93 protein-coding genes and 2 pseudogenes (2 of these 95 cut by a window edge) are annotated in these 115,343 nt (G+C 56.3%); 59 read left to right on the plus strand and 36 right to left on the minus strand.

Annotated features, from left to right (window positions below; genetic code table 11):
• From gloA2 to acnA, 6 genes and pseudogenes are all read right to left on the minus strand, one after another.
• On the minus strand, nt 1-164 hold the beginning of the coding sequence (gene gloA2, locus AACY26_RS20645) for an SMU1112c/YaeR family gloxylase I-like metalloprotein (RefSeq protein ID WP_339516815.1). 223 nt of this gene lie to the left of the window's left edge; 164 of the gene's 387 nt are visible here — the first part of the coding sequence; the start codon lies at nt 162-164; its stop codon lies off the left edge, out of view.
• Between the two features lie 96 nt (nt 165-260).
• A complete protein-coding gene (locus AACY26_RS20650; protein WP_339516817.1) occupies nt 261-842 on the minus strand; it encodes a hypothetical protein in 582 nt (193 codons plus the stop codon).
• A 135-nt stretch (nt 843-977) separates the two neighbouring features.
• Nucleotides 978-1,307 carry a DHCW motif cupin fold protein gene (locus AACY26_RS20655; RefSeq protein WP_339516819.1) on the minus strand — a complete coding sequence of 110 codons (330 nt, stop codon included), beginning with the start codon at nt 1,305-1,307 and terminating at the stop codon, nt 978-980.
• Between the two features lie 125 nt (nt 1,308-1,432).
• Complete coding sequence (locus AACY26_RS20660) at nt 1,433-2,695, minus strand: methyl-accepting chemotaxis protein (RefSeq protein ID WP_445261340.1); 1,263 nt, start codon at nt 2,693-2,695, stop codon at nt 1,433-1,435.
• Nucleotides 2,672-2,998, minus strand: a pseudogene (locus AACY26_RS21425) (PAS domain-containing protein); the annotation flags it as partial. The pseudogene AACY26_RS21425 and the gene AACY26_RS20660, both read right to left, overlap by 24 nt.
• A 173-nt stretch (nt 2,999-3,171) precedes the next feature.
• A complete protein-coding gene (gene acnA, locus AACY26_RS20665) occupies nt 3,172-5,916 on the minus strand; it encodes an aconitate hydratase AcnA (RefSeq protein ID WP_339516823.1) in 2,745 nt (914 codons plus the stop codon).
• Nucleotides 5,917-6,268: 352 nt separating this feature from the next.
• Here acnA and rlmM point away from each other — a divergent pair, with 352 nt between their 5' ends.
• Both rlmM and tusA read left to right on the plus strand, forming a co-directional pair.
• On the plus strand, nt 6,269-7,324 hold the full coding sequence (gene rlmM / locus AACY26_RS20670; protein ID WP_339516825.1) for a 23S rRNA (cytidine(2498)-2'-O)-methyltransferase RlmM: 1,056 nt from the start codon (nt 6,269-6,271) through the stop codon (nt 7,322-7,324).
• A gap of 65 nt (nt 7,325-7,389) precedes the next feature.
• Nucleotides 7,390-7,641: a sulfurtransferase TusA gene (tusA, locus tag AACY26_RS20675; RefSeq protein WP_010490104.1), complete on the plus strand. Its 252-nt coding sequence runs from the start codon at nt 7,390-7,392 to the stop codon at nt 7,639-7,641.
• Between the two features lie 25 nt (nt 7,642-7,666).
• Here tusA and AACY26_RS20680 read toward each other — a convergent pair whose 3' ends face one another.
• Nucleotides 7,667-9,061, minus strand: coding sequence for an MATE family efflux transporter (locus AACY26_RS20680; RefSeq protein WP_339516827.1), 1,395 nt, complete (start codon nt 9,059-9,061; stop codon nt 7,667-7,669).
• A gap of 191 nt (nt 9,062-9,252) precedes the next feature.
• On the opposite strand from AACY26_RS20680, the gene pdxB reads away from it, so the two are divergent.
• On the plus strand, nt 9,253-10,398 hold the full coding sequence (pdxB, locus tag AACY26_RS20685; RefSeq protein WP_339516828.1) for a 4-phosphoerythronate dehydrogenase PdxB: 1,146 nt from the start codon (nt 9,253-9,255) through the stop codon (nt 10,396-10,398).
• Between the two features lie 274 nt (nt 10,399-10,672).
• Here pdxB and AACY26_RS20690 read toward each other — a convergent pair whose 3' ends face one another.
• Nucleotides 10,673-10,849 (minus strand): PA1571 family protein, encoded by a 177-nt coding sequence (locus AACY26_RS20690; RefSeq protein ID WP_339516829.1) that lies wholly within the window; start codon nt 10,847-10,849, stop codon nt 10,673-10,675.
• 175 nt (nt 10,850-11,024) lie between these two features.
• On the opposite strand from AACY26_RS20690, the gene AACY26_RS20695 reads away from it, so the two are divergent.
• Genes AACY26_RS20695 through AACY26_RS20715 form a run of 5 tightly spaced genes read left to right on the plus strand, consistent with a single transcriptional unit; the run spans nt 11,025 to nt 15,358 of the window.
• Nucleotides 11,025-12,137 (plus strand): ATP-NAD kinase family protein, encoded by a 1,113-nt coding sequence (locus AACY26_RS20695; RefSeq protein WP_339516831.1) that lies wholly within the window; start codon nt 11,025-11,027, stop codon nt 12,135-12,137.
• Nucleotides 12,138-12,146: 9 nt separating this feature from the next.
• Complete coding sequence (locus AACY26_RS20700) at nt 12,147-12,719, plus strand: DUF1287 domain-containing protein (protein ID WP_339516832.1); 573 nt, start codon at nt 12,147-12,149, stop codon at nt 12,717-12,719.
• A gap of 22 nt (nt 12,720-12,741) precedes the next feature.
• Nucleotides 12,742-13,164 carry a thiol-disulfide oxidoreductase DCC family protein gene (locus tag AACY26_RS20705; protein WP_339516834.1) on the plus strand — a complete coding sequence of 141 codons (423 nt, stop codon included), beginning with the start codon at nt 12,742-12,744 and terminating at the stop codon, nt 13,162-13,164.
• A complete protein-coding gene (locus AACY26_RS20710) occupies nt 13,157-13,531 on the plus strand; it encodes a DoxX-like family protein (RefSeq protein WP_339516836.1) in 375 nt (124 codons plus the stop codon). Before AACY26_RS20705 ends, AACY26_RS20710 begins: the two co-directional genes overlap by 8 nt.
• A 42-nt stretch (nt 13,532-13,573) precedes the next feature.
• Entirely contained in the window at nt 13,574-15,358 is a 1,785-nt protein-coding gene (locus AACY26_RS20715) for an ABC transporter transmembrane domain-containing protein (RefSeq protein WP_339516838.1), read from the plus strand.
• On the opposite strand, the gene rhtA is transcribed toward AACY26_RS20715, so the two are convergent.
• From rhtA to AACY26_RS20730, 3 genes are all read right to left on the minus strand, one after another.
• Nucleotides 15,355-16,239: a threonine/homoserine exporter RhtA gene (gene rhtA / locus AACY26_RS20720; protein WP_339516840.1), complete on the minus strand. Its 885-nt coding sequence runs from the start codon at nt 16,237-16,239 to the stop codon at nt 15,355-15,357. The genes AACY26_RS20715 and rhtA overlap by 4 nt on opposite strands.
• Nucleotides 16,240-16,310: 71 nt before the next feature.
• A complete protein-coding gene (gene ppnP, locus AACY26_RS20725; RefSeq protein WP_339516842.1) occupies nt 16,311-16,592 on the minus strand; it encodes a pyrimidine/purine nucleoside phosphorylase in 282 nt (93 codons plus the stop codon).
• 64 nt (nt 16,593-16,656) lie between these two features.
• Nucleotides 16,657-17,205 carry an exonuclease domain-containing protein gene (locus AACY26_RS20730; protein ID WP_339516844.1) on the minus strand — a complete coding sequence of 183 codons (549 nt, stop codon included), beginning with the start codon at nt 17,203-17,205 and terminating at the stop codon, nt 16,657-16,659.
• Between the two features lie 137 nt (nt 17,206-17,342).
• Between AACY26_RS20730 and AACY26_RS20735 the strand changes: the two are divergent.
• The 3 genes and pseudogenes from AACY26_RS20735 to AACY26_RS20745 form a co-directional block, all read left to right on the plus strand.
• Nucleotides 17,343-18,230: pseudogene (locus AACY26_RS20735) on the plus strand (NAD(P)-dependent oxidoreductase); the annotation flags it as partial.
• A gap of 152 nt (nt 18,231-18,382) precedes the next feature.
• Entirely contained in the window at nt 18,383-18,643 is a 261-nt protein-coding gene (locus AACY26_RS20740) for a YkgJ family cysteine cluster protein (RefSeq protein WP_339516846.1), read from the plus strand.
• A 31-nt stretch (nt 18,644-18,674) separates the two neighbouring features.
• Nucleotides 18,675-19,283, plus strand: a complete 609-nt coding sequence (locus AACY26_RS20745) for an START domain-containing protein (RefSeq protein WP_445261337.1) — start codon at nt 18,675-18,677, stop codon at nt 19,281-19,283.
• Between the two features lie 85 nt (nt 19,284-19,368).
• Here AACY26_RS20745 and gltA read toward each other — a convergent pair whose 3' ends face one another.
• Nucleotides 19,369-20,643, minus strand: a complete 1,275-nt coding sequence (gltA, locus tag AACY26_RS20750; RefSeq protein ID WP_339516850.1) for a citrate synthase — start codon at nt 20,641-20,643, stop codon at nt 19,369-19,371.
• A 351-nt stretch (nt 20,644-20,994) separates the two neighbouring features.
• On the opposite strand from gltA, the gene sdhC reads away from it, so the two are divergent.
• The 9 genes from sdhC (at nt 20,995) to sucD (ending at nt 32,382) form a co-directional block, all read left to right on the plus strand.
• The gene (sdhC, locus tag AACY26_RS20755) at nt 20,995-21,381 is read left to right on the plus strand and encodes a succinate dehydrogenase, cytochrome b556 subunit (RefSeq protein WP_339516959.1); all 387 of its coding nucleotides are present in this window, start codon (nt 20,995-20,997) and stop codon (nt 21,379-21,381) included.
• A complete protein-coding gene (gene sdhD, locus AACY26_RS20760; RefSeq protein ID WP_339516961.1) occupies nt 21,375-21,743 on the plus strand; it encodes a succinate dehydrogenase, hydrophobic membrane anchor protein in 369 nt (122 codons plus the stop codon). The genes sdhC and sdhD overlap by 7 nt, the downstream gene beginning before the upstream one ends.
• Before the next feature lie 3 nt (nt 21,744-21,746).
• Nucleotides 21,747-23,519, plus strand: coding sequence for a succinate dehydrogenase flavoprotein subunit (gene sdhA / locus AACY26_RS20765; RefSeq protein WP_339516852.1), 1,773 nt, complete (start codon nt 21,747-21,749; stop codon nt 23,517-23,519).
• Nucleotides 23,520-23,530: 11 nt separating this feature from the next.
• Nucleotides 23,531-24,235, plus strand: a complete 705-nt coding sequence (locus AACY26_RS20770; RefSeq protein WP_010490063.1) for a succinate dehydrogenase iron-sulfur subunit — start codon at nt 23,531-23,533, stop codon at nt 24,233-24,235.
• 256 nt (nt 24,236-24,491) lie between these two features.
• The gene (locus tag AACY26_RS20775) at nt 24,492-27,323 is read left to right on the plus strand and encodes a 2-oxoglutarate dehydrogenase E1 component (RefSeq protein WP_339516854.1); all 2,832 of its coding nucleotides are present in this window, start codon (nt 24,492-24,494) and stop codon (nt 27,321-27,323) included.
• 66 nt (nt 27,324-27,389) lie between these two features.
• Nucleotides 27,390-28,625 (plus strand): 2-oxoglutarate dehydrogenase complex dihydrolipoyllysine-residue succinyltransferase, encoded by a 1,236-nt coding sequence (gene odhB / locus AACY26_RS20780; protein ID WP_339516856.1) that lies wholly within the window; start codon nt 27,390-27,392, stop codon nt 28,623-28,625.
• A gap of 64 nt (nt 28,626-28,689) precedes the next feature.
• A complete protein-coding gene (gene lpdA, locus AACY26_RS20785) occupies nt 28,690-30,126 on the plus strand; it encodes a dihydrolipoyl dehydrogenase (protein ID WP_010490056.1) in 1,437 nt (478 codons plus the stop codon).
• 202 nt (nt 30,127-30,328) lie between these two features.
• Nucleotides 30,329-31,495, plus strand: coding sequence for an ADP-forming succinate--CoA ligase subunit beta (gene sucC / locus AACY26_RS20790; protein WP_087517018.1), 1,167 nt, complete (start codon nt 30,329-30,331; stop codon nt 31,493-31,495).
• Nucleotides 31,495-32,382, plus strand: a complete 888-nt coding sequence (gene sucD / locus AACY26_RS20795) for a succinate--CoA ligase subunit alpha (RefSeq protein ID WP_087517017.1) — start codon at nt 31,495-31,497, stop codon at nt 32,380-32,382. The genes sucC and sucD overlap by 1 nt, the downstream gene beginning before the upstream one ends.
• 277 nt (nt 32,383-32,659) lie before the next feature.
• On the opposite strand, the gene AACY26_RS20800 is transcribed toward sucD, so the two are convergent.
• Nucleotides 32,660-34,249 carry an ABC-F family ATPase gene (locus AACY26_RS20800; RefSeq protein WP_339516858.1) on the minus strand — a complete coding sequence of 530 codons (1,590 nt, stop codon included), beginning with the start codon at nt 34,247-34,249 and terminating at the stop codon, nt 32,660-32,662.
• 442 nt (nt 34,250-34,691) lie between these two features.
• Between AACY26_RS20800 and AACY26_RS20805 the strand changes: the two genes are divergently transcribed.
• Nucleotides 34,692-35,090 (plus strand): DUF1090 domain-containing protein, encoded by a 399-nt coding sequence (locus AACY26_RS20805; RefSeq protein WP_339516859.1) that lies wholly within the window; start codon nt 34,692-34,694, stop codon nt 35,088-35,090.
• 66 nt (nt 35,091-35,156) lie between these two features.
• Here AACY26_RS20805 and AACY26_RS20810 read toward each other — a convergent pair whose 3' ends face one another.
• On the minus strand, nt 35,157-35,435 hold the full coding sequence (locus tag AACY26_RS20810) for a peptidylprolyl isomerase (RefSeq protein ID WP_087517008.1): 279 nt from the start codon (nt 35,433-35,435) through the stop codon (nt 35,157-35,159).
• A 175-nt stretch (nt 35,436-35,610) separates the two neighbouring features.
• On the opposite strand from AACY26_RS20810, the gene AACY26_RS20815 reads away from it, so the two are divergent.
• Nucleotides 35,611-36,825, plus strand: coding sequence for a PilT/PilU family type 4a pilus ATPase (locus AACY26_RS20815; protein WP_339516861.1), 1,215 nt, complete (start codon nt 35,611-35,613; stop codon nt 36,823-36,825).
• A gap of 93 nt (nt 36,826-36,918) precedes the next feature.
• Here AACY26_RS20815 and AACY26_RS20820 read toward each other — a convergent pair whose 3' ends face one another.
• From AACY26_RS20820 to AACY26_RS20830, 3 genes are all read right to left on the minus strand, one after another.
• Nucleotides 36,919-37,551 (minus strand): CoA transferase subunit B, encoded by a 633-nt coding sequence (locus tag AACY26_RS20820; RefSeq protein WP_339516862.1) that lies wholly within the window; start codon nt 37,549-37,551, stop codon nt 36,919-36,921.
• A 2-nt stretch (nt 37,552-37,553) separates the two neighbouring features.
• Entirely contained in the window at nt 37,554-38,252 is a 699-nt protein-coding gene (locus AACY26_RS20825; protein ID WP_339516863.1) for a CoA transferase subunit A, read from the minus strand.
• Nucleotides 38,253-38,391: 139 nt separating this feature from the next.
• Nucleotides 38,392-39,732 carry a short-chain fatty acid transporter gene (locus AACY26_RS20830; RefSeq protein WP_339516865.1) on the minus strand — a complete coding sequence of 447 codons (1,341 nt, stop codon included), beginning with the start codon at nt 39,730-39,732 and terminating at the stop codon, nt 38,392-38,394.
• A gap of 268 nt (nt 39,733-40,000) precedes the next feature.
• On the opposite strand from AACY26_RS20830, the gene AACY26_RS20835 reads away from it, so the two are divergent.
• Nucleotides 40,001-40,792: an IclR family transcriptional regulator gene (locus AACY26_RS20835; protein ID WP_339516867.1), complete on the plus strand. Its 792-nt coding sequence runs from the start codon at nt 40,001-40,003 to the stop codon at nt 40,790-40,792.
• Nucleotides 40,793-40,801: 9 nt separating this feature from the next.
• Here the strand turns inward: AACY26_RS20835 and AACY26_RS20840 are convergent, their stop codons facing one another.
• The 6 genes from AACY26_RS20840 to AACY26_RS20865 are packed head-to-tail and all read right to left on the minus strand — an operon-like array spanning nt 40,802 to nt 47,870.
• On the minus strand, nt 40,802-41,707 hold the full coding sequence (locus AACY26_RS20840) for a hydroxymethylglutaryl-CoA lyase (RefSeq protein ID WP_339516869.1): 906 nt from the start codon (nt 41,705-41,707) through the stop codon (nt 40,802-40,804).
• Nucleotides 41,708-41,764: 57 nt separating this feature from the next.
• Nucleotides 41,765-43,765, minus strand: a complete 2,001-nt coding sequence (locus AACY26_RS20845) for an acetyl/propionyl/methylcrotonyl-CoA carboxylase subunit alpha (RefSeq protein ID WP_339516870.1) — start codon at nt 43,763-43,765, stop codon at nt 41,765-41,767.
• Nucleotides 43,762-44,562: a gamma-carboxygeranoyl-CoA hydratase gene (locus AACY26_RS20850; RefSeq protein ID WP_339516871.1), complete on the minus strand. Its 801-nt coding sequence runs from the start codon at nt 44,560-44,562 to the stop codon at nt 43,762-43,764. Before AACY26_RS20850 ends, AACY26_RS20845 begins: the two co-directional genes overlap by 4 nt.
• A gap of 54 nt (nt 44,563-44,616) precedes the next feature.
• Nucleotides 44,617-46,224, minus strand: a complete 1,608-nt coding sequence (locus tag AACY26_RS20855) for a carboxyl transferase domain-containing protein (protein WP_339516873.1) — start codon at nt 46,222-46,224, stop codon at nt 44,617-44,619.
• Between the two features lie 57 nt (nt 46,225-46,281).
• Entirely contained in the window at nt 46,282-47,445 is a 1,164-nt protein-coding gene (locus tag AACY26_RS20860) for an isovaleryl-CoA dehydrogenase (protein ID WP_339516874.1), read from the minus strand.
• Nucleotides 47,446-47,495: 50 nt separating this feature from the next.
• Nucleotides 47,496-47,870: a MerR family transcriptional regulator gene (locus tag AACY26_RS20865; RefSeq protein ID WP_339516876.1), complete on the minus strand. Its 375-nt coding sequence runs from the start codon at nt 47,868-47,870 to the stop codon at nt 47,496-47,498.
• A 182-nt stretch (nt 47,871-48,052) separates the two neighbouring features.
• Between AACY26_RS20865 and AACY26_RS20870 the strand changes: the two genes are divergently transcribed.
• From AACY26_RS20870 to AACY26_RS20915, 10 genes are all read left to right on the plus strand, one after another.
• Nucleotides 48,053-49,108, plus strand: coding sequence for an AraC family transcriptional regulator (locus AACY26_RS20870; RefSeq protein WP_339516878.1), 1,056 nt, complete (start codon nt 48,053-48,055; stop codon nt 49,106-49,108).
• Between the two features lie 83 nt (nt 49,109-49,191).
• Nucleotides 49,192-50,847: an acyl-CoA synthetase gene (locus AACY26_RS20875; RefSeq protein ID WP_339516880.1), complete on the plus strand. Its 1,656-nt coding sequence runs from the start codon at nt 49,192-49,194 to the stop codon at nt 50,845-50,847.
• 30 nt (nt 50,848-50,877) lie between these two features.
• On the plus strand, nt 50,878-51,645 hold the full coding sequence (locus AACY26_RS20880; RefSeq protein WP_339516882.1) for a 3-hydroxyacyl-CoA dehydrogenase: 768 nt from the start codon (nt 50,878-50,880) through the stop codon (nt 51,643-51,645).
• A gap of 25 nt (nt 51,646-51,670) precedes the next feature.
• The gene (locus AACY26_RS20885; RefSeq protein WP_339516884.1) at nt 51,671-52,876 is read left to right on the plus strand and encodes an acetyl-CoA C-acyltransferase; all 1,206 of its coding nucleotides are present in this window, start codon (nt 51,671-51,673) and stop codon (nt 52,874-52,876) included.
• Entirely contained in the window at nt 52,876-54,003 is a 1,128-nt protein-coding gene (locus tag AACY26_RS20890) for an acyl-CoA dehydrogenase family protein (RefSeq protein ID WP_339516886.1), read from the plus strand. The genes AACY26_RS20885 and AACY26_RS20890 overlap by 1 nt, the downstream gene beginning before the upstream one ends.
• Before the next feature lie 86 nt (nt 54,004-54,089).
• On the plus strand, nt 54,090-55,760 hold the full coding sequence (locus AACY26_RS20895; protein ID WP_339516888.1) for an AMP-binding protein: 1,671 nt from the start codon (nt 54,090-54,092) through the stop codon (nt 55,758-55,760).
• 323 nt (nt 55,761-56,083) lie between these two features.
• Nucleotides 56,084-57,250: a gluconokinase, GntK/IdnK-type gene (locus tag AACY26_RS20900; RefSeq protein WP_339516890.1), complete on the plus strand. Its 1,167-nt coding sequence runs from the start codon at nt 56,084-56,086 to the stop codon at nt 57,248-57,250.
• A 52-nt stretch (nt 57,251-57,302) separates the two neighbouring features.
• Nucleotides 57,303-58,580, plus strand: a complete 1,278-nt coding sequence (locus AACY26_RS20905) for a TRAP transporter large permease (protein WP_339516892.1) — start codon at nt 57,303-57,305, stop codon at nt 58,578-58,580.
• Between the two features lie 101 nt (nt 58,581-58,681).
• A complete protein-coding gene (locus AACY26_RS20910; RefSeq protein ID WP_339516893.1) occupies nt 58,682-59,695 on the plus strand; it encodes a TRAP transporter substrate-binding protein in 1,014 nt (337 codons plus the stop codon).
• Between the two features lie 110 nt (nt 59,696-59,805).
• Nucleotides 59,806-60,825, plus strand: a complete 1,020-nt coding sequence (locus tag AACY26_RS20915) for a LacI family DNA-binding transcriptional regulator (RefSeq protein ID WP_339516895.1) — start codon at nt 59,806-59,808, stop codon at nt 60,823-60,825.
• 92 nt (nt 60,826-60,917) lie between these two features.
• Here the strand turns inward: AACY26_RS20915 and AACY26_RS20920 are convergent, their stop codons facing one another.
• The gene (locus tag AACY26_RS20920) at nt 60,918-61,847 is read right to left on the minus strand and encodes a LysR family transcriptional regulator (RefSeq protein ID WP_339516897.1); all 930 of its coding nucleotides are present in this window, start codon (nt 61,845-61,847) and stop codon (nt 60,918-60,920) included.
• Nucleotides 61,848-61,990: 143 nt separating this feature from the next.
• On the opposite strand from AACY26_RS20920, the gene AACY26_RS20925 reads away from it, so the two are divergent.
• A complete protein-coding gene (locus AACY26_RS20925) occupies nt 61,991-63,220 on the plus strand; it encodes an acyl-CoA dehydrogenase (protein WP_339516898.1) in 1,230 nt (409 codons plus the stop codon).
• Between the two features lie 70 nt (nt 63,221-63,290).
• Here the strand turns inward: AACY26_RS20925 and AACY26_RS20930 are convergent, their stop codons facing one another.
• The 3 genes from AACY26_RS20930 to xthA form a co-directional block, all read right to left on the minus strand.
• A complete protein-coding gene (locus AACY26_RS20930) occupies nt 63,291-65,063 on the minus strand; it encodes a S8/S53 family peptidase (protein ID WP_339516899.1) in 1,773 nt (590 codons plus the stop codon).
• 174 nt (nt 65,064-65,237) lie between these two features.
• Entirely contained in the window at nt 65,238-66,629 is a 1,392-nt protein-coding gene (locus AACY26_RS20935) for a phosphate ABC transporter substrate-binding/OmpA family protein (protein ID WP_339516900.1), read from the minus strand.
• 159 nt (nt 66,630-66,788) lie between these two features.
• Nucleotides 66,789-67,601, minus strand: coding sequence for an exodeoxyribonuclease III (gene xthA / locus AACY26_RS20940; RefSeq protein WP_339516901.1), 813 nt, complete (start codon nt 67,599-67,601; stop codon nt 66,789-66,791).
• A gap of 144 nt (nt 67,602-67,745) precedes the next feature.
• Between xthA and AACY26_RS20945 the strand changes: the two genes are divergently transcribed.
• The 5 genes from AACY26_RS20945 (at nt 67,746) to tpx (ending at nt 76,341) form a co-directional block, all read left to right on the plus strand.
• On the plus strand, nt 67,746-68,387 hold the full coding sequence (locus AACY26_RS20945) for a GNAT family N-acetyltransferase (protein WP_339516902.1): 642 nt from the start codon (nt 67,746-67,748) through the stop codon (nt 68,385-68,387).
• A 335-nt stretch (nt 68,388-68,722) separates the two neighbouring features.
• On the plus strand, nt 68,723-70,462 hold the full coding sequence (locus tag AACY26_RS20950) for an autotransporter assembly complex protein TamA (protein ID WP_339516903.1): 1,740 nt from the start codon (nt 68,723-68,725) through the stop codon (nt 70,460-70,462).
• Nucleotides 70,459-74,133, plus strand: a complete 3,675-nt coding sequence (locus AACY26_RS20955) for a translocation/assembly module TamB domain-containing protein (protein WP_339516905.1) — start codon at nt 70,459-70,461, stop codon at nt 74,131-74,133. Before AACY26_RS20950 ends, AACY26_RS20955 begins: the two co-directional genes overlap by 4 nt.
• 245 nt (nt 74,134-74,378) lie before the next feature.
• The gene (locus tag AACY26_RS20960; RefSeq protein WP_339516907.1) at nt 74,379-75,719 is read left to right on the plus strand and encodes an alanine/glycine:cation symporter family protein; all 1,341 of its coding nucleotides are present in this window, start codon (nt 74,379-74,381) and stop codon (nt 75,717-75,719) included.
• 121 nt (nt 75,720-75,840) lie between these two features.
• Nucleotides 75,841-76,341 (plus strand): thiol peroxidase, encoded by a 501-nt coding sequence (gene tpx / locus AACY26_RS20965; protein WP_339516909.1) that lies wholly within the window; start codon nt 75,841-75,843, stop codon nt 76,339-76,341.
• A 102-nt stretch (nt 76,342-76,443) separates the two neighbouring features.
• Here the strand turns inward: tpx and AACY26_RS20970 are convergent, their stop codons facing one another.
• On the minus strand, nt 76,444-77,439 hold the full coding sequence (locus tag AACY26_RS20970; RefSeq protein WP_339516911.1) for an aldo/keto reductase: 996 nt from the start codon (nt 77,437-77,439) through the stop codon (nt 76,444-76,446).
• Nucleotides 77,440-77,560: 121 nt separating this feature from the next.
• Between AACY26_RS20970 and AACY26_RS20975 the strand changes: the two genes are divergently transcribed.
• The 12 genes from AACY26_RS20975 (at nt 77,561) to AACY26_RS21030 (ending at nt 95,273) form a co-directional block, all read left to right on the plus strand.
• Nucleotides 77,561-78,478, plus strand: a complete 918-nt coding sequence (locus AACY26_RS20975) for a LysR family transcriptional regulator (RefSeq protein WP_339516913.1) — start codon at nt 77,561-77,563, stop codon at nt 78,476-78,478.
• Nucleotides 78,479-78,580: 102 nt separating this feature from the next.
• Nucleotides 78,581-79,273, plus strand: coding sequence for a response regulator transcription factor (locus AACY26_RS20980; protein WP_339516916.1), 693 nt, complete (start codon nt 78,581-78,583; stop codon nt 79,271-79,273).
• Nucleotides 79,274-79,275: 2 nt separating this feature from the next.
• Nucleotides 79,276-80,628 carry a HAMP domain-containing sensor histidine kinase gene (locus tag AACY26_RS20985; protein WP_339516918.1) on the plus strand — a complete coding sequence of 451 codons (1,353 nt, stop codon included), beginning with the start codon at nt 79,276-79,278 and terminating at the stop codon, nt 80,626-80,628.
• 128 nt (nt 80,629-80,756) lie between these two features.
• A complete protein-coding gene (locus AACY26_RS20990; RefSeq protein WP_339516920.1) occupies nt 80,757-82,985 on the plus strand; it encodes a TonB-dependent siderophore receptor in 2,229 nt (742 codons plus the stop codon).
• 92 nt (nt 82,986-83,077) lie between these two features.
• Complete coding sequence (locus AACY26_RS20995) at nt 83,078-83,974, plus strand: alpha/beta hydrolase (RefSeq protein ID WP_339516921.1); 897 nt, start codon at nt 83,078-83,080, stop codon at nt 83,972-83,974.
• Nucleotides 83,971-84,261 carry an iron transporter gene (locus AACY26_RS21000; RefSeq protein ID WP_339516923.1) on the plus strand — a complete coding sequence of 97 codons (291 nt, stop codon included), beginning with the start codon at nt 83,971-83,973 and terminating at the stop codon, nt 84,259-84,261. The genes AACY26_RS20995 and AACY26_RS21000 overlap by 4 nt, the downstream gene beginning before the upstream one ends.
• Entirely contained in the window at nt 84,258-85,796 is a 1,539-nt protein-coding gene (locus tag AACY26_RS21005) for a PepSY-associated TM helix domain-containing protein (RefSeq protein WP_339516924.1), read from the plus strand. Before AACY26_RS21000 ends, AACY26_RS21005 begins: the two co-directional genes overlap by 4 nt.
• Before the next feature lies 1 nt (nt 85,797).
• Nucleotides 85,798-86,136, plus strand: coding sequence for a DUF3325 domain-containing protein (locus AACY26_RS21010; RefSeq protein WP_339516926.1), 339 nt, complete (start codon nt 85,798-85,800; stop codon nt 86,134-86,136).
• Between the two features lie 206 nt (nt 86,137-86,342).
• Nucleotides 86,343-87,578, plus strand: coding sequence for an MdtA/MuxA family multidrug efflux RND transporter periplasmic adaptor subunit (locus tag AACY26_RS21015; RefSeq protein WP_339516927.1), 1,236 nt, complete (start codon nt 86,343-86,345; stop codon nt 87,576-87,578).
• On the plus strand, nt 87,575-90,676 hold the full coding sequence (locus AACY26_RS21020) for an MdtB/MuxB family multidrug efflux RND transporter permease subunit (RefSeq protein ID WP_339516929.1): 3,102 nt from the start codon (nt 87,575-87,577) through the stop codon (nt 90,674-90,676). Before AACY26_RS21015 ends, AACY26_RS21020 begins: the two co-directional genes overlap by 4 nt.
• Entirely contained in the window at nt 90,673-93,780 is a 3,108-nt protein-coding gene (locus AACY26_RS21025) for an efflux RND transporter permease subunit (RefSeq protein ID WP_339516931.1), read from the plus strand. The genes AACY26_RS21020 and AACY26_RS21025 overlap by 4 nt, the downstream gene beginning before the upstream one ends.
• Nucleotides 93,777-95,273, plus strand: a complete 1,497-nt coding sequence (locus AACY26_RS21030) for an efflux transporter outer membrane subunit (protein WP_339516933.1) — start codon at nt 93,777-93,779, stop codon at nt 95,271-95,273. Before AACY26_RS21025 ends, AACY26_RS21030 begins: the two co-directional genes overlap by 4 nt.
• Nucleotides 95,274-95,328: 55 nt before the next feature.
• Here the strand turns inward: AACY26_RS21030 and AACY26_RS21035 are convergent, their stop codons facing one another.
• Nucleotides 95,329-96,336 (minus strand): TRAP transporter substrate-binding protein, encoded by a 1,008-nt coding sequence (locus tag AACY26_RS21035; protein WP_339516934.1) that lies wholly within the window; start codon nt 96,334-96,336, stop codon nt 95,329-95,331.
• Nucleotides 96,337-96,690: 354 nt separating this feature from the next.
• Here AACY26_RS21035 and AACY26_RS21040 point away from each other — a divergent pair, with 354 nt between their 5' ends.
• Nucleotides 96,691-97,425: an SDR family oxidoreductase gene (locus AACY26_RS21040; RefSeq protein WP_339516935.1), complete on the plus strand. Its 735-nt coding sequence runs from the start codon at nt 96,691-96,693 to the stop codon at nt 97,423-97,425.
• An 18-nt stretch (nt 97,426-97,443) separates the two neighbouring features.
• On the opposite strand, the gene AACY26_RS21045 is transcribed toward AACY26_RS21040, so the two are convergent.
• The 5 genes from AACY26_RS21045 to AACY26_RS21065 form a co-directional block, all read right to left on the minus strand.
• Nucleotides 97,444-98,358, minus strand: a complete 915-nt coding sequence (locus tag AACY26_RS21045) for a YeeE/YedE thiosulfate transporter family protein (protein ID WP_339516936.1) — start codon at nt 98,356-98,358, stop codon at nt 97,444-97,446.
• A 183-nt stretch (nt 98,359-98,541) separates the two neighbouring features.
• A complete protein-coding gene (locus tag AACY26_RS21050) occupies nt 98,542-99,936 on the minus strand; it encodes a TolC family protein (protein ID WP_339516937.1) in 1,395 nt (464 codons plus the stop codon).
• Nucleotides 99,933-103,106: an efflux RND transporter permease subunit gene (locus AACY26_RS21055; protein WP_339516938.1), complete on the minus strand. Its 3,174-nt coding sequence runs from the start codon at nt 103,104-103,106 to the stop codon at nt 99,933-99,935. The genes AACY26_RS21050 and AACY26_RS21055 overlap by 4 nt, the downstream gene beginning before the upstream one ends.
• A 12-nt stretch (nt 103,107-103,118) precedes the next feature.
• Entirely contained in the window at nt 103,119-104,366 is a 1,248-nt protein-coding gene (mexE, locus tag AACY26_RS21060) for a multidrug efflux RND transporter periplasmic adaptor subunit MexE (RefSeq protein WP_339516939.1), read from the minus strand.
• Between the two features lie 182 nt (nt 104,367-104,548).
• Complete coding sequence (locus AACY26_RS21065) at nt 104,549-105,463, minus strand: LysR family transcriptional regulator (protein WP_339516941.1); 915 nt, start codon at nt 105,461-105,463, stop codon at nt 104,549-104,551.
• Between the two features lie 235 nt (nt 105,464-105,698).
• On the opposite strand from AACY26_RS21065, the gene AACY26_RS21070 reads away from it, so the two are divergent.
• Nucleotides 105,699-106,718 (plus strand): zinc-dependent alcohol dehydrogenase family protein, encoded by a 1,020-nt coding sequence (locus AACY26_RS21070; RefSeq protein WP_339516943.1) that lies wholly within the window; start codon nt 105,699-105,701, stop codon nt 106,716-106,718.
• Nucleotides 106,719-106,755: 37 nt separating this feature from the next.
• Here the strand turns inward: AACY26_RS21070 and AACY26_RS21075 are convergent, their stop codons facing one another.
• Nucleotides 106,756-107,670: a LysR family transcriptional regulator gene (locus AACY26_RS21075; protein ID WP_339516945.1), complete on the minus strand. Its 915-nt coding sequence runs from the start codon at nt 107,668-107,670 to the stop codon at nt 106,756-106,758.
• A 141-nt stretch (nt 107,671-107,811) separates the two neighbouring features.
• Between AACY26_RS21075 and AACY26_RS21080 the strand changes: the two genes are divergently transcribed.
• From AACY26_RS21080 to AACY26_RS21105, 6 genes are all read left to right on the plus strand, one after another.
• Entirely contained in the window at nt 107,812-108,639 is an 828-nt protein-coding gene (locus tag AACY26_RS21080) for an FAS1-like dehydratase domain-containing protein (protein ID WP_339516946.1), read from the plus strand.
• 36 nt (nt 108,640-108,675) lie between these two features.
• On the plus strand, nt 108,676-109,839 hold the full coding sequence (locus AACY26_RS21085) for an acyl-CoA dehydrogenase family protein (RefSeq protein WP_339516947.1): 1,164 nt from the start codon (nt 108,676-108,678) through the stop codon (nt 109,837-109,839).
• Between the two features lie 12 nt (nt 109,840-109,851).
• The gene (locus AACY26_RS21090; RefSeq protein ID WP_339516948.1) at nt 109,852-111,201 is read left to right on the plus strand and encodes an MmgE/PrpD family protein; all 1,350 of its coding nucleotides are present in this window, start codon (nt 109,852-109,854) and stop codon (nt 111,199-111,201) included.
• A 27-nt stretch (nt 111,202-111,228) separates the two neighbouring features.
• Nucleotides 111,229-112,434 (plus strand): CaiB/BaiF CoA transferase family protein, encoded by a 1,206-nt coding sequence (locus AACY26_RS21095; protein WP_339516949.1) that lies wholly within the window; start codon nt 111,229-111,231, stop codon nt 112,432-112,434.
• Nucleotides 112,435-112,470: 36 nt separating this feature from the next.
• Nucleotides 112,471-113,289, plus strand: a complete 819-nt coding sequence (locus AACY26_RS21100; protein WP_339516963.1) for an HpcH/HpaI aldolase/citrate lyase family protein — start codon at nt 112,471-112,473, stop codon at nt 113,287-113,289.
• 74 nt (nt 113,290-113,363) lie between these two features.
• Entirely contained in the window at nt 113,364-114,368 is a 1,005-nt protein-coding gene (locus AACY26_RS21105; protein WP_339516951.1) for a TRAP transporter substrate-binding protein, read from the plus strand.
• A gap of 68 nt (nt 114,369-114,436) precedes the next feature.
• Here the strand turns inward: AACY26_RS21105 and AACY26_RS21110 are convergent, their stop codons facing one another.
• Nucleotides 114,437-115,343: the 3' portion of a hydroxymethylglutaryl-CoA lyase gene (locus AACY26_RS21110; RefSeq protein ID WP_339516953.1), read on the minus strand. It continues 26 nt past the right edge of the window; only the last 907 of its 933 coding nucleotides appear in the window; its start codon lies off the right edge, out of view — the gene reads right to left on this strand; its stop codon occupies nt 114,437-114,439.

The following is a 115,343-nucleotide window of genomic DNA, read 5'->3' on the forward strand; positions in this document are numbered from 1 at the left end:
TCTATCTGAGAGCCATCACTCAAGCCCAGGTCGAGCTTGTAGGATTGGCGCTCTTGGCGGTAATGCTCGGCAATGATCTGCAAGCCGAGGATTTCAGTATAGAAATGTTTAGACCGCGGATAGTCGGAACAGATAATGGCTGCGTGGTGGATGCGTTTTAGCATAGAAGGCGGTGCTCAACAGGCATAAGGTGCAAAAAGGGTTATGCCTGTTTGGCAAGCTGGCGTCGATCGGGTTCCACTGCGTCGCAAGACGGTGCGTTATTCGGATGATGTCATCAGCGCGGACATTTGCGGGGTGTCGGCGAACTGCGAGAACCGATCCTTGAATGCATTAACCGCCTGCTGCTGATTGTCAATAATGCACATCGAGGTCAGTGGGTGGGCCGTGGTGCACTGTTCGGGTAATGAGCCAATGCCGCAATAGCGCTGGCCGTACCAGGCGAGGTTGGGACTCTGTTGCACGCAACCGTAGGACAGATCACCGATATAGTTGATTGCACCATTGCTTACGCTGAAAGTCAGCGGTCGGCTGTAGGTGCCAAGCCAGGCTTTACTCGGGCCGATGGCGGACACCGAATAAGTGCCTGCCGGTAGCCACATCGAGAACTCCGAGGCGTTGGCATCGGTGATGGTGTAGGTGCTGCCGCTCAAGGTATCGCGAAATTGGATATCGGCACCGGCATAGGCGGCATCATCAATCGAACCAACGATTATGCCGGCATTTTGCAGGTTGAATTTTTCATCGTTGGTGACTGTGTATTCGGGCGAGGGGAGCGTTGTGCAACCGGCAATTACCGAGCCCATGCATGCAAAGAGTAGAGAAGTTGAACTGAGCTTCATGCCGACACCTGATCCTGATGTAGGTTGCAGCGTAATTGTCTACGCCATTGATTTCCTTGGCATACAGTTGCGCTGCAATCGTATGTTGTGCAAATGCACGTCCTAGATGGATTAAATGTAGGGTAGGTTTTGCGTTCAATCAACTACAAAGAGCTTGGCGCCTGACTGCGTCGATGAGCGATGTGGCTCAGCATTGTCCGCGACTTGATAGCTCATGCCTGGCTCGAGGGTGAAGGTGCGCCCATCCGCCAGTTCGGTATGTAATTGGCCTTCCAGGCAGAACAGTACATGCCCCTTGCTACACCAGTGATCAGCCAGGTAACCGGCCGAGTATTCGACGATGCGTACGCGAATGTCACCAAACTGAGTGGTACGCCAGGTGGCGCTGCCGGTTTCGCCCGCATGCCGTGTTGGCTCGATGCTGGCCCAGTCGGTGGTCACGAAGGGGAGGTTGCTGATCTTCATCGCTGCGTCCTAGGTTTTTTGGAGGCTGCGATAATGCCGCTGTCGATTGGCTTTCTCTAGCTTATTTTGCCTTTAGACCCGGCTATGGCGCGCTTGCTGCCGCACGCCATAGCCAAGTGCAACGTCTATCGATTGAAACGCTCGACCAAGGAGTACTGGCCCTGCGCTGTTTGAGTCAGCTCTTGGCTAAGTGCTGCGGTGCTTTGCGCATCGCCCGCGGTTTGGTCGGAGAGTTGGGCGATGGTGGTGATATTGCGATTGATCTCATCGGCGACTGCGCTTTGTTCTTCGGCGGCGGCAGCTATTTGATCAGCCATGTCAGCGATATTGGCAACGGAGTCGCTGATGCCGGAGAGCGCCTCGTCAGCCTTCAATACACGTTCGACACCATCGTCGGCCTGCTTGCGACCAATTTCCATAGTCATCACCGCTTCTTCAGCGGTGCGCTGCAGTTTGGCGATCAAGCCGTGGATTTGTTCGGTTGACTCGGCAGTGCGCTGGGCAAGAGAGCGCACTTCGTCAGCTACCACGGCAAAGCCACGACCCATGTCGCCAGCGCGAGCGGCCTCGATAGCGGCGTTAAGTGCCAATAGATTGGTCTGGTCGGCAATGCCTTTGATCACATCAACCACGCCGCCAATTTCGTTGCTGTCCTGGGCCAAGCGGGTAACCGTTTCGCCCGTTTCACCGACAGATACTGACAAGCGTTGAATGGCTTCGCGGGTTTCTGCGGCGATAGCCCGACCTTCACTGGACAGTCGGTTGGCTTCTTGTGTAGCAATGGCGGTGCGCGCGACATTGCTTGCGACTTCGAGTGTTGTGGCTGCCATTTCATTTACGGCAGTGGCAACCATCTCGGTTTCCTGGCGTTGGCGCTCAAGGCCGGCCGAGCTGTTCTGCGCCAGCTTGTCTGCCTGGCGAGCCTGTTTGGTGAGGTTCTCGGCGCTGTCTTGCAGGCGGGTTAAGCAGGTCTTGAGGCGTGCTTCCTGGCTCAGTGCAGACATTTCAAGTTGGCCAAGCGGCCCTTGAGTATCGGTGTACATTTGCGCGATCAGTGGATCAGAAGTGGTCTTTTCAGCCAGGCTCAGTAGGCGTCTGAATCCGCGTTGCTGCCAGCGAAGACCCAAGGCTCCGACAGGTATGGCAACCAGCGCTGAAGCCAATAGGCCAATGGATGTATTGAGCCAAGCGCCAATCAGCCAGCTAATCATCGCGACCAGCAGAAAAGGCAACCAGTCGACAAGGATCGGCTGCAACCTGGCGGTGGTAGAGATCGCAGGCTTGCCCGCATTGATGCGCAGGTAAAGATTTTCAGCGCGCTTGATCTGCTCGCTTGTGGGTTTGATCCGCACCGACTCGTAGCCAACCACTTGGTTGTTATCAAGCATCGGCGTGACATAAGCATTAACCCAATAATGGTCGCCATTCTTGCAGCGATTTTTAACGATTCCCATCCATGGACGACCCTTTTTCAAGGTGGTCCACATATGCTCGAATACTGCTGGAGGTACATCCGGATGGCGCACCAAGTTGTGCGGCGCACGAAGTAATTCGGCGTCGGAAAAACCGCTGATTGCAGTAAATGCTTCGTTGCAATAGGTGATCTGGCCTTTGAGGTCAGTCGTTGATATCAGCCGCTGTTCGGCAGGAAAGGTGCGTTCACGTTGGGTGATAGGCTGATTGTTACGCATGACGTGGCAGATCCATGAAGTTGATACTGCATGTCATCGGCCTGAAGCGGCGCAAGTTGAGGGTGATTTAGGAAAAAAGTCACCAAACTTTAGATTGTTTGATTTAAATCAAATATAGCTGGCAGTACGAACGCCCGGACAATCATTGATAATGTCCGAGCGCTCTAGTCAGGCTATTTGCCAGCGATCAGTTGGCGCAGTACATAATGCAGAATGCCGCCCGCTTTGAAGTACTCGACCTCGTTTAGAGTGTCGATTCGGCAAAGCACTTCAATGCGTTCGTTACTGCCGTCCTCGCGGCTGATTTCGACAATAAGATTCATCATCGGGCGAATTTCAACGCCATCCAAGCCGCTGATTTTCAGGGTTTCCTTGCCGGTTAGTTTAAGGTTTTTACGGTCTTGACCGTCCTTGAACTGCAGCGGCAGTACGCCCATGCCAACCAGGTTGGAGCGGTGAATACGCTCGAAGCTTTCAGCCAGCACTGCTTTTACCCCGAGCAGGTTGGTGCCTTTTGCTGCCCAGTCGCGGGATGAGCCTGTGCCATATTCCTTGCCAGCGATGACCACCAGGGGCGTGCCTTCCTTTTGGTAACGCATGGCGGCGTCATAGATGGACAGCTGTTCGCCGCTTGGAATATGCACGGTGTTGCCGCCTTCACTGCCGTCTAGCATTTCATTGCGAATGCGGATGTTGGCAAAGGTGCCGCGCATCATGACTTCATGGTTACCGCGACGCGAGCCGTAGGAGTTGAAGTCAACAGGCTCAACCCCTTTTTCGCGCAGGTAACGGCCGGCTGGGCTGTCGCTTTTGATATTGCCAGCCGGTGAAATATGGTCAGTGGTCACCGAATCGCCGAGCAATGCCAGTACGCGTGCGTTGCTGATATCACCGATATGTGGCGGTGCATCGGCAATGCCTTCGAAGAACGGCGGGTGCTGTATATAGGTTGAGTCAGCTTGCCAGCTGTAAGTATCGTCTTCGGATACCTTGATTGCCTGCCACTGCTTGTCGCCGCTGAATACCTCGGCGTATTCCTTGCGGAACATGGCTGTGTCGACCTTCATAATGGCGTCGCTGATTTCTTTCTGGGTTGGCCAGATATCCTTGAGGTACACCGGATTGCCGTCTTTATCATCGCCCAAGGGTTCTTCGGCAATGTTGATTCGCACATTACCGGCCAATGCATAGGCGACAACCAGGGGTGGGGAGGCCAGCCAGTTGGTTTTCACCAGGGGATGGACGCGGCCTTCAAAGTTACGGTTGCCGGAGAGCACCGAGGCAACGGTCAGATCTGCAGTTTGAATCGCCTTTTCGATGGGGGCGGGCAGTGGCCCGGAGTTGCCGATACAGGTGGTGCAGCCATAACCCACAAGGTCAAAGCCGAGTTTGTCCAGGTACTGGGTGAGGCCAGCGGCATTGAAGTATTCGGTCACCACCTTCGAGCCAGGGGCCAATGAACTCTTGACCCAGGGTTTACGCTGCAAGCCTTTTTCAACCGCTTTTTTCGCGACTAGACCAGCAGCCATCATCACGCTTGGGTTGGAGGTGTTGGTGCAAGAGGTGATTGCGGCGATGACCACGGCACCGTTTTTCAGGCGATGTGACTGGCCCTCGAATTCATAATCGATTTCACCTGTGGAGTGATCGCTGCCAACAGCTGCGCCACCACCGCCTTCACTGAGTAAGCGGCCTTCTTCTTTGCCGTTGGGCTTGAGCTGCAAGCCAACAAAGTCGTCAAATGCCTTGTGCACCTGGGTCAAGGCCACGCGGTCTTGAGGGCGTTTAGGGCCAGCCAGGCTGGCTTCAACACTGCCCATGTCGAGTGACAGGCTGTCGGTAAAGGTGGGCTCCTGGCCCTGTTCGCGCCACAGGCCTTGAGCCTTGGAGTAGGCCTCGACCAGCGCCACGGTATCGTCCGGGCGACCAGACAGGCGCAGGTAACCCAAAGTGATTTCATCCACCGGGAAGAAGCCACAGGTTGCGCCGTATTCGGGTGCCATGTTGGCAATGGTTGCGCGATCGGCCAGTGGCAGCTCAGCCAGGCCGTCACCATAGAATTCAACGAACTTGCCGACCACGCCCTTGCTGCGCAGCATTTGCGTGACAGTGAGTACCAGGTCGGTCGCGGTAATGCCTTCTTTTAGCTTGCCGGTGAGCTTGAAGCCGATGACTTCGGGGATCAGCATCGAAACCGGCTGGCCAAGCATGGCCGCTTCGGCTTCGATACCGCCTACGCCCCAGCCCAATACGCCAAGACCGTTGATCATGGTCGTGTGTGAGTCGGTGCCGACAAGGGTGTCAGGAAAGGCAAAGGTGTGGCCATCTTCTTCCTTGGTCCAAACCGTACGGCCCAGGTATTCAAGGTTTACTTGGTGGCAGATACCAGTGCCTGGCGGCACCACACTGAAATTGTCGAAGGCATGCTGGCCCCAGCGCAGAAACTCATAACGCTCGCCGTTGCGCTGCATCTCAATGTCAACGTTCTGGGTGAACGCACTGTCTGTGCCGAACTTGTCGACCATCACCGAATGGTCGATAACCAGATCCACGGGTGAAAGTGGATTGATTTTTTGGGGATCGCCGCCAGCCTTGCTCATTGCGTCACGCATTGCTGCAAGGTCGACCACGGCTGGAACGCCGGTGAAATCCTGCATCAGTACGCGGGCGGGGCGGTATTGGATTTCGCGGTCGGAGCTGCGCTTTTCCAGCCAGGCGGCGATTGCCTTGAGGTCGTCGCCGGTGACGGTTTTATCGTCTTCCCAGCGTAGAAGGTTCTCCAGCAGTACTTTCAGGGACATGGGGAGCTTGTCGATGTTGCCGAGCGATTTAGCCGCTTCGGGCAAGCTGAAGTATTGGTAGGTCTTGTCGCCAACTTTGAGGCTTTGGCGGCTGTTCAGGCTATTTAGGGATGGCATTTAAAGCTCCTTCTATGGCCACACGGCTGGCCGGGCTGAACTTAATGTTTTTTCAAGGCAGGCTTAAACGCTAGCTGTAGCTGGTGTGTCCTGCCATTTGTAGAGTCGTATTTTTACCCTGCCACTGGTGGTCGATAACATCAAGTTGCTATCGGCGATATTTGAAGATGCAGCAGCTCAGACCTTTAGCAGGCTCGGGCGCGCGGTTTACTAGCTGGAATAGCTGCGTGTTGATCAGCATAAAGCTGTCGCGATCTTGGCGCTGTAATCCTCGCAGGACACTAAGCTGGACATGATTTACAGCCCTAGGTTCCCAAGTTCGCTATCATGCGCGCCTTGAGGAGAACCCCCGATGAATACTTTGTTACTGCATTGCCGCCCCGGATTTGAAAACGAAGTCTGTTCTGAAATCAGCGAGCATGCTGCCAACCTGCAAGTCGCAGGCTACGCCAAGGCTAAAGCCAGCAGTGCCTGTGCGGAGTTCGTCTGCACGGAAGAGGGCGGCGCCGAGCGGCTGATGCAGGCTGTGCGTTTTAAACAGCTGATTTTTCCCCGGCAGTGGGCGCGCGGTGTATTTATTGACCTGCCTGAAACGGATCGCATCAGCGTTTTGCTTGAGCATCTGCAAGACTTTCCGGTCTGCGGCAGTGTCTGGCTCGAAGTGCTCGACACCAATGACGGCAAGGAACTGTCGAATTTCTGCAAGAAGTTTGAAGTGCCGCTGCGTAAAGCCTTGAGCAAGGCGGGCAAATTGATTGATCAGCCGGGCAAGCCGCGCTTGTTGCTGACGTTTAAAAGCGGTCGCGAGGTGTTTGTGGGCTTGGCCGAGGCGAACAACAGCGCTATCTGGCCGATGGGTATTCCGCGACTCAAGTTCCCGCGTGAGGCGCCAAGCCGCTCGACCTTGAAACTTGAAGAAGCCTGGCACACCTTTATTCCGCGTGACGAGTGGGATGAGCGCCTCAATGGCGATATGACCGGTGTTGATCTTGGGGCCGCGCCGGGTGGCTGGACCTATCAATTGGTCAGGCGGGGCATGCTGGTGACTGCAATTGATAACGGGCCCATGGCGCAAAGCTTGATGGATACTGGCTTGGTTCAGCATTTGATGGCCGATGGCTTTACCTACAAGCCGCGCCAGCCGGTGGATTGGATGGTTTGCGATATTGTTGAAAAGCCCGCACGCAACGCAGCATTGCTGGAAACCTGGATTGGCGAAGGTTTGTGCCGCGAAGCGGTGGTCAACCTCAAACTGCCCATGAAACAGCGCTATGCCGAGGTGCGTAAGCTGCTCGATAGAATGGAGGCCGGTTTTGCCGAGCGGCGAATCAAGGTGTCAATTGCCTGCAAGCAGCTCTATCACGACCGTGAAGAAGTTACTTGCCACCTACGTCGCCTGGGCAAGTAGTCAGCAACAGGTGACCTCGGGCTCAGCTTTGCGCGACAATAGCGGCCTCTATCTGGAGTGTTTCGATGTCTGACCCGAAAACCCTTACCCCTGACGCGGTACTTGATGCCAGTGGATTGAACTGCCCTGAGCCGGTAATGATGCTGCACAACAAAGTGCGCGACTTGCAGGCGGGTAGCTTGCTCAAAGTGATTGCGACAGACCCGTCAACGCGTCGCGACGTGCCCAAGTTCTGTGTGTTTCTTGGCCATGACTTGCTTGATCAAGCCGAAGAAGCCGGCGCTTACCTGTATTGGATTCGCACCAAGCTTGATTGAGCGCAGGTCGGCAATCAAGCTGGCACTATCCAGCCTGTTTAGATAGGCGAATATATTTGCGTGCACTGCGGCTCAGGCGTATTGCCAGCATCACGGCTGCGCAGGTTAAACCCACCACCAAGCCTTGCCACAGCCCCTGTGGCCCAGAAGGCTCACCCAGCCAGTTGGACAAACCCAGGGCGTAGCCCACCGGCAGGCCAATACCCCAATAGGCAAACAGAGTCAGCAGCATGGTCACGCGTGTGTCCTGGTAGCCGCGCAGGGCGCCTGCGGCGGTGACCTGAATCGCATCCGACAGTTGGAACAGCGCGGCGTAGACAATCAGCATGGACGCCAGTGCAATCACAGTCGGATCTGGGGTGTAGATGCTGACGATCTGCTCGCGTAGCAGCAAAATTAGGGTTGCCGAACAGCAGGCATAAGCCAGTGCTGTCGCCATGCTGACACCAGCGGCAAAGCGCGCGCCTCGCGGGTCGTGGCGGCCCAGCGCTTGACCGACGCGAACAGTAGCGGCCATGCCCAACGAGTAGGGAATCATAAATACCAGTGAGCTGAAGTTCAGGGCAATCTGGTGACCTGCAACCACTGTTGCACCAAGACCGCCGATCAACAGGGCGATCACCGCAAAAATACTCGATTCGGCGAATACCGCGATGCCTATCGGCAAGCCAATTGAAAGCAGGCGTTTGATGACCGACCACTGCGGCCACTCAAAGCGCTTAAACAGCTCGCTTGATTTGTAAAAGGACGCCCACTTGACCCATACCAGCATGCACACAAACATAAAGGTCATGACCAGGCCGGTCGCCCAACCACAGCCGACGCCACCCATGGCCGGTAAGCCGAACTTGCCGTAGATGAAAATGTAGTTGAGCGGAATGTTGAGCATCAGCCCGAAGATGCCAATCACCATGCTGGGTCGGGTATGCCCAAGACCGTCACTGAAACAGCGCAGCACGTGATAAAGCGCTACCGCAGGAAAGCCACAAGCCACTGCGCGCAGATAGCCCATCGATGGTTCGATCAAGTCGGGCTCAACGTTCATGCTGTGCAGCACGATTTCGGCATTCCAGAGCAGCGCCGCTGCACCGCCGCCGACCACCACCGCCAGCCACAGAGCCTGGCGTACCAATGGGCCGATGCTGGATTCGTCACCGGCGCCATAACGCTGGGCAACTTTGGGTGTGGTTGCCAATAAAATACCAGTCATCAGCAGAAAAACCGGCACCCAGATCGAGTTGCCCAATGCCACAGCAGCCAAGTCATGCGGGCCTACGCGTCCAGCCATCAGGGTATCGACGAAGCCCATGGCGGTATGCGCTAGTTGGGCGACGATGATTGGCGTGGCGAGCATCAGCAAACTACGAAGTTCGCGGCTTACGCGTTGAGCTCGTGTTGCAGCGACTGTGGTGGCAGACATAGCTGATGCTCTCGTAAAACCGCGCAGTATACGCTCTGACCTTTCAGTCAGGAAAGACTGTAATCGTCTGTTTTTCTGGGAACAGTCAGGTTAATTGCGCAGGGCGTTGTAACAATTGATTTGCCGAGCATCAGCGAATGAATACCAGCACCTTGCTGTTAGAATGCAGGCTTGTCCCGTGGAGCCACGCCATGCGAATTGTTGCAGATGAAAACATCCCGCTGCTTGATGAGTTTTTTGCAGATTTTGGGTCCATCACACGCCTGCCAGGGCGTTCGATTGACGCCGCTGCGGTTGCCAGCGCCGATGTGCTGCTGGTGCGCTCGGTCACCAAGGTCAACCAGCAATTACTGCAAGGCAGCCCGGTATCCTTCGTCGGTACCTGCACCATTGGCACCGACCACCTCGATCTCGATTATTTCCAGCAAGCCAATATTGCCTGGTCCAGCGCTCCGGGTTGCAACGCCCGTGGTGTTGTCGATTATGTTTTGTCGAGTCTATTGGTGCTTGCCGAAGATCAGGCGGTTGATCTCTCCAAACGTACCTACGGTATTGTCGGTGCAGGGCAAGTTGGTAGCCGTCTGCAGACGGTGCTGCAAGGGCTGGGCTGGACGGTTCTGGTCTGTGATCCGCCGCGACAGTCCATTGAGGACGGGGATTTTGTAAGCCTGCAGCACATCATCAGTGACTGTGATGTGATCAGCCTGCACACACCTCTGGATCAAGCTGGCGAGTATCCGACCCACCACTTGTTCAATGCCGAAAATCTTGCCCAGTTAAAGCCCGATACCTGGCTTATCAATGCCAGTCGTGGCCCGGTGATTGATAATGCGGCGCTGCGCCAGCTGCTGGTGCAACGTGAAGACTTGCGTGCGGTGCTGGATGTCTGGGAGGCGGAGCCAAGTGTCGACGCTGAACTGGCGGCATTGTGCCGGATTGCGACGCCGCATATTGCAGGCTACAGCCTTGATGGCAAGTTGCGTGGTACCGCGCAGATTTACAGCGCATTGTGCGAGTTTCTGGGACAACCTGAACAGCATCGACTGGACGATTTAACGCCGCCGGCGTGGCTGGCGCAGATGCATTTCGATGCCTCGGTGCAGCGCGACTGGTTGATCACCAGCGTTTGCCGTGCGGTCTACGACCCTCGCCGTGATGATGCAGATTTTCGCAGGAGCCTGTTCGCCAATAACGCGCAACAGCGCTTGGCGTTTGATGCGCTGCGCAAGCACTATCCGATGCGCCGCGAAATTACCGGCCTTGAGGTCAGTTTCGCAGGCCCGCCTTCGCCAGAGCTTGTGCAGACGTTAAAGGCGCTGGGTGTGGTAACGCGCTAGGTATTACTGCGTTGAAAAGCTGCTCACAGCCTTTAGGCTGAACGCACTTCAGTGCGGCCCCGAAGGGGTGAGCAACGCGAATCAAATGCTCATTTAGGTCAACTAAAGTCGAGCGCGACCCCGGTCGCTTTTTCGCATCTTTGACTCGCTGGCGCTCGCCCTCCGGGCCAGCCTTTGGCTGTTACTCCCGTTGGTCGTTGCGCCTTGCACTCCCTTCGCTCGCTACCTTTTTCAGATGATTCCTAGGCGAGCCAGCGCGGTTACTGCGCTGGACTCAGTCTTTGCCTTGGTTGGCCGCGCGGCTTTTTTCAAGTTCTTCGCAAGCATCCTGGATCATGTGTTCGGTGATCTCGACTTCACGACCTTGCTCGTCGATGATGGCACCGCCGACGGGTTTGTCAGGATTAACCGAGGTGTTGCCACTTTGCTTGGGCGGATTTGAGTTGCTCATGGTCGGTCTCCTCAGCGCAACGTCTGGTTGAAACTGCAACTCCTGCATGGCCATTTTGACGGCACTGCATGCAGTCGGGCTTTCACGTAGGATTACTCTGCCAAAAAAGCCCGGCACTTGGAAAGTCGGGAAGCAATAATTTGGCTAAATTATCGGATTATTTTGGAGTTCTTGTATGTCACGCTTTCACATCGGGTTAATTATTAACCCGCTCGCCGGCCTTGGCGGCCCTGCAGGTCTCAAGGGCAGTGATGGCGTTGCAGAACAGGCACTGGCGCTTGGCATTGAGCCAAAAGCTGCGCTGCGTACACGTACTGCTCTGGATTGTTTGGTCGAGCTTAAGGACCGGGTTGAGTTTGTAACCTTTCCGGGCAGCATGGGCGCCGATTTGCTGGCTGACATGGGGTTCACTCATCGTGTGATCGGCGCTATAGCGCAGCAAACGACGGCCGCGGATACGCGTAAGGCCGTGGAGCTGTTGCAGGAAGCTGGTGTGGCCTTGATTCTATTTGCTGGTGGTGACGGGACTGCGCGGGATATCTGCGCTGCTGTGTGCGAAGGCCAGCCAGTGCTGGGGATTCCAGCTGGGGTGAAGATCCAGTCTGGGGTCTATGCCATCAGTCCACGAGCGGCGGGCGAGTTAACCGCTCGATTGGTAACAGGTGGTTTGGTGCGCTTGGCCAGTGGCGAGGTGCGCGACATTGATGAGTCTGCGCTGCGTGAGGGACGGGTGACTGCACGCTGGTACGGTGAGTTGAGCGTGCCGGAAGAGGGTGGTTATGTGCAGCAGGTCAAGCAGGGCGGTGTGGAGTCCGAAGAGTTGGTGCTGGGTGATCTGGCCGATTGGCTGCAGGACAGTTGGGAAAGCGATGTGCGTTATGTCTTCGGGCCCGGCTCAACCCTGCATGGTCTGGCGCAGAACCTGGGCCTGGACACCACGTTGCTGGGCGTGGATGTAATCGAAAATGGCCAGTTGCTGGCCAGCGACGTCACCGAGGCGCAGTTGTACGCGTTGGTGGCTGATCACCCGGCGCGCCTATTGGTGACTGCCATTGGCGGCCAGGGTCATATTATCGGCCGTGGCAACCAGCAGATCAGTCCAAGAGTGCTTCGTGCCATCGGTCTTGAACACCTGCGAGTGGTCGCTACCAAGCGCAAGCTCGGCACACTGCAAGGTCGTCCGTTGCTGGTGGACAGCGGCGACATCGCGCTGGATGATGCCTTTCCCGATGCCGTGCGGGTGTGGGCCGGTTACAAGGAAGAGTTGCTCTATCCCCTAAGTCGATAGGAGGTCGTGATGCGGGTTGTGAGTCTGTTGCTGATCTGGCTACTCGCATTTGCTGCGCAAGCCGTCGAGGCGGAGAAACTGGTGCTGGCTGCGCGCCAGCAGGTGGGCGTGACGCTTAGTTATGACCCTGCCTATCGCCGTCTGGCCTATCCCAATGGCGATGTGCCACTTAATACAGGTGTGTGCACCGATGTACTGATTCGTGCGCTGCGCACCCAAGGGCTAGACCTTCAGCGGGCAGTGCATCAGGACATGCGTGCCAACTTTGGTCAGTATCCGAAGCATTGGGGGTTGAGCCGCCCCGATAGCAATATCGACCACCGGCGCGTACCCAATTTGATGACCTGGTTCAAGCGCCAGGGGTGGGCGTTGCCGCTTGATCAGCATGCCGGAAACTATCGCCCCGGCGATATCGTCACTTGGGATTTGGGCGCTGGCCTGGCCCATATTGGCATTATCAGCGATCGCCAGGCGAGCAGTGGCGTGCCCCTGGTATTGCACAATATTGGCCGCGGCACCCAGGAAGAAGACATCCTGTTCAATTTCAAAATTACTGGCCACTACCGTATTCCCAAGGCCTGAGGGCTGCGCAGAGGAGTTGCACATGCCACCCCCTTTTATCCAGCCGGGCGAGCGCGTGGTGTTGTTTGATGGTGTGTGCAAGCTGTGTAACGGCTGGGCGAATTTTTTGATTCGCCACGATATTGAGCAACACTTTCGCCTGGCTTCGGTTCAGTCGAAGGAAGGCCAGGCATTACTGGAATGGGGCGGTTTGCCCCTGGATCATTTTGACAGCATGGCGTTGATCGAGAATGACCAGATGCTGCTGCGTTCGGATGCAGTGCTATGTATCGTCGCCCAGCTGCCAAGGCCTTGGCGGTATTTGAAATGCTTGCGACTGATTCCACGGCCCATACGTGACTGGTGCTATGACCGCGTTGCCCTGAATCGCTATCGGCTGTTTGGCCGTTATGATCAGTGTCTGCTGCCAAGCGCCGACCACGCCCGGCGTTTCTTGGGTGAATGACCCTCGTTTACTGCAGATCGCCTGGCTAGCGCGTATCGCCCTGGCGCTGGTGTTTATCTGGCACGGCTTGGTGCCGAAGATCCTCTGGCTAAGCCCGGATGAACTGGCGATGATCCAGGCCCATGGTTTGCCAGCCCCCGAATGGGTGGCCCGTATCGCCGGCTTGGCGGAAATAACCCTGGGTCTGTTGCTGCTGTGGCGACGCCAGCGCTGGCCATTGCTGCTGGCGGCTGCGCTGCTGATTGGTTTGCTGCTTGATGTGGCCCTCTTTAGCCCCCATCTACTTATGCAGGCATTTAATACGCTGTCGACCAATCTCGCCGCCCTGGCCTTGTGCTGGGTGGCCTGGCGGGCGCAAACGCCTTAATCGCGTCCTCATTAACCGGCGTTAACGCCCCAGCGAGCCTTTATGCTTTCGATCCTGTCTTCACATCAACGCAATGCACTGCGCATGGCCTGGCGCTTTATTTCGCCTTATCGCGCTCGGGTATTCGGGGCCTTGCTGGCGCTGATGTTTACCGCGGCTATTACGCTTTCCATGGGCCAGGGTATCAAGCTGCTGGTGGATCAGGGGCTGGCCACCCAATCGCGGGAGGCGTTGGAGCATTCGATTGGCTTGTTCTTCGTCTTGGTGCTGGCGCTGGCTGTTGGCACCTACACGCGCTTCTACCTGGTGTCCTGGTTGGGTGAACGGGTGGTTGCCGATATTCGCAAGCGTGTGTTCGACCATCTGATTACCCTGCATCCCGGGTTTTATGAAAGTAACCGCAGTTCCGAGATTCAATCGCGCCTGACAGCTGACACAACCTTGCTGCAGTCGGTCATTGGCTCGTCTTTGTCCATGGCGCTGCGTAACCTGATCATCATGATCGGCGGCGTGATTTTGCTGATTATCACGAATCCAAAGCTCAGCGGTATCGTCTTGGTCGCGCTGCCGCTGGTGGTTGCGCCCATTCTTGTCTTTGGTCGTCGCGTGCGCGCACTGTCGCGCCAGAGCCAGGACCGGGTGGCCGATGTTGGCAGCTACGTGGCCGAGGTACTTGGCCAGATCAAAACAGTTCAGGCCTATAACCACCAGCACGAAGACATACGCCGTTTCGCCATTTCTGCCGAGGCTGCATTCGACACGGCTCGCCAGCGAATTGCCCAGCGCGCATGGTTGATTACCGTGGTGATTGTCTTGGTGCTTGGCGCTGTCGGGGTGATGCTCTGGGTTGGCGGAATGGATGTAATCGCCGGGCGTATAACCGGTGGTGAGCTGGCCGCCTTTGTCTTCTACAGCCTGATCGTCGGCTCGTCGTTTGGCACGCTCAGCGAGGTGATCGGAGAGCTTCAACGGGCTGCGGGCGCAGCCGAGCGGATTGCCGAGTTGTTGCAGGCGCGTAATGAAATCAAGGCACCGACTGCCAATAAGCTGAGTCTGGCGCAGCCGGTTCAAGGGCGCATAGAACTGCAAAAGCTAAGTTTTGCCTATCCGTCGCGGCTCGACACTTTTGCCATAGACGGCATTGATTTGTTGGTCGAACCGGGGCAAACCGTCGCCTTGGTCGGGCCTTCTGGCGCTGGCAAATCAACGATTTTTGATTTGCTGCTGCGCTTTTTTGATCCGCAACAAGGACGCATCTTGATTGATGGCCAGCCGATTGATCAGCTTGATCCGAGTGAGTTGAGGCAGTGCTTTGCGCTGGTTTCGCAAAACCCTGCGCTGTTTTTCGGCACCGTTGAAGACAATATTCGCTACGGCAAAACAACGGCCAGCCATGCCGATGTCGAGGCGGCTGCACGCGCCGCGCACGCCCATGAATTCATCATGAAGCTGCCGGATGGCTATCAAACTCATCTTGGGGATGGAGGCATGGGCTTGTCCGGTGGTCAGCGTCAACGTTTGGCGATTGCCCGGGCGTTGTTGCTTGATGCACCGATATTGCTGCTGGATGAAGCCACCAGCGCGCTGGACGCAGAAAGCGAACATCTGATTCAACAAGCCCTGCCACGGTTAATGCATGGCCGCACCACGCTGGTGATTGCACATCGTCTGGCAACTGTGAAAAGCGCTGAGCGAATCGCGGTGATTGAAGCTGGCAAGCTGGTGGCCATCGGAGCGCACCCGCAGTTGATCAACAGCAGCCCGCTGTATGCACGGCTGGCTGAGCTGCAGTTTTCAAATCCGCAGTCAGGCCAGACCAAGGCTTAGCCCTGCAAATCAATAGGCTTAACCTGAGGCCTGATGGTGGCCGCTGCACCTGCGGAGGCGAGGATGATGAAGCTAATGGCCAGCCATTGGCTGAAGTGCAATTGCTCGCTGAGAAACAACAGGCCGGTTAGGGCTGCAACTGCGGGTTCAAGGCTCATCAGGATACTGAAGGTGCGCGAAGGCAGGCGTGTCAGGGCAATCATTTCGAGGCTGTAGGGCAGGGCTGATGAAAGCACCGCTACCGCCAAGGCGATGGGCAGTAAATCGAGGTTGTAAAGGGCAGTGCCGGCCTGCCACATGCCAATCGGGATAACCAATGCGGCGGCGACCAAGGTACCCAGGCAGGCAGTATGCTTGCCGTGTTGGGCGCCTGCTTTTTGGCCGAAAATGATATACATCGCCCAGCAAAGCCCGGCGCCGAGCGCATACGCCATGCCCACTGGATCAAGTGCTTGATCGGACTGATTGCTTGGCAGTAATAACCACAAGCCTGCGACCGCCATCGCCACCCAGACAAAGTCGAGCAATCGCCGAGATGAAAGCAATGCCAGCGCCAAGGGGCCAGTGAACTCAAGGGAAACGGCAATGCCCAGCGGGATGGTTTTAAGCGACATGTAAAACAGCAGGTTCATGCCGCCCAGCGCCAACCCGTAAGCCAGCAATGCTTTGCAAGAACCGAGGCTTAAGCGTGCCTGCCAGGGGCGCATGATGATTGCCAGAATGATTGCGCCAAACCCCAGGCGCAAGGCGGTTGTGCCTTCCGGACCAATTAACGGGAACAGGCTTTTAGCCAGCGAGGCTCCGCTCTGAATAGACACCATGGCGACCAGGAGCAGGGCGATTGGCAGCACAATGGCGGTAGCAGGTATGGCGCGGGGCATTGTCGATTCCAGATCAAATACAGGTGCAATAAAAAACCGGCCCGCAGGCCGGTTATTCAGCCATCAAGCAATTAGCGATATTCGCAGAGATAAGCCGTATCAACCGCGACCTTGAGCTTGAACTTGCTGTTGGCCGGAACTGTGAAGTTGCTGCCCGATTCGAATGTTTCCCAGCTGTCTGAGCCTGGCAATTGAACCGTCAGTGCGCCTGCCACAACATGCATGACTTCGAGTTGGCTGGTGCCAAACTCGTAGTCGCCAGCAGCCATTACGCCGATAGTGGCGGGGCCTGCGACCATATCGAAAGCAATAGATTTGACGGTGCCGTCGAAGTACTCATTCACTTTGAACATATGCACATCCTCGCAAGGGCTGAAAAAAGGGTCGCCAGTATGCCGAAGCCTGATCGGGTCGTCATCAGCTTTGAACAGGTAAAACCAGTGGCAGTAATCGAGCGGTGTTACGCGCGTCGCTAAGAGCGCGATGCTGTTGTCCGCTGAAATTGATTCCAGAGAGTTGCAGTGCGGTGTGCAGGCCCACTGGCTGCTGTAGTTTGCGCGCTTGGGCGAAGGTTTTTTTAAGATTCAGGTGACTGAGCGTGCTCAAGTGACTGCTGAGCTTTTGCAGGCGCCAGTCTTGCTCAAGTTGGCGGCGGTCATATTCGCCCCAACTTGCCCAGCCGATCAGGCGCGGGTGATGCTGGCTGAGCCAGCGCTCAAAGTGCGGCCAGATTTCAGACAATGGCCCTGCGCTGTCGACATCGGTTTGGCTGATATGGGTCAGGTCACGGCAAAACTTGGTCAGGTGAGGGCGCCTGACAGGCCTTACAAAACGTTGAAAGTGATCGATCTCATGGCCCTGGGCATTCACCATGCTGGCGCCTATTTCGATGATTTCCATCTCTTCGATCGGCCAGCCGCCTTCCTCGGTTGTGGCTTCCAAGTCAATTACTAACCAGTGTCCCATAGGCTCTCCATGAGCATGCGAGCCTGTACTCGCGCTGTCGGCAAACTTACTATTAGGTTTTAGGACAATGGCGGCAGTATGCAAGTGCCCGACAAGTGCGGCAAAACCCATGTTAGGCTGCTGATAAATCAACCTGGAGGTTTCAAATGGCCAACGTAGCCTTTATTGGATTAGGTGTAATGGGGTATCCCATGGCGGGGCATTTGGCGCGCGATGGTCATCAAGTCTGTGTTTACAATCGCTCCTCGGCCAAGGCTGAGCAGTGGGTTGAAGAATATGCCGGTGAGTGCGCCGCGACACCACGCGAAGCGGCGCAAGGCGCAGACTTGGTGATGGTGTGCGTCGGTAATGACGATGATTTGCGCAGTGTAGTGCTCGGTGACGATGGTGCGTTGGCGGGCATGCAGGCTGGCGCAGTGCTGGTTGATCACACCACGGCCTCTGCCACTGTCGCCCGCGAGCTTGCTGAGCTCGCCCAAGAGCGCTCGATAGGCTTTCTTGATGCGCCGGTTTCAGGCGGTCAGGCGGGTGCACAAAATGGTGTGCTGACGGTCATGGTCGGCGGCGAGCAGGCCGATTTTGATAAAGCGCAGCCGGTGATTGATGCTTACGCCAAGATGGTACGGTTGATGGGGCCGGCGGGTAGTGGCCAACTGACTAAGATGGTCAACCAGATTTGTATCGCAGGCGTGGTTCAGGGCTTGTCCGAAGCCCTTCACTTTGCACAGTGTGCCGGTCTCGACGGTATTGGCGCCATGGAGGTCATCAGCAAGGGCGCAGCGCAATCCTGGCAGCTTGAGAATCGCCATAAAGCCATGCTTGATGGTGAGTTCGAATTCGGTTTTGCGGTCGATTGGATGCGCAAGGACTTGTCTATCCTGCTGACTGAGGCGCGGAGCAATGGTGCTCAATTGCCAGTCACTGCGTTGGTTGATCAGTTCTATGCCGACGTTCAGGCTGCTGGCGGTGGTCGTTGGGATACTTCGAGCCTGATCTCGCGACTTAAGCCGACAAAGAACTCCTGAGGCTGTTTGTTGCCTTATCTATCAGGCGCTGCACATTGCGCCTGATACAGATTGCCCGGCATTTATCTGTTTCAGACACTGCTAATTTCAGCATTGGGCGGTTAAAATCGGCAAAATGTCGTGATTGTGCTTTCGTTAGAGGTTTTAAGGTCATGAAATGCCGTGCTGGCTGTGGCGCTTGCTGCATCTCACCTTCAATTAGTTCGCCCATTCCAGGCATGCCCAACGGCAAGCCTGCAGGCGTGCGCTGTATTCAGCTGGATGAAGCTAATTTCTGCATGATCTTCGGCCAACCTGAGCGCCCGGCGGTCTGTTCTGCATTTAGTGCGGATCTAGAGGTGTGCGGTGACACTCGGGAAGACGCAATACGTTTGCTCGCCTGGCTTGAAGGCTCTACTGCTGTGGCGTGTTAATTAATTACCAGCAGGCAAAAGCCTGGGAGAAATGATGGCTCTGTTTACACGGTTGTTAGTGGCTGGCGTTACAGTCTTGGCTGTAAGTACTGCTCATGGCCAGGACTGGAATCTGGTGAAAGATGAAGCCGGGATCAAGATTTACCTGAGCGATGTGAAGGGCTCGGAATACAAGGCCTATCGCGGTGTGACGACAGTCAAGGCCGATTTACCGACGTTGCTCAAGTTACAGAATGACGTAGCCGGTTCGTGCGCATGGATTCATGAGTGCAAAATGCAAAAAATGCTCAAGCACGAAGGCGATAAAACCTGGACCTACGCGCAATTCAACACGCCATGGCCGGTCACTCCGCGTGACTCCGTTATGGAAGTCACCACCGCGCAGGATGCGAAGGGTGGCGCGACCCGTGTGATGCACGGTGTGCCTGATTACTTGCCGCCAGAGAAGGACTTTGTCAGGGTCAGCCAGCTAGAAGGTCGTTGGGTGTTTACCCCGAAGGCCGCAGGTGATATTGAGGTTGTGTATGAGGTGCATACCGAGCCGGGCGGCAGCGTGCCATCGTGGCTGGCCAACAAGTTCGTGGTCGATGCGCCGTTCAATACCTTGAAAAACTACCGAGAATTAGCCGAGAAACAATAATCCAGCGGCGCCACCTGTCCAGGTGCTCACAAAAAAGGCTGCCAATTGGCAGCCTTTTTTACGCGATTAAACAGGCCCGGTCGGCTTATCTATTGATATCGCGCTGCTCTTTGCCGGTGTACAGCTGGCGTGGGCGGCCAATCTTGTACGGGCTTTCGAGCATTTCTTTCCAGTGCGAGATCCAGCCAACGGTACGTGCCAGTGCGAAAATCACAGTGAACATGCTGGTTGGGATGCCTATGGCCTTGAGGATGATGCCCGAGTAGAAGTCTACGTTCGGGTACAGCGAGCGCTCGATAAAGTATGGATCGGTCAGCGCGATCTCTTCGAGGCGCATTGCCAGCTCAAGTTGTGGGTCATTGGTGATGCCCAGCTCTTTCAGGACTTCGTCGCAGGTCTGTTTCATCACGGTGGCGCGTGGGTCACGGTTCTTGTAGACGCGGTGACCGAAGCCCATCAGCTTGAACGGATCGTTCTTGTCTTTGGCCTTGGCGATGAAGGTGTCGATGTTTGAAACATCACCAATTTCATCAAGCATGCTCAGTACGGCCTCGTTGGCGCCGCCGTGAGCAGGGCCCCAAAGTGCAGCGATACCAGCCGCGATACAGGCAAATGGGTTGGCGCCAGAGGAGCCAGCCAGGCGAACGGTTGAAGTCGATGCGTTCTGCTCGTGGTCGGCGTGCAGGATAAAGATTTTATCCATTGCTTTGGCCAGAACCGGGCTGATCGGCTTAATTTCGCAAGGCGTGTTGAACATCATGTGCAGGAAGTTTTCAGCGTAATTAAGGTCATTACGCGGGTACATCATGGGTTGGCCCATGGAGTACTTGTAGGTCATCGCTGCAAGGGTCGGCATCTTGGAGATCAGGCGCATGGCCGAAACTTCGCGGTGATGCGGGTTCTTGATGTCCAGGGAGTCGTGATAGAAGGCGGAGAGTGCGCCGACCACGCCACACATGATGGCCATTGGGTGTGCGTCGCGGCGGAAGCCGTTGAAGAAGGTCTTCAACTGCTCGTGAACCATGGTGTGGTTCTTGATAGTGGATACAAATTGAGCTTTTTGCGCTTCATTAGGCAGTTCGCCATTGAGCAGCAGGTAGCAGGTTTCCAGATAGTCAGCTTTCTCGGCGAGCTGCTCAATTGGATAACCGCGGTGAAGCAGAATGCCTTGTTCACCATCGATGTAGGTGATTTGCGACTCGCAAGACGCGGTGGACATGAAGCCCGGATCAAAAGTGAAGCGGCCCGTGGCTGTTAAGCCTCTTACATCTATTACATCGGGACCAACGGTGCCGGTTAAAATAGGCAGCTCGACGGGGGCAGCGCCCTCGATGATCAACTGCGCTTTTTTGTCAGCCATGTGTGGCCTCCTAGTTATGCTTGATATCATCAGACAGCCCCCCACGCAGGGCCCGCACCACTATAGTGGGATAAATTCTAAAGTCAATTTGCTAAAACACTATGGGGTAGAGCGTGTTGGCAGCTGATTATTAAGGATAAGTTGCGCTTTTACGTGATTTAATTAATCCGCGCAATCTGCACGAAGGATAGGCTGGTCCGTTGTCATTAGTAACCTAACTGTCTATACTCTGCGGCCAACCACTAAGGGCTTTTGACCCTGTATCTGGTGGTTTTCACTCCTTGGGTGATGGGTACCTGACCAGTGCACCTCCCGACAACTTTGCCCTGCAACTTCGGGGCTCTCAGTGTGATAAAAAAAGCCGTGAATAGCCAACGACCTGTAAACCTAGACCTTAGGACTATCAAGCTCCCAATCACCGCTTACACGTCCATTCTTCACCGTATCTCCGGTGTCATCCTCTTTGTCGGTATTGCCGTGTTGCTCTATGCGCTCGACAAGTCGCTTGCTTCAGAGGAAGGCTTTGCCGAGGTGAAAGAATGTTTGACCAGCCCTTTGGCTAAGTTCGTGATTTGGGGATTGTTGTCCGCCTTGCTGTACCACTTGGTGGCTGGCGTACGCCACATCATCATGGACATGGGCATCGGTGAATCGCTTGAGGGCGGTGCATTGGGCTCGAAAATCGTACTCGCTGTCGCAGCGGTCATGATTCTGCTGCTGGGGGTATGGATATGGTAACTAACGTCACTAACTTGTCGCGTTCGGGTCTGTATGACTGGATGGCACAACGCGTTTCAGCAGTCGTGCTCGCGGCTTATGTACTGTTTTTGCTCGGTTATGTGATCGCCCATCCTGGTATGGGTTATGCCGATTGGCATGGTCTGTTCTCCAATCAAGCAATGCGCATCTTCAGCTTGCTGACCTTGGTTTCACTTAGCGTTCATGCCTGGGTTGGTATGTGGACAATCTCCACTGACTACCTGACCAACATGGCTATCGGCAAGTGGGCTACGGCCGTGCGTTTTCTGTTCCAGGCTGCGTGTGGCATCGCCATGTTCGCGTTTTTCGTCTGGGGCGTGCAGATTCTTTGGGGTATCTGATCCATGACTAGCATTCGTACACTTTCCTATGACGCCATCATCATTGGTGGCGGCGGTGCAGGCATGCGTGCCGCGCTGCAACTGGCTCAAGGCGGTCACAAAACCGCAGTAGTCACCAAAGTTTTCCCAACCCGTTCGCATACTGTATCGGCTCAGGGCGGTATCACCTGTGCGATCGCTTCGGCTGATCCGAACGATGATTGGCGCTGGCACATGTACGATACCGTCAAGGGCTCCGACTATATCGGTGACCAGGACGCTATCGAATACATGTGTTCCGTAGGTCCGGAAGCGGTGTTCGAGCTTGAGCACATGGGCTTGCCGTTTTCGCGCACTGAAACTGGCCGCATCTATCAGCGTCCATTCGGTGGCCAGTCGAAAGATTTCGGTAAGGGCGGCCAGGCTGCTCGTACTTGCGCAGCCGCTGACCGTACCGGTCACGCACTGTTGCACACCCTTTATCAGGGCAACCTGAAAGCTGGCACCTCGTTCCTGAACGAGTGGTACGCGGTTGATCTGGTGAAGAACCAGGACGGCGTAATCGTCGGTGTGATCGCTATCTGCCTGGAAGACGGTGAGACCGTTTATATCCGTGCCAAGGCTGTGGTTCTGGCGACTGGCGGTGCTGGCCGTATCTACTCGTCGACCACCAATGCCCTGATCAACACCGGTGACGGTATTGGCATGGCGCTGCGTGCAGGTGTTCCGGTTCAGGACATCGAAATGTGGCAGTTCCACCCGACCGGTATTGCCGGCGCCGGTGTACTGGTAACTGAAGGTTGCCGTGGTGAAGGTGGTTACCTGATCAACAAGCACGGCGAGCGTTTCATGGAGCGCTATGCACCAAACGCCAAAGACCTTGCAGGTCGTGACGTAGTTGCACGTTCGATGGTTAAAGAGATCATTGCCGGTAACGGCTGTGGCCCTGATGGCGATCACGTAATGCTGAAGATGGATCACCTGGGCGAAGAAGTCCTGCTGAGCCGTCTGCCAGGCATCGTTGAGCTGTCGAAAACCTTCGCTCACGTTGATCCAGCTGTAACGCCGATCCCGGTTGTTCCAACTTGCCACTATATGATGGGCGGCGTTGCCACCAACATTCATGGCCAGGCGATCACTCAGGATGCCAACGGCAACGACAAGATCATCGAAGGTCTGTTCGCCGTGGGTGAAGTGGCATGCGTATCGGTTCACGGTGCTAACCGCCTGGGCGGCAACTCGCTGCTCGACTTGGTGGTATTTGGTCGTGCGGCTGGCCTGCACCTGGAGAAATCGCTTAAAGAAGGCGTTGAACATCGTAATGCCAGCGCCACTGATATTGATCAGTCGCTCAGCCGTCTGGCGGGTGTTAACGAGCGCACCACTGGCGAAGATGTAGCGCCGCTGCGTAAAGAGCTGCAAAGCTGCATGCAGAACTACTTCGGTGTATTCCGTACTGGCGAATACATGCAGAAGGGTATTGCCCAATTGGCTGACCTGCGTGAGCGGATCGCCAATGTTAAGATCGCGGACAAGAGTCAGGCTTTCAATACTGCGCGTATCGAAGCCCTGGAACTGCAAAACCTTCTTGAAGTTGCTGAAGCGACTGCGATTGCTGCCGAGACGCGTAAAGAATCTCGCGGTGCTCACGCTCGTGAAGACTTCGAAGATCGTGACGACGAAAACTGGCTGTGCCATTCCCTGTACTTCCCAGGCGAAAAGCGCGTGACCAAGCGTGCCGTCAACTTCTCGCCGAAGACAGTTCCGACCTTTGAACCTAAGATCCGGACTTACTAAGGGTGGCTGATATGTTGCAAGTAAGTGTTTATCGCTATAACCCTGAGAGCGACTCTGCGCCGTTCATGCAGGATTTCCAGATCGATACAGGCGGCAAGGACATCATGGTTCTTGACGTACTGGCGCTGGTCAAAGAACAGGACGAAGGCTTCTCCTATCGTCGTTCTTGCCGTGAGGGCGTGTGTGGCTCTGACGGTATGAACATCAATGGCAAGAATGGCCTGGCTTGCATCACGCCGCTGTCGGCTGTGGTGAAAAACAACAAGCTGGTGATTCGTCCGTTGCCTGGTTTGCCAGTCATTCGTGACCTGGTTGTCGATATGAGCATCTTCTATAAGCAGTACGAGAAGGTTCAGCCGTTTTTGCAGAACGATACGCCAACACCGGCCATCGAACGCCTGCAGAGCCCGGAAGAGCGCGAGAAGTTGGACGGTCTGTACGAGTGCATCCTGTGCGCTTGCTGCTCGACCAGCTGCCCGTCGTTCTGGTGGAACCCTGATAAGTTCCTCGGTCCTGCTGCACTGCTGCAAGCCTATCGTTTCCTGGCAGACAGCCGTGATACAAAAACAGTTGAACGTTTGTCGGCATTGGATGATCCATTCAGTGTGTTCCGCTGCCGCAGCATCATGAACTGCGTGAGCGTTTGCCCTAAGGGTCTTAACCCGACCAAGGCAATCGGCCACATTCGCGGCATGTTGTTGCAAAGCGGTACTTGATTCACCGAGTTTAGTTAGACCTGTAACGCCTGCGGTCTCTTGTGCTCAATAGGAGGCCGCAGTTATAGCCAGAATCGCAGCTCAAAAAGTCGCGGTTCTTATTTTGAAATATTATGACGACCAGCAGGGGCATCTGGGCCGGAGCCCGGACTATCTGCGGGATCCGTGGTGGCTTTACCGAGGTCGCTGCATCAAGACTTCGAAAGCCCACGCGGTTTCTACGCCGGTGGTGTCCCCTAACCGAGGGTGACCAAGCATGCAAGAAAGCGTGATGCAGCGCATGTGGGACAGTGCCCACCTATCCGGTGGAAACGCTGCCTATGTGGAAGAGCTCTATGAGCTTTACCTGCACGATCCCAACGCTGTGCCAGAAGAGTGGCGCACTTACTTTCAGAAGTTACCGGCCGATGGTGGCGCCACAACAGACGTATCGCATTCCACGATTCGCGACCATTTCGTCCTGCTCGCTAAAAACAAAGCCCGTGCGCAACCGGTTTCCGCCGCTAGCGTCAGCAGCGAGCACGAGAAAAAGCAAGTCGAGGTTCTGCGTCTGATTCAGGCCTACCGCATGCGTGGTCATCAGGCTGCGCAGCTTGATCCGCTGGGTCTTTGGCAGCGTCCGCTGCCGGCTGACCTGTCGATCAATCACTACAGCCTGACCGACGCTGACATGGACACCACGTTCCGCACGGGTGGCCTTGTTATCGGCAAGGAAGAGGCAAGTTTGCGGGAAATTCTCGAAGCGTTGCAGCAGACATATTGCCGCACCATTGGCGCAGAATTTACCCACATCGTCGATTCCGAGCAGCGCAGCTGGTTTCAGCAGCGTCTGGAAAGCGTTCGTGGTCGTCCACAATATTCCGCGGAAGTGCAGGGCCATGTGCTTGAGCGCCTGACTGCGGCTGAAGGTTTGGAGAAGTACCTGGGCACCAAATACCCGGGCACCAAGCGCTTTGGTCTGGAAGGTGGTGAAAGCCTGATCCCGCTGCTTGATGAAATCATCCAGCGCAGTGGCTCATACGGCACCAAGGAAATTGTCATCGGCATGGCCCACCGTGGTCGTCTCAACGTATTGGTCAACACCTTCGGCAAGAACCCGCGTGATCTGTTCGACGAGTTCGAAGGCAAGAAAACCGAAGGCCTGAGCTCAGGTGACGTTAAATATCACCAGGGTTTCTCCTCGAACGTGATGACTGCAGGTGGCGAAGTCCACTTGGCGCTTGCGTTCAACCCGTCTCACCTTGAAATTGTCTCGCCGGTAGTCGAGGGTTCGGTACGTGCCCGTCAAGACCGCCGCAGTGATGATGTGGGCGATAAGGTCCTGCCAATTTCCATCCACGGCGACGCTGCTTTTGCAGGTCAGGGCGTGGTCATGGAAACCTTCCAGATGTCGCAGACCCGCGGCTTCAAGACAGGCGGCACCATCCATATCGTCATCAACAACCAGGTTGGCTTTACCATCAGCCGTGTAGACGATGCTCGTTCCACCGAGTACTGCACCGATGTGGCCAAAATGATTCAGGCGCCGATCTTCCATGTAAATGGTGATGATCCGGAAGCCGTGTTGTTTGTTACGCAGATGGCTGTTGATTACCGCATGCAGTACAAGCGCGACGTGGTTATTGACCTCGTTTGCTACCGTCGCCGCGGTCACAACGAAGCCGATGAGCCGAACGGCACCCAGCCGCTGATGTATCAGCAAATCGCCAAGCAGCGCACCACGCGTGAGCTGTATGCCGAGATGTTGATCAACGCATCGCGTCAGACTGCCGAAGACGTTCAGGCCAAGAGCGATGAATATCGCACGGCACTGGATAACGGTCAGCACGTTGTGAAGAGCTTGGTTAAAGAGCCAAACAAAGAGCTGTTCGTTGACTGGCGTCCGTATCTGGGCCACGCCTGGACTGCGCGTCACGACACCCGTTTTGATCTCAAAACCCTGCAAGAACTGTCGGCCAAGCTGCTGGAAACACCAGACGGCTTCGTGGTTCAGCGTCAGGTTTCGAAGATCTACGAAGATCGCCAGAAGATGACCGCCGGTGCGCTGCCGATCAACTGGGGTTATGCCGAAACCATGGCGTACGCAACCCTGTTGTTCGAAGGCCATCCGATCCGCATTACCGGTCAGGACGTGGGTCGCGGTACCTTCTCGCACCGTCATGCCGTGCTGCACAACCAAAAAGATGGCAGCACCTACGTGCCACTTCAGAAGCTGTATAACGAGCAACCAGACTTCGATCTGTATGACTCGTTCCTGTCTGAAGAAGCGGTGCTGGCGTTCGAATACGGTTATTCCACAACCACGCCAAATGGCCTGGTTATCTGGGAAGCGCAATTCGGTGACTTCGCCAACGGTGCCCAGGTTGTATTCGACCAGTTCATCTCCAGCGGTGAAACCAAGTGGGGTCGTCTCTGTGGTCTGACCATGCTCTTGCCGCACGGCTACGAAGGGCAGGGGCCTGAGCACTCCTCGGCGCGTTTGGAGCGTTATCTGCAACTCTGTGCCGAGCACAATATGCAGGTTTGCGTACCGACCACGCCGGCTCAGATCTACCATTTGCTGCGTCGTCAGGTGATTCGCCCGCTGCGCAAGCCATTGGTCGTATTGACGCCTAAGTCGCTGCTGCGCCACAAATTGGCAATCTCGACGCTGGAAGATTTGGCCGAAGGCTCGTTCCAGACGGTTATTCCAGAGATCGATGCAATTGATCCGAAGAAAGTGGACCGCGTGGTGATGTGTAGCGGCAAGGTCTACTACGACCTGCTTGAAAAGCGTCGCGCTGAAGGCTTGAACAACATTGCAATCGTACGCCTCGAACAGCTCTATCCGTTCCCAGAAGAAGACTTGACTGAGGCGCTTGCCGCTTACAAGAACCTCAAGCACATCGTCTGGTGTCAGGAAGAGCCGATGAACCAAGGTGCCTGGTATTGCAGCCAGCATCACATGCGCCGTGTTGTTACTGCGCATAAGAAAACCCTGGTTCTTGAGTATGCCGGCCGTGAAGGCTCTGCATCTCCAGCATGCGGTTATGCATCGTTGCACGCCGAGCAGCAGGAAAAACTGCTGCAAGACGCTTTTACTGTTTAACGCCCGAGCGCAAGAGGCGGCCTGAGTAGGCCGCCTCGTTGAAAACCGAATTTAAGGACACACACAATGGCTATCGATATTAATGCCCCAACTTTCCCGGAATCGGTTGCTGACGGTACCGTTGCCACTTGGCACAAAAAGCCGGGCGACGCAGTCAAGCGCGATGAGCTGATTGTTGACATCGAGACGGACAAAGTTGTTATCGAAGTGTTGGCTGAAGCCGACGGCGTTATCGCTGAAATCGTCAAGAACGAAGGCGACACCGTACTGAGCAACGAACTGCTGGGTCGCCTGACTGAAGGCGCTGCTGCAGCTGCCCCGGCCGCTGCCCCGGCCGCTGCCTCGGCACCTGCTGCCAAAGCTGAGGCGCCTGCTGCTGCACCGGCTGCTGGCGACGACGACCAAATCCTTTCGCCTGCTGCGCGCAAGCTGGCTGAAGAAAACGGCATCAACCCAAGCAGCATCACGGGTACCGGCAAAGGCGGTCGCGTCACTAAAGAAGACGTTGTCGCGGCTGTTGAAGCCAAGAAGAACGCGCCTGCTGCCAAACCAGCTGCTGCTGCTGCAGCTGCCAGCGCTCCGGCAATGGCTGTTGGTGATCGTGTTGAGAAGCGCGTACCAATGACCCGCCTGCGTGCCAAGGTTGCCGAGCGTCTGGTTGAAGCTCAATCGAACATGGCGATGCTGACCACGTTCAACGAAGTCGATATGACTGAAGTCATGGCACTGCGTTCGAAGTACAAGGACCTGTTCGAGAAGTCGCACAATGGCGTACGCCTGGGCTTCATGTCGTTCTTCGTCAAGGCGGCCACTGAAGCACTCAAGCGCTTCCCGGCTGTAAACGCTTCGATCGACGGTTCTGACATCGTTTACCACGGCTACGCTGACGTTGGCGTTGCTGTGTCGAGCGACCGTGGCCTGGTTGTACCAGTGCTGCGTAACGCCGAGTCGATGAGCCTGGCTGAAATCGAAAATGGCATCGCCACCTTCGGCAAGAAAGCCCGCGACGGCAAACTGTCGATTGATGAGATGACTGGCGGTACCTTCACCATCACCAACGGTGGTACTTTTGGTTCGATGATGTCGACGCCGATCGTTAACCCGCCGCAAGCTGCTATCTTGGGTATGCACAATATCCTGCAGCGCCCGATGGCGATCAATGGTCAGGTTGTTATTCGTCCAATGATGTACCTGGCGCTGTCTTACGATCACCGCCTGATCGATGGTAAGGAAGCCGTGACCTTCCTGGTGACCATCAAGAACCTGCTGGAAGATCCTGCACGCCTGCTGCTGGATATCTAAACCCAGTTTCTCCCTCGGCGGCTCTCACAAGGAGCCGCCCGGTTTATTTGAGAAGGAATCAGTAATGTCTCAGAAATTCGACGTGGTAGTCATCGGTGCCGGCCCTGGCGGTTATGTAGCTGCAATCAAGGCGGCGCAACTGGGCTTGAAGACTGCCTGTATCGAGAAGTATCAGGATAAAGCTGGCAAGATCGCCTTGGGCGGTACGTGCTTGAACGTAGGTTGCATTCCTTCCAAAGCACTGCTCGACAGCTCGTGGAAATACCACGAAGCCCAGGAAGGCTTCGCCGTCCACGGTATCACTGCCAAAGGCGTGAGCATGGACGTGCCTGCAATGGTTGGCCGCAAGGACACCATCGTTAAGAACCTTACTGGCGGCGTTGCCACCCTGTTCAAGGCTAACGGTGTAACCCTGCTGGAAGGCCACGGCAAGCTGCTTTCGGGCAAGCAAGTTGAAGTCACTGCCCAAGACGGCACCACTCAAATTGTTGAAGCCGGTAATGTGATCATCGCTTCGGGCTCCAAGCCGATCGACATTCCACCAGCACCTGTTGACCAAGACGTTATCGTCGACTCGACTGGCGCTCTGGACTTCCAAGCTGTACCTAAGACTCTTGGCGTTATCGGCGCTGGCGTTATCGGCCTGGAACTGGGTTCGGTATGGTCGCGTCTGGGTTCGCAAGTGACTGTAATCGAAGCCCAGGACAAGTTCCTGCCAGCGGCTGATGACCAGATCTCCAAAGAAGCGATGAAAACCCTGACCAAACAAGGTCTGAAAATCCTGCTGGGTGCACGCCTGACTGCTTCTGAAGTCAAGAAGAAGCAAGTGACCGTGAGCTTCACCGACGCCGATGGCGAGCAGAAGATGACTTTCGACAAGCTGATCGTAGCGGTCGGTCGTCGTCCGGTTACAACAGACCTGTTGGCAGCTGACAGCGGCGTTGATATGGATGAGCGTGGCTTCATCTTCGTCAACGACCAGTGCGAGACCAGTGTCCCAGGCGTCTACGCCATTGGTGACGTGGTTCGTGGTGCAATGCTTGCGCACAAAGCCTCGGAAGAGGGCGTGATGGTTGCCGAGCGTATCGCCGGTCACAAAGCGCAAATGAACTATGACTTGATCCCATCGGTTATCTACACTCACCCGGAAATCGCGTGGGTTGGTAAAACCGAACAGCAGCTCAAGGCTGACGGGATTGCTGTAAACGTCGGTACTTTCCCATTCGCGGCCAGCGGCCGTGCAATGGCTGCAAATGATACCGGCGGCATGGTCAAGGTTATTGCCGATGCCAAGACTGATCGCGTGTTGGGCGTTCACGTTATTGGCCCAAGCGCTGCTGAGTTGGTTCAGCAGGGCGCAATCGGCATGGAATTCGGCACCAGTGCCGAAGATTTAGGGATGATGGTGTTCTCGCACCCAACCCTTTCCGAAGCGTTGCACGAAGCAGCATTGGCGGTGAATGGCGGTGCTATTCACATTGCTAATCGCAAAAAACGCTAAGTGAACTGACTATTAACCCTTGGGTCTGCCCAATCGGCAGGCTCATCGGTTACTGGACAAAAAGAACCACGACGACTGCCCGTGTTTGACCTCGGTTAAGCGCGGAATGTACGTCGGACTGCTCAAGATGGCGGTCACAGGTGGTGCGGCACTAATATGCAGCACCGAATGCGCAATACCCAAACGAAGACGGTAGACAAGCATGAATCTCCACGAGTATCAGGGTAAGCAGCTATTCGCTGAATACGGCCTGCCCGTATCCCAAGGCTTCGCAGTAGACACCCCAGAAGAAGCCGCAGAAGCTTGCGACAAAATCGGTGGCAGTGAGTGGGTTGTTAAAGCCCAAGTTCACGCTGGTGGCCGCGGTAAAGCGGGCGGCGTGAAGCTGGTCAAGAGCAAAGAAGATGCCAAGGCATTCGCAGCCAACTGGCTGGGCAAGCGTCTGGTGACTTACCAGACTGACGCCAACGGCCAGCCTGTCAGCAAGATCCTGGTTGAATCCTGCACTGACATCGCCAAGGAACTGTACCTGGGCGCTGTAGTTGATCGTTCCAGCCGTCGTATCGTGTTCATGGCGTCCACTGAAGGTGGCGTAGACATCGAGAAAGTGGCACACGACACCCCTGAGAAAATCCTCAAGGCAACTATCGATCCACTGGTTGGCGCTCAGCCATTCCAGGGGCGCGAGTTGGCTTTCCAGCTGGGTCTGGAAGGTAACCAGATCAAGCAATTCACTCAGATCTTCGTGGGTCTGGCCAAGCTGTTCCAGGACTACGACCTGGCGCTGCTGGAAGTGAACCCGCTGGTCATCAAGGCTGACGGCAATCTGCATTGCCTGGACGCCAAGATCAACATCGACAGCAACGCCATGTACCGCCAGCCTAAGCTGCGCGCTATGCATGACCCGTCGCAGGACGATCCACGCGAAGCCCACGCTGCCAAGTTCGAACTGAACTATGTTGCCCTTGAAGGCAACATCGGCTGCATGGTCAACGGTGCTGGCCTGGCCATGGGTACCATGGACATCGTCAACCTGCACGGCGGTCAGCCAGCTAACTTCCTTGATGTTGGCGGCGGCGCGACCAAAGAACGCGTTACTGAAGCGTTCAAGATCATCCTCTCGGATGACAATGTTAAAGCCGTTCTGGTTAACATCTTCGGCGGTATCGTTCGTTGCGACATGATTGCTGAAGGCATCATCGGCGCAGTGAAAGAAGTCGGCGTTAAAATTCCGGTTGTTGTTCGCCTTGAAGGTAACAACGCTGAGCTGGGCGCTAAAGTCCTGGCTGAAAGTGGCCTGAACATCATCGCGGCAACCAGCTTGACCGACGCTGCTCAGCAAGTCGTCAAAGCTGCGGAGGGCAAGTAATGAGCGTCCTGATCAATAAAGACACCAAAGTAATCTGCCAGGGCTTCACCGGCTCGCAGGGTACCTTCCACTCCGAACAAGCCATTGCCTACGGCACTAAAATGGTCGGCGGTGTTACTCCAGGCAAAGGTGGTTCAACTCACCTGGGCCTGCCAGTGTTCAACACTGTTAAAGAAGCTGTAGAAACCACTGGCGCTACTGCCAGCGTTATCTACGTACCAGCTCCATTCTGCAAGGACTCGATCCTGGAAGCAGCAATGGGCGGTATCAAGCTGATCGTTTGCATTACCGAAGGTATTGCAACTATCGACATGCTTGAAGCCAAAGTTAAGTGTGACGAGCTGGGCGTTGTCCTGATCGGCCCTAACTGCCCAGGTGTTATCACCCCAGGCGAGTGCAAGATCGGCATCATGCCAGGCCACATCCACTTGCCAGGCAAAGTAGGCATCGTGTCGCGTTCCGGCACCCTGACTTACGAAGCTGTTAAGCAGACTACTGACGCCGGTTTCGGTCAGTCGACTTGCGTTGGTATCGGCGGTGACCCGATCCCAGGTTCTAACTTCATCGACATCCTGAAGTTGTTCCAGGAAGACCCAAAGACCGAAGCGATCGTTATGATCGGTGAGATCGGCGGTTCGGCTGAAGAAGAAGCTGCTGCTTACATCAAAGCCAATGTGACTAAGCCTGTTGTTTCCTACATCGCTGGTGTTACCGCTCCTGCGGGCAAGCGTATGGGTCACGCTGGTGCAATCATCTCTGGCGGCAAGGGCACTGCAGACGAGAAGTTTGCTGCTCTGCAAGACGCAGGCGTTAAAACCGTGCGTTCCCTGGCTGACATCGGCAAAGCCCTGGCTGAGCTGACTGGTTGGGAAGTCAAAAAGGCCTAATCGCTTTTTTGTCTGAAAAGAGGCCACCTTCGGGTGGCCTTTTTTATTGGGAAATTCTTGCTGGCAGGATGCAGTGCAGACAATGCTTTATTGCCCGCCATTTATGGGGTGAGGTATTGCGGATCGTTTGGTGGACAAGCTTCGCGTTGTCACAACCTACGCGGATGAAGTAGAGCGGACAGCGCTTTTCTGTCCGCCAATAGCCTAGCTGCCCACGCCATATACAAAGCAAAAAGCCCGCTGCAAGAGCGGGCTTTTTTACTGCAGAGCAGGGCGCTTAAACGATAACGCCCTGGCTGCGCAGGTAATCATCGTAGGTGCCGCTAAAGTCGGTCACGCCGCTGTCGCTTAGCTCGATGATACGGGTGGCCAGCGAGCCTACGAACTCACGGTCGTGGCTGACGAAAATCAGCGTACCCGGGTAGTTTTCCAGCGCCAGGTTGAGGGCTTCGATGGATTCCATGTCCAAGTGGTTGGTCGGTTCATCCATGATCAGCACGTTAGGCTTGTTCAGGATCAGCTTGCCGAACAGCATGCGACCTTGTTCGCCACCGGAGATCACCTTGACTGACTTGAGGATGTCATCGTTGGAGAACAGCATGCGGCCCAGCGTGCCGCGTACCAGCTGTTCGCCGCCTTGGGTCCACTGGCCCATCCACTCGAACAGGGTGAGGTCATCTTCAAAGTCATGGGCATGGTCTTGGGCGTAGTAACCCAGCTCAGCGCTTTCAGTCCATTTCACCGAACCTGCGTCCGGAGTCAACTCACCCATCAGGGTACGCAGCAGGGTTGTCTTGCCGATACCGTTAGGGCCGATGATCGCCACGCGCTCGCCGGCTTCAACGGTAAAGCTGAAGTTCTTAAACAGCGGTTTGCCATCAAAGCCCTTGGCCATGTGCTCAACAGTCACTGCCTGGCGATGCAGCTTTTTGGTCTGCTCGAAGCGGATAAACGGACTGATACGGCTCGATGGCTTGACTTCAGCCAGCTGGATCTTGTCGATCTGCTTGGCGCGGGAAGTGGCTTGCTTGGCTTTCGAGGCGTTGGCCGAGAAGCGGCTGACGAAGCTTTGCAGCTCGCTGATCTGCGCCTTCTTCTTGGCGTTGTCCGAGAGCAGTTGCTCGCGCGACTGAGTGGCCGCCGTCATGTACTCATCATAGTTACCTGGGAACAGGCGCAACTCGCCGTAATCCAAGTCGGCCATGTGCGTGCACACGCTGTTGAGGAAGTGACGGTCGTGAGAAATGATGATCATGGTGCTGTTACGCGCCGTGAGAATATTCTCCAGCCAGCGGATGGTGTTGATGTCCAGGTGGTTGGTCGGTTCATCGAGCAGCAGCACGTCCGGATCGGAGAACAGCGCCTGGGCCAGCAATACGCGCAGCTTCCAGCCTGGAGCGACTTCGCTCATCGGGCCAAAATGCTGGGCCAATGGAATACCCAAGCCAAGTAGCAATTCACCGGCACGGGATTCGGCGGTGTAGCCATCCATTTCAGCGAACTCAGTTTCCAGTTCGGCAACAGCCATGCCGTCTTCTTCGGTCATTTCAGCCAGCGAATAGATACGGTCGCGCTCAGCCTTGACCTGCCACAACTCGGCATGGCCCATGATCACGGTATCGATCACGTTGAATTCTTCATAGGCAAATTGATCCTGACGAAGCTTACCCAGGCGAACATTGGGCTCAAGCATCACCTGGCCGCTCGACGGCTCAAGATCATCACCGAGGATCTTCATAAAGGTCGACTTGCCACAGCCGTTGGCACCGATCAGGCCATAGCGGTTGCCGTTGCCAAATTTGACGGAAACGTTCTCGAACAGTGGCTTGGCGCCGAACTGCATGGTGATGTTAGCGGTGGAGATCAAAGGGCTTACCTATCAATAACTTAGAAGTGTCTGGATTAGCCTGATACCCATTTGATACCAAAACCTGGCTTTTCCAGTTAGCTCCAATCGGAGCTTGAGTCGATCCAGCGTGCATACTAAAAGAGCAGCGTCTGCACAGGATGGCTGAGCTGCTGGGAAGTGAATGCGGGAGTGATGCCAGACATTACGGCTATTGTCGCATAGGTAAGGCGACAGTTGTACGTTGGCCGACAAGGGATTCAGGGTGATATCAAACAGCCCGCCTTGATGGCGGGTTGTTTGTTTATGTACTGATCTGGGTCAACATCTGGAGATATATACAAACTGCTACCACCTCAGCTTGCGAGCTGATGGCCCACTGGGGGGCTGGGGTCTGCTAGCATTACAGCTGCCGACAATGCACCAGCGCATTGAGTCTTTTGTTATTCGAGATGGATCTTTTATGAAATTTTTTACCCCTTTGGCGATGTTAACCCTGTGCAGCGCGTTGGCCGCGCCTGTGATGGCCGCTGAAAGTGCTCCTGAAACCCTCAAGGGCTGCGCCGCCAAGAAACAACACATTCTTGAGCAGATTGAGTTTGCCAAATCCCACGGCAATACCAGTCAGCAAGCGGGCCTGGAAAAGGCGCTCAGTGAAGTGAATGAGCATTGCACCGATGAGTCGCTTAAGAAAAGTCGTGAACAAGACGTGCTTGATGCCAAGCATGAAGTCAGCGAGCGCAAAGCTGATCTTGAAGAGGCCATGAAGAAAGGCGACGTTGAGAAAATCAACAAGCGCAAAGAGAAGCTGGCCGAAGCTCATGAGGAGCTCGATGAGGCGTTGCAAGAGCTGGAGAAGTAATCCAACCGCTCTACGCTTTGATTAGGCTAAAACCGAAACGCCTGCATTTGCAGGCGTTTGTCAGGATCAATCGCGGTAAAACACCTGGACCAGGTGATAACCAAACTGGCTTTTGATCGGGCCATGCACTTCGCGCAGCGGCTTCTTGAAGATCACTTGATCTATCGCGCGGACCATTTGTCCGGGGCGCACTTCACCCAAGTCGCCGCCACGCTTGCCAGAAGGGCAAGTCGAATACTTGCGCGCCAGTACGTCGAACGCTTCGCCCGCAGCCAGACGCTTCTTCAACTGAGCCGCTTCGGCTTCAGTTTTCACCAAAATATGTTTCGCCATTGCTTTAGCCATGGGCGGTTCCTCACAAGTTCTTGCGCCGCATTGTGCCAGTATTTAGCAAATCGCAAAAATTATCCCGGCGACATACAAAGAGCGGTGAATCTGGGCGTAGGCTCATCGGGGATACCTTAGGTTTATCCGCTCTAAACTCGCCTACTGTTATAGAACCTGTCTTGCGGACGTGCACATGGACATTCAATCGCTACTCAAAACCCTTGCCAGCCAAGACGGCTCCGATCTGTACCTTTCGACGGGGGCTCCGCCTTGCGCCAAGTTCAATGGCATGCTCAAGGCCTTGAGTGCCGAGCCATTGAAACCTGGTGACATTGCGGCCGTGGCTGATGCCATCATGGACGTTGCCCAGCGTGAAGAGTTCGAGCGTGAGCTGGAGATGAACCTGGCGATGTCTGTACCGGGCGTGGGACGCTTTCGGATCAATATCTTCAAGCAGCGCAATGAAGTCTCGATCGTGGCACGGAACATCAAGCTGGATATTCCCAAGTTTGAAGACCTGAAACTGCCGGAAGTATTGCTCAGCACTGTGATGGAGAAACGTGGCCTGGTGTTGTTTGTCGGCGGTACCGGCTCAGGTAAATCGACTTCACTGGCGGCCTTGATTGATTACCGTAATCGCAACAGCGGCGGGCACATTATCACCATTGAAGACCCAGTCGAATACGTACACCGACACAAGAAGTCGATCATCAACCAGCGTGAAGTCGGCGTTGATACGCGCAGCTTCCATGCGGCGCTGAAAAACACCCTGCGCCAGGCGCCAGATGTGATCCTTATCGGCGAGATTCGTGATCGCGAAACCATGGAGCATGCGCTGGCATTCGCTGACACCGGGCACTTGGCGATTTCCACATTGCACGCCAACAATGCCAATCAGGCGCTCGACCGGATTATTAACTTCTTTCCGGAAGACCGCCGCCCACAGCTGTTGAATGACTTGGGTAACAACCTCAAGGCGTTTGTGTCCCAGCGCTTGGTCAAGACCACGGACGGCAAGCGTCGTGCTGCGGTCGAGGTGCTGTTGGGCACGCCGACGGTGCGGGATCTGATCAAGCGCAACGAGTTCTCCGAGATCAAGGAAATCATGGAGAAATCGAAAAACCTGGGTATGCAGACCTTTGATCAAGCCTTGATCGATTTGGTTAATCAAGGTGCGATTGACGAGGAAGAGGCGGTTAAAAACGCCGATTCTGCAAATAACGTCCGGCTCAAGCTAAAACTCTATCGCGAAACACCGGCTGCGCCTGCTGCCAGCCCGGTAGCCGCGCCGGTTGCGCAGGCGAAACCGGCCCCAGCTGCAGATTCCGCCGATTGGGGGCTTGAGTTGAAGCTTGAAGACATTGAAGAGGATACCCCGCCGGAAGATCCGGGCAGGCAAGGTATCTAATGCCCGAAAACCGCGAGTCTACTTAAGCCGGTTTTCAAGCAGCGCAACAAAAAGCCCGGCATGCCGGGCTTTTTTCTATCAGGACGAGGCTGTTCAGTCGCGCAACAAGGTGCAGCCGGTCGCAGCTTGCAGCTCTTCAAAGCTGACGCCATCGGCGAGTTCAACGACGCGCATGCCTTGTTCGGTGACATCAAGCACCGCAAGGTCGGTAATGATACGGTCAACCACGCCGACGCCTGTCAGCGGCAAGTCGCAGTTGGGTAGAATCTTGTGGGCGCCGCCTTTGGCGGTGTGCTCCATCAGCACCACCACACGCTTGACCCCTGCGACCAGATCCATGGCGCCGCCCATGCCCTTGACCATCTTGCCGGGAATCATCCAGTTGGCCAGATCACCTTTTTCCGAGACCTGCATCGCGCCCAGAATCGACAGGTTGATGTGACCGCCGCGAATCATCGCAAAGCTTGCAGCGCTATCAAAAAAGGCGCTGCCGGGCAGGGTGGTGATGGTTTGTTTGCCCGCGTTGATCAGGTCCGGATCGACTTCAGCTTCGGTAGGGAAAGGGCCGATGCCCATCAGGCCGTTTTCACTTTGCAGCCACACATCCATGCCTTGCGGGATGTAGTTGGCAACCAGGGTTGGCAGGCCGATTCCGAGGTTTACGTAGAAGCCGTCGTTGAGCTCCAGTGCGGCGCGTTGCGCCATTTGTTCGCGTGTCCAGGCCATGATTAAGCGCTCCGCAGTGTGCGTTGTTCGATGCGTTTCTCTGGAGATTTATTCAGCACCAGACGTTGCACGTAGATACCCGGCAGATGGATATGGTCTGCCTCAAGCTCGCCGGTTTCGACGATTTCCTCTACCTCGACAATGCAAATCTTGCCTGCGGCTGCGGCCAGTGGGTTGAAGTTACGCGCCGTCTTGTTAAATACCAAGTTCCCTGACTTGTCGGCTTTCCAGGCTTTGACCAAAGCGATGTCGGCGGTCAGTGAGCGCTCCATCACGTACCACTCGCCGTCAAACTCGCGGGTTTCCTTGCCTTCGGCGACCAGCGTGCCGTAGCCCGTCTTGGTGTAGAACGCGGGGATTCCCGCGCCGCCGGCCCGCAGCTTTTCAGCCAGGGTGCCTTGCGGGGTAAATTCGAGCTCAAGCTCGCCAGCCAGGTATTGGCGTTCGAACTCTTTGTTCTCGCCGACGTAGGAAGAAATCATCTTGCTGATTTGTCGGCTTTCAAGCAAAAGCCCCAGGCCAAAACCGTCGACCCCGGCGTTGTTGCTGATCACCGTCAGGTTGCGTTTGCCGGTCTCGCGCAGGGCTGCAATCAGCGCCTCGGGAATCCCACACAAGCCAAAACCGCCGACCGCCAAGGTCATGCCGTCTTCAACCAATCCGGCGAGAGCCTCTTGGGCGCTGGGGTAGATTTTATTCATTTGATTAACTCCTCGATGAGTGCCCGGCCAGGTCAATGAGTAGACGTTAACCGGGCTGCGGCGACTTGACCTGCAGCGACATTTACTAGCAATCCGCCGACTTTTGTTGCAGTTGTCTAAAGCGACTAATCAGGGTTACTTAGCCGAAGAAGTACAAGCAACCTGAAATAACAATGCCCGAGTAGACCAGCATCAGCAGGCAATAGCCCATGATGTCGCGAGCGCCCAGTCCTGCGATACCAAGTAACGGCAAGGCCCAGAAGGGTTGAATCATGTTGGTCCAGGCATCGCCCCAGGCAATGGCCATCGCGGTTACCGCCGGTGCAACACCAAGTGCCTGGCCTGCAGGCAACATGATTGGGCCTTGGACCGCCCACTGGCCACCACCGGATGGTACGAAGACGTTGACCAAACCCGCGCTGAGGAAGGCCAGTACCGGGAAGGTGTCGGCGTTGGACCAGGTGACGAACGCGTCGGTCATTTGTTTGCCGAGCGAGATGCCATCAGCGTTTGCACCAACCATCATGCCCATGATCCCGGCATAGAACGGAAACTGGATAACAATGCCACTGATGCCGCCAATGCCTTCCTGCACCGCGCGCATATAACGCTCAGGCGAGCCATGCAGGAACAGGCCAACAAACAGGAACAGGCCGATAACGATATTGAGGCTGAGGGCGAAACCATTGTTAATGAAGTAATAGGCGAAGTAGATAACCGCGACTGCAACGATGATCAGGTTGAGAATACGGCTGTCATCCAGGCGCTGTGCTGGCGTTTCCCGTGGTAGGGCTGGATTTTCGGCATCCACCAGCAGGCTTGGGTCTGCGACTTTTGGCTGGGCTGGATGCATCGCTCGGTTGAGCAGAGGCAGGCCGATAACCAGCAGGGCAATAATGGTCAGGTTCATCGGCGTGAACAGAGTTTCGCCCACACCGATTGCCGAGGTCACCACACCGCCGGTCATGCGCGACAGGTCAGCGCCGCCGGTGGCCAGCGACAGCGGAATCGAGCCGGACAGGCCGCCGTGCCAGATCAGGAAGCCCGAATAAGCGGATGCGACCAGCAATGGATAATCAACGCCTTTGACTTCACGCGCCAGGGCACGGGCGAAAACCGCACCAATGACCAAGCCAAAACCCCAGTTGATCCAGGCGCCCGCCAAGGCGACCAATGTCACCAGGACGATGGCTTGACCGGGCGATTTGGCTATGCGAGCCAGGGCGCCAAGCAAACGGTGGATCAGTGGCGCGCTGGCCAGGGCATGGCCGGTGACCAGGATAAGAGCCATTTGCATGGCAAAGGTCAGCAGGTTCCAGAAACCGCCGCCCCAATGCTGAGCCATCTGCGGCAAGCTCTGGCCGGTGCTGAGCATGCTGGTGATCAGTACGATCAGGCTGAGCAGGATAGCGAAGACAAAAGGCGAGGGCAGGTAACGCTGGACAAGCTTTACGCTCAAGGCAGTAATTGATGAAAGCATGGTCGGTCCTATGTTGTTGTTATGGCTGCAACCAAGATAGCGCTCTTTGTTGCAGCAGGTTTGACAGCAAGTGCTCAGTGTTACTGAATCAAACTGGCCAGGCTATACGCACAAGGTCTAAGTCGGGCTTCTTGGCGTAGCTTAACCATACTTTTATGGTTGCTGGATTAGCGCGCGGCTGTAATCGTAATCGGATTTTGATTAACGTAATTTGTGTATAATTTTGCGTCAAGCCATAAAGCCATCATCGTTACCTACCGAGCATTGAATGGAAAAGCCCCTGAGTCGTGAAGTCTCGAGCAAACAGAAAGTTCGTTCGGCCGAGGTCGGCACTGACATCCTTAAAGCACTGGCTGAGCTGAGCCCATCGACCTCCTTGTCGAATCTGGCGGAGCATGTGCAGATGCCTGCAAGCAAGGTGCATCGCTACCTCCAGGCACTGATTGCCAGCGGTTTTGCCCAGCAAGATCAAGTGACCAATCATTACGCCCTTGGCCGGGAAGCCTTGATGGTGGGGTTGGCGGCGTTGGCCAGCATGGATGTCCTCAAAGTCGCTGCAGTGCCTTTGGCTGAGTTGCGTGACGCACTGAATGAAAGCTGCTTCCTGGCTGTCTGGGCCAACAAAGGCGCAACCGTTGTCCAGTTGCAACAGGCCACCCGGGCGGTAACGCTGGTGACCAAGGTCGGCTCGGTCTTGCCGTTGTTGAGTTCGGCGACCGGCCTGACCTTTGCCGCCTACCTGCCTGAAGCCGAGACGGCGCAGTTGCGTGAGGACGAACTGCAGACTAACCGCGATCATCCGTTTGCTGACGCGAGCCAATACCAGCAGCATCTAAAGCTGGTTCGCGATCAGGGGTTGCACGCGGTACACGGCTTGCTGATGCCGGGCGTTGATGCGCTGTCGGCGCCGGTGTTCGATGCCTATGGGCGCGTCGCTGCGGTGCTTACCGTCGTGGGCTCGGCCAGGGTGTTTGATGCCGACGAGGCGGGCATGGCGGCTGAGCGTCTGAAACAAACCGCAGAAGCCATCAGCTGGCGGATGGGATACGTCAAACCCTAACTGTTTCATTTAGTCTGCGGCGGCCAGCAAGGCGCTCGCCACCCGTGAGCCATTGGTCTTGCCGAGCAGGGTGCAGATGCGCTGGCCTGCTGCGGCCAGCTTGTGCAGGTCGATTCCGGTTTCGATCCCCAGTCCGTTGAGCAGATAGACCACATCTTCAGTAGCGATATTGCCAGTGGCGCCCTTGGCGTAGGGGCAACCGCCCAGGCCTGCAACCGAGCTGTCAAATACGCTGATGCCTTCGAGCAGGCTTGCATAGATGTTGCTCAAGCCCTGGCCGTAGGTATCGTGGAAGTGGCCGGCCAGTTTGTCCCGCGGAACTTCTCGCGCCACAGTATCGAGCAAATGGCGGGTTGCGCCAGCGGTGCCTTTGCCGATGGTGTCGCCCAGGGATATTTCATAGCAGCCCATATCAAACAATGCCTTGCTGACCCAGGCGACTTGTTCAGGGGCGATTTCGCCTTCATAGGGGCAGCCAAGCACGCAGGATACATAGCCGCGCACGCGAATGCCGTGCTGTTTGGCGGCCTGCATCACAGGTTCAAAGCGTTCGAGGCTGTCTTTGATCGAGCAATTGATGTTCTTCTGCGAGAACGATTCAGACGCCGCTGCGAATACGGCGATTTCCTTGACTCCAGCCGCTAACGCGCCCTCCAAGCCACGCAGGTTTGGTGTCAGGGCCGCATAGGTCACGCCCGCGCGTTGCTGGATTTGCGCGAAAACCTGTTCGCTGCCGGCCATTTGCGGCACCCATTTGGCCGAGACAAAACTGCCGACTTCAATGTAGCCAAGGCCCGCATCCGTCAGGTCATCGACCAGCCGGACTTTGTCGCCAACGCTGATGGGTTGCTTCTCATTCTGCAAGCCATCGCGTGGGCCAACTTCAACCAGTCGAACAGAGTGCGGCAGGGTCATGCTCTAGCTCCAATACGTTCATTAAAGGCAATTTAATCAGTTGTTTATGATTAAAAATTAATCTCGATTGATAGATTGGATGACTGCGCTTTCGTCATTATCCAAAGCAATTTCTACCAACACAGTGCCTTCGCTGACCATTTCACTTTCGGTGCAAAACAAGGCATTGACTGTGCCTGCGTGAGGGGCGCGAATGCTGTGCTCCATCTTCATCGCTTCGAGCACCACCAGCGCGGCACCTGCTTCAACCCTGGCGCCCGGTTCAGCCAGGATACGCACAATGCTGCCATTCATTGGCGCCGTCAGGCCGCCTTGGTGGTCGTGGCTATGTTGGGCGGCTGCGATGGGGTCCAGCTTGTCGACCTTGTGCAGTTCGCCGTCCCATTCAATAAACAGGCTGTCACCGCGGCGAACAAGCAGGTGCGAGGTGCGTACCCCGTTGCGCTCAACCTGCATCTGTTCGCCGCACAACTTCAGCTGCGAAGGCGCGCTAGTGCGCAGCTGTACCTGCTGTTGTTCATCGCCAGAGACCAGGTGTATATCCACCTCGCCGGGCAGCCCTGCGCGCCAGCCCGTGAGCTGGGCCCAGGGTGAGTGTGGGTCTTCGGCGGATAAACGCGGCGTTTGGCTTTGAACAAAGCCCTCGGCGGCGACTTGCCAGAACTCATCGGGCAGCGCGCTCGGCGCTGGCAAGAGCACATCCTGATAGCGCGGAATAAACCCGGTATCCAGTTCGGCGGCGGCAAATGCCGGATGACTGAGTACGCGCTTCAAGAAGGCCAGGTTGGTGCGAACGCCAGCAACCTGGGTGTCATTGAGCATGGCCAGCAAGCGAAGCCGGGCTTCTTCCCGATTGGCACCCCAGGCGATCAGCTTGCCGAGCATCGGGTCATAAAACGGCGAGACTTCATCACCCTCGGCAACACCCGAATCAATGCGCCGCCCTTCACCAGCGCTGGATTCACGGTAGATGTCGAGCTTGCCGGTAGAAGGTAGAAAGTCATTTGCAGGGTCTTCGGCGTAAAGGCGCACTTCTATCGCATGGCCATTAAGCGGAACTTGATCCTGGGTAATTGGCAAGGGTTCGCCACGGGCTATACGGATCTGCCAAGCCACCAGGTCAAGCCCGGTGATAGCTTCAGTAACCGGGTGCTCAACCTGCAGCCGGGTATTCATCTCCATAAAGAAGAAATCCCCCCGGGCATCGAGCAAGAACTCAACGGTGCCCGCACCTACATAACCAATTGCTTGCGCGGCTTTGACCGCTGCTTCGCCCATGGCTTGGCGTAGCGCGGGCGACAGGCCGGGGGCGGGAGCCTCTTCGACGACTTTCTGGTGGCGGCGCTGGATCGAGCAGTCGCGCTCGTTGAGATACAGGCAATTGCCGTGCTGATCGGCGAATACCTGAATCTCGACATGACGCGGCTTGAGTACATATTTCTCGATCAGCATGCGTGAGTCACCAAAGGATGACTGCGCCTCACGTTGCGCCGATGCCAGCGCTTCAGCCATTTCCGAGGCTTGCTCAACCACCTTCATGCCTTTACCGCCGCCACCAGCCGTGGCCTTGAGCAGCACCGGGTAGCCTATGACCTCGGCGGTGTTGAGGAAGGTTTCGACATCCTGCGCGGCGCCGTGGTAACCGGGCACCAGCGGCACCCCGGCTTGTTCCATCAGCGCTTTAGCGGCGGACTTACTGCCCATGGCATCAATTGCCGAGGCGGGCGGGCCGAGGAATATCAACCCAGTCTTGTCGATGGCGCGGGCAAAGTCGGCGTTTTCCGAAAGAAAGCCATAGCCTGGATGAATGGCTTGGGCTCCGCTGGCCTTGGCCGCCTCGATCACCGCGTCAATGCGCAGATAGCTGTCGCCAGGTTTGGCTCCACCCAAATCCACCGCTATATCCGCTTCGCGTACGTGGCGCGCATCGCGGTCAATGGCGCTGTGTACGGCTACGGTTCGTAAGCCCAGTTGCCTGGCGGTTTGCATCACCCGGCAGGCAATTTCGCCACGGTTGGCGACCAGGATTGTATCGATGCTGTTTTGCTTCTGGCTCATGCTTGAGGCTCCTGCCAGGCGGGTGTGCGTTTTTCGAGAAAGGCATTGAGGCCTTCTTGGCCTTCGGCGCTGACACGGATGCGTGCAATCGCGTTCTCGGTGTAGCGGCGCAGGGCTGGGGTTAATACGCCGCTGCCGACTTCTTTAAGCAGATCCTTGGTGGCGCGCATGGCTTGCGGGCTGTTGAGCAGCAAGTTGGCGCTCCAGGCATCGACTTGCGCGTCCAGTTCGCTGGCGGGGTAGCACTCGGCGAACAGGCCCAGTTGCTGCGCCTGTTTACCGCCGAAACGTTCCCCAGTCAGGGCAAAGCGCCGTGCTGCGCGCTCGCCGATGGCTTGCACTACAAAGGGGCTGATGACTGCTGGCGCAAGGCCAATACGTACTTCACTAAGGCTGAGTACGGCATCCTCGGCACCGATTGCCATGTCACAACAGCTGATCAAGCCCAAGGCGCCGCCAAATGCCGCGCCTTGCACCACCGCCAGGGTTGGGATTTTCAACTGATAGAGGTTGTGCATCAGTTCTGCAAGTTCGCGGGCGTCACCCAGGTTGGCGTTGTAGTCGAGTTGGGCGCTGGCTTGCATCCAGGCTAGATCAGCGCCTGCGCTGAAGTGCTTGCCACGGCCACGTACGATGACAAAGCGCAGGGATTTATCCGCCTGAATATCATCCAGGGCCAGAATCAGCTCGCGGATCATTTGCGCGTTGAAGGCATTGTTCTTTTCCGGCCGATTAAGCCAGAGCGTGGCAGCGCCATTGGCGGCTTTTGTCAGTTCGATGGTGGTGAAGTCAGTCATGCCATTAACTCTTTTGATATTCAGGGGCAGGGCGTTTGCGCGAGCGGGGCGCAGTCACATGCGAAATACGCCAAATGTGCTTGGCTCAACGGCTGCGTTGAGGCTGGCGGAAAGGGCCAGGCTAAGCACTTCACGGGTTTGCGCAGGGTCGATGACGCCGTCGTCCCACAGTCGTGCGCTGGAGTAATACGGATGACCTTGGGCTTCGTATTGGTCAAGAATCGGCTGTTTGAGCTGTTGTTCCTGCTCTGCGCTGAATGCTTCGCCTGCGCGCTGGGCTTGTTCACGCTTGACCTGCACCAATACCCCAGCAGCCTGTTCGGCGCCCATCACGCCGATGCGGGCGTTGGGCCACATCCACAGAAAACGCGGATCATAGGCCCGGCCACACATGCCGTAGTTACCCGCACCGAAGCTGCCGCCGATAATGACGGTGAACTTGGGCACCTTGGCGCAGGCAACGGCATTAACCAGCTTGGCGCCATGCTTGGCAATGCCACCGGCTTCGTATTTCTGCCCGACCATAAAGCCGGTGATGTTCTGCAGGAATACCAAGGGGATTTTGCGCTGGCAGGCCAGCTCGATAAAGTTGGCGCCTTTTTGTGCGGACTCCGCAAACAAGATCCCGTTATTGGCGAGGATCGCGACCGGATAGCCGTTGATGTGCGCAAAGCCGCAGACCAGCGTACTGCCAAACAGTGCCTTGTATTCATCGAACACCGAGCCATCGACCAGGCGTGAGATCACTTCACGCACATCGAAAGGCTGCTTGGCATCAACCGGAATCACGCCATACAACTCTTGGCTGTCGTACAGCGGCTGGATGGGTTCGCGCATATTGATCTGTCCGAGCTTGCGCCAGTTGAGGTTGGCAATGCTACGCCGACACAAGGCGAGGGCGTGGGCATCGTCTTCGGCATAGTGATCAGCAACGCCGGAGGTTTTGCAGTGCACATCAGCACCGCCAAGGTCTTCGGCGCTGACGACCTCACCGGTCGCCGCTTTGACCAGCGGCGGACCTGCGAGGAAGATCGTGGCCTGATTGCGCACCATGATCGCCTCGTCAGCCATGGCTGGCACATAGGCGCCCCCGGCGGTGCACGAACCCATCACCACGGCAATCTGGGGAATGCCCATGGCGCTCATGTTGGCCTGATTGAAGAAGATCCGCCCGAAGTGTTCGCGGTCTGGGAAGACTTCATCCTGACGGGGCAGGTTGGCGCCGCCGGAATCAACCAGGTAGATGCAGGGCAAGCGATTCTGCTGGGCGATGGTTTGGGCGCGCAGGTGTTTTTTCACCGTCAGCGGGTAATAGCTGCCGCCTTTTACCGTGGCATCATTGGCGACAATCATGCACTCGATGCCTTCGACCCGGCCGATACCCGCCACTACACCGGCAGCAGGCACGTTCTCGCCGTAGACATCATGGGCGGCCAATTGGCTGAGCTCCAGAAAGGGCGAGCCGAGGTCGAGCAGTTGGTTGATCCGTTCGCGAGGCAGCAATTTGCCACGGGCGCTGTGGCGTTCCTGGGCTTTGCTGCCGCCACCTTGGTAAATCTGCCCAAGTAAGGTGTGCAGGGCATCAACCTGTTCGCGCATTGCGTCACTATTGGCGGCAAACTCCGCTGAACGGGTGTTGATCTGGGTGTGTAGTACAGCCATCTGGCGAACTCCGTGAAAAGGGGCGACGAGTCACTGACGCCCAGCCAAAGCAAAGGCTTACTTGGTCTCGTTAAACAGTTCGCGGCCAATCAACATGCGCCGGATCTCGCTGGTGCCAGCACCAATTTCATAGAGTTTGGCGTCGCGCAGCAGGCGTCCGACCGGAAACTCGTTGATGTAACCGTTACCGCCAAGAATCTGAATGGCGTCGAGGGCCATTTGTGTGGCGCGCTCGGCGCTGTAGAGGATCACTCCGGCGGCATCCTTGCGCGTGGTTTCGCCGCGATCGCAAGCCTGGGCAACCGCGTAAAGATAAGCGCGGCTGGCGTTGAGCTGGGTGTACATGTCCGCCACCTTGCCCTGAATCAGCTGGAACTCACCGATGCTCTGGCCGAATTGCTTGCGGTCATGGATGTAGGGCACCACCACGTCCATGCAAGCCTGCATGATGCCAATCGGGCCGCCTGCAAGCACTACGCGCTCGTAGTCGAGGCCGCTCATCAGCACCTTGACCCCGCCGTTTTCAACACCAAGGATGTTTTCGGCAGGCACTTCAACATCATCAAAGAACAGCTCGCAGGTGTTCGAGCCACGCATGCCGAGTTTGTCGAACTTGCTGCCACGGCTGAAGCCTTTCCAGTCGCGCTCGACAATAAAGGCGGTGATGCCGTGCGGGCCTTTTTCCAGGTCGGTTTTGGCGTAGATCACGTAGGTGTTGGCGTCAGGACCATTGGTGATCCAGGTTTTGCTGCCGTTGAGCAGGTAATGATCGCCATGCTTGTCGGCGCGAAGCTTCATTGACACCACGTCCGAACCGGCATTGGGCTCACTCATGGCCAGTGCGCCGACGTGCTCACCAGAGATGAGTTTCGGCAGGTACTTGGCTTTTTGTTCAGCCGTGCCGTTGCGGTTGATCTGGTTGACACAGAGGTTGGAGTGAGCGCCATAGGACAGGCCAACCGAGGCTGAGCCACGGCTGATTTCTTCAATCGCGATGACATGCGCCAGGTAACCAAGGCCTGCGCCGCCGTATTCTTCGCTGACGGTTACACCAAGCAAACCCATGTCACCGAACTTCTTCCACATATCGGCAGGGAACAGGTTTTCGCTGTCGATAGCTGCCGCGCGTGGGGCCAGTTCAGCTGCGACAAAGGCTCGGGTCTGGTCGCGCAGCATGTCGATGGTTTCGCCAAGCGCGAAGTTCAATGATGGGTAGCTCATGGTTTCACCTGTAATTATTGTCTTTAATTAGTGATTGTAAATATATGTTTTTAATCAATATCTTCTAGTGCGCTCAGGCAGCGTTCTTCAGCCGTATCCAGTTCGAGCTGCATCTGTTGAATGTCCAATAGCTGCTGTTGAAGCTGATTGCGCCGTTCCGAGATCTTCTGCATAAAGCTTTCAAGTTGCTTGCGATTGCCCTGGACGGGATCGTAAAGCTCGATCAGTTCTTTGCACTCAGCCAGCGAAAAGCCGATGCGCTTGCCGCGCAGGATCAGCTTGAGGGTGACTTTGTCTTTAGCGCTGTAGATGCGTTCCTGACCACGGCGTTCAGGGCTGAGCATTGATTGCTCTTCATAGAAGCGAATGGCGCGGGTGGTGATATCCAACTCGCGGGCCAGTTCGGAAATGGAATAGGTAGGCATTGCCGGTTGCTCGTATTAACCTTTACGTAAACGTAAAGATGCCTTGCAGGGCTGTCAAGCTGTTGCGCTATAAATAACCGGTCTACATTTTGTCGTAATCTGGCGTACGACTTTCGCCGCAAGGTGCGAAATACTAAGTTCGCTGAAAATGTGCGCGACCAATACGATCTAACAAGGGACCTATGCAGTCAGACAAGGGCACCATTTCCATAAGACTGGTCACCGAGGCGGTTCTTGAGCTGCAGAACAGGGGTGTGGACACTGGTCCCTTGCTGGCGCAGGCGGGTATTGCTCCGGCGTTACTGGCGAAGCCTTATGCCCGAGTCACATGCGAGCAATATGCGCAGCTATGGCTGGACCTGGCGCGGCAAATGGATGACGAGTTCTTTGGCCTCAATGCGCGGCGCATGAAGGTCGGCAGCTTTGCATTTATGGCGCGCACCGCAAGCAAGGAAGCCAGCCTGGAGTCCGCATTGCATGGCATCTTGCGCTTTCTGGGGCTGATTTTTGAGGATTTTTCCCCGCGCCTGCTGCGCACTGGAGGCATGGCGGAGATTGCAATCGAGCAGTCGCCCGGCTCCCAAGCCACGCGGGACCGGGCATTCGCGGACTTCACCTTATGGATGATGGTCCATGGCCTGGCGTGTTGGCTGGTGGGGCGGCGTATCCCAATCATTGCGATTGATGTGCAGCGCCCGCAGCCTGAGTACGTAGAAGATTACCGGGTGATGTTCAGTGACAACCTGCGTTTCGGTCGTCCGCACTCAAGGCTGTTGTTCAATGCGCAATGGCTGGATCTGCCAGTCAGGCGCAGCGCCGATGAGCTCAAGCAGTTTTTGCAAGCCGCGCCGCAAGGCATTCTGGTCAGGTACCGCGACCCGCAAAGCCATGCCGCCCGCATCAAGGCTTACCTGCGTGGCATCAAGCCCGAACGCTGGCCGGACATCGAAGCCATCTCTGCGCACTTCTTTATGGCGCCCTCAACACTGCGGCGCAAGCTGTCGCAAGAAGGGCAGTCCTACCAAAGTCTCAAGGATCATGTGCGCCGCGACCTGGCGCTTAATCGCCTGAACCAGGGTGAAGTTAATTTCAATGAGCTGGCGTTCGAGCTGGGCTTCGCTGACGCCAGCGCGTTCTACAAGGCTTTCAAGAAATGGACAGGTTCAACCCCTGGTCAATACCAAGCTATGATGCACCCGCAAGGCGGCGTCACTGTCAAAACTGCTCAGTCAGGTTGACCCCTTAAGACATTGCCCGGACCGCCTCCGGGCGCGACTATCGGTTACCACTCCTCAAACAAAAAATAGCTCGGAGTTGACTGATGCGTGACTACTTTGCTGCTGCCCGCGAGTTCGATTTTGCCCACGCCATGAGCACCACATTGTCGGGCTCGGTGGATGCGATCAACGCCTGTGTCGAGTGTTGCGACCGGCATGCGCTGCCCGGGCGGGTGGCCTTGTTTTGCGAAGGCACCGACGGTTCCAGTGCGACCTATACCTTCACTGAACTCAAGCAACAGTCTGCACGCTTTGCCAATTTCTTGCGCAGTCAGGGTGTTAAACCCGGCGATTGTGTATCCGGCATGCTGGGACGCAAGGTTGAGCTGCTAATCACTATTCTGGGAACTTGGCGTGCTGGAGCGGTTTACCAGCCGCTATTTACTGCTTTTGGTCCCAAGGCCATTGAGCACCGGGTCAATACCGCAGGCTCTAAAATCATAGTCACCGACGCCAGCAATCGATCAAAGCTTGATGAGGTTGCCAACGACGCGCTGCGCGTCACCGTATCCGGTCCCAAGGGGCAAGGTATTGCCCGGGGTGACTTTAGCTTCTGGGCTGAGCTTGAACGCCATGACGATCAGTTCGAGCCAGTCATGCGCAGCGCTGAAGACCCCTTTTTGATGATGTTCACCTCGGGCACAACAGGCGCTGCCAAGCCAGTGCCTGTGCCGTTGAAGGCGATTCTGGCGTTTGTCAGCTATATGCGCGATGCAGTGGATTTGCGCCCGGAAGATGCATTCTGGAATGTCGCGGACCCCGGTTGGGCCTATGGCCTGTACTACGCAGTCACCGGGCCATTGGCGCTGGGCCATCCGACGACTTTTTACGAAGGTGCGTTCAGTGTTGAAAGCACCTGCAGGGTTATCCGCAAGTACGGCATCACCAATCTGGCTGGATCGCCGACGGCTTACCGTTTATTGCTCGCCGCCAAACAGCAGGTCGAGCCGCTGTTAAAAGGCCGGTTGCGCGCCGTGAGCAGCGCCGGTGAGCCACTGACGCCTGAGGTCATCCGTTGGTTTGCCGAGGGCTTGAGCACCACCATTCATGATCACTACGGCCAAACCGAATTGGGCATGGTCTTGTGTAACCATCATGCTTATGAACATCCGGTACGCATTGGTGCGGCTGGCTATGCGGTGCCAGGTCATCGCGTAGTGGTGGTTGATGACGCCTGTAAAGAGCTTGGCGTCGGCCAGCCCGGCAATCTGGCGGTGGATATGAGCCAGTCGCCGCTGTTCTGGTTTCCCGGTTACCAAGGCATGTCGACCAAGTCGTTCATCGATCGCTATTACCTGAGCGGTGACACGGTTGAGCTCAACGATGACGGCAGCATCAGCTTTGTCGGCCGCGCCGATGATGTGATCACGACTTCAGGCTATCGCATCGGCCCGTTTGACGTTGAGAGCGCCTTGATCGAGCACGATGCCGTTATTGAGGCCGCCGTGATTGGAAAGCCCGATCCAGAACGCACTGAGCTGGTAAAGGCCTTTGTTGTATTGCAGCCGCAGTTTGCGGCCACTCAAACCCTTGCCGAAGAGTTGCAGCAGTACGTGCGCAAACGTTTGTCGGCACATGCTTATCCGCGTGAAATCGAGTTTGTCGATGAGCTGCCAAAGACCCCAAGCGGCAAGATCCAACGCTTTTTATTACGCAACCAGGAGATCGCCAAGCAGAGTTTGCTTGGTGCGACGGCCTGAGTGTGCGGCGACTGATTAGGACTTACTAAAATGCAGCTTGAACAACGCGTTTTTTTAATCACCGGCGGCAGTTCCGGGTTGGGCTTGGCGACAGCGCGCAAGCTGGTGGAGGCGGGTGCCAAGGTGGTGCTGGCGGATATCAATGCCGAAGCGGGCCAGGCCCGTGCGACCGAGTTGGGCGAGCGCGCCTTGTTCGTTGCGGTCGACATTACCCAGGAAGACGCCGCACAAACGGCCATTGACCAGGCCATTGAGCACTTTGGTGGCCTGCATGGCTTGGTCAACTGCGCGGGTATCGCGCCAGCGGAAAAGTTGCTGGGCCGCAATGGTGTGCATGGGCTGGAGAGCTTTCGCAAGGTGGTTGATATCAACCTGATCGGCACCTTCAACATGCTGCGTCTGGCGGCAGAGGCAATTGCGCGCAATGAACCGCAGGCCGATGGCGAACGCGGGGTGATGATCAACACGGCCTCGGTCGCTGCATTTGATGGGCAAATTGGCCAGGCCGCCTATGCGGCCTCAAAGAGCGCGGTGGTCGGTCTGACCTTGCCACTGGCCCGTGAACTGGCCCGTTCAGGTATCCGCGTCATGTGTATTGCCCCGGGCATTTTTGAAACACCGATGATGGCTGGAATGCCCCAGGACGTGCGTGATGGCTTAGCGGCCAACGTGCCGTTTCCGCCACGCCTGGGCAAGCCCGATGAGTACGCCTCGTTGGTGTTGCACATTGTCCAGAACAGCATGCTCAACGGCGAGGTTATCCGCCTGGATGGCGCCTTGCGCATGGCGGCCAAATAGTCGCCCAAACAACAGGAGTCCGTAGATGAACACCAATAGCGATCCAGTCGTCATTGTCAGTGCTGCACGCACGCCAATGGGCGGCTTTATGGGCGACTTGAGCAGTGTGAGCTGTGCCGAACTCGGCGCTACGGCCATTCGCGCGGCGGTAAAGCGCGCCGGCTTGGCCAATGACGGTGTTGATGAAGTGATCATGGGGTGTGTGCTGCAGGCCGGTCAGGGGCAGGCCCCGGCACGCCAGGCGGCACTGGGCGCCGGCCTGGATCAAGGCACTGTCTGCTCGACGCTGAACAAGATGTGCGGTTCGGGCATGAAGTCGGTGATGCTGGCCCATGATTCATTGTTGGCTGGTAGCGCCGAGGTGCTGGTGGCTGGCGGCATGGAAAGCATGTCCAACGCGCCGTATCTACTGGACAAAGCCCGTGCTGGCTACCGCATGGGCCACGGTCGGGTGCTTGATCATATGTTCCTTGACGGCCTGGAAGATGCCTATGAAAAAGGCCGTCTAATGGGCACGTTCGCCGAAGATTGCGCACAAAGCTATGGTTTCAGCCGTGAGCAGCAAGATGAGTATGCAATCAATTCGCTAAAGCGTGCGCAAGCGGCGATGGAGCAGGGCCATTTCGAGGCGGAGATTGCCGCGGTTGAAGTCAAAACCAAGCGCGAAACGCTCAGCGTGACCTGCGATGAACAGCCACCAAAGGCCAAGTTGGACAAAATCCCGGGCTTAAAGCCTGCCTTTCGAGACGGCGGCACGGTAACGGCAGCTAACGCCAGTTCCATTTCAGATGGCGCGGCAGCCTTGGTGCTGATGCGTCGTTCTGAGGCTAAAAAGCGCGGGCTGAAGCCGCTGGCAACCCTTGTCGGGCACAGTTCCCATGCCCAGGCACCGGGATTGTTTGCCACGGCGCCGGTTGGGGCTATCAAGGCCTTGATGACGCGCACCGGCTGGACGTTGGATCAGGTTGACCTGTTCGAGATCAATGAAGCCTTCGCCGTGGTGCCAATGGCGGCCATGCGCGACCTGGCAATTACCCATGACAAGGTCAACGTACATGGCGGCGCTTGCGCCTTGGGCCATCCCATCGGTGCATCCGGTGCACGGGTAATAGTGACCTTGCTCCATGCCCTGCAACAGCGGGGGCTGACACGCGGCGTAGCCTCGGTGTGCATAGGTGGCGGCGAGGCGACTGCGGTCGCTATTGAGCTGCTGGGCAAAGGAGCCAATTAATGATTCCCTCAGATGAAGAGTTGCAGATCCGCGACGTTGCCCACCAGTTTGCTCAAGAACGGCTCAAACCCTTTGCTGCGGACTGGGACCGTGAGCATCGCTTTCCAGCCGAAGCCTTGCGTGAAATGGCTGAGCTGGGATTTCTCGGCATGCTGGTGCCGGAACAGTGGGGTGGCGCCGATACTGGCCAGGTTGCCTATGCCATGGCGCTTGAAGAAATTGCCGCCGGGGATGGCGCCTGCTCGACCATCATGAGTGTGCACAACTCAGTGGGTTGCATGCCGATTCTGAAATTCGGCAACGAGCAACAAAAGCGCGATTACCTGCAGCCATTGGCGCAAGGCACGATGATTGGCGCATTTGCCCTGACGGAACCGCAAGCAGGCTCCGATGCCAGTTTTCTGCGTACCAAGGCGCAGCGTGATGGTGACTATTACGTGCTCAATGGCAGCAAGCAATTTATCACCTCCGGCAGCCATGCTGGCGTGGTGATTGTGTTTGCCGTGACCGATGCGAGCCTTGGCAAACGCGGTATTTCCGCGTTTATCGTGCCCACCGACACGCCCGGGTTTAGCGTCACCCGGATTGAAGAAAAGCTGGGCCAGCACGCCTCGGACACCTGCCAGCTGCAATTCGATGACATGCGCATCCCGGCCAGCTTGCGCTTGGGTGAGGAGGGCGAAGGCTACAAAATCGCCCTGAGCAACCTCGAAGGCGGGCGCATTGGTATCGCCTCCCAGGCGGTCGGCATGGCCCGTGCGGCATTCGAGGCCGCGCGCGATTACGCCCATGAACGGGAAACCTTCGGCAAGTCCATTATCGAGCATCAGGCGGTCGCGTTTCGCTTGGCGGATATGGCCACCGAGATCGCCGTTGCCCGGCAAATGGTCTTGCATGCAGCCACCTTGCGCCAAGCAGGCTTGCCATGCCTGACCGAAGCCTCGATGGCCAAGCTGTTTGCCTCGGAAATGGCAGAGCGGGTCTGTTCAGCGGCGATTCAGACCCTTGGTGGCTACGGCTACCTGAAAGACTTCCCGGTAGAGCGTATCTACCGCGATGTGCGGGTTTGCCAGATCTATGAAGGCACCAGCGATATTCAGCGAATGGTTATTGCACGCGGTTTTTGATACCGCGTGTTTGCCTACAAACGTTCTGGCTGCTAACTGCGGCAGCGCCTTGCCAATTACCTGAATAATCATAAAAAAGGTATCCAATGACAGCGCCTAGTTATACCCAGGGACCCCGAGATAAAGCATTGCTGGCTATGACCATTGGCGATGCTTTTGATAACACCACTGCACGTTTTGCCGAGCGCGATGCCTTGATTGTGGTGCATCAGCAGCTGCGTTACAGCTGGAGGCAGTTGGCGGCGGAGGTTAACCGGGCAGCGCAGGCCTTTATGGCGCTTGGCATTAAAGCTGGGGACAGGCTGGGTATCTGGGCGCCCAATTGCGCACAGTGGTGCATCAGCCAGTTCGCCAGTGCCAAGGTCGGCGCTGTACTGGTCAATATCAATCCAGCTTATCGCCGTAGTGAGCTGGAATACGCACTCAAGCAATCGGGTTGTAAATGGCTGGTCTGCGCCGATGCGTTCAAGACATCCGATTACCACGCCATGCTGACCGAGTTGCTGCCGGAGTTGGCATCCAGCCGTCCGGGCCAACTGACAAGTAGCCGTCTTCCAGAATTGTGCGGGGTGATCAGCCTGGCGGATCAGGCGCCAGCCGGCTTTCTGCGCTGGCGAGAGCTGGCCGAGCTTGCCGAAACAGTGAGCGCTGAGCAGTTGGCCGCACGCCAAGCTGCATTGAGCTGTGATCAGGCCATCAATATCCAGTACACCTCGGGCACCACAGGCGCGCCTAAAGGTGCGACCTTGAGCCATTACAACATCCTCAACAATGGCTATATGGTCGGTGAAAGCCTGGGCTTGAGCGAGCGTGACCGCATGGTGATCCCGGTGCCGCTCTATCACTGTTTTGGCATGGTCATGGGTAACCTTGGTTGCATGACGCATGGCGCGACCATGATTTATCCCAGCGCGGGCTTCGAGCCTGAGGCAACCCTGCAAGCGGTGGCCCAAGAGCGCGCCACGGCCTTGTACGGCGTGCCAACCATGTTTATCGCCGAGCTGGATCATCCGCGCCTCAAGGGCTTTGACCTGAGCTCGCTGCGCACTGGAATCATGGCTGGGGCAACCTGTCCGATCGAGGTGATGCGCCGGGTGATCAAGGAGCTGCACATGAACGAGGTGCAGATTGCCTACGGCATGACCGAAACCAGCCCGGTATCGCTGCAGACCGCTGCGGATGATGGGCTTGAGGTGCGGGTTACCAGCGTGGGCCGTACGCAGCCACAGCTTGAGAGCAAAATCATTGACGAGCAGGGCGGTATTGTCCTGCGCGGGCAGACTGGCGAGCTCTGTACCCGGGGCTACAGCGTGATGCTTGGCTACTGGAATAATCCGCAGGCCAGCGCCGAGGCCATCGACGCCGAAGGCTGGATGCACACCGGTGACCTGGCGGTGATGGACGAGCAGGGGTATGTGCGTATCGTCGGGCGCAGCAAGGATATGATCATTCGTGGCGGCGAGAATATTTATCCGCGGGAGATCGAGGAGTTTCTGTTTACCCATGCCGCCGTTGCCGATGTGCAGGTCATTGGTGTGCCCGACAGCAAATACGGCGAAGAAATTGCGGTCTGGGTCAAGCTGCATCAGGGCAGTGGTTGCGATGAAAACCAGTTGCGTGAGTACTGCAAAGCCAATATTGCCCATTTCAAAGTGCCGCGTTACTACCGCTTCGTGGATGAGTTTCCGATGACGGTAACCGGCAAGATTCAGAAGTTCCGCATGCGCGAGCAGACCATTGCCGAGCTGGGTTTATAGACTAAAGGCGTAGGGCAGGATCCAGCGGCGCTTGGGTATGCAGGCAAGTGCCGTGTTGACAGCCTGAGCCTATTCTAGAATTTACATTAACTTGTTTATATCTATTAAAAACAATTAGTTAGTCTATATATCTGATCTTATTTGGTAAGTTGTTGCTGGTGGGTTTCAAGCGTTTGGCGCGCCTTTATCAGCCATGTTCTGTTGGTTTTTCTCCATAAGCCCATCGAGCCAGGATGAATATTTTTACTTGCCTGATAAATTTGGTAGCGCTAACATCTGCCCAAACAAAATAGCGCTGCATCGACAGCGTGCCGGAGACAAGAATGAAAACCAGCCTTCCTGCCCAAGGCGCTGAGCCAGCAATTCGTGCACTCGTGGTCATGGGTGTTAGCGGTTCAGGCAAAAGTGATATCAGCCGTGCGGTCGCCACTGAGCTCGGCCTGCAACATATCGAAGCCGATCTGTTCCACCCCGAGGAAAATGTTCAGAGCATGAGCGCCGGTATTCCACTGAGTGATGAGAATCGCAAAGTGTGGCTCGATGCCTTGATCGCTGAAATGCAGGTTGTTCAAGCATCCGGCAATGGCTTTGTCTTGGCCTGCTCAGCACTGAAAAACAGCTACCGCGAGCAGCTACGCGCGGCAATCAGCGACCTGCACTTTGCTCACCTGGAAATCGACCACGCCACTGCGCTTGAGCGCGTGGGCGCTCGTCCTGGGCACTTTATGCCGACCTCGCTGGTCGACAGCCAGTTCGCCACCCTTGAATCCCCAGCAAGTGAAGCCGGAGTATTGACGGTTGATGCTAGTCAAAGCCGTGAAGTCGTGGTGACAGCCATTGTTAACTGGGCTCAGAACAGTGAGCAAGCCTTGCTGGCTGAGGCGGTTGATCATAGTGCTGAATTTGATAGCGCTAACAGCGTCGCGCCAGCTCAGGAGGCAAAAGCAGAGCACGAGGGCGCCCGGCTGACTGGCGAGCCTATCTATACCGGCGGCGTTGCGCTGATGTTCGACAAGATCACCGACATGATGATGGCGGCGCTGATGGCGTTTATGGTCATCGTGGTGTTTAGCAACGTGGTGCTGCGTTACGTATTTGGCACCGGTTGGGGCGGCGCCGAGGAGTTGTCCCGGTTGGCCTTTGTCTGGCTGGTGTTCGTCGGCGTGGCGTCAAGCATGCGCCGGGGCGAGCTGATGAGCTTTACCCTGATTCGTGATCGCTTCCCACACCTGATGCGCAAAGGCATCGATTCACTGAGTTGGCTGCTGGTTGCGGCTGCCAGTGCGCTTTCAGTCAAGGGCGCTTGGGAGCAGATGCAATATGGCTGGAGCAATACCAGCCCGGTGGTGGGCTATCCGCTGGCGATCGCCATGCTGCCGGTGCTGGCTAGCATGGCTGTGCTGGTGCTGTTGGCAATGGTGCAACTGGTCAATGTCTGGCGTAGAGACCAGTCGCTGGCCAATGCAACAGCCAATGTCACCATTGATTAATCGCCATATCCACCCATAAGAACAACGGGCAACGCCCACCGAGGACACGCACATGACGGTTGCCGTTTTCCTTTCTTCACTGCTTGGTTTCATGGCATTTGGCATGCCAATCGCTTTTGCGCTGATGCTCACTGGCGCGGTGCTGATGTGGTACCTGGACTTCTGGGATGTTCAATTGCTGGCGCAAAACCTGCTGGCAGGGGCTGACAGTTTTCCGCTGCTGGCTGTTCCGTTCTTCATTCTCGCTGGCGAGTTGATGAATGCCGGTGGCATTTCGCGGCGGATTATCACCATGGCCCAGGCCTTTGTCGGCCACAAGCGTGGCGGCCTGGGGTTTGTGGCCATTGCCGCGGCCGTGCTGTTGGCCAGTATGTCCGGCTCGGCGCTGGCCGATACTGCCGCACTGGCTACTTTGTTATTACCGATGATGCGCCAGCGTGCTTATCCGCTGCATTCCTCGGCTGGCCTGGTGGCGGCCGGCGGCATCATTGCGCCGATTATCCCGCCTTCAATGCCATTCGTGATCTACGGCGTGGTCACCAATACCTCGATCAGCCAGCTGTTTATGGCGGGCTTGGTGCCTGGCTTGATCATGGGCGCGGGTTTGATTTTCGCCTGGACCCTTATCGCCCGAGGTTTTACCGAGCCATCGCCACCCAAAGCCAGCAAGGAAGTCCGCCGTGCGGCGTTGGTTGATGGCGCATCGGCATTGATGCTGCCGGTGATTATCGTTGGTGGCCTGCGCTTCGGTATCTTTACTCCCACCGAGGCGGCTGTCGTTGCGGCGACCTATGCCTTGGCGGTTTCGACCCTGCTTTATCGCGAGCTGGACTGGAAGACCCTGATCGAAGCCATGACCCGCGCCAGCCGCACAACGGCTTCAGTGATGTTCCTCTGTGCCGCTGCAACTGTGTCTGCCTACATGGTGACGTTGGCCCAGTTGCCAGCCGAGCTTACAGCGATGCTTGGCCCATTGGCTGATCATCCGCGTGTGCTGGTCGCCGCAATCATGGTGCTGATGATTGCCGTCGGCATGGTGCTTGACCTCACGCCGACCATTTTGATTCTGGCACCGGTGCTGGCGCCAATTGCTGCCAAGGCCGGGGTTGATCCCGTGTATTTTGGGGTGATGTTCGTATTAATTGGCTCCATCGGCCTGATTACCCCGCCGGTGGGCACTGTACTCAACGTGGTTGGCGGCATTGGCAAGTTGCGCATGGAGATTCTGGTGCGTGGTGTGATGCCGTTCTTCCTGATTTACCTGGCAATCGTACTGCTGCTGATCCTGTTTCCGGCGATCGTCACAGTCCCACTTGCGTGGCTGCGCTGATTTTGGCCGCCGGGCATTGCATGCGTCTGCTGGCAGGCGCGCAACACACGACTTTTATTACTGTTGGTCCGACTCATTCAACAACAAAAAAGGTGCAAACCATGAGACGTACACTGATCGCCGGCTTAACCGCCGCAGTCCTGCTTAGCCCACTGGCGACTTTTGCCGCCCACGCTGACGAAATTCGCTCACGCATGATCCGTTTTGGTTATGGCCTCAACGAAGACAGCAACCAGGGCCGCGCAGCCAAGTTGCTTGCCGAAGAGGTGGCCAAGGCTTCAGACGGTAAACTCAAAGTACGTACATTCGGCGCTGCCAGCCTCGGCCCGGATAACCAGATGCAGAACGCGCTGATCGGTGGCGCCCAGGAAATGATGGTTGGCTCCACTGCCACCTTGGTCGGCATCAGCAAGGAAATGGCTGTTTGGGATACACCTTTCCTGTTCAGCAGTGCCGAGCAAGCTGACAAAGTCCTTGATGGGCCAATTGGCCGTGAAGTGATGGACAAGCTGGCAGAGAAGGGCCTGGTTGGCTTGGTCTACTGGGAAAATGGCTTCCGCAACATGACCAACAACGTGCGTCCAATCGAAAAAATGGAAGATTTCGACGGTATCAAGCTGCGTGTGATGCCCAACCCCGTGTTCCTAGAAACCTTCAAGTTGATGGGCGCCAACGCGGTGCCGCTGCCGTTCTCAGAGCTGTTTACTGCGCTGGAAACCAAGGCTGTAGACGGTCAGGAAAACCCGTTCAACACCATCCTGTCTTCGAAGTTCTTTGAAGTGCAGAAGTACCTGACCATCACCAACCATGTGTACAGCCCCTGGATTGTCACTGCATCCAAGCGCTGGTGGGATGGTTTGTCCAAGACCGAGCAAGACATCATCATGCAGGCGGCTGTCAAAGCGCGTGACTTTGAACGTAAGGACACCCGTGAAGAAGCTGCCAAGGCCTTGGCTCAGCTGAAAGAGAATGGCATGCAAATCAATGAAATCAGTCCTGCTGAAGTCGAGCGTATGCGTGAACAAGCTCAACCGGCAATCCAGCAAGTGACTGATACCGTTGGCCAGCAGCTGTTCGATCAGGTTCAGGCAGAGGTTAAAAAAGCCGCCCAATAAGCATTCGATGTCACCGTTGCATGCTGAATCATCTGCCATGCAGCGGTAGGCGTTGATGTCTTGCTAATATTGCGGCCGTTTGAACTGCTTCCCGAATAAGAGCCAACCTTATGAGTCAGCGTCGTCGCCGCACTGCGGAACGCGTCACTTTGAATGATGTAGCCAAGGCTGCAGGTTGTTCATTGATGTCTGCATCGCGGGCCTTGTCACAACCCGAACGGGTTTCCGATGCCTTGCGCGAACAGGTCATGCAAGCCGTGAAAAAGCTCGGCTATGTGCCGCATTCAGCGGCGCGGGCGCTGGCCAGCTCACGCTCGAACCTGGTCGCGGCCATTCTTCCGTCATTGTCCAACTCGGTATTTGTCGATACTGCCGAAGCCATTCAGCGGGTGCTGATGCCGGCTGGCTTCGAGATGATGATTGGAGTCAGCCACTACAGTGAAACCGAAGACGAGCGGCTGTTACGTTCGTTTCTGGCGCACCAGCCCGCCGGGTTGCTCCTGACCGGCTTCGAGCGCAGCGACATTGCCCGTGAAGTGCTGGCCAATTACCACGGCCCGATCGTGACAATGATGGAGCTAAGCGAGTCGGCAAATGATTACTGTGTCGGTTTCTCACAGTTTGAAGCTGGCGCGGCAATGACCCGGGCATTGATCGGGCGCGGTTACAAGCATATCGCTTTTGCCGCCGCACAACTCGATCCGCGAACCTTGCAGCGTGCCGAAGGTTATCGTCATGCCATGCGCGAAGCGGGGCGTTACAACGCGGCTTTGGAAATGCTTACGCCGCAGGTTTCATCCATTGGCTTGGGGGCTAACTTGCTCGACCGTTTGCTTGAGCAGCATCCGCAAACCGATGCCGTTTTCTTCAACAATGATGACTTGGCCTTCGGCGCCTTGTTCCGGGCGCGGCAGTTGGAACTTGCGGTTCCGCAGCGCCTGGCCATCGCCGGGTTCAATGATTTACCCGCAGCCGCCTGGGTGCATCCGGCGTTGACCACCGTACGCACTACGCGGGGCAAGGTGGGGGAGTTGGCTGCCGATATGCTTCTGAGCCTGATGCGCGGTGAGCAACCCAAGCAGCCACGGGTGGACGTAGGTTTTGAAATCGTGATGCGCGACAGCGCTTGAAACACCGGATTGCAACCGCCCCGGGCAATGCGGTGTCCACCTCAGTGCTTGTGGAGTAGCGACGCTGCCCGCAGTTAAAGCTGCAAGCCGGATTACTCGGCTTTTTCTGCCTGCTTTTCACGCAAGCTCACTTGCTGGCAAATCTCAATGATCTGTTCACGCATCCAGCGGTTGGCAGGGTCTTGATCCGTGCTTTCGTGCCAGTACAGATGGGTTTCCAGGGTTGGCATTTCCTTCACCGGCAGCTGGATGTAGTGCAAGTCGTTGCTGCGTGCGAAGCGTTCCGGCACGGTCATCGCCATATCAGTGTTATGCAACACCGTATTGGCCATCAGGTAATGCTGAGAGCGCAGGGCAATTTTGCGCTGAATCCCCATTTTCCCTAGGGCCAGGTCGATATAACCCAAGCCGCTGCGCCGACTGGAAATGTGGATGTGGCTGAGCGACAGGTATTCTTCGAGGCTGATTTTGTCTTTGGCCAGCGGATGGTTTTTCCGCAGCGCGCAGACGTAGCGGTCTTCCAGTAACTTGACGTGCCGGACTTGTGGGTCGGTATTGAGTGGCGCGTCAATCGCAAAGTCCAGGCGTCCAGCCGCCAACTCTTTAGTCGTTTCACGGCGGCGTGCCAGCATGCTTTCAATGCAGACCTTGGGTGCCAGGCGACGCAGGCGCTGGAAAAGCGCAGGAAAAATCATCGCCTCACTGAGGTCAGTCATGCTGATGCGGTAGGTTTTATTGGCTTGCGCGGGGTTGAAGGTACGGCTTTCTTGCACTGATATGCGCAGTTGCTGCAGGGCGTTGCGCACCGGACCAATAATGTTTTGCGACATGGGTGTTGGCACCATGCCTTGGGCGGTGCGTACGAATAGCGGGTCGTTGAAGGTCTCGCGCAAGCGTGCCAAAGCGTTGGAAACCGCAGGCTGGGTGATGCCGACAATCTGTCCGGCGCGAGTCAGGTTAGCCTCGGTGTAGATTGCATCGAAGACGACAAAGAGGTTCAGATCGACCTTGTTGAGATTCATTCCGTAGTAGCTCCGAGGCAGTGAATCATATATCGGTGATGAATGTTTATACACAGTGAAAATAGCTTAGGTAAATTTTCATCTGTGATCTAGCATAATTTTCACTCAATTTATTTAAAGCCAAACGTCAAAAGGTAGCGCCCATGGATTTCGCCTATTCGCCCAAAGTTCAGGAACTGCGTGAGCGCGTAACAGCGTTTATGGAAGCTCATGTCTATCCTGCCGAGGCTGTATTTGAACAGCAGGTCAGTGAAGGAGACCGCTGGCAGCCAACCGCAATCATGGAAGAGCTCAAGGCCAAGGCCAAGGCTGAAGGCTTGTGGAACCTGTTCCTGCCAGACTCTGAACTTGGGGCGGGGCTGACCAACACTGAATACGCTCCATTGGCTGAAATAATGGGCAGCTCGCTGATTGGCCCGGAACCCTTCAACTGCGCTGCGCCGGATACCGGCAATATGGAAGTCCTGGTGCGTTACGCCAACGAGGCGCAAAAACAGCAGTGGTTGGCGCCCTTGCTCAGCGGCGAGATTCGCTCGGCCTTTGCCATGACCGAGCCACAGGTGGCTTCATCCGATGCCACCAACATGCAGGCAGCGGCGGTCCGCGACGGTGACGAGTGGGTGATCAACGGCCGAAAATGGTGGACTTCCGGCGCCTGTGATCCACGCTGCAAAATTCTGATTTTCATGGGGCTGACCAACCCCGAAGGCCCGCGTCATCAGCAGCATTCGATGATTCTGGTGCCAATGGACACGCCGGGTGTGAAAGTCATTCGTCCGTTGCCGGTGTTTGGTTATGACGACGCGCCACACGGTCACGCCGAGATGGTTTTCGAGAACGTTCGCGTACCTTATGAAAACGTGCTGTTGGGTGAAGGGCGTGGCTTTGAGATTGCTCAGGGTCGTCTTGGTCCTGGCCGTATTCACCACTGCATGCGCTCGATCGGCATGGCTGAGCGCGCACTTAAACTGATGTGTGAACGCTCGATTGAACGCACGGCGTTCGGCAAGCCTCTGGCGCGTTTGGGCGGCAATATCGACCACATTGCCAACTCACGCATGGAGATCAACATGGCGCGCCTGTTGACCCTCAACGCGGCCTATATGATGGACACGGTCGGGAACAAGATCGCAGCCAGCGAAATCGCCCAGATCAAGGTGGTGGCGCCGAATGTCGCGCTGAAGGTCATCGATCGTGCGATCCAGATCCACGGCGGCGGCGGGGTCAGCAATGACTTCCCGCTGGCGTATTGGTACGCCATGCAGCGGACCTTGCGTCTGGCCGATGGCCCGGACGAGGTTCACCGCGCCGCCATCGGTAAGTTCGAGATTGGCAAGTACATCTCCCGCGAAGCGATGAACGCCACCCGCTAGGCCACGTTACCCTGGCGCCCGGTACATTGCATCGGGCGCCAGCAATTCAAGCGAATTTTCTTGTCCTGCCTCAGCGCACCCGATTCAAGCTCTGCACGGTCAAATCCAACGCCTTGTACATATCCAGCCTTGCTGAGTGACCCACGTCAGGGTTGTTCAGTTCGTTGGCGCGTTCGGATGGCAGTATGGGCGCGGTCAGGTCGTCACCCTCGGTGGGTTCGAAGTCGTATTCCTCGCCTATGGTCATGGCGCTGCGGCGGAGCAACATGCGCAGCTGATCGGGTTCCAGTTCCGGGTTGATCGACAGCATGGCGGCCAGCAAGCCGGCGACCAGCGGGGTGGCGTAGGAGGTGCCGCAATGCACATCGCCTTCCTCGTCAGCCTTTGCGGTTGAGGCGTGCACGCAGGCTGCTGCAGTGATGTCTACGCGCATATCGATATTGGACGCCTTGCGCTTTGTGGCGTAGGCCGGGTCTTTGACCGGGACGTTTTTATTGCTGCGTTGATGGCCGCCGACCACAAAGAGTTGATCAGTGACGAAAGACGATGGCAGTCGATACTCATCGCGACCGGAGAAGGACGAGCCATTCCCCGCCGAGTTAACCACCACCACATTGGGGTGCTCTTCGCGCAGCCAGAGAAAAAACTCCTCGAGCAGTTCTTCATAGCCGCTCATGGCAATGCCGGAGCGTACCAGCGAATCGATGGGGTCGCCGTTGACATCAATGGCGCCCACGCGGTGTATGCCCCAACTCCAGTTGAGCACCCGCACGCCGTCTTCGACCAGATTGACCGATGCCGCGACGTTGGCGGTGATGCCGGCATCCGAGTCACGCGCGACGATGACATCGAAACCAGGGCCGACATCATCCAGTCCGCGCAAAAAGCCGCTGTTGCCGCCTTTACCCCAGGCTGCCGCGAGGATGCCGCTAACCGTTGAACCATGGCCGCTTGGCTTGTCGGCATCACGTGCGTACAGGCATAGACGCTTGCTGTCGGAGCGGCAATTGTCACCGATGTAGTCACTGAAGTCCGGCGAATCAAAGTCAACATCACGCTCGATCACGCCAATACGCACGGGGTGGGTTGCTAGTCCGCCGTTTTCGCGTTGCAAGCGGCGCTGATAAAAATTCACCGCATCAAGAAAGCGGTTGGCCGCCCATTCCTGATTGTCCGCCGCAGGCGCCTTGTCGGCGTCTGTCTCGATGCTTTTTTCTGCGCCAGACTCTTCTATGACGACCGCATCGACACTGACTTCACCGCCAAGGCGCAACACAGTGGCGTCGCGCTCATCGAGGTTCTTGGCCTTGAGGCGCAGTTGGTAGGTGTTCAGCGGTGGAATCATGCCAACCACTTTGGCGCCGTATTTGTCTGCCAGCAATCGTGCCTGTTTGGCGCCGTCGTAATCTTCTTCGATCACGACGCTGATCAGGTCGACATAGGAGGTCAGGCCATCCATATTCTTTGCCACTTCATCTGCAGTGGCAGCTACTACGTGACTGCTGGCCAGTGATAACCAGACCGGATTGCTCTGCTGGCCCTGTTGTTCGAGCACCAAGGGGCCGCTTTTCTTGCCGCGGGTGTCTAATTGCAGTCGCAGGTTTTCTCCTTCGCCGCTTAGCTGTTTTTCAGCCAGTGCCTGACCATTGAGGCGAACCTGCCGGGCGCCGGCCTGCAGGCCTTTGACTCGCAGGCAGAATGTCTGCTTCTTGGTTTCCAGTAGATCACCGCAGCGTTGCAGTTGTTGAATGCGGATTGGGTCAGCCGCCGCGGCATCCAGAGCAAGCATTGCAATCAGCAGGGCAGGCAGGGATTTGCAAAGGGTTAGAAAAGCATGACTCATTGACGACTCCAGCTTGAGCGTTGAGCTTGCGCAACCATGGATCCGCTGCGCTCGATGATATTCCGACCGCCAGATCATTGAATGTTTCAATAACCCATTTCCAATAAGCTTTGCACAATAATCAAGCGCAACGCACAAAGGCCCGACACGACGGGCCTCTGTGCGCATGGGGCTTTAATAAACCCAGACTTCAACCCGGCGGTTTTTAATCCGGCCTTCCTGGTCATTGGCGGCAACGGGTAGCACATCACCGAGGCCAATGATGTCTTTAAAGATGACGCCTTGCTTGGCCAGCTCGCGACGAACAGCCATGGCGCGTAATTTGGATAGCAACTTGGCGCGGGCCGGGTCAGATTTAGGGTCACCAAAGCCGACCAGCACCACGTTCTGGTGCAGTTTGTCGTGAACACTCAAGTAGTCCATCACACGGTTGAGGTCACGCAGAGCCTTGTTATCCAGGTCGGCGCTACCTTCGGCGAAGCGAAAATTAACAGACAGGCGCTGGGCGTTAGTGCTCAGTTGTTGGTATGCGCCGGGCATCTCGGCTGTTGGGGTGATTCTGACCGCGCTGACTGTCTGCGAAATAAACCCATTTTGCGCAACTATGGCTTGGCCGCGTGGGCTGTGCGCAAAGTTGACCAGCGCTTTTACCCAAGGCTGGCTTTGATTAGGTGAGTTGTAGAGGTACAGGCGCCGCGACAACGGGTAATCCTCGGTGGCGATCGCCGTGCGGGTCGGCAGCATGGGTTGTGAGTCGCCGCTGGCAATGGCCAGGGCTTTGGCTTGACGAATAGACGGCAGACCTGTGAAGCCTATGCCTTGCGGGTCGCTGCTGACGGTGTCGGAAAGTTTGTCGTTGGACTCAAAGCGTTTGGCGGACGCTGCGAGCGACTTGCCGTTGGCGCTGAGCACCAGCTCTTTAAAGGTGTCGTAGGTGCCTGAGTTGTCGTCACGCGCATACAAGTGAATGTCACCGGCTGGGCCGCCCAGTTGTGCCCAGTTGTTAATATCCCCGGAAAATACCTGCGCCAGCTGATCGGTGCGCAATGAGCTGATGGGGTTGCTCGGGTGCAGGATTATGGCTAAGCCATCAATGGCGATGACCTGTTCAGCATCACGACTTTTCATGTCGCCCAGGCTGGCGAGGCTTGCGACTTCCGCATCCTTGATCGGTCGCGACGCTGCGGCAATGTCGGCGCTGCCATCTTGCAAGCCAGCAAACCCAGTGCTTGAGCCATGGGCGGCGAGATCGACCCTGACCGGCTGGCCCTTGCTTGAGGTTGCCGTGATCCTCTGTTCATTTTCGATGTTGCCCGGCAGCAGTGTGATCGCACTGTAGCCTTGCGCCTCAAACATGCCCTTGACCAGCGCTGGCCCCAGCTTGGCGCCAATGGTGTTGGAGCCCTGGATGCGCAGGAGCGGGGCCTCAGTTTGTTGCAGACTGGCAGCGGGTTGCTGGGCGGCAAATACCGACCAGGGCAGGGCGTAGCAAATAAAGCCTAGAAGAATGAGGCTGGAGGCACGGCTCCACGTATCAGATTCATTATCGAGCAGGACGCGCGACATGCGGCAAACACCTTGTATGGGTGGGAAGTGCCGCGAAGATAAGACAATATTGTGACGCCGATGTGACGTCACAATCATGTTTAGAGGTGTTTTTCAGGTTCTGCTAGCTAAGGCCGGTGCGCAGCAGCCTCGTTTGTGGTCGCCGCGCAACCCGGGCTGTTATTCGAGCTCAAGCCAGATAGGCGCATGATCCGAGGGTTTCTCCATGCCGCGCAGTGCGTAATCAATGCCGGTTGCCTTGATTCGCTCTTGCAAGGGTGCGCTGGCCAGGATTACATCAATGCGCAGGCCACGCTTGGGTTCATCTTCAAAGCCACGGCTGCGGTAGTCAAACCAGCTGAATTGATCGTTCACTTCCGGATTCTGTACGCGGAAGCTGTCAACCAAACCCCAGCCTTTAAGGGTGGCGAGCCATTCGCGTTCTTCGGGAAGAAAGCTGCATTTGCCTGTTTTCAGCCAGCGCTTGCGGTTCACTTCGCCGATGCCGATATCACAGTCTTCGGGCGAGATATTGATGTCGCCCATCACCACCAGTGGCTGCTCAGGTTTGAATTGACTGACCAGCAGTTGTTGCAAATCAGCGTAGAAGCGCTGCTTGGCCGGGAACTTGATTGGGTGATCGCGGCTTTCGCCTTGGGGGAAGTACCCATTCATCACGGTCACTGGATTGCCGTTTTCATCGGCAAAGGTGCCGTAGATAAAGCGCCGCTGCGCATCCTCGCCGTCGCCGGGAAAACCCTTGTGTAGTTCTAGCGGTGCCTCACGGGAAAGCAGGGCAACACCGTAGTGGCCTTTTTGTCCGTGATAATGCACGTGATAACCCAGGGCACGGATATCCGCTTCTGGAAATTGATCATCAGATACCTTGGTCTCTTGCAGGCCAATGACGTCTGGTTGATGCTTTTCAATCAAGGCCGCCAATTGATGCGGGCGGGCGCGCAGGCCGTTGATGTTGAAGGAGACAATCTTCATGGCGGCAGATCCAGTACTTTGTAGATGAGATCACTGATGCTAGCCGATTGCGGTATGTGGCTGCCAGCCATCTAGCAGGCTTGGTTGTGCGGTGCTAGGGTGGAGAGGTAGGCCCTTTACTTAAAAGACAAGAGGTCGTGACTGATGCCAAATAGCCCTGCTGAAGTTCGCATGCTCGACTCAGGTTATGCTCAAGAGGCGCGCTCATTGCTCTATCACGCGTATCGGCTTGAACCAACCTTTGCCTATTTGTTTGAAGCCGAGCGTCCGGGCTTTGACCAGCGAGTGCGTGCCACCATCCGTGAGCTTGTTCAGCAACACTTCAGCGAGGACCTGCCAGCAGTCGGTCTATTGATTGACGATCGCCTGATCGGTATAGCCTTGATTGCACCACCACAGCGCCGGCTCGATATCACTGAAAGTTGGGCATGGCGCATGCGAATGTTGTTAACCACGGGTTTTCGCTGCACCAAGCGTTACCTTGAGTACCATGCAGCCTTGATGTCCATCCTGCCAATTGGTGCTTTTCACGTCCTTCCGTTGATTGGTATTCATCCTGAATATCAAGGCAAGCACCGTGGCGAGCAATTGCTTGAAGCCTTGCATAACTGGTGCGCTGATGACCCTAACTCGGGTGGCATCGTGGTCGATACCGGTAATCCGCATTACCTGAATTTCTATCAGCGACAGGGCTACGAGGAAATTGGCCAGGTTGCCATTGGTCCTGTCATAGAGCACGTGTTCTTGCATCCCAACCCGCAACAGGTGACCAAAGCCAGCGCTTGAGACAGACCTAACCTCTGGACGCACTGGTCGTCCAGGGTGGGTTATGACGCCTGAGTTTTCCACAGTGACAATTCTGAATAAAAGTGACTCATCCCGGTTGATCACTTCTACCAGGTGGTAGGTTTGTGCCTGAGTTAGGGAACCTCTGAAAAACGACTGCGCTAGCTATTACGGCGTTAAAAAACTGCTCACAGCCTTTGGCTGTTACTCCCGTTGGTGTTGGTCGTTGCGCCTTGTACTATCGTCGCTCGCTGCCTTTTTCAGAGGCTCCTTAGTCGTGGTTAAGTGTATTAAGTGCTCTAGGTGAGGGGTCGCGTCGTGCTAACATCGAGTTCATGACTGTGGTGAAAAAGCTTTGCGCCGGAGTGGCGCTCATAATGTTCTGCGCCAGTTCACTGGCCGAGTCGCGTTTAACTGTTTCCATCAAACCGGCAAATAAAGAACTCAAGGCCAACGTGGAAGGCTATATCGGTTCGCTCGGTGAGCGCGATGCCGATGCCTTGCAACGCTTTAGCTTGGTCGCCAAAGAACAAGCGGTAAAAGCCGCACAGGCCCTTGGCTATTATCAAGCGCAGATCAGCCTTGAGGTTGTCGAAGCAACCCCGCCGCAACTCAAAGTCAGTATCAATCCCGGCGAACCAGTGCATCTGCGCAATGTTGTTGTGCGTATTGACGGCCCCGCTGGCGAACTCAGCCAATTCAAGCTGCCAAAGGATGCGCGCCTTAAATCCGGCGATGTACTCAACCATGGCGCTTATGAGGCGGTTAAGCGCTATATCCTCAATCAAGCGTCACGCTATGGTTTTTTTGCCGGCAAGTTCACCAGCCAGCAGCTTGATATTGACCCGCGGGCAGGCATTGCCGATGTTGCATTGATCTATGAAAGTGGCCCGCGCTATACCTTTGGTGATGTCGCATTTTCGGGTGACTATGACCTCGACAATGACTTGCTGCAGCGCATGGTGCCGTTCGAGGCGAATACGCCTTACAACTCCGACAAAATTGCCGAGCTTTATCAAGCGCTGCGCTCAAGCGATTATTTCGACAATGTGCAAGTCGATGCCAACCCGTCGCAGGCCAGTGGCGAAATAATACCAGTGGTCGTTCAACTGACCGCGCGCAAGCCACGCAGCATGGGGCTCGGGCTCGGCTTCTCGACCGACGTTGGCCCCCGTGGACGGGCTAACTGGACCCGCCACTACGCCAACCCGCAAGGCCACAGTTATGGCGCTGAAATGGAGCTTTCGGCCCCTCGGCAAAATGTCAGCCTGTTTTATGACGTGCCGCTTGATCCACCATTGACCGATAAATTCAGGTTTGCAGGCGGTTATCAGTACGAAGACCTGCCAGACACTGACACCCTGAGTAACCTGATCACTGTCGGGCCTGAATGGCATAGCAAACTCGATAGTGGCTGGCAGCGGGTTATTTCGCTGAAGTGGCAACGGGAAGAATACGAGTTGGGTGATGACTCTGGCTTGAGCACCTTGCTGCTGCCAGGTATCAGCTATGCCTACTTGCAGAGCGACAGCCAGATCGACCCGAGCCAGGGCTACCGTTTGCAGTTCGATCTTTCTGCCGGTAAAGAGGGCTTGGGTTCTGACTCAGATGTGGTGCATTCCAATGCAATAGCCAAGGGCCTTTACACCATCGCCAACAAGCATCGATTCCTGGGGCGGGCGCAAATCGGCGGCACCGAGTCCAATGGCTTCAGCAATGTGCCGCCCTCGCTGCGCTTTTTCGCCGGTGGTGACCAAAGTGTGCGCGGTTACGATTACGACAGCCTGTCACCAGAGAACTCCGATGGCGACAAGATTGGTGGTCGCTATCTGGTCGCCGGTTCGGTCGAGTACCAATACAGCGTCGCTGACAAATGGCGAGTCGCGACCTTCTTCGACCAAGGCAATTCGTTTAACGACCTAGAGTTTCCGTCGCTTAAAAAATCCTTTGGGTTCGGCGTTCGCTGGATTTCGCCCCTGGGGCCACTGCGTTTGGATTTGGCCAAGCCGATCAATCCGGGTGACGACGATGACGACGGCATTCATATCCACTTCTCCATGGGGCCAGAGCTGTGAATCGTCTGTTGAAGCGCAGTCTCTGGGCTGTACTGGCTTTAGTCCTGATATTGCTGATCGCAATTGCCAGCTTGTTAGGCACGCAAGCGGGCAGTCACTGGCTGCTGGGGCAGGTGCCAGGGCTGCAACTGACAAACTTCAGCGGGCGTTTGGCTGGGCACTGGCAGGCCGATGCACTGAACTGGCAACAAGACGCCACTGTTGTAGCGGTTGATCACCCAGAATTCGAGTGGTCGCCCGGTTGCCTGCTGCGCATGACCCTGTGTATCGACCAGCTCAAGGCGCAAGCTATTACCTTGCAATTACCAGCCAGCAGCGACGAGCCCAGCAGTGGGCCTATCACCTTGCCCGAGTTGAATCTGCCGGTTGCCATTGAGTTCGGCGAGATACAAGTCGGCAGCTTGCAACTCAATGGTGTTGAACAACTGCAAGGCTTGCAGATGGCTGCACATTGGACAGCTGAAGGCCTGAAGATTGATAAATTGGATCTGCAGCGTGAGGATTTAAGTGTCGCCCTGACCGGTTTGCTGCAACCCACCGGCAACTGGCCGCTAAAGGTCTCTGGCGATATAAATCTGCCGTCCCCCGATGCCGGTCCCTGGAAGCTGGTGCTGAACATCAGCGGTGATCTACAAAAGACCCTGAATATCGATGCACAAAGCAGCGGCTATCTGCCAGGACATTTGACCGGTGAACTGCAAGCCCTGGCTGAAAACCTACCGGCTAAAGTGCAACTCAAGGCCGATGGATTCAAAGGCAGTGCGGTGTTGCCTGACACCTTGCGCTTGAATCAGGTTCTTCTCACAGCAGCAGGTGATCTTGAGCAGGGCTACAAGGTTGAGGGCAGTGCACAGCTGCCGGGCGATGGTGGTGATATAGGCCTGCTCTTGCAAGGCGTGGTCACGGGCGTTGGCGCAGACATCTCACAGTTGCAACTCAGTGCTGATGATCAACGCAAGCTCGACCTGAACGCCCAGATGAGCTGGAGCGATGGCTTTAGCGTTGATGCCAGCTTTGACTGGCAGGATTTTCCCTGGCTGATGCTCTATCCGTTGGAAACGCCACCGCCAGTCACGGTTAAAACCCTCACCGGTGATATCAGTTTTGCCGACGGAAATTATCTGGGGAACATAGACGCCAACTTGCTCGGCCCAGCTGGGCCGTTCAGCGTAAAAACGCCTGTTAGCGGCAACCTGACTCAAGTGCATCTGCCCGATTTACAGATCGTGGCCGGGCAAGGCAAGGCGGGCGGGCGGGTCCAAGTTGGTTTCGCCGATGGCGTCAGTTGGGACACTCAGTTGCAACTGAGTGATATCGACCCTGCGTATTGGCTAGCTGAAATGCCAGGCAAGCTGGCTGGCCCACTAGCGAGCAAAGGCGAACTGAAAAATGAAAGCCTCAAGCTCAGCGCAGCCTTGGATATCAATGGCAATCTGCGTGGCCAGCCGGCGCGACTCAAGGTCGATGCCACGGGCGCCGGCCAGTCCTGGACCCTGGGCGCGCTGAATATCAAACTTGGTGAAAACAGCATCACTGGTAAAGGTGTCCTGGATAAAAGCCTTGCCGGACAACTACAGTTGAACTTGCCGCGTCTTGGCCAACTCTGGCCGGGATTGCAGGGGCGGGTTAACGGCAAGGTCGACCTGGCTGGCAGCCTCAAAGCACCGCAAGCCAAGCTGACACTCAAGGGCCAGCAGTTGGCCTACACCGACCAGAAGATCACCAGCCTCGACCTTGATGCAACCTTGAACAGCGCCCAGCAAGCTGAGCTGAAACTGATTGCCGACGGCATTGCCCTCGGTGAAACCCAGCTAGGGCGCCTCAATGCGAGTGCCCAAGGTAATCAGCAGCGCCAAAGTCTCAAGCTCGACCTTAAAGGACCGTTGCTTGAAACTTCCACGGCGCTGCACGGCGTACTGAACGATAAAGGTGCATGGCGCGGTACGTTGGACAGCGGTCAAATCAAAAGTGGCGGTCAGGATTGGCGCTTGCAGCAGGCCGCCAAGCTGGAGCGTCTGGCCAATGGCCAAATCACCTTGGGCAAGCACTGCTGGCGCTCCGGCAGTGCTTCGTTATGTGGTGAGGACCAACGCTTGCTGCCGGACCCTCGAATTCGCTATCAACTCAAAGGTTTCCCGCTGGACAGCTTGGCCCAGTGGTTCCCGGATGACTTTGCATGGAAGGGGCAGTTGGATGCGGCGATCAAATTGGATATCCCGAGCGCCGGGCCTAGTGGGCAAATCACCCTGGATGCCGGGCGCGGCTCATGGCGGGTGCGCAACGCCGGTGAATGGAACGATTTCAGCTATGACAGCTTGCGCCTGACCAGTGATTTGAAGCCTACCCAGATCGTCAGCAACCTGCAGCTTCGTGGGCCAAAGATCGGTCAGCTCAATATTCAGGCCAAGCTTGATCCTCGGCCCGGCAAGCGACCGATATCAGGCACCTTTGACCTAAAGAACGTCGACCTTTCGGTGGCTAGGCCCTTTGTGCCCATGGTCGATACCTTGAAAGGCCGGCTCGGCGGTAACGGCACATTGTCCGGTACGCTGCTGGCGCCGCTGGTCAATGGCCGGGTACAACTGACTGATGCAGAAGTGTCCGGCGGCCAATTGCCAACCAACTTTGAAGGCTTGCAATTGTTGGCCCTGATCAACGGGCAGAGCCTGCAACTGACGGGGGATTGGCGCAGCGGCGAGCAGGGCGCTGGCACGTTAAAAGGCAATCTGGCGTGGGGCAATAACCTGGCCGGGCAACTGAACATCAGTGCCAAGCGGCTACCTGTCCACGTTGAGCCTTACGCGGCGCTTGAGGTCGAACCGGATATCACGGTTGTGGTCGCCAATGAGCAAATGTCGGTACGTGGCAAGGTGCTGGTGCCGCGCGGAAGTATTGAGGTGCGCGAGCTGCCGCCTTCCACAGTGCAGGTGTCGAGCGATGCACGCATCGTTGGCAGCCAGGCGACAGAAGACAAGCCGGTCGCCATCGCGATGGATGTCGATGTGATAGTCGGTGAAGATTTGCTCAAGTTCAGTGGCTTTGGACTCAAGGCTGAAATCGCAGGCAATGTGCACATTGGCAATGACCTGGATACCCGTGGCGTACTCAATCTGAATAAAGGCAAGTTCAGTGCTTATGGCCAGAAACTGCAAATACGCCGCGCGCGCCTGCTGTTTGCCGGGCCAATTGACCAACCCTACTTGGATGTCGAGGCGATTCGAACCGTTGATGATGTCGTCGCAGGGCTGCGCCTCAGCGGTAACGCCGCACAGCCAAAGAGTGAAGTGTTTTCCGAGCCGGCAATGAGCCAGAACCAGGCGTTGAGCTACCTGATACTGGGTCGCCCAATTGGCCAGGACAGTGGCGACAGTAATCTGATCGGCCAGGCCGTCGTCGCGTTGGGGCTCAAGGGCTCATCACCCTTTGCCGGTAATCTCGCCCAGACCATGGGCATCACCGATTTCGAGCTGGACAGCGAAGGCAGTGGTGACAGCACCAGTGTGGTTGCCAGTGGCAAGCTCTCCGAGCGGCTTAGCCTGCGCTATGGCGTTGGGGTGTTTGAGCCGGTCAATACCGTGGCCCTGCGCTATGAATTGACCAAGCGCTTGTACCTTGAAGCCGCCAGCGGCTTGGCCAGCTCGCTGGATATTTTCTTCAAACGTGATTTTTGATTGTTCGAATTGAGGAAAAACTCTTCAAAATCAACGATCCATTCTTAAAAAAGGCGTGGTAGCATCCCAGTCCATCAATGTGCCGTAGCACTTTGACACAACTAGGTTGCTGCAACGTTTGTCGGCTTTACGTGACCCGTAACATCGACCTGTTGTCAGCATAGACAGTGGCGCTTATCGGCGGCATGTCCTGATTATCAGCCCGGTAACAGCTGGCGCTGAACAACAAAAAAAAGGAGCTAGCGATGGAGTTCATCAACAATCTGGTCAACCAGGTTAACGGCCTCGTCTGGGGGCCACCGATGTTGGTGTTGATCCTCGGCACAGGTCTTTTCCTGATGCTGCGTTTGAAGTTTATGCCGCTGACCCACATCGTCACAGGCTTCCGCCTGATGTGGCGTGGCCGCACCAAGGGTGAGGGCGAAGTCGGCGAAATCACCCCATTCCAAGCATTAATGACCACGCTTGCAGCGACTGTCGGTACCGGCAACATTGCCGGTGTGGCGACGGCTATCTTCCTGGGTGGCCCGGGTGCGCTGTTCTGGATGTGGTGTACCGCTCTGGTGGGCATGGCCACTAAATACTGCGAAGTGGTGCTGGCTGTTCACTACCGTGAGAAAGACTCACGCGGTGCATTTGTCGGTGGGCCAATGTATGCAATCAAGAACGGCCTGGGCAAGAAGTGGGCCTGGATGGGCGCGGCCTTTGCCATCTTTGGTGGCTTTGCCGGTTTTGGTATCGGCAACATGGTTCAGGTCAACAGTATGGCCAGCGCCATGCAAGAGACGTTCAACGTGCCGCCGCTGGTTACCGGTGTTGTCAGCATGGTGCTGGTGGGCCTGGTGATTCTGGGGGGCATCCGTCGAATCGGTAAGGTTGCCGCTTCGCTTGTTCCTTTCATGTGTGTGGCCTACATCATCGCGGCAATTGTGGTGTTGGTGGTTAACGCAGCGGCAATTCCGGCTGCATTCGACCTGATCATCACCCACGCCTTTACCCCAATTGCTGCAACCGGCGGTTTTGCGGGTGCTGCGGTAATGGCGGCGATTCGCTTTGGCGTGGCGCGCGGTATTTTCTCCAACGAAGCCGGTCTTGGTACTGCGGGTATCGCGCAGGCTGCCGGTACCACTGATAGCCCGATTCGCTCTGGCATGATCGGTATGCTCGGGACTTTTATCGACACCCTGGTTATCTGCACCATGACCGGCCTGGCAATTATTTGCTCGGGCGTATGGAGCAGCGGTGCCAGCGGTGCGGCATTGTCTGCAGCGGCATTTGACTCGGCCATGCCGGGCATTGGTGGACCGATTCTGACCATCGCCTTGGTGATCTTCGCGTTTACCACTATCTTGGGTTGGAGCTACTACGGCGAGCGTTGCTGGGAATACCTGATGGGCACCAAAACCATCCTGCCGTTTCGCCTGATCTGGGTCTTGGCTGTACCTTTCGGTGCAATCGCCCAACTGGATTTCGCATGGCTGGTGGCTGACACTCTCAACGGCTTGATGGCACTGCCTAACTTGTTGGCGCTGTTGCTGCTGAGCCCAGTAGTGGTGAAGCTGACCAAGGAGCATTTCAGCAAGTAGAACTTGGTTAAACCCCACTGATTTTGTGGGGTTGATGCCTGATAAAAAGCCTCGCAATCGCGAGGCTTTTTTATGTGTGACATGTTTTACTGATGCTTTAACAACCAAGAGGATCATTGTAATGACTCAAGTAACCTTGCGTGGCAATCCTGTAGATGTAGCAGGCAACTTGCCTGAGGTGGGCAAACAGGCTCCGGCTTTTACTTTGGTGGGTGCAGGTCTGGCTGATGTGAGCCTGAGCAGCTTGGCGGGTAAGCGTAAAGTGCTGAACATTTTTCCAAGCGTCGACACCCCGACCTGCGCCATGTCCGTGCGTAAATTCAATACAGAAGCCAGCGCGCTGGAAAACACCGTGGTTGCCTGCATTTCCGCCGACTTGCCGTTTGCCCAGGCTCGCTTCTGTGGCGCTGAAGGCCTGGAAAATGTAGTGAACCTGTCGACAATGCGTGGCGTCGAGTTCCTCAAGGATTATGGCGTGGCATTGACCTCTGGCCCATTGGCCGGCGTCGCTGCCCGTGCTGTTGTGGTTCTCGATGAGAATGACAAGGTGCTGCACAGTGAGTTGGTGTCCGAAATCGGCAGCGAGCCGAATTACGAAGCTGCGATCGCCGTACTCAAATAATTGCGCTTCACCCGCCAAGCCTTGGTGGGTTGCCAGCGTTGGAACAAAAAGACCGCAATCAATCCGATTGCGGTCTTTTTTTGCCTGGCTCGATTGGCTAGGTCACAACGTCAGCATGGCCATCGATTCGGCTCCATAGCGATCACCGGCAGCGGCTTGAGCAGGGAAGATGCTGTTGAGGGCTGAGAGCTCGGCAGGACTCAGGCTGATCTCCAGCGCCGCAATGTTTTCTTCAAGATAACGCCGGCGCTTGGTACCGGGAATCGGCACAATGTCATTGCCTTGTGCCAACACCCAAGCCAACGCCAGTTGCGAGGCTTTGACGCCTTTGTCCTTTGCCAGCTGTTCAACCTGGGCAACCAGCTGCAGGTTCTTGGCAAAGTTGTCGCCCTGAAAGCGCGGGCTGAAACGCCGGTAATCGTCTTCGGCGAAATCATCAGGGCTTTTCAAGGCGCCGGTCAGGAAGCCCCGACCCAAAGGGCTGTAGGGCACAAAGGCGATGCCCAGTTCGCGGCAGGTCGCCAGTACCTGATTTTCTTCCGGATCACGTGTCCATAATGAGTACTCGCTTTGCACAGCACTGATGGGATGAGTCTGGTTGGCGCGCTGCAGCGTGGCTGCTGAAACTTCACTGAGGCCCAGGTAGCGAACCTTACCTTGTTGGACCAAATCCGCCATTGCGCCAACGGTATCTTCAATGGGCACATTGGGATCGATACGGTGCTGGTAATACAGGTCGATATAGTCGGTCTGCAAACGCTTGAGACTGCCCTCGACTGATGCCCGCACATAGTCGGGGTGGCCACTGACGCCGCGCACATGCGGGTTACTTGGATCACGCAGCAAACCAAACTTGGTGGCGATAAAGGCATCATGGCGTTTGCCTGCCAAGGCCTGTCCGAGCAAGGCTTCATTGGTGTGTGGGCCATAGGCATCTGCTGTGTCGAAAAGATTCAAGCCAAGCTCAAGGGCGCGGTGCAGCGTGGCGATTGATTCAGATTCATCTTGATTGGTTACATAGAAATCGCTCATGCCCATGCAACCTAAGCCGATTGCCGATACCTGCGGGCCCTTGCGTCCGAGTTGACGTGTTTTCATCGGTTGAACCTCGTGTGAGTGACTGTGCGATCAGTTTGGCTGTTATCCATTACTAGATAAACTGGCTAAAATTGGATTTACTATTTAGAAAATAAAAATAATAAAGGTGCGTCAGGCCGCTATGGATCGAGTTTTAGCAATGCAGGTTTTCAGCCGGATCGTTGAACTGGGCGCCTTTGGCAAGGCGGCCGACAGCCTGGGCTTGCCCCGCGCAACGGTCACTCAGTTGATCAAGCAGCTTGAAACCCATTTAGACGTGCAACTGCTGCAACGCACTACACGTCAAGTCCGCGCAACCCTGGACGGACAGGCCTATTACCAGCGCTGTGTGCACCTGTTGGCTGATATCGAAGAGGCCGAGTCGTTTTTCTCGCAGACTCGCAATAACCCACAAGGCCAACTGCGTATAGACTTGCCGGCATCACTGGGACACAGGGTGATCATTCCAGCGCTGGCGCAATTCTGCGTGCGCTATCCCAAGATAGAGTTGATTGTCGGCTCGACCGACAGGCCGGTGGACCTGGTGCGCGAAGGTGTCGATTGCGTGGTCAGGGCCGGGCAGATCCACGACATTAGCCTGGTCGCCAGGCCGCTGGCACAACTGCCGCAAATAACCTGTGCCAGCGCTGAGTACCTGAGTCGTTTTGGCACGCCGCAGAGCATTGCAGAATTGGCTGAGCACCGCGCGGTCAACTATGCCTCGGCACTGAATGGACGGGTGTTTCCTTTCGAGTTCCAGGTTGCGGGCAAGGTGCTTGAAATCGCTCAGCCAGGCATTGTCACCGTAACCAATGCCGAAGCCTATGTGGCGGCCTGCGAAGCTGGGCTGGGCATCATCCAGGCGCCGTATTATCACCTGCATGATCAACTTGCTGATGGCAGCATGGTCGAGATACTCAGCCAGCACCGTCCGCCTGCGATGCCACTGACCGCGCTGTATCCGCCGCATCGGCAATTGTCCAGGCGGGTCAGGGTGTGGGTTGATTGGCTGGTGGAACTTTTCTCGGCAGATCAGTGGGCGATTGCGCAGGATAAATAGCCGGGCACTCTGTTCAGCCTTGGTCGATGTTCAAGTCATTGAAAATCTGGCATTATCGCAACTGGTTATTATTTGCGTTTGATTGCTATGGCTGGCGACACAATGACACCTCACATTTTAGCGATTGAAGATGATCCGGTGCTGTCCGTACATCTGCACGAGCATTTATCCAGTCGCGGTTTTCAAGTGACCCTGCATGGCGATGGACAGGCTGGCCTGGCGCAGGGCTTGGCTGAACCCTTTGATTTGGTCTTGTTGGACATCCTCTTGCCCGGTCTTGACGGCCTGGAAGTCTTGGAGCAATTGCGTCACCACAGCAGTGTACCGGTGATCCTGATGTCGGCGCTTGGTGCCGAGCAGGACCGTATCGCAGGTTTTACCCAGGGCGCCGATGACTATTTGCCCAAACCTTTCACTATGGCTGAATTGGAGGTGCGCATCGCCGCAATCATGCGTCGTGTGGCGTATGAGCGCGGCTATCGACAAGTCGCCAAAATTGCGCCAACCCTTGAGCTTAGCCAACAGCACAATGACGCACGCCACAAGGGCAAATGGGCACAATTGACCGCGACCGAGTTTCGTCTGTTGGAGTTGCTGATCGATAATACCGGTGAGGTGCAGAGCAAGGCATTCCTTTATCAACACGTGCTTCACCGCGCCTATTCCCAACATGACCGCAGCCTTGATATGCACATCAGTCATGTGCGCCGCAAACTCTCGGCCATCGGCTATCTGAGCGGGAAGCTGCAAACAGCCTGGGGCAAAGGCTATGTATTCGAACTCGACCAGCACTGAATATGCCAGGCTCATACCCGCTGTTCTGGCGTCTTGCCGCGCAACTGCTTGGCGTGTGTATTCTCATCGCGTGGGGCGCTTGGTACTGGAGCGGCTTTATCGAGCAGCGCACGGCTTACCTGAGCAGCGCCGCGCAGCAACAACTTCATACCTACGCTCATGAAGCGCAACAAGCTTGGCTAGATGACGGCGCTGATGGCGTCGAGCGTTGGGTCGAGCAGATGGCCGCCCTTGAGCCCGGCATCTGGGTGGCGGTGATAGGTCGTAATCTGGAGAGCCTGGGGCGCGAGCCTTTTACCGCCGAAGAGTTTTCCCATTTGCGCCGGTTGCGCATCGTTGACGGGCCCATGAGTCAGCGGGTCAGGGGCCTGCCGTATATCGGCATTCCCTTCACAACGGCCGAGCAATCCGATCAGCAAGGCCAGGTGGTTATCCAGTTACCGCGGCGCTTTGTGCCTGAGGGCTTTACCTGGTCGATGCAGGTTCTGTTGCAGGGCGTGGTGCCTGCGATATTGGCATTGCTGCTGTGCTTGCTGATTTACCGCCAGGTGATCGCTCCCTTGGGGTATTTACTGGAGCAGGTCAATGCGCTGGGCGACGATAACCTTGCCGCCAGGGTTTCGCCCAAGCTAAGCCAGCGCCAGGACGAACTGGGCAGGCTGGGCCGGGCCTTTGATCGCATGGCTGAGCGGCTCGACAAAACCGTATCGCTGCAACGCCAACTGCTGCGCAATGTCTCCCATGAATTGCGCACACCCCTTTCGCGCTTGCGTGTTGCCGGGGAGTGCGCAAATGACGTCGCAGAACTGCGCCAGCGCATGGAGCGAGAAGTGGAGTCAATGCAGGTGTTGGTCGATGACACCCTGGAGTTGGTCTGGCTAGACACCGAACAGCCGCAGTTTGAACATCAGGACATTGATGTAGCGGCCTTGTGGGACGTGCTCTGTGAGGATGCCTGCTTCGAAAGCGCCTGGGACCCGAGTCGATTGCGCTGCGAATTGCCTGAGAACTGTCGGGTGCGCGGTCATCTGAACAGCCTTGCGCAGGCGATGGAGAACATCTTGCGCAATGCCATTCGCCATTCACCGGCGCAAGGTTGCGTTTATCTGCGTGGACAGCGAGTGGCTGAAGGTTGGTTGCTGCATATCGAAGATGAGGGCGGCGGGGTAGCTGACGCCGAACTTGAAACCATCTTCCAGCCCTTTACCCGTTTGCAAGCTGCGCGGCCGGGGGGTGAAGGCTTTGGCCTTGGTTTGGCCATAGCCAGGGGCGCGGTGCGTCTGCAAGGAGGTGAGTTGTGGGCCGACAATGGCGACACAGGGCTTCGGCTTTGGTTGCAAGTGCAAAGTGTATAGATTGTAAATGATCTTTATTCTCTAACGAGAATCAATATCATCTCCGCCATCCAGTGCGCTGAGCCTAACGGTACTGACTGTTTGCAGCTCAGCTAGACGCACTTATTTGCAGGCAAGGAGAGATGTTGATGCGGTACCCCTCAAGATTAAATCACCTGACATTGGCTTTTCTGGCTATCAGTGGCCCGCAGGTTGGATTTGCTGCTGATTCAGAAAGCAATGCAAAGGGCACTGTACAGCTGCAGGACGCTTATGTACTGGGGACTGCCGAAGAAGAGCTGAAACAGGCGCCGGGCGTTTCGATCATCACTGCCGAAGACATCAAGAAGCGCCCACCAGTCAACGATCTCTCCGATATCATCCGCAAGATGCCAGGGGTCAACCTGACCGGCAACAGCGCGACTGGCCAGTATGGCAATAACCGTCAGATTGACATTCGTGGCATGGGCCCGGAAAACACCCTGATTTTGATTGACGGCAAGCCTGTCAGTTCACGTAACTCGGTGCGCATGGGGCGCAGCGGCGAGCGCAATACCCGTGGCGACAGCAATTGGGTGCCAGCCGCAGCGGTTGAACGCATTGAAGTCTTGCGTGGCCCGGCGGCGGCGCGATACGGCTCTGGTGCGGCGGGCGGTGTGGTCAATATCATCACCAAAGCCCCAACGCTTGAGCACAGCGGCCAGGTGACGGCTTACACCAACCTGCCCGAAAACGATGCCGAGGGAATGACCAAGCGTATCAACTTCAATATGGCCGGGCCTATTGTTGAAGCCTTGTCGTATCGCCTGTATGGCAACTTCAACAAGACCGATGCCGATGACCTGTCGCTCAATGAAGAGTTCGCCGCCAGCCCAACCGCAACGCCACCAGCCGGTCGCGAAGGGGTGCGCAACAAGGATATCAATGGCCTGCTGCGCTGGGACCTAGACCCACAACAAGTGCTTGAGTTTGAAGGTGGTTTTAGCCGACAAGGCAATATCTTTGCCGGTGACCGGGCTGTCAGCACCAATGGCACCGAGTTGATCAGCCAACTCGCCGGTGATGGAAAGGAAACCAACGTCATGTACCGCGAAACCGCAGCGGTAACCCATCGTGGCGACTGGGACTTCGGTACATCGCAAGTGGTGGCTTCCTACGAGAACACCCGTAATCGCCGCCTCAATGAAGGGTTGGCAGGTGGTCCAGAAGGCAGTATCACCACTTCTGACGACCGCTCGACATCCGAACTTAAAGCCTATCGCCTGGCAGGCGAGGTGAATATGCCGCTGCAAATCGGCCGGCCGCAGGTCTTGACGCTGGGCACGGAGCTCACCCGCGACGAATTGGATGATCCCTATTCGATGACCCAAAGCACCGGCAATGGCGGTGCTGTGCCCGGTGCCGACACAGGTGTGCGTTCGGGCAAGGCTGATGCCGACAATTACGCGGTATTTGCTGAAGATAACATCGAGTTGAGTGACCGCTGGATTCTGACTCCGGGCCTGCGCTTTGATCATCACAGCCAGTTCGGCGGTAACTGGAGCCCAAGCCTCAATACCACTTACAAAATCACCGATGCAATCTCGTTGAAAGGGGGTGTTGCCAAGGCATTCAAGGCACCCAACCTGTATCAGTCCAACACCAATTACCTGTACTACACCCGTGGCAACGGTTGCCCGGTTGATGCTCCGAGCCTGGGCGCTGGGTGCTATATACAGGGCAATGACGACCTGGATGCGGAAACCAGCATCAACAAGGAAATTGGCATCGTCTATGACAAGGCGGGCTGGAACGCTGGGATTACCTATTTCCACAATGACTACAAAGACAAGATCACCGCAGGTCTTGATCAAGTGGCACAAACCACCAGCAATGGCCGGGTTTTCCAATGGGAAAATGCCCCCAAGGCCGTGGTTGCCGGTTGGGAAGGCAGTTTGAATATCCCGCTGCTGGGTAATGAAGGCGAAATCCTCAGCTGGAACAACAACTTTACCTACATGATTGAAAACACCAATAAATCGACCAACGAACCCTTGTCGATTATTCCCGAATACACCATCAACTCGATGCTTGATTGGGCGGTCACCGACAGCCTGGATCTGTCCTTCAATATGAGTCATTACGGCAAACAGGAGCCGCGCAACCTGACCTCCCGTGGTGCGCAAGCGACTGGCGATGAGCTGAGAACCCGTGGCAGCTACAGCGTATTTGGCCTGACCGGTAACTATGAGTTGGATGAAACCTGGAGTTTCTCCACTGGCATAAACAACCTGTTCGACAAAGAGCTCAAGCGCGAAGCCAACTCCGGCGGTGAGGGTGCCAATACCTACAACGAACCGGGCCGCTCTTACTTCGCTTCGGTGACGGCGAACTTCTGATTACTGTGCTCCTTTGGCCGTCTTAACAAGCGGTTTTAACTCCGCCAGTGTTCCTGGCGGAGTTCTTTGCTTTGCGCGAGGACCTGGCTGTAATGAAATATCTGCTGCTGTTGTTATCCCTTCTGCCCTGGATGGCGCATGCAAAACCAGACTTGACCCGCGTCATGGGCGAGACCCTGGCTGAGCGTGGTTCGGATTTTTATACCTTTGAACATTTCGACCTGCCTTCCGCAGATGCCCAGCGCCACTACCGGGTTTACCTGGCAATCCCCAAGCAAGCTGCGCCGACTTCGGGTTATCCGGTGTTGTATATGCTCGACGGCAACGCCGCATTGGCGGCCCTCAAGGATCAATGGTTTAGCGCTTTGCCTGAAACGCCGCTGTTGGTGATGGTTGGCTATGCCGGTGAGCGGATGATCAATGCTCCAGCGCGTACGCTCGACTATACCCCCGCGCCACAAGCAGGCCAGCCCCTGGTTTTCCAGGGACGCATGGCGGGCGGGGCATCTGCATTTCTGCAACTGATTGAAAGCCGGATCAAGCCGACAGTCGAGGCCAACTATGTGCTGGATAAACAGCGGCAAAGTATTTGGGGGCATTCATTTGGTGGCTTGTTCGTACTCAACACCTTGTTTACCAAACCACAGAGTTTTAATCGTTACATCGCCGCCAGCCCATCGCTGTGGTGGCAGTCGGGCTTGATTCTTGAGATTGAAAAACAGCTCCCTGCTGATGTTCAAGCACAACTGCTGATCCTACATGGCGAGTTGGAAGGGCTGGCGCAAAAGGGCCGGGAGGTGCCCAAGGCGCGCTCGACGGCGATGCGCGCTGTGGGGGTTGATGCAGTACCCAAAATGCTCAAGCGCTTGGCAGCCTTCCCGGGCTTGCAGCTTGGCTATAAACAATTGCCGGGGCTAGGCCATGGCCCGATGTTGCCTGCGTCGATTCCATGGGCGTTGAAAGTCGCAACGGAGCCGCAGCCACAATGAAAGCTCAAGTCTTTAGTTGGCCGATGCTGTCACGGGTGGTCGCTGCGATATTTGCTGGCTACCTGTTTACCTACGCATTCACCGCCGCATTGGCGCAACTGCTGCCCGGCGAGCCGCGTGCGGCAATGACAATCGCAACCTGGCCAGCCTTCGTGGTTTACCCATTGGTGATTCTCTGGGCCTTCGCCTGCACGCGAGTGCGGCTGGTTTGGAGCGGTTTATTGCTGGCCAGCGGTGCCCTGTTAATCATCGGGTTTTGGCCGCATTTAATGAGAGCTTGGTCATGAAGGCGCAATCGTTAACTCAATCGATGTCGTGGTTACATACCTGGGTTGGGCTGGTATTTGGCTGGTTGTTGTTCGCTATTTTCCTCACCGGGACCTTGGCTGTATTCGACAAGGAAATCGATGTCTGGATGCGCCCCGAGGCGCCCGCGCATAAAGTCGATCAAACCCAGGCAGCGCAGCGGGCGATCGCTTATTTACAGGCCAAACACGCGGGTGCCAGTGCTTGGAACATCGGTTTGCCTACTGAGCGCTCGCCGGGTTTGACTGTGAGCGCTGGCGAGCAGCGGCGAGGCGGGCCGAGGCAATACCTGGATCCGGCAACAGCTGAGCCAGTGGCGGTGCGTGCAACGGCCGGTGGCGGACACTTTTTCCGCTTTCACTTCACCCTGAACATGCCGCGCAATATTGGTATCTGGCTGGTTGGCTTTGCCGCCATTGGTATGTTGGTCGCGCTGTTTAGCAGCCTGATCATCCATAAAAAGTTCTTTAAAGAATTTTTTACGTTCCGCCCGGGGAAAGGTCAGCGTTCATGGCTGGATGCGCACAACGCCACTGGCGTGCTGGTGTTGCCGTTCCACTTGATGATCACTTACACCGGGTTGGTGATTTTCTCACTCATTTATATGCCTGCCGCAGTTGATGCCCTGTTTGATGGCGATCGCCAGGCTGCTTTTGGCCGCGATCAGCATGAACATCGAGGCGCCGCTAAAGTGGCTGCCGTCACACCTGCCCAATTGACCGCGATCGGGCCGGTATTGGCGGAGGCAGAGCGGGTTATGGGTGAAATCGGTTCACTGTCTATCAGTAATCCAGGGCGTAGCGATGCCAGGATTGAAGCGCGTCCGGTACTGGGCAATCGAATCGAGCTGACCAAGGGCAAGAGCATGGTCTTCGATGGGTTGACCGGCAAGGTCGTAAAACAACCGGAGCAAAACAGTGGCGCCATTTTGTCTCAGCGGGTGATCGCTGGCTTGCATTTCGCCCAGTTCGGCGGTTACCCGATGCGCTGGTTGTACTTCCTTTGCAGCCTCGCCAGTTGCGCAATGATTGCCACCGGCCTGGTGCTGTTCACCGTTAAACGCCGGCGCCGCCATGATGCCGAAGGCCCCGTTGCGGCATGGCTGTATAAAGTGGCGGAACGGCTGAATGTGGCAATCGTTGCCGGTCTCAGCATTGCCTGTATTGGTTACTTGTGGGCCAACCGCTTGCTGCCTGTCGAACTGGAGGGGCGTGGTGCGTTGGAGGTACGGGTGTTTTTTGCGATTTGGCTGTTGAGCTTGGGCCATGCCTGTTGCCGTCCTTACATTCAAGCCTGGCGTGAACAGTTGGGCTTAGCGGCATTAATGTGCTTGCTCTTGCCGCTGCTCAGTAGCATGACCCTGGAAAACCCACGGGCAGAATCTATCCGACTTTACGTTGAAATTACGATTTTAGGCTGCGGTGCATTGTTGGCCTTTTGTGCCTGGCGCACAGGCCAGTCAAAGGCTCGTGTTGCGCCGCGTCGTCAATCTCCCGCTGCGGCACAGGTGCAATAAAATGCTGATCAACTTTTTTGCCGGTCTGTTACTGGTTTATTGCGCTATGACGGCCCTGTGCCTGGGGCTTGCGCGGCACTACAAAAATGTCTGGAAGCGTGAGCCTCACCCCTATGTCTGCCGCGCCTTGCGTGTTTGCGGCTGGTTGCTGTTGGGCGCGGGCTTCATGGCCTGTGTATCAAGCTGGGGTTGGGCAATGGGGCCGATTGGCTGGTTGGGGCAGGTCAGCCTGGCCGGTTTGCTACTGGTGATGAGCCTTCCTTATAAGCCAAAACTTGCCCTGACATTGCCTGTTATCACCGCGCCCATTTGGTTGTTGGCCTGGGCATTGCTGGGTTAGGACTTGTACGGTTATTGGGCTGGGTAAGGGGTTGAAAGCGCCAGTCTTTCAGCCAGATGCCCAGCCATTTACAGCGATTTAACCGGCCGGTTGGTCGCTGGCAGGCACAAACTGCAACAGACCGTAAGTAAATAGCTGGTAAAGAGGCTTTGCTTAGGCCTTAAGAGTGCTTATCGTTCATCTTCCCAAAGGAAGTGATCTGAGACATGCCTGATTCAAACAACACCCTGAGCCCCGCAAAAGCCTCGCGCCAATGGTTGATTGGCCTGGTTTTACTGGTAGTTATCGCCGCATTGGTCTGGTTTTTCTGGCCAGCAAAACCTGCAAACGTCAGTAACCAGCGCTTTGGCGATATGGGCCCGGTACCGGTGCGAGTGGCTGAGGTTGAAGCGGCGGACTTTCCGATCGAATTAAAAGCCCTCGGCACGGTGACCGCCTATAACACCGTCAATGTGCGTGGCCGGGTTGATGGTGAGCTGATGAAGCTGTTGTTTACCGACGGCCAACGGGTCAAGGCGGGGGACTTACTGGCCGTGATTGATCCCCGGCCATACCAGGTTGCATTGCAGCAGGCCCAGGGGGCGTTACTTGAGAATCAGGCACAGCTGAAAAACGCCGAGATCGACCTGGCGCGCTACAAGGGATTGTATGCCGAAGACTCGATTGCCAAGCAGACCCTCGACACTCAGCTGGCCTTGGTCAATCAATATCGTGGTACGGTCAAATCCAATCAGGCAGCTGTTGCTGAAGCCAAGCTCAACCTGGATTTCACTCAGGTGCGCGCGCCAATCAGTGGTCGCCTGGGCCTGCGCCAGGTCGATATTGGTAACCTGGTGACTTCGGGTGATGAATTGCCGCTGGTGGTAATTACCGAAACCACGCCGATTGCGGTGATGTTCACTTTGCCCGAGGCCGAGTTGCCAGCGGTATTGAAGCACTACCGCGCCGGTGAAACCCTGGAGGTCGAGGCCTGGGACCGCAGCGAGAAGAATCGCTTGGCCCAAGGCCAGCTGGAAACACTGGACAACCTGATCGATACCGCCACCGGTACGGTCAAGCTCAAGGCACGTTTCGCCAACGCCGATGAAATGCTTTACCCCAATCAGTTTGTCAATGTGCGCCTGCGCGTCGAAATTCGCAAAAACGTCGATGTGATTCCAGCCGCTGCGCTGCAGTTTGGTTCCAATGGCCCCTTTGTCTATATCGTCGACAAAGAAGACAAGATCAGCATCCGCCCCGTCGATGTTGGCCCAAGTAACGGTGAGACGACCCTGATCGAGAAGGGCGTCAGCGTTGGTGAGCGCGTGGTGCTCGAAGGCACCGACCGCTTGCGCGATGGCAACAAGGTTGAGGTTTTGGGTACCGGCTTCACCCCTGAGCCAGAGTCGGCTCCGGTGCCGTTGGCCACCGAAACTGATGGTCAGTCGAAGCGCAAAGCATGAATGTTTCTCGCCTGTTCATCCTGCGCCCGGTCGCGACAACGCTGATCATGGTGGCGATTTTCCTGAGCGGGATCATCGCTTATCGCCTGTTGCCGGTTTCGGCCTTGCCCGAGGTGGATTACCCGACGATCAGGGTCATGACCCTTTACCCAGGTGCCAGCCCGGATGTAATGACCAGCGCGGTCACCGCGCCGCTTGAGCGTCAGTTCGGGCAAATGGCTGGCTTGAAGCAGATGTCTTCGACCAGTTCAGGCGGCGCCTCGGTTATCACCTTGCGCTTCAACCTTGAAATCGAACTCGATGTGGCTGAGCAAGAGGTCCAGGCGGCGATTAACGGTGCGACCAACCTGTTGCCCAATGATTTGCCGGCACCGCCGGTGTACAGCAAGGTCAATCCGGCTGATACCCCGGTGATGACCTTGGCGATCAGCTCGAAAACCCTGCCGCTACCTGAAATCAACGACCTGGTTGATACCCGCCTAGCGCAAAAGCTGGCGCAAACCAGTGGTGTCGGCTTGGTCTCGTTGGCAGGCGGCCAGCGTCCTGCCGTACGCATTCGAGTCAACCCCGAAGCACTGGCCGCCTACGGCTTGAACCTGGCAGATATCCGCACGCTGATAACCGCCAGCAACGTCAATCAGCCCAAGGGCAACTTCGATGGTCCGACGCGCGTTTCGCAGCTTGATGCCAACGACCAGTTGGTGTCGGTGGATCAATACCGCCAACTGATTCTTAACTACAGCGAAGGCGCAACCTTGCGTCTCAAGGACGTTGCGACCATTGTCGATGGCGCCGAAAACCAGCGGCTGGCAGCCTGGGCCAACCTGAATAAGACCATTCTGGTCAACGTGCAACGCCAGCCGGGCGCCAATGTAATTGACGTAGTCGATCGCATTCAAACCCTGCTGCCGAATTTAACTGAAGGCTTGCCTGCCAGCGTCGACGTGACGGTGCTTACCGATCGTACGCAAACTATTCGCGCCGCAGTCAGCGATGTGCAACACGAAATGATGATGGCCATCGCCTTGGTCGTGTTGGTGACATTCCTGTTCCTGCGCCGATTGTCGGCGACCATTATTCCCTCGATTGTGGTGCCGCTATCGCTGATTGGCAGCTTCGGTATCATGTATCTGGCGGGTTTCACCATCAACAACCTGACATTGATGGCGTTGACCATAGCCACCGGCTTTGTGGTCGATGACGCCATTGTCATGCTGGAGAATATCGCACGGCACATTGAAGAGGGCGAGACACCCTTCAATGCTGCACTCAAAGGCGCCAAGCAAATTGGTTTTACCTTGGTCTCGCTGACCATTTCGCTGATTGCGGTATTAATCCCGCTGTTATTCATGGCCGATGTCGTGGGGCGTTTGTTCCGCGAGTTTGCCATCACCTTGGCCGTGGCGATCTTGATCTCGCTGGTGATCTCCCTGACCCTCACGCCGATGATGTGCGCACGCCTGCTCAAGCGCGAACCCAAGCCTGAGGAACAGTCTGGCTTTTACAAGGCCAGCGGCGCCTGGATTGACCGCCTGATCCACCATTACGGGATCTGGCTGCAATGGGTACTCAAGCGCCAGCCACTAACCCTGTTGGTCGCCATTGGCACCATGGCGCTGACCGTGGTTTTGTACCTGGCTGTGCCAAAAGGCTTTTTCCCGGTGCAGGATACGGGCGTGATTCAGGGCATTTCCGAGGCGCCGCAATCGATTTCCTTCAGCGCCATGAGTGAGCGTCAGCAACGGCTTGCCGAAGTGGTGCTCAAGGACCCTGCGGTGAGCAGCCTGTCGTCTTATATTGGTGTCGATGGCGATAACCCGACGCTCAACAGTGGACGCATGTTGATCAACCTCAAACCACACAGCGAGCGGGATGTCACCGCCAGCGAAGTGATCGACCGCCTGCGCCCCGAGTTGGCCAAGCTCAGCGGAATTCAGCTGTACTTGCAGCCGGTGCAGGATTTGTCGATTGAAGACCGCGTCAGCCGTACGCAATACCAGTTCAGCATGGAGTCTCCTGATCTGAAGCTGCTTGAGGAGTGGGTGCCCAAATTAGTCACCCGTCTGCAACAGCAGCCAGAGCTGACCGACGTCGCCAGCGATCTGCAAAACCGCGGCCTGCAGGTTTACCTGGATATCGACCGCGATATTGCCGGGCGCCTCGGCGTTAAAGTTGCCGACATCGACGATGCCTTGTACGACGCATTTGGCCAGCGCCAGATCTCGACCATCTACACCCAGGCCAACCAATACCGCGTGGTATTGGAAAGCCAGAATGCGGGCAGCATTGGCCCGGCTGCGCTGCGCCAGATCCACGTTGCCACCGCTGACGGCAAGCAAGTTGCACTTTCTGATCTTGCCCACGTAGAGCAGCGCGCCGCGAGTTTGCTGATAAACCATATCGGCCAGTTTCCAGCGGCGACCTTGTCATTCAACCTCGCACCCGCAATTGCCTTGGGCGATGCGGTGGATGTGATTCAACAAGCACAACAGGACATCGGCTTGCCCGCCGGTATCCAGACCGAATTCCAGGGCGCCGCCCAGGCATTCCGTGCATCGCTGTCGAGTACCTTGCTGTTGATCCTGGCGGCGGTGGTGACCATGTACATTGTGCTTGGCGTGCTCTACGAGAGCTACATTCACCCGATCACCATTCTCTCGACTTTGCCCTCGGCGGGCGTCGGGGCCTTGCTGGCCCTGCTGTTGACCGGCAATGACCTGGGGCTGATCGCAATCATTGGCATCATCTTGTTGATTGGTATCGTCAAGAAGAACGCGATCATGATGATCGACTTTGCCCTCGATGCTGAGCGCAACCAGGGCATGGAGCCAGAGGCAGCCATTTACCAAGCGGCGCTGTTGCGTTTCCGACCCATTCTGATGACCACGCTGGCCGCGCTGTTTGGCGCTGTGCCGCTGATGCTGGCTACAGGCTCCGGAGCAGAGCTGCGCCAACCGCTGGGCTTGGTCATGGTCGGCGGCTTGTTGGTCAGCCAGTTATTGACCTTGTTTACCACGCCCGTGATTTACCTGTACTTCGACCGGTTGGCCCGTCGTGCCACCGGCCGTAGCGCCGCCGGGATTCTGGTCAAGCCATGAACCTGTCAGCGCCTTTTATCCGTCGTCCGGTGGCGACGCTGCTGTTGAGCTTGGCGATCATCTTGCTCGGTGCAGTCAGCTATGGATTGCTGGCTGTATCGCCCTTGCCGGATATGGATTTCCCGGTGATCACGGTTGACGCCACATTGCCTGGCGCCAGCCCGCAGATCATGGCGTCGAGCGTGGCCACGCCGCTTGAGCGCTCGCTGGGTACCATTGCCGGTATCAGCCAGATGAACAGCCGCAGCAGCCAAGGCAGCACGCGTATCATGATCGAGTTTGAGCTTGACCGTGATATCAATGCCGCAGCCCGCGAAGTCCAGGCCGCGATCAATGCCTCGCGTGACTTGCTGCCCAGCGGTATGCGCAGCATGCCGACCTATCGCAAGATCAACCCTTCGCAAGCACCGGTCATGGTACTTGCGCTGTCATCCGATGTGCTGACCAAGGGCGAACTCTACGACGTGGCCTCGTCGGTCATTGCGCAAAAACTGTCGCAAGTCACCGGCGTCGGTGAAGTGCAGATTGGCGGCAGCTCATTGCCGGCGGTGCGGGTGTCCTTGCAACCGCGCATGCTCGATCAATATGGCATCGCCCTGGATGATGTACGGCAAGCCATAACCAATGCCAACGCCAAGCGGCCAAAGGGTGCAGTCGAAGATGCCAGCAATCACTGGCAGATCCAGGCCAGCGACCAGTTGGAGAAGGCCGCCGACTACAAGCCAATGATCATTCGTTACCAGGATGGTTCGGTGGTGCGTCTAAGCGATATCGCCAAGGTCACCGATGGCGTCGAGGATCGCTACAACAGCGGGTTCTACAACGATCAAAGCGCCGTATTGGTGGTAGTCAACCGCCAGACCGGGGCCAATATCATCGAAACCATTGCCAGCATTCGCGAGCAACTGCCTGCGCTACGTGCTGTGATTCCGGCCACTGTTGATCTGCAAGTGGCAATGGACCGCTCACCGGTCATTCGCGCCACCTTGCATGAAGCCGAGCGTACCTTGTTGATCGCCGTGGCCTTGGTCATTCTCGTGGTCTACGGCTTTCTGGGTCGCTGGCGCGCCTCGATGATCCCGGCGCTGGCGGTGCCTGTATCGCTGGTCGGTACATTCGCCGCCATGTATCTGCTCGGTTTTTCATTGAATAACCTGTCACTGATGGCCTTGATTCTGGCCACAGGCCTGGTGGTTGACGATGCAATCGTGGTGTTGGAGAACATCTCTCGGCATATCGAGGCTGGCGAAACACCTATGGCTGCATCATTCAAGGGAGCCAAGGAAGTTGGCTTCACCTTGTTGGCCATGAACCTGTCGCTGGTGGCGGTGTTTGTCTCGATTCTGTTTATGGGCGGGTTGGTCGAGAGCCTGTTTCGTGAGTTTTCGATCACCTTGGCGGTGTCGATCATTATCTCCTTGCTGGTGTCGCTGACGCTGACGCCGATGCTTTGCGCGCGTTGGCTCAAGGCCGAAGATCAACAGCGCCCCGATGGCCGCTTGCAGCAACATTTGGAACGCTTTGGCGCGATGATTCTACGTGGCTACAAGCGCAGCCTGGATTGGGCTCTGCGTCACTCATTGCTGATGCTGTTGAGTTTGTTCGCCACCATCGCCTTGAATATCGTGTTGTTTATCATTGTGCCCAAGACCTTCTTGCCCCAGCAGGACACTGGCCAGTTGATTGGTTTTGTGCGGGGTGACGATGGTTTGTCCTTCCAGGTAATGCAGCCCAAAATGGAAACCTATCGCCGGGCACTGCTCAAGGACCCAGCAGTGGATAGCGTTGCCGGTTTCGTGGGCGGCGCAGGGGGGATCAACAATGCCTTTATCATCGTGCGCCTCAAACCCATAACCGAGCGCAAGATTTCAGCCCAGGATGTGATCAACCGCCTGCGCAAGGAAGTGCCCAAGGTCGCCGGTGGCCGGCTGTTCCTGATGCCTGACCAAGACCTGCAAATCGGCGGCAGGCAAGGGCGTAGCTCAGACAATGAATACATGCTGTTGTCGGGCGACCTCGATCAACTGCGCGAGTGGATGCCCAAGGTGCGCGAGGCACTGCGTGCTTTGCCCGAGCTGACCGATATCGACGCCAAGGAAAACGAAGGCGCGCAACAGATCAGCCTGCAGGTCGATCGCGACATGGCCAAGCGCTTTGGCGTGGACATGGCAATGGTTACCAGCGTGCTTAACAACGCCTACAGCCAGCGCCAGGTATCGACCATCTACGACACGCTCAACCAATACAGCGTGGTCATGGAGGTCGATAAAAAATACGCCGAGCATCCAGAGTCGCTGGACCAGATCAAGCTGATTACCGCCAACGGTGATCGGGTGCCGCTGTCGACCTTTGCCCATTGGGGGCGCAGCCTTGAAGAGGACCGGGTTAATCACCAAGGTCAGTTCGCCTCGGAGAATATTGGCTTCTCGTTGGCCGAAGGTGTCAGCCTCGATCAGGCCACCGAAGCGATCGACAAGGCGGTTGCCAGGCTTAGCCTGCCCACTGAAGTGCAGGGCATGATGAGCGGCACCGGCGCCGCCTTCCAGAAAACCCAGGACAATCAACCCTTGATGATCCTGCTGGCCCTGGTGGTGGTGTATATCGTTCTGGGCGTGCTCTACGAGAGTTATGTGCACCCCTTTACCATTCTTTCCACCTTGCCCTCTGCCGGGGTGGGGGCGCTATTAGCGCTGGAGTTGCTCAATACCGAGTTCAGCCTGATCTCCTTGCTGGGCTTGTTCTTGCTGATTGGCGTGGTGAAGAAAAACGCGATCCTGATGATCGACCTGGCCTTGCAGTTGGAGCGCCAGCAACACATGAGTCCATTCGAGTCGATCCGCCAGGCATGCCTGTTGCGGTTCAGGCCGATCATGATGACCACGCTTGCTGCCATCCTTGGCGCATTGCCCTTGGTGCTCAGCAGCGCCGAAGGCTCGGAAATGCGCAAGCCATTGGGGATCACCATTGTTGGCGGCTTGATCCTGAGCCAGTTGCTGACCCTTTACACCACACCGGTTATTTACCTTTACTTCGACCGTCTGCGCCACCGGGTAAACCGCTGGCGGGGCGTGCGAACCGATGCAGCCCTGGATACACCATTATGATTACTGCAGACCTCGCAAAAGCCCGTGGTACGCGTCTATTAAGCCTGCTTGCTCTGAGTATCGCCTTGAGTGCATGTGCGGTTGGCCCGGACTACAAACGCCCTGAAATCAACACCCCAGCCCAATTCAAGCAAGTAGCCGGCTGGAAAGCTGCCGTGCCCAGCGATGCGCTGGAACGTGGCGCCTGGTGGGAACTCTACGGTGATGCCGAGTTGAACAACCTGGTCGGCCGCCTCAATGTGTCGAACCAGAACCTGGCTGCGGCTGAGGCGCAATACCGTCAGGCCCGGGCGCTGGTTAGAGGCGCGCGAGCAGCGTTTTACCCCTCGTTGTCGACCAATGCCGGTGTCACGCGCTCCGGTCAGGGCGGTGGCCAGAACGTGGTCACCACTTCTGACGTGATCTCCAGCGGCGGATCAAGCTCAACCATCACCAAGAACTACGACTTGAGCCTTAATGCGTCCTGGGAGCTGGATATCTGGGGCAAGCTGCGCCGTTCGCTGGAGTCGAGCAAGGCCGGTTTCGAAGCCAGTGCCGGCGATCTAGCGGCGGCCAAGTTGAGCTATCAATCGGAGTTGGCGCAGAGCTACCTGCAGTTGCGCGTACTCGATGACCAACAGCGCTTGCTGGACGCCACCGTGGCTGCATATGCGCGCTCCCTGAAACTGACAGAAAACCAGTACCGGGCCGGTATTGTGCCCAAGTCCGATGTCAGCCAGGCGCGCACCCAATTGAAAAGCACCGAGGCGCAGGCAATTGACCTCAAGTGGCAGCGTGCGCAGTTGGAGCATGCGATTGCGGTGTTGGTCGGTGTTTCGCCTGCCGAGTTGAGCATCGCCCCGCGTGAGCAATTGCCTCAGTTACCGCAAATACCAGTGGCATTGCCTTCGCAACTGCTTGAGCGCAGGCCGGATATCGCCGCAGCCGAGCGCCGGGTGATTTCCGCAAACGCCGATATCGGCATAGCTGAGGCCGCCTGGTATCCGGACCTGACGATTTCCGCTAGCGGTGGTTATCGGGGCAGCAGTTTTGCGGACTGGATTGAGTTGCCAAACCGCTTCTGGTCCATTGGCCCAAGCCTGGCCATGACCTTGTTCGATGGCGGCGCGCGCAGTGCCGAGGTGGAGCGTACCGAAGCCGTCTATGATCAGACTGTCGCGCAGTATCGGCAATCTGTGCTGGATGGTTTTCGTGAGGTTGAGGATTACCTGGTCCAGCTCAAGGTCATGGAGCAAGAGGCGCTGGTGCAACAGCAAGCGGTTGAGTCGGCCCGTGAATCACTGCGCTTGATTCAGAACCAGTACAAGGCTGGCACTGTTGACTTCAATAGCGTGGTGACTGTCCAGGCAACGGCGCTGAGTAACGAGCGTACCGCGCTAACCTTGCTGGGTAATCGTCTCACGGCCAGTGTTCAGTTGATTGCGGCGCTGGGCGGCGGCTGGACTGTCGATCAACTGGTGCCGCCCGCTGATCAGGATGACAAGCTGGATTAACCACTGGCCCAAGCCAGCATCTGGGCCGATGCTGGCTTGGTTCATCGCCTGAGATTTAGTTACGCGATTTGCGGTTTACCACCTGCGCGGCCTGCATCACGTCGGCACCAATTTCCTTTTCAAACTGTGCCCATACCGGCTTCATCGCGTCACGCCAAGCCTGGCGTTGCTGATCGTCGAGGGTGATGATCTGGCTACTACCCGAGGCCTGGATACGGTTGCGGTCTGCCTGATTGGCTTCCTCGGCCTGGCGATTCACCGAGTAGGTGACCTCATCAATAATGCCTTCAAGCACTACGCGTGTGGCGTGCGGAATGCTGTACCAGAAGGTTGGGTTGCTAACTAGCATGTAGTCGAGCACACCGTGGTTGGTTTCGGTGATGTAGGGCTGAACGGTATTGAGCTTTTTACTGTAAATATTCGACCAGGGATTTTCGGCGCCCTGTACCACGCCGGTTTGAAGTGCCTTGAACACCTCGGCAAAGGGCAGCACTTTCGGGGCTGCAGACAACTGGTTGAACTGTGCGCTCAGTACATCCGATGGCTGGATACGAAAGGTCAAGCCGCTGGCATCGGCAGGCATATACAAGGCTTTGTTGGCTGACAGCTGCTTCATGCCGTTGTGCCAATAAGCCAAGCCAGTGATGCCTTTATCTTCCATGCTGCGCAGCAGTTGACGGCCTTTTGCACGCTTTTGGAAGCGATTGACAGCATCAAGATCGTCAAACAAGAAGGGTAAATCATAGACTTGCAGCTGTTTGGTGTAGTCGCCAAATTTGGCCAGCGAAGGTGCAAGCATTTGTACCTTGCCGTCTTTGAGCGCTTGCATTTCGTCCGCATCACCAAACAGCGTCGAGTTGGGATACACCTCGACCGAGACTTTACCGGACAAGCGTTCCTCAACCAGTTTTTTGAACAGCAGGGCACCTTGGCCCTTGGGGGTGTCATCGGCGACGACATGCGAGAACTTTATGACAATTGGGCCATTTTGCTGGGCGCTGATGGCAGGTGTCGAAGTGATCGCCAAGGCACAGGCAGCCACGGCAAACAATTGCTTAAACATGTGGGAATCCTATTTTTTTTATCAGTATTGGCGTTGTTGGCGCTGTTCCATATCGCAATGCCTGTGCCAATTGCGCCGATTGTGCTCAGGGCAGTATTCGCCGAAAAAACACAGTGAACCAGTTCGCAGGTGGTGGCGATTTATCGCCATCTTTGCCTGAAATCTCAGCGGATTATTGCCGGTTACCTGCTGGTAATGGCTTTGCAGCCAGTCTTTAGTTGGGTCAGGTCCAGATGACTGGTCAGTCGTAGGCCTGAATTCACAGCTATACAGAAGTAAGTCGTGGATTTTGCATGGTGTGGGTTTCAACCCAGCAGTGGCGCGCTGGGGAACCATCATTTAGAGAGAGTAATTATGTCCAGAGTTGCGATAGTCACAGGTGCCTCCAGGGGCATTGGCGCTGCCATTGCCAAGCGCCTGGCCAAGGACGGCATCAGCGTGGTGGTCAACTACGCTTCAAACCCTGCAGATGCAGAAAGCGTGGTGCGCGAGATCATGGCTTTAGGTGGAAAGGCCTATGCGGTGCTGGCCGATATTGCTGACCCGGTGGCGGTCGAAGCCTTGTTTGATCAAACCGAGATGGCTTTCGGCGGCATCGACATCCTGGTCAACAATGCTGGCGTCATTCAACCGGGCATGGTGCCACTGAAAGACACCGATGATGAGCTATACCAGCGAATCTTCTCCATCAACACCCAAGGCACATTCAACACATTGCGCCTGGCCGCTACTCGATTGCGTGAGGGTGGGCGCATCGTCAATTTTTCAACCAGCGTGATTGGCATGGCTCTGCCTGGTTATTCGGTGTACGCCGCCTCCAAGGCTGCGGTTGAAGTCTTTACTCAGATCTTTTCCAAGGAGTTGCGTGGCCGCCGTATCAGTGTCAACGCAATTGCCCCCGGGCCAACTGCAACCAGCTTGTTCTTCAATGGCAAGAGTGACGAACTGATCGAAAAACTGACCCTGCAGCCTCCGCTGGAGCGGCTTGGCACTCCGGATGATATTGCCGCAGCCGTGGCGTTTCTAGTTAGCGAGGAGGGGGCCTGGGTCAACGGCCAGACCCTGAGAGTCAACGGCGGGATCGCCTGAGTCTTGATGCTTGGTGTTTTAGCTGGCTGGCCGGAGGCGAACGATGTATTTGCTGAGCAGGATGCTCAATACAATCCCGCTGCAAATAGCCAGCAATGGCAAGGTTGTCGCCAGGTGCAGCGTGGGAAATACCAGCAGGATTTGCGAGTCGTTACCGCCCAACATCATGGATGCGCCAACGCCCATCAGGGTTCCGGCGCAGAGGTAGCGACTCGAGTCGAGCAGGTTGATCGGCCGATAGTCGAAGGTTCTGCGGTAAATGGTGAAGCAGTACATGCCCAGCACCAGCATTGCGAAGATACCGAGCCTGGTCGGATGAATGTGCCATTGCTGTATCCACACGGCTTTGGATAAATCGTAAAACAGCAGGCTTGGCGTCCATTGGGGTTCAAAGGTATAGAGTGCACTGGTCAGCAAGCCAAGCAAGATGCTCAAGCTGACGTAGTGTTTCTCGCGCTGGAAACGGACAAGCACCAGCAGGCTGGCAATCACCAAGCCAATGGCCAACAGGTAGTTGAAGCTTGAGGGTGAAGGCGTAAGGGGTTGCTTTGCGGTCATATCCATATTCAAGTGGTACCAGAGCACTATGCCGATAACCCAGCCGATAATGGTGAACGCTTTGCTGAGGTCGCCACGGGCCAGCTTGGTTAGCGTGCCGACACTGCAACCGTTATTGAGCACCGAACTGACCCCGAATAAAAAACCGCCCAGGATAATGTGCTGATAAGGCGCAACTGGCTGGTAAAAGGGTAGTGACACGCCAATGTATTGATACAGCGGAGTCAAAAGAAGGCCGAACAAGCCACATGACGCCAGCGCCACAAACAGGGTGGGGCGTTTATTCAGGGCCATGGTAATAGCAGCCACCAGGCATAAGCCCATACGCTGCGAGACCCAGCCGATTAAAAATGCCAGGGTAAGTGGGATAAGCACTGCAACCTCGTTGTTCAATTCGCGCTTTTGATGCGCCGCGCGGGATTAACGTTAGAGTGTTGCAGCAGTGGATCCGTTACGCTCAGGGATGCAAATAAAGTCTCAGCAATCCCGCGTACGATTAATCAGGCATAAAAAACCCCGCGACGTTGATCGTGCGGGGTTCGGATGTTGCCTTAGAGTTTAACCCTTGGGCTGCCAGCCACCGCCCAGGGTTTTGTAGATTGCAACGATGCCGCTGTACAACTCGACTTCGGCAAGTGCCTGGGTGTCTTCGGCGGCAAGGCGTTCACGCTCGGCATCGAGCAGTACCAAAAAGTCGACAGTGCCTTCGCGATAACGCACCGCAGCTTGAGCCGCCGCCGCGCGACTGGCCTCTGACTGACGAATCAGCGCCAACAAGCGCTGTTGGCGCTTGGCGTAGTCACTAAAGGCGTTTTCGGATTCTTCCAGGGCTAACAAGACTTGCTGCTCATATTGTGCCAGCGCACCTTCGGCTTCTGCGTCAGCGCCGCGAATTCGAGCCTTGACGCTGCCCAGATCAAACGCAGCCCAGGTGATGCTCGGTGAGACACCCCAAGCCCGCGCCGCCGAAGAGCCAATCTGCGAGCCTCGCCCGGCAGTAAAACCCAGAAAGCCGCTCAGGCTAACTCGTGGAAACAAGTCTGCAGTCGCTACACCAATATTCGCAGTCGCCGCTGCCAGGTTTTGCTCAGCAGCACGAATATCCGGTCGCCGACGCAGCAACTCGGCCGGGTCGCCAATGGGCAGCGCCTTGGCGATAGCCGGGATGGGTTGTGGCGAAAGATCAATGTCGAGTTGATCTGCGCGTTGACCGAGCAGGGTGGCGATGCGGTTGCGCGCACGTACCTGTTCTGCCTGCAGTTGCGGCACGCTGGCTTCGACTGCGGCAAGGCGTGCGTCGGCGCGAAGCACATCAAGTTCGCTACCGACCCCAGCATCGCGCAGGTCTTCGGTGATACCCCGTGATTCTTCCTGGTTGTGCAGGTTCTCGCGGGCAATCTGCTCGCGTAACTGGGCACCGCGCAAACTGCCGTAGGCATCAACCAGCTCAGCAATCAAACTTACCTGCAACTGATAATAATCGGCTTCGGCAACTTCAATCTGCGCGTCACTGGCTTCAAGTTGGCGCTGGATTCGGCCAAACAGATCAAGTTCCCAGACCATGTCCAGGCCAAGGTCATAACGCTCGGTGCTGACTCTATCCTCGGTGATATCAGGCTGTTGCGCCTTGCCGATGTCGCTACTGGCGCGGCTGGTGATGGTCGGCAGCCGGTCATTGGCAACATCGTCACGAATGGCCCGGGCTGCCTTTAGCCGTGAAAAAGCGACACGTAGCTCACGGTTGTCCTGCAACGACTTGCTCACCAACTGGTTGAGGGTTGGGTCATCAAACTGTTGCCACCACAACGCTTCAAAGTGCTCTTGGTCATATTTGCCAGCGTTCAACTGCGCCAATTGCGCAGGGCTGCTTTCAGGCTGTTTAAAGTCTGGGCCAACAGCGCAGGCGGAAACCGCCAAAGCGAGCAGCGCTGGTGCGAATAACTTCAACTTCATGCTCCTGCCTCCTGCAGACGTAGCGCGCGTTTAGCCTGGCGTTTTTCAACAAAGCTGCGAATCAGTACATAAAACACCGGAGTCAGCAGCAGGCCAAAGAAGGTCACGCCAAGCATGCCGCTGAACACCGCAACACCCATCGCATGACGCATTTCTGCACCCGCACCAGAGCTGAATACCAGCGGTACCACGCCCATGATGAAGGCAAAGCTGGTCATCAGAATCGGCCGCAGACGCAGGCGGCAAGCTTGCAGAACCGCGCTCACGCGATCCATTCCAGCTTCCTGCTGCTCCTTGGCAAACTCAACAATCAGAATCGCGTTCTTGCAGGCCAGTCCAACCAATACAATGAGGCCGATCTGGGTGAAGATGTTGTTGTCGCCTCCGGTCAGGATTACACCAGCAATGGCTGACAACAGGGTCATTGGCACGATCAATATCACCGCCATCGGCAAGCTCCAGCTTTCGTACTGAGCAGCCAGCACCAGGAATGCCAGCAGCACGCAGAGCGGGAATACAAACAGAGCAGTATTACCTGCCAGGATTTGTTGGTAGGTCAACTCGGTCCACTCATAGCTCATGCCGTTTGGCAGTTGCTCTTTGAGCAGGCGCTCCATAGCAGCTTCGGCTTGGCCGGAGCTGTAGCCGGGCGCTGCACCACCGTTGATTTCAGCAGTGATAAAGCCGTTGTAATGCATCACGCGATCGGGGCCGGAGCTGTCTTTGACCTTGATAAACGTCGACAGCGGCACCATTTCACCGCGATTGTTGCGCACCTTGAGCTGACCGATCTGGTCGGCATCAACCCGGTATTGCTGATCAGCCTGCACGTTGACCTGGTAAGTTCGACCAAAGCGGTTGAAGTCGTTGGCATACAGCGAACCCAGGTACACCTGCATGGTGTCAAAGATATCGCTGATGGCGACGCCGTGAATCTTGGCTTTGTCGCGGTCAATGTCGGCATCAACTTGGGGTACGTTGACCTGGTAGCTGGTGAACAAACCGGCTAACTCGGGTACATCACGGCTCTTGCTGATGACGTTTTGCACTTGTTTATACAGCTCGTCATAGCCCTGATTACCTCTGTCTTCGATCTGCACACGGAAGCCGCCGATAGTGCCCAACCCCTGGACTGGTGGCGGTGGGAAAATCGCAATATAAGCATCCTGGATACCAGCGAACTTGGCATTCAGCGCAGCGGCAATTGCTCCCGCTGACAGGTTTGGGTCCTTGCGCTTATCAAAGGACTCAAGCGTTGTAAAAACAATGCCGCTGTTCGGGCTGTTGGTGAAACCGTTGATCGACAGGCCCGGGAAGGCAACGGTGTTGGAAACCCCAGGGTATTCACTGGCAATCTCCGACATCTGCTTGATGACCGCTTCGGTACGATCAAGGCTTGCAGCATCCGGCAGCTGGGCAAAGGCAACTAGGTATTGTTTGTCTTGCGGCGGTACAAAACCGGTCGGTGTGCTGGCGAAACCAAAGTAGGTCAGCGCCAACAAGCCGCCGTACACCAGCATCGCAATGCTGCTGCCACGCAGGACGCGGGTCACCGTGCCGACATAGCCATTACTGGCACGGTCGAACAGACGGTTGAATGGTTTGAATAACCAGCCGCCAAACAGGCGTTCCAGTATCCGGGAGAAACGGTCCTTGGGCGCGTCGTGGCCTTTCAGCAGTGCTGCAGCCAGGGCGGGTGACAGGGTCAGCGAGTTAAAGGCGGAGATGACGGTCGAGATCGCAATGGTCAAGGCAAACTGCTGATAGAACTGGCCCGTCAGGCCGGAAATAAATGCAGTGGGTACGAACACGGCACAGAGCACCAGAGCTGTTGCAATGATGGGGCCTGTGACCTCTTTCATTGCTTGCTTGGTTGCCTCGACCGGAGTTTTGCCCAGCCCGATATTGCGTTCGACGTTCTCCACCACAACGATGGCGTCGTCAACCACGATACCGATTGCCAGCACCAGGCCGAACAATGACAAGGCATTGAGCGAGAAGCCGAACAGGTGCATCACTGCGAAAGTACCAATCAAGGAGACAGGTACAGCCGCCAGCGGAATGATCGATGCCCGCCATGTCTGCAGGAAGAGAATTACGACCAGTACCACCAGCACAATGGCTTCGAGCAAGGTGTGTACCACCGCCTCGATAGAACCACGCACGAAGATGGTTGGATCGTAGACGATCTCGTAGTCCATGCCTTGCGGGAAGCTTTTCTTCAGCTCAGCCATACGCGCACGGACCGAGTCTGAAATCTCAATAGCGTTCGAGCCTGGCCGTTGGAATACCGGAATGGCAACCGCAGGCTTGTTATCCAGCAGCGAGCGCAGGGCGTATTTGCTGGAACCCAGTTCGACCCGGGCGATATCCCTCAGGCGTGTGATTTCACCGTTTTCGCCAGCGCGAATGATGATGTTCTCGAACTCTTCCTCAGTCACCAGTCGTCCCTGGGTGTTGATCGAGAGCTGGAAACTGTTATCGCCAGCGGTCGGTGGTGCACCCAGCGAACCTGCGGCAACCTGGCGGTTCTGTTCGCGGATGGCATTAACCACATCGGTAGCGGTCAGGTTGCGTGAAGCCACTTTATTGGGATCAAGCCATACACGTAGCGAATAGTTGCCCAGGCCGAACAGTTGCACATCGCCCACACCGTCGAGGCGGGCCAGCTCATCTTTGACGTTGAGCGCCGCATAGTTCGACAGATAGAGCATGTCGTAGCGGTTATCCGGCGAGGTTAAGTGAACCACCATTGTCAGGTCGGGTGAGGCTTTATCGACCGTCACGCCAAGACGCTGAACTTCAGTCGGCAAGGTTGGCATGGTCCGGGTGACCCGGTTTTGCACCTGAACCTGAGCGTTATCGAGATCGGTGCCCAGGGCAAAGGTAATGGTCAAGGTCAGCGCGCCGTCGGATGTTGCCTGTGATGACATGTACAGCATGCCTTCGACGCCGGTAATGGCTTGCTCCAACGGCGAGGCAACTGTTTCGCCAATTACTTTGGGGTTGGCGCCGGGAAAACTGGTACGCACCACGACTGTAGGCGGCACCACTTCGGGGTATTCACTGATTGGCAATTGGAAGAGCGAGATAGCACCGGCAATCAATATCAGAAGCGAGAGAACCGCTGCGAAAATTGGCCGTTTGATAAAAAACTGGGAGAAATTCATAAAGCTTTACCCTTAGCCGCGAGGTGACGCGTTTGGCTGAGCAGGGCGCTCAGCGATGTCAACTTCGCTGTCTACTGTTGAGTCAACGGCGTTACGGATGCGCGCTAGCTTGGCCAATGTTTGTTCATCAGCCATGGCTACGTTTTGTGGGTCGACGGTTGAGCCGGGCATTGCATGCTGCAAACCGTTGACGACAATTTTGTCGCCTTTCTCCAGGCCGCTGCGGACAATACGCAAGCCTTCGACTTTGGGGCCCAACTCAATAGCGCGATAGCTGACAGTGTTGTCATCGGCGAGTACCAGGACAAACTTCTTGCCAAGGTCAGTGCCTACGGCGGCGTCTTGAATCAGCTTGGCTGAATAGGTGTCGCTGCCGACCAGCTTGAGTCGTACATACAGGCCAGGTGTGTATTCACCCTTGCTGTTGTCAAATACTGCACGACCACGAATGGTGCCGGTTTGCGGGTTGACCTGGTTATCCAGAAAATCGAGCTTGCCAAGGTGCGGGTTGCCGACCTCATTGGAAAGTCCCAAGTAAACCGGGCTGGCATCGCGAGTATTGCCTCCCGATTTCTTGGCCATTTCCACGTACTTCAGGAAGGCCTGTTCATCGGCATCAAAGTAGGCATAGACCTTGTCGGTGGAAACTACAGAGGTCAGTAGCGATTGGCTGGCGGTCACCAGGTTGCCTGCGGTGATTTCCGCACGGCTTACGCGACCGTCAATCGGCGAGGTCACCCGTGTAAAGCTCAGGTTCAGGCGCGCATTTTCAAGCTCAGCCTGAATCCCCGCAACTGTTGCCAGGGCCTCTTGCGCCGTACTGCTTCGCGCGTCGGCAAGCTCAGCCGATATGGCATTGCTTTTACGCAAGCGTTCGCCACGTTGGGCTTCACTGCGCGCACGGGAGTAGGCTGAACGAGCTTGGTTGAGCTGGGCTTCGAGGCGTTTGACTTCTGCGTTGAAAGGGCGCGGGTCGATCTGGAACAGCAGGTCACCTTTCTTGACCAGGCTGCCTTCGTCGAATGCGACTTTGTCGATAAATCCAGACACGCGCGGGCGAATTTCAACCGATTCTGGCGCTTCTAGCCGACCGGTAAATTCATCCCATTCGTTGATAGGTTGTTCAATGACTTCAGCGACACTGACCTTCGCTGCATGTTGCTGTTGAGTGGTTTCCTCAGTTTTCCCACATGCACTGAGAACGACTGCCGCAAGTACTGCAAGTGGAAGGTGCCAGATCTTGTTGTTTGGCTGTTCCATGATTTTTCCGCCCGTGGATGTAATATTTGGGCGAAGTGTGAGTCGCAACGAACCCGGGAACGAATCGAACGCTGCGAATTTAAGTATTACTGGAAATGATTATGGGCGACTCATTATTGTCATAGTGCAATAGTAGTGCACGAACTTGACCCTTCCAGAGGCTGTGCTCGCAGTTGGTGCGGTTACAGGCTGTCCGGATCCCCCACAAACATTTGAATACGTGAGCGCAGCCAGCGTTCGGCCGGATCATTGTCCTGCGCGCCACGCCAGGCCATGTGTAATTCAAAGGTTTGGGTTTCCAGTGGCAAAGGCTCCGTACGCAATCCGCCGGCTGCGGTTAATGCCGCTGCGGTGTAGTCGGGCACGCTGGCCACGATATCAGTGCCGCTAAGCAATGGGCCGAGCGCATTGAACTGCGGTACCGCCAGTACTACCCGGCGCTTGCGGCCGAGCTTCTCCAGTTCACTATCAACGAAGCCACCAAGATCACCGGCGAAAGACACCAATGCATGGGGCCTGGCGCAATAGTCATCAAGTGAAAGGGCGCCAGGAACAGTGTCCGCACGCAGCAGCATGGCTTTACTGCGGCGTACCACTTTGCGTTTGGCGTTGGCCGGTAGCTCTTCGGTGTAGGCAACGCCGACAGAGATTTCGCCAGACGACAACAGACCAGGCATCAATAAATAGTTGGTCCGGCGAATCACCAAGACCACGCCAGGCGCTTCAGCACGCAAGCGCTTGATCAGCGGCGGCATCAGGCCAAACTCAACGTCATCGGAAAGACCAATACGGAACACCGCATTGCTGGTGGCTGGATTGAAGTCAGCTGCGCGACTCACCGCGGTTGAAATTGAATCGAGCGCGGGCGATAGCAGGCCAAAGATTTCTTGGGCTCGCGCCGTGGGCTCCATGCTGCGGCCCGTGCGTACGAATAACGGATCGTCAAACAAGCTGCGTAGACGAGAGAGGGCAGCACTGATGGCTGGCTGGCCGAGGAACAGTTTCTCTGCTGCGCGGGTCACGCTGCGTTCGTGCATCAGCGTTTCAAAAACGATCAGAAGGTTTAGGTCTACACGGCGAAGATCGTTACGGTTCATCTGTCGTCCATATCAGGTATAAATGCGCAGCTTATAAGCGGTGCGAAAGGCTAATGCGGATCAGCTTGCCTTAGCAATAAGCTAGAGCCTGTTACCAGATCCTAGTGCACGCTGTTAATATTGTAACCACCAATCATCATCGACAGGCATGGTGAATATTAGTATTGGCATGTGGTATTGCTTACAAAGGCCCGATAAAGTCTAAGTCTAAAGGGGTCAACCGAAGAGGTTTATGATGTCCCGCATTATCCGTTTTCATCAGTTTGGCGAGGCCGATGTCCTCAAAATCGAAGAGCGCTCGCGCCCTGCGCCAGCCGCTGGCGAAGTGCTGATCGGCGTCGAATCTATCGGTGTTAGCTGGCAAGACGTGCTCTGGCGCCAGAATCTTGCGACCACACATGCGCAGCTTCCGGCTGGCCTGGGTTATGAAGTCGCCGGCGTGATTTTAGCTGTGGGGGAAGGCGTTGATGACTTGGCTGTTGGCGATAAAGTTGCCAGCTTCCCGGCTCACAGCCCAAACGACTACCCAGCGTATGCTGAAGAAGTGGTGTTGCCACGTACCTCAGTGGCGCGTTACGCAGACGTCTTGACGCCTGAACAGGCCTGCGTTCACTTTTTACCTTCCATGGTCGGCTGGTTTGGCATGGTCGAACTTGCCCGCGTGAAAGCCGGCGAAACTGTACTGATTACCGCTGCCAGCCGTTGCTGGGGGCCTTATGTAGTGCAAATGGCCAAAGCATTGGGTGCTCATGTCATTGCGGCTACTGATACCGACGAGGATACCGATTTTCTGCGTGAACTCGGTGCCGAGCATGTGATTCTTACCGAAGAGCAGGATTTGGTCAGTCGGGTTAAAAAACTGACCAATGATCGCGGCGTGGATATCGTCATGGATACACTGGGCGGCCCACAAATGTGCCTGCTTGGTGATGCACTGGCTCCGCGTGGCCGTTTGGTGCTGTACGGGCTGCAAGGTGGCAACGAGACGCCATTCCCAGCCTGCGCCGCGTTCCAGAAGAATATTCAGTTTTTCGTGCATTGCATCGGTAACTTTACCGGCAAGCAAGAATTGGGTATCCCGCAGGATAAAGAAGCGGTTGCCCGGGCGCTGCAAGGCATCAATCAACTCACGGGCGATGGTTTGCTCAAGCCGCTGATCGATAAATCCTTCAGCTTCGACAAGGTTGGCCAGGCGCACCTCTATATGAGTGAGTGCCCAAGTCGTGGCCGAGTGGTGCTCAACGTCAAGAGCTAGGCGTACTTAGCCTGTGTACCCAAGCGCCCTGATTGATTCAGGGCGTTTTGCTGTCTGAACCATCCTTTGAATCTGGCATTAGCGTTGCAATCAGCGCACGCACGCTGCCCGGCAAAGCTTCCAGATCACGCACCAGAATACTGCGTTCACGCACGGCCCAGGGCTCGTCCAGTTCGATGGTGCTGAGTTGCATGGTGCGGCTATGACGCTGAGCGGCGGATTCAGGAATGATGCCTATGCCTACACCTGCCTCGATCATGCGGCAGATGGCTTCAAAACTGGACACCTGGATGCGTAGCGAAAGTTTGGTGCCGAGTTTTTCGACCTGTTCACGCAAAAAGCTCAACAAGGTGCTGCCTTCGTGCAGGCCAATGTGCTGATACTCAAGGGTGTCGCGCAGTGTCACTTGCTGCTTACTGGCCAGTGGGTGATTTTTCGGCACCGCCAGCAATAGGCGGTCGGTGCTGAAATGCAGCACTTGCAGGCCACTGACCTCGACTGGCCCGGCAATAATGCCCAGGTCAGTGCTGCCGTCGAGCACGCCACGCACGATGTCACGGCTCAAGCGCTCCTGCAGGTCGACACTGACGCCCGGACGCTCAGCGAGAAACCCGGCAAGAACCTCCGGCAGGAACTCGGTGACCGCCGTGGTATTGGCAAAGATGCGGATATGCCCGGCCGCGTCCGCACCGTAATCGGCGAACTCACTTTTCAGGTAATCAACCTGGCGCATGATCAAGCGCGCATGGTGCAGCAAGCGCTCACCGGCGGGGGTTAGCTCAACCCCGCGACTGTCGCGATAGAGCAGGCGTGAATCAAGTTGCGCTTCCAGAGCTTTGATCCGCGCGCTAGCCGCCGCAGGTGAAAGAAATGCACGCCGTGCGCCCTGGGTCAGGCTCGGGGATTCGGCAATATGAATAAACAAGCGCAGGTCAGGTAAATCAAAGTGCATGGATTGTCTCTGCGTCATTGGGTGAGGCTTGATTTTGCGTTCAGCATAACCGAACGCTGAGTTATGTAAATGCAAATTCACAGAACGCAGTGTCAGACGCATCCTAAGTGCAACTAAAAAGAGCACTGCTGGAAGTAACCCATGACTGACGCCGCATTATCTGCCTGGATTGGCCGTTCCGAAGAAGTCCATGACCAACTGAGTCGTAATCTGGTGATGCGAATTGCCGCAACCCTAGGTGAAGAAACCCCGGCCCATGGCGAAGCATTGCCGCCACTGTGGCATTGGGCGTTCTTTCAGAACCCCGTGGCCGAGACCGGTCTGGGCGAGGATGGCCATCCAGCGCGCGGCGGCTTTCTGCCTCCGGCTGATAACCGTAATCGCATGTGGGCTGGCGGCAAAATCGAGTTTATCCAGAGCTTGCGTGTAGGCGGTGATGCCACACGGGTTTCGACTATCACCCACATCGAAGAGAAGCATGGCAGCACCGGCGCGTTGTTGTTCGTCACCGTGCAGCATGAATATTTTCAGGATGGTGAGCTGGCTATTCGTGAAGATCAAAACATCGTGTATCGCGAGCCAAGCCCGCCGAAAAGCAGCAGCGGTCAGTCGTTGCTAGCGGGGGATTGGCAGGAGTCGATCACACCAACTGCAACTCTGTTGTTCCGTTATTCGGCCGTTACCTTCAATGGCCACCGCATTCATTACGACTGGCCATACGTGACCGATACCGAAGGCTATTCAGGCCTAGTCGTGCATGGCCCGTTGATTGCCACCTTGAGCCTGCGCGCCTTCTGTCGGGCTAACCCGCAAGCGCGTTTGCGCCAGTTTTCCTACCGCGGCTTGCGGCCGCTGGTTGCGCCGCACCCCTTTGTGGTCGGCGGCAAAATTGAATCCAGCGGAGCTGCACAACTCTGGGCTGGAAACGAAGCGGGTGTTGCTCAGCGCAGCGAAGTGAAATTTGACTGACACAGCCAATCCATTGGCTCAAACGAGATGCGAAATATGAATCCGAATAAGAATCCAGAACTTAATGCCATTCGTGAAGGTGTGCGTGCCTTGTGTGCCGAATTTCCAGCTGAATACTGGCGCAAAATCGATGAAGAAAAAGGTTTCCCGGAAGCCTTCGTCAAGGCGCTGACCGACGCTGGCTGGCTGTCCGCGATGATTCCTGAAGAGTACGGCGGCTCGGGCCTGGGCCTGGCTGAAGCCTCGGTCATCCTTGAGGAAGTCAATCGTTGCGGCGGTAACTCCGGCACTGTGCACGGCCAGATGTACAACATGTTCACCTTGCTGCGTCATGGCAGCGAAGCGCAGAAGCGCTATTACTTGCCAAAGCTGGCAAACGGCGAGCTGCGCTTGCAATCGATGGGTGTTACCGAGCCGACAACCGGCACCGACACCACCAAGATCAAGACCACTGCGGTGAAGCAGGGCGATAAATATGTCATCAACGGCCAGAAGGTCTGGATCTCGCGTATCCAGCATTCCGACTTGATGATCCTGTTGGCGCGCACCACGCCGCTGGCTGAAGTTAAGCGAAAGTCCGAAGGCATGTCGATCTTCCTGGTTGACCTGCGCGAGGCAATTGGCAACGGCATGACCGTGCAGCCGATTGCCAACATGGTCAATCATGAAACCAACGAGCTGTTCTTTGACAACCTCGAATTACCAGCCGACAGCCTGATTGGCGAAGAGGGCAAGGGCTTCCGCTACATCCTTGATGGCTTGAACGCCGAACGCACGCTGATTGCCGCCGAGTGCATCGGCGATGGCCGCTGGTTTATCGAGAAAGCCAGTCAATATGCCCGCGACCGTGAAGTCTTTGGTCGCCCGATCGGCCAGAACCAGGGTGTGCAATTCCCGATTGCCGAGGCGCATATCGAAGTCGAGGCGGCTGACCTGATGCGCTGGCGCGCCTGTGATGAATATGACGCCGGAGAGAACGCCGGTGCCAGTGCCAACATGGCCAAGTACCTGGCAGCAAAAGCATCCTGGGAAGCTGCCAATGCCTGCATGCAAACCTTCGGTGGCTTTGGTTTCGCTTGTGAATACGATATCGAGCGCAAATTCCGCGAGACCCGCTTGTATCAGGTTGCCCCGATCTCGACCAACCTGATTCTGTCTTATGTGGCCGAGCATCTGCTCGACCTGCCTCGTTCATTCTAAGGACGTCAGCCCATGACTCATACAGAACAGCTTGCCGCGTTTATGGCTGACTTGCGTTATGAGCAACTTCCCGAGGCTGTGCTCGACAGAACCGAGGAGCTTTACCTCGACTGGCTGGGTTCTGCATTGGCCAGCCAGGGTCGCCATCCGATTCCGTTGTTTGAGCGTTATGCGCAAACCATGGGGCCAGGTACAGGCAAGGCGAAGATTCTGGTCAGTGGCAAATGCACCAGCGCCTATTTTGCTGCGCTTGTGAATGGTGCCTCCTCGCATCTGGTTGAGCAGGATGACTTGCACAACAGCTCAGTGCTGCACCCAGCCACTGTTGTATTCCCGGCGGCACTGGCTGCTGCTCAGGACCTGGGTTGCAGCGGCCGAGAGCTGCTGTTGGCTGCGGTTGTGGGTTATGAGGCAGGCATCCGCATCGGTGAATTCCTTGGACGCTCGCACTACCGGATCTTCCACACCAGCGCGACGGTCGGCACCCTGGCCGCTGCGGTTACTGTTGGCAAGCTGCTGAAGTTTAATCGCGAGCAGTTTATCAACTTGCTCGGAACCGCCGGGACCCAGGCTGCAGGCTTGTGGGAGTTTTTGCGTGACGCTGCCGATTCCAAGCAGTTGCACACCGCCAAGGCTGCTGCAGATGGCGTGCTTGCGGCCTACCTGACTGCTGAAGGTTTAACTGGCGCGCGCAATATTCTTGAAGGCGATCAGGGGATGGCGGCAGGTATGTCCAGTGACGCCGACCCAGCCAAGTTGTCCGATCGCCTAGGCAGCCGCTGGGCCTTGTGTGAAACCTCATTCAAGTTCCATGCATCCTGTCGCCACACCCATCCCGCCGCTGACGCTTTGCTGGCGCTGATGCAAGCGCAGGGGCTGGAGCATGAACAGATCGAACAGGTCACAACCCGGGTTCATCAAGGCGCAATCGATGTGCTGGGCCGGGTGGATGTGCCAAGTAGCGTTCATCAAGCCAAATTCTCAATGGGCACCGTACTCGGCTTGATTGCCGTGCATGGCAAGGCTGGTTTGCCGGAGTTCGAGCAGTTTGCGTTACACGATCCGCATGTTGCCGGTTTTAGGGGCAAGGTGCAGATGCAACTCGATACAGAGGTCGATGCTGCTTATCCGCAACGTTGGCTCGGGCGTGTTGAGGTGCTGACGGTTGATGGTCGTCGTCTGCAGGGCGCAATAGACGAACCTAAAGGCGATCCAGGCAACACGTTGTCGCGGTCAGAGTTGGAAGACAAGTTCCGCCGTTTACTTGCATTCGCTGGGCACAAGGACTCAACCAGAGCGGATGAGTTGATTGCCCAGGCTTGGAACTTGCGCCACTGCGCGTCGGTAAACAGCCTTTGTTAATCATGCCGTCTAAGTAAGAGAACCATTATGAATAGTTCCACACGTTCACCACGTCCGTTGGACGGCATCACAGTTGTTAGTCTGGAGCACGCCATTGCGGCTCCGTTTTGTACCCGTCAATTGGCTGATCTTGGTGCCCGGGTTATCAAGGTCGAGCGCCCGCTCAGCGGTGACTTTGCCCGTGGCTACGATGAGCGAGTATCGGGATTGGCCTCGCATTTCGTCTGGACCAATCGCTCCAAGGAAAGCCTGACCCTTGACCTCAAGCAAGAGCCTGCCACAGCTGTGCTTGACGCCTTGCTGGCCAAGGCCGATGTGTTGGTGCAGAACCTGGCTCCGGGTGCGGCTGCCCGCATGGGCTTGTCCTTCGAGGCCTTGCACGAGCGTTTCCCGCAGTTGATTGTTTGCGACATCTCCGGTTACGGCGAAGGTGGTCCTTACGAGCAAAAGAAAGCCTATGACCTGCTGATTCAAAGCGAAGGCGGCTTTTTGTCCGTGACAGGCGGCGAGGGCGAAGATCAGATGGCCAAGGCCGGTTGCTCGATTGCCGATATCGCCGCCGGGATGTACGCCTACACCGGCGTGTTGTCGGCACTGATGCTGCGCGGCAAGACGGGTGTCGGCAGTCGGGTCGATGTGTCTATGCTCGAAAGTCTGGTGGAGTGGATGGGCTATCCCATGTACTACGCCTATCAAGGTGCGACGCCGCCGCCACGGGCAGGTGCCGCGCACTCGACTATTTATCCCTACGGCCCGTTCCCGGCAGGCGATGGCGGAACCGTGATGCTCGGCCTGCAGAATGAGCGCGAATGGCGAGCCTTTTGCGACAAGGTGCTGATGCAACCTGAGTTGGCCGATGATCCACGATTTTCAGCCAACTCCAAGCGTTCGGCCAACCGTACGGAACTGCGTGCGATCATCCTTGAGAGTTTCGCTGCGTTAAGCGCCGAGCAGGTTATCGAGCGGCTAAACGAGGCGCAAATCGCCAATGCCCATGTCAATGACATGGCTGGGGTTTGGCAACATCCACAACTCAAGGCCCGCCAACGCTGGACCGAGGTGCAGAGCCCATCCGGGATGCTTCCGGCGTTGCTGCCGCCAGGGCGCAACAGTGCCTTCAGCCCACGCATGGATGGGATTCCCGCATTGGGAGAACACACCGATAACCTGCTTGGCGAGCTGGGCTTGAGTGCCAGTGATATCCAGCAACTTCACGAACGCGGCGTTGTTTAAGCAGTGTCTGTGCGAGCTAGAGAGAGTGAAATGACCATGAATGGATCGATCATTCGCACGGCATTGTTCGTGCCTGCATCCCGCCCTGAGCGCATCCCCAAGGCGCTTGCCGTCGGCAGTGATGCAGTAATCGTTGATCTTGAAGATGCAGTTGAAGAGACGCTCAAGGAACAAGCACGAGCTGATCTTGATGCCTTTTTGCAAGCCAATCCCGAGGCCCGCCTGCATGTGCGCATCAACTCGGCTGGTCACGCTGGCCATGATGCAGATATGGCACTGTGCGCGCGCCATCCAGGCGTTGTCGGTGTATTGCTGCCCAAGGTCGAAAGCGCAGCTCAGGTCCGCCACCTGGCCGCCTGCAAAAAGCCAATCTGGCCCATTGTCGAAAGTGCCAAGGGGTTGCAGGCCTTGGTTGAAATTGCCCATGCAGAAGGTGTTGAACGGCTCTCGTTTGGCGGGCTGGACCTGGGCCTTGACCTGGGTTTGGCAGCAGGCACCTCAGGCGCTACACGCATGCTGGATCAGGCGCGTTTCGCGATTGTGTTGCAGTCGCGCCTGGCCCAGCTGGCGCCTCCGTTAGACAGTGTATTTCCAGCAATCGATGACCCCAGCGGACTGGCGCAATTTGCGCGCGATGCCAATGACATGGGCTTTGGCGGCATGTTGTGTATTCACCCCAAACAGGTTGCCGTGGTGCACCAAAGCCTGATGCCAGCTGCCGATGAACTGGATTGGGCGCAACGCGTAATGAATACGGCAGCGCAGGGCGCTGGTGTGTTTGTAATCGACGGGCAGATGGTTGATGCGCCGGTACTCGGTCATGCCAAGCGTTTACTCGAACGTGCCGGCATGTGACTAAAAGCTCGCTAAATAACCTCTGTGCATCCGTGCAGAGGTTGAGGTCTACCAACAATAACAAGAGGTATTCAATGTATAAGCTTCCATTCAAGACACTGCTATGCGCCGCTGCTGTATCGATGTCAGTTGGCTTCGCCAGCCTGGCCCATGCCGCAGATCCGATTATTATCAAGTTTGCCCACGTGGTCGCAGACAACACCCCTAAAGGCAAGGGGGCATTGCTGTTTAAAAAGCTGGTGGAAGAGCGTCTTCCAGGCAAGGTAAAGGTCGAGGTCTACCCGAACTCATCACTCTATGGCGACGGCAAGGAAATGGAGGCATTGCTGCTGGGCGACGTGCAAATGCTGGCGCCGTCACTGGCCAAGTTTGAACAGTACTCCAAGCCGATCCAGATCTTTGACCTGCCATTTCTATTCGACAACTTGGCCGCCGCCGACCGTTTTCAAAGCAGCCCGCAAGGCAAGGCTTTGCTCAAGTCGATGGAAAGTAAAAACATCACGGGCTTGGCCTATTGGCATAATGGCACCAAGCAATTGTCCGCCAACAAACCATTGCACGTACCGGCCGATGCCCGTGGCTTGAAGTTCCGCGTGCAGGCATCGGCGGTACTTGAAGAACAGTTCAAGGCGGTCCGGGCTAACCCGCGCAAAATGAGTTTTGCCGAGGTTTACCAAGGCTTGCAGACCGGTGTGGTCAACGGCACCGAGAATACCTGGTCGAATTACGCCAGCCAGAAAGTCAATGAAGTGCAAAAGTACATGACTGAGTCGGATCATGGCCTGATCGACTACATGGTGATCACCAACACCAAGTTCTGGAATAGCTTGCCGGATGATATTCGCACCCAGCTTGATGAAATCATGGGCGAGGTGACTGTCGCGGTGAACAAAGAAGCTGCAGACCTGAACCAGAAAGCCAAGCAGCAGATTGCCGATGCTGGCACCACTGAAATCATCACCCTGACGCCGCAAGAACGTGCAAAGTGGCGTGAAGCGATGAAGCCGGTGTGGAAGAAGTTTGAACCGCAGATTGGCGCCGACCTGATCAAGGCTGCCGAGGCTTCAAACACGCCTTAAGCTTTATCTTTGCGTGATAAACAAAAACGGGCGACTGCATCAGTCGCCCGTTTTTTTGTGCTTGTACATCAGCTCGCGGCATCCATCCACTTGGGTTTTGGATAGCGCCGATCAGCTTTACCGGCCTTCAGGATCGCACCCGGTACATCGTGGCCGAGCAGTTCAGGCAGGCTCGCCGCAGCCTGCAGCAGCGCATCCAGGTCTACGCCGGTATCGAACCCCATGCGCTGAAACATATGCACCAAATCTTCGGTGCAGATATTACCGCTGGCGCCTGGTGCGTATGGGCAGCCGCCCAGCCCGCCGAGCGATGCATCAAAGCGATCAACGCCCGCACCCAATGCCGCAATCGCATTGGCCAAGCCCATGCCACGGGTGTTATGAAAGTGCAGGGTGAATACGGTTTGCGGCCAACGTTGCAGGGCTTCGCGGCTGATGCGCTCGACTTGCGCCGGGTCGGCCATGCCGGTGGTATCACAGAGCGTTATGCCTTGCACGCCAATGTCAGTCAAGCGCTGAATTAGCTCAAACACGCGAGTCTCAGCTACGGCGCCTTCAAAAGGGCAGCCAAAGGTGGTGGAGAGTGAGGCGTTGATAAATACCTCGCTGCCACGCGCTACTTCGATGATCTCCCGGAACTGTGCCAGCGATTGTTCAGGCGTCATGCGCAAGTTGGCCAGGCCATGGGTATTACTGGCTGACATGACCAGATTTATTTCATCAACCTGGCATGACAAGGCGCGCTCGCAGCCTTTGACGTTTGGCACCAACACCGTGTATTCAACCCCTGCCACACGCTCGATACTGCGCATCACCTCTTCAGCGTCACGCAAGTTGGGTATGGCCTTGGGCGAGGTAAAGGAGGTGACTTCGATCTTGGCCAAGCCGGTGCGAGAGAGGCGGTTAACCAGTGCAATTTTGTCTTCGGTTGCAACGAAGTTGGGTTCTATCTGGAAGCCGTCACGGGTGGCGACT

The organism is Pseudomonas sp. RL_15y_Pfl2_60 (assembly GCF_963970595.1).
Taxonomy (GTDB): domain Bacteria; phylum Pseudomonadota; class Gammaproteobacteria; order Pseudomonadales; family Pseudomonadaceae; genus Aquipseudomonas.

Excerpts from the sequence above, each read along its gene's own strand:
- AACY26_RS20650 (WP_339516817.1), bottom strand. The coding sequence starts at position 842 with ATGAAGCTCAGTTCAACTTCTCTACTCTTTGCATGCATGGGCTCGGTA.
- AACY26_RS20655 (WP_339516819.1), bottom strand. The coding sequence starts at position 1,307 with ATGAAGATCAGCAACCTCCCCTTCGTGACCACCGACTGGGCCAGCATC.
- AACY26_RS20660 (WP_445261340.1), bottom strand. The coding sequence starts at position 2,695 with ATGCTTGATAACAACCAAGTGGTTGGCTACGAGTCGGTGCGGATCAAA.
- acnA (WP_339516823.1), bottom strand. The coding sequence starts at position 5,916 with ATGCCATCCCTAAATAGCCTGAACAGCCGCCAAAGCCTCAAAGTTGGC.
- rlmM (WP_339516825.1), top strand. The coding sequence starts at position 6,269 with ATGAATACTTTGTTACTGCATTGCCGCCCCGGATTTGAAAACGAAGTC.
- tusA (WP_010490104.1), top strand. The coding sequence starts at position 7,390 with ATGTCTGACCCGAAAACCCTTACCCCTGACGCGGTACTTGATGCCAGT.
- AACY26_RS20680 (WP_339516827.1), bottom strand. The coding sequence starts at position 9,061 with ATGTCTGCCACCACAGTCGCTGCAACACGAGCTCAACGCGTAAGCCGC.
- pdxB (WP_339516828.1), top strand. The coding sequence starts at position 9,253 with ATGCGAATTGTTGCAGATGAAAACATCCCGCTGCTTGATGAGTTTTTT.
- AACY26_RS20690 (WP_339516829.1), bottom strand. The coding sequence starts at position 10,849 with ATGAGCAACTCAAATCCGCCCAAGCAAAGTGGCAACACCTCGGTTAAT.
- AACY26_RS20695 (WP_339516831.1), top strand. The coding sequence starts at position 11,025 with ATGTCACGCTTTCACATCGGGTTAATTATTAACCCGCTCGCCGGCCTT.
- AACY26_RS20700 (WP_339516832.1), top strand. The coding sequence starts at position 12,147 with ATGCGGGTTGTGAGTCTGTTGCTGATCTGGCTACTCGCATTTGCTGCG.
- AACY26_RS20705 (WP_339516834.1), top strand. The coding sequence starts at position 12,742 with ATGCCACCCCCTTTTATCCAGCCGGGCGAGCGCGTGGTGTTGTTTGAT.
- AACY26_RS20715 (WP_339516838.1), top strand. The coding sequence starts at position 13,574 with ATGCTTTCGATCCTGTCTTCACATCAACGCAATGCACTGCGCATGGCC.
- rhtA (WP_339516840.1), bottom strand. The coding sequence starts at position 16,239 with ATGCCCCGCGCCATACCTGCTACCGCCATTGTGCTGCCAATCGCCCTG.
- ppnP (WP_339516842.1), bottom strand. The coding sequence starts at position 16,592 with ATGTTCAAAGTGAATGAGTACTTCGACGGCACCGTCAAATCTATTGCT.
- AACY26_RS20730 (WP_339516844.1), bottom strand. The coding sequence starts at position 17,205 with ATGGGACACTGGTTAGTAATTGACTTGGAAGCCACAACCGAGGAAGGC.
- AACY26_RS20740 (WP_339516846.1), top strand. The coding sequence starts at position 18,383 with ATGAAATGCCGTGCTGGCTGTGGCGCTTGCTGCATCTCACCTTCAATT.
- AACY26_RS20745 (WP_445261337.1), top strand. The coding sequence starts at position 18,675 with ATGATGGCTCTGTTTACACGGTTGTTAGTGGCTGGCGTTACAGTCTTG.
- gltA (WP_339516850.1), bottom strand. The coding sequence starts at position 20,643 with ATGGCTGACAAAAAAGCGCAGTTGATCATCGAGGGCGCTGCCCCCGTC.
- sdhD (WP_339516961.1), top strand. The coding sequence starts at position 21,375 with ATGGTAACTAACGTCACTAACTTGTCGCGTTCGGGTCTGTATGACTGG.
- sdhA (WP_339516852.1), top strand. The coding sequence starts at position 21,747 with ATGACTAGCATTCGTACACTTTCCTATGACGCCATCATCATTGGTGGC.
- AACY26_RS20770 (WP_010490063.1), top strand. The coding sequence starts at position 23,531 with ATGTTGCAAGTAAGTGTTTATCGCTATAACCCTGAGAGCGACTCTGCG.
- AACY26_RS20775 (WP_339516854.1), top strand. The coding sequence starts at position 24,492 with ATGCAAGAAAGCGTGATGCAGCGCATGTGGGACAGTGCCCACCTATCC.
- odhB (WP_339516856.1), top strand. The coding sequence starts at position 27,390 with ATGGCTATCGATATTAATGCCCCAACTTTCCCGGAATCGGTTGCTGAC.
- lpdA (WP_010490056.1), top strand. The coding sequence starts at position 28,690 with ATGTCTCAGAAATTCGACGTGGTAGTCATCGGTGCCGGCCCTGGCGGT.
- sucC (WP_087517018.1), top strand. The coding sequence starts at position 30,329 with ATGAATCTCCACGAGTATCAGGGTAAGCAGCTATTCGCTGAATACGGC.
- sucD (WP_087517017.1), top strand. The coding sequence starts at position 31,495 with ATGAGCGTCCTGATCAATAAAGACACCAAAGTAATCTGCCAGGGCTTC.
- AACY26_RS20805 (WP_339516859.1), top strand. The coding sequence starts at position 34,692 with ATGAAATTTTTTACCCCTTTGGCGATGTTAACCCTGTGCAGCGCGTTG.
- AACY26_RS20810 (WP_087517008.1), bottom strand. The coding sequence starts at position 35,435 with ATGGCTAAAGCAATGGCGAAACATATTTTGGTGAAAACTGAAGCCGAA.
- AACY26_RS20815 (WP_339516861.1), top strand. The coding sequence starts at position 35,611 with ATGGACATTCAATCGCTACTCAAAACCCTTGCCAGCCAAGACGGCTCC.
- AACY26_RS20820 (WP_339516862.1), bottom strand. The coding sequence starts at position 37,551 with ATGGCCTGGACACGCGAACAAATGGCGCAACGCGCCGCACTGGAGCTC.
- AACY26_RS20825 (WP_339516863.1), bottom strand. The coding sequence starts at position 38,252 with ATGAATAAAATCTACCCCAGCGCCCAAGAGGCTCTCGCCGGATTGGTT.
- AACY26_RS20830 (WP_339516865.1), bottom strand. The coding sequence starts at position 39,732 with ATGCTTTCATCAATTACTGCCTTGAGCGTAAAGCTTGTCCAGCGTTAC.
- AACY26_RS20835 (WP_339516867.1), top strand. The coding sequence starts at position 40,001 with ATGGAAAAGCCCCTGAGTCGTGAAGTCTCGAGCAAACAGAAAGTTCGT.
- AACY26_RS20840 (WP_339516869.1), bottom strand. The coding sequence starts at position 41,707 with ATGACCCTGCCGCACTCTGTTCGACTGGTTGAAGTTGGCCCACGCGAT.
- AACY26_RS20845 (WP_339516870.1), bottom strand. The coding sequence starts at position 43,765 with ATGAGCCAGAAGCAAAACAGCATCGATACAATCCTGGTCGCCAACCGT.
- AACY26_RS20850 (WP_339516871.1), bottom strand. The coding sequence starts at position 44,562 with ATGACTGACTTCACCACCATCGAACTGACAAAAGCCGCCAATGGCGCT.
- AACY26_RS20855 (WP_339516873.1), bottom strand. The coding sequence starts at position 46,224 with ATGGCTGTACTACACACCCAGATCAACACCCGTTCAGCGGAGTTTGCC.
- AACY26_RS20860 (WP_339516874.1), bottom strand. The coding sequence starts at position 47,445 with ATGAGCTACCCATCATTGAACTTCGCGCTTGGCGAAACCATCGACATG.
- AACY26_RS20865 (WP_339516876.1), bottom strand. The coding sequence starts at position 47,870 with ATGCCTACCTATTCCATTTCCGAACTGGCCCGCGAGTTGGATATCACC.
- AACY26_RS20870 (WP_339516878.1), top strand. The coding sequence starts at position 48,053 with ATGCAGTCAGACAAGGGCACCATTTCCATAAGACTGGTCACCGAGGCG.
- AACY26_RS20875 (WP_339516880.1), top strand. The coding sequence starts at position 49,192 with ATGCGTGACTACTTTGCTGCTGCCCGCGAGTTCGATTTTGCCCACGCC.
- AACY26_RS20880 (WP_339516882.1), top strand. The coding sequence starts at position 50,878 with ATGCAGCTTGAACAACGCGTTTTTTTAATCACCGGCGGCAGTTCCGGG.
- AACY26_RS20885 (WP_339516884.1), top strand. The coding sequence starts at position 51,671 with ATGAACACCAATAGCGATCCAGTCGTCATTGTCAGTGCTGCACGCACG.
- AACY26_RS20890 (WP_339516886.1), top strand. The coding sequence starts at position 52,876 with ATGATTCCCTCAGATGAAGAGTTGCAGATCCGCGACGTTGCCCACCAG.
- AACY26_RS20895 (WP_339516888.1), top strand. The coding sequence starts at position 54,090 with ATGACAGCGCCTAGTTATACCCAGGGACCCCGAGATAAAGCATTGCTG.
- AACY26_RS20900 (WP_339516890.1), top strand. The coding sequence starts at position 56,084 with ATGAAAACCAGCCTTCCTGCCCAAGGCGCTGAGCCAGCAATTCGTGCA.
- AACY26_RS20905 (WP_339516892.1), top strand. The coding sequence starts at position 57,303 with ATGACGGTTGCCGTTTTCCTTTCTTCACTGCTTGGTTTCATGGCATTT.
- AACY26_RS20910 (WP_339516893.1), top strand. The coding sequence starts at position 58,682 with ATGAGACGTACACTGATCGCCGGCTTAACCGCCGCAGTCCTGCTTAGC.
- AACY26_RS20915 (WP_339516895.1), top strand. The coding sequence starts at position 59,806 with ATGAGTCAGCGTCGTCGCCGCACTGCGGAACGCGTCACTTTGAATGAT.
- AACY26_RS20920 (WP_339516897.1), bottom strand. The coding sequence starts at position 61,847 with ATGAATCTCAACAAGGTCGATCTGAACCTCTTTGTCGTCTTCGATGCA.
- AACY26_RS20925 (WP_339516898.1), top strand. The coding sequence starts at position 61,991 with ATGGATTTCGCCTATTCGCCCAAAGTTCAGGAACTGCGTGAGCGCGTA.
- AACY26_RS20930 (WP_339516899.1), bottom strand. The coding sequence starts at position 65,063 with ATGAGTCATGCTTTTCTAACCCTTTGCAAATCCCTGCCTGCCCTGCTG.
- AACY26_RS20935 (WP_339516900.1), bottom strand. The coding sequence starts at position 66,629 with ATGTCGCGCGTCCTGCTCGATAATGAATCTGATACGTGGAGCCGTGCC.
- xthA (WP_339516901.1), bottom strand. The coding sequence starts at position 67,601 with ATGAAGATTGTCTCCTTCAACATCAACGGCCTGCGCGCCCGCCCGCAT.
- AACY26_RS20945 (WP_339516902.1), top strand. The coding sequence starts at position 67,746 with ATGCCAAATAGCCCTGCTGAAGTTCGCATGCTCGACTCAGGTTATGCT.
- AACY26_RS20950 (WP_339516903.1), top strand. The coding sequence starts at position 68,723 with ATGACTGTGGTGAAAAAGCTTTGCGCCGGAGTGGCGCTCATAATGTTC.
- AACY26_RS20960 (WP_339516907.1), top strand. The coding sequence starts at position 74,379 with ATGGAGTTCATCAACAATCTGGTCAACCAGGTTAACGGCCTCGTCTGG.
- tpx (WP_339516909.1), top strand. The coding sequence starts at position 75,841 with ATGACTCAAGTAACCTTGCGTGGCAATCCTGTAGATGTAGCAGGCAAC.
- AACY26_RS20970 (WP_339516911.1), bottom strand. The coding sequence starts at position 77,439 with ATGAAAACACGTCAACTCGGACGCAAGGGCCCGCAGGTATCGGCAATC.
- AACY26_RS20975 (WP_339516913.1), top strand. The coding sequence starts at position 77,561 with ATGGATCGAGTTTTAGCAATGCAGGTTTTCAGCCGGATCGTTGAACTG.
- AACY26_RS20980 (WP_339516916.1), top strand. The coding sequence starts at position 78,581 with ATGACACCTCACATTTTAGCGATTGAAGATGATCCGGTGCTGTCCGTA.
- AACY26_RS20985 (WP_339516918.1), top strand. The coding sequence starts at position 79,276 with ATGCCAGGCTCATACCCGCTGTTCTGGCGTCTTGCCGCGCAACTGCTT.
- AACY26_RS20990 (WP_339516920.1), top strand. The coding sequence starts at position 80,757 with ATGCGGTACCCCTCAAGATTAAATCACCTGACATTGGCTTTTCTGGCT.
- AACY26_RS20995 (WP_339516921.1), top strand. The coding sequence starts at position 83,078 with ATGAAATATCTGCTGCTGTTGTTATCCCTTCTGCCCTGGATGGCGCAT.
- AACY26_RS21000 (WP_339516923.1), top strand. The coding sequence starts at position 83,971 with ATGAAAGCTCAAGTCTTTAGTTGGCCGATGCTGTCACGGGTGGTCGCT.
- AACY26_RS21005 (WP_339516924.1), top strand. The coding sequence starts at position 84,258 with ATGAAGGCGCAATCGTTAACTCAATCGATGTCGTGGTTACATACCTGG.
- AACY26_RS21010 (WP_339516926.1), top strand. The coding sequence starts at position 85,798 with ATGCTGATCAACTTTTTTGCCGGTCTGTTACTGGTTTATTGCGCTATG.
- AACY26_RS21015 (WP_339516927.1), top strand. The coding sequence starts at position 86,343 with ATGCCTGATTCAAACAACACCCTGAGCCCCGCAAAAGCCTCGCGCCAA.
- AACY26_RS21020 (WP_339516929.1), top strand. The coding sequence starts at position 87,575 with ATGAATGTTTCTCGCCTGTTCATCCTGCGCCCGGTCGCGACAACGCTG.
- AACY26_RS21025 (WP_339516931.1), top strand. The coding sequence starts at position 90,673 with ATGAACCTGTCAGCGCCTTTTATCCGTCGTCCGGTGGCGACGCTGCTG.
- AACY26_RS21030 (WP_339516933.1), top strand. The coding sequence starts at position 93,777 with ATGATTACTGCAGACCTCGCAAAAGCCCGTGGTACGCGTCTATTAAGC.
- AACY26_RS21035 (WP_339516934.1), bottom strand. The coding sequence starts at position 96,336 with ATGTTTAAGCAATTGTTTGCCGTGGCTGCCTGTGCCTTGGCGATCACT.
- AACY26_RS21040 (WP_339516935.1), top strand. The coding sequence starts at position 96,691 with ATGTCCAGAGTTGCGATAGTCACAGGTGCCTCCAGGGGCATTGGCGCT.
- AACY26_RS21050 (WP_339516937.1), bottom strand. The coding sequence starts at position 99,936 with ATGAAGTTGAAGTTATTCGCACCAGCGCTGCTCGCTTTGGCGGTTTCC.
- AACY26_RS21055 (WP_339516938.1), bottom strand. The coding sequence starts at position 103,106 with ATGAATTTCTCCCAGTTTTTTATCAAACGGCCAATTTTCGCAGCGGTT.
- mexE (WP_339516939.1), bottom strand. The coding sequence starts at position 104,366 with ATGGAACAGCCAAACAACAAGATCTGGCACCTTCCACTTGCAGTACTT.
- AACY26_RS21065 (WP_339516941.1), bottom strand. The coding sequence starts at position 105,463 with ATGAACCGTAACGATCTTCGCCGTGTAGACCTAAACCTTCTGATCGTT.
- AACY26_RS21070 (WP_339516943.1), top strand. The coding sequence starts at position 105,699 with ATGTCCCGCATTATCCGTTTTCATCAGTTTGGCGAGGCCGATGTCCTC.
- AACY26_RS21075 (WP_339516945.1), bottom strand. The coding sequence starts at position 107,670 with ATGCACTTTGATTTACCTGACCTGCGCTTGTTTATTCATATTGCCGAA.
- AACY26_RS21080 (WP_339516946.1), top strand. The coding sequence starts at position 107,812 with ATGACTGACGCCGCATTATCTGCCTGGATTGGCCGTTCCGAAGAAGTC.
- AACY26_RS21085 (WP_339516947.1), top strand. The coding sequence starts at position 108,676 with ATGAATCCGAATAAGAATCCAGAACTTAATGCCATTCGTGAAGGTGTG.
- AACY26_RS21090 (WP_339516948.1), top strand. The coding sequence starts at position 109,852 with ATGACTCATACAGAACAGCTTGCCGCGTTTATGGCTGACTTGCGTTAT.
- AACY26_RS21095 (WP_339516949.1), top strand. The coding sequence starts at position 111,229 with ATGAATAGTTCCACACGTTCACCACGTCCGTTGGACGGCATCACAGTT.
- AACY26_RS21100 (WP_339516963.1), top strand. The coding sequence starts at position 112,471 with ATGAATGGATCGATCATTCGCACGGCATTGTTCGTGCCTGCATCCCGC.
- AACY26_RS21105 (WP_339516951.1), top strand. The coding sequence starts at position 113,364 with ATGTATAAGCTTCCATTCAAGACACTGCTATGCGCCGCTGCTGTATCG.